Source organism: Acinetobacter sp. 802_lipA (genome assembly GCF_058242885.1).
The window spans coordinates 2,707,923-2,823,265 of record NZ_JBZAYP010000001.1; the positions used below are offsets into that span (position 1 = coordinate 2,707,923).

107 protein-coding genes, 9 tRNA genes, 1 other RNA gene, 4 pseudogenes and 1 riboswitch (2 of these 122 cut by a window edge) are annotated in these 115,343 nt (G+C 41.4%); of the genes and pseudogenes, 61 read left to right on the forward strand and 60 right to left on the reverse strand.

What is annotated here, in order from left to right; genetic code table 11:
• From AC4CU3_RS13385 to trhO, 4 genes are all read right to left on the reverse strand, one after another.
• Nucleotides 1-270, reverse strand: the 5' portion of a protein-coding gene (locus tag AC4CU3_RS13385) for an ABZJ_00895 family protein (RefSeq protein WP_201952164.1). It extends 144 nt beyond the left edge of the window; 270 of the gene's 414 nt are visible here — the first part of the coding sequence; it begins with the start codon at nt 268-270; the stop codon falls past the left edge of the window.
• A gap of 22 nt (nt 271-292) precedes the next feature.
• Nucleotides 293-907, reverse strand: coding sequence for a DedA family protein (locus AC4CU3_RS13390; RefSeq protein ID WP_201953694.1), 615 nt, complete (start codon nt 905-907; stop codon nt 293-295).
• A 77-nt stretch (nt 908-984) separates the two neighbouring features.
• Entirely contained in the window at nt 985-1,284 is a 300-nt protein-coding gene (locus AC4CU3_RS13395; RefSeq protein WP_087012710.1) for a hypothetical protein, read from the reverse strand.
• A gap of 214 nt (nt 1,285-1,498) precedes the next feature.
• Nucleotides 1,499-2,431 (reverse strand): oxygen-dependent tRNA uridine(34) hydroxylase TrhO, encoded by a 933-nt coding sequence (gene trhO / locus AC4CU3_RS13400; RefSeq protein WP_151835873.1) that lies wholly within the window; start codon nt 2,429-2,431, stop codon nt 1,499-1,501.
• Between the two features lie 180 nt (nt 2,432-2,611).
• Here trhO and AC4CU3_RS13405 point away from each other — a divergent pair, with 180 nt between their 5' ends.
• Together AC4CU3_RS13405 and AC4CU3_RS13410 are read left to right on the forward strand one after the other, a co-directional pair.
• On the forward strand, nt 2,612-3,097 hold the full coding sequence (locus AC4CU3_RS13405) for a DUF1289 domain-containing protein (protein WP_004695495.1): 486 nt from the start codon (nt 2,612-2,614) through the stop codon (nt 3,095-3,097).
• A 79-nt stretch (nt 3,098-3,176) separates the two neighbouring features.
• Nucleotides 3,177-3,427 (forward strand): annotated as a pseudogene (locus tag AC4CU3_RS13410) (LysE family transporter); the annotation flags it as partial.
• Between the two features lie 44 nt (nt 3,428-3,471).
• Here AC4CU3_RS13410 and AC4CU3_RS13415 read toward each other — a convergent pair.
• A protein-coding gene (locus tag AC4CU3_RS13415; protein ID WP_490738301.1) for an IS3 family transposase occupies nt 3,472-4,709 on the reverse strand; the annotation gives its coding sequence in 2 pieces (ribosomal slippage) (nt 3,472-4,373 and nt 4,373-4,709; 1,239 coding nt in all).
• 100 nt (nt 4,710-4,809) lie between these two features.
• Nucleotides 4,810-5,469, reverse strand: a complete 660-nt coding sequence (gene ribB / locus AC4CU3_RS13420; protein ID WP_279045453.1) for a 3,4-dihydroxy-2-butanone-4-phosphate synthase — start codon at nt 5,467-5,469, stop codon at nt 4,810-4,812.
• A 105-nt stretch (nt 5,470-5,574) separates the two neighbouring features.
• Nucleotides 5,575-5,737: riboswitch (FMN riboswitch) on the reverse strand.
• A 247-nt stretch (nt 5,738-5,984) separates the two neighbouring features.
• On the opposite strand from ribB, the gene AC4CU3_RS13425 reads away from it, so the two are divergent.
• Complete coding sequence (locus AC4CU3_RS13425; protein WP_279045456.1) at nt 5,985-7,769, forward strand: DUF2157 domain-containing protein; 1,785 nt, start codon at nt 5,985-5,987, stop codon at nt 7,767-7,769.
• Nucleotides 7,766-8,368, forward strand: a complete 603-nt coding sequence (locus tag AC4CU3_RS13430; RefSeq protein WP_201952161.1) for a GDYXXLXY domain-containing protein — start codon at nt 7,766-7,768, stop codon at nt 8,366-8,368. The genes AC4CU3_RS13425 and AC4CU3_RS13430 overlap by 4 nt, the downstream gene beginning before the upstream one ends.
• Nucleotides 8,369-8,432: 64 nt before the next feature.
• Here the strand turns inward: AC4CU3_RS13430 and panD are convergent, their stop codons facing one another.
• The 11 genes from panD to AC4CU3_RS13485 all read right to left on the reverse strand — a co-directional run bounded on the left by panD (nt 8,433) and on the right by AC4CU3_RS13485 (nt 14,521).
• A complete protein-coding gene (gene panD / locus AC4CU3_RS13435) occupies nt 8,433-8,813 on the reverse strand; it encodes an aspartate 1-decarboxylase (protein WP_004695506.1) in 381 nt (126 codons plus the stop codon).
• Nucleotides 8,814-8,956: 143 nt separating this feature from the next.
• Nucleotides 8,957-9,538: an aminoacyl-tRNA hydrolase gene (pth, locus tag AC4CU3_RS13440; protein ID WP_279045459.1), complete on the reverse strand. Its 582-nt coding sequence runs from the start codon at nt 9,536-9,538 to the stop codon at nt 8,957-8,959.
• A gap of 18 nt (nt 9,539-9,556) precedes the next feature.
• Complete coding sequence (rplY, locus tag AC4CU3_RS13445; protein ID WP_004695511.1) at nt 9,557-9,853, reverse strand: 50S ribosomal protein L25; 297 nt, start codon at nt 9,851-9,853, stop codon at nt 9,557-9,559.
• A 101-nt stretch (nt 9,854-9,954) separates the two neighbouring features.
• Nucleotides 9,955-10,908, reverse strand: coding sequence for a ribose-phosphate pyrophosphokinase (locus AC4CU3_RS13450; RefSeq protein ID WP_004695513.1), 954 nt, complete (start codon nt 10,906-10,908; stop codon nt 9,955-9,957).
• Between the two features lie 36 nt (nt 10,909-10,944).
• Nucleotides 10,945-11,019 (reverse strand) — tRNA-Gln (locus AC4CU3_RS13455).
• Between the two features lie 90 nt (nt 11,020-11,109).
• Nucleotides 11,110-11,184, reverse strand: a tRNA-Gln gene (locus AC4CU3_RS13460).
• A 19-nt stretch (nt 11,185-11,203) separates the two neighbouring features.
• Nucleotides 11,204-11,278 (reverse strand) — tRNA-Gln (locus tag AC4CU3_RS13465).
• Nucleotides 11,279-11,306: 28 nt separating this feature from the next.
• Nucleotides 11,307-11,381: transfer RNA gene (locus tag AC4CU3_RS13470), tRNA-Gln, on the reverse strand.
• A gap of 1 nt (nt 11,382) precedes the next feature.
• On the reverse strand, nt 11,383-12,213 hold the full coding sequence (ispE, locus tag AC4CU3_RS13475; RefSeq protein WP_178904491.1) for a 4-(cytidine 5'-diphospho)-2-C-methyl-D-erythritol kinase: 831 nt from the start codon (nt 12,211-12,213) through the stop codon (nt 11,383-11,385).
• A gap of 11 nt (nt 12,214-12,224) precedes the next feature.
• The gene (gene lolB / locus AC4CU3_RS13480) at nt 12,225-12,806 is read right to left on the reverse strand and encodes a lipoprotein insertase outer membrane protein LolB (protein ID WP_279045085.1); all 582 of its coding nucleotides are present in this window, start codon (nt 12,804-12,806) and stop codon (nt 12,225-12,227) included.
• Nucleotides 12,807-12,811: 5 nt separating this feature from the next.
• Nucleotides 12,812-14,521 carry a tetratricopeptide repeat protein gene (locus AC4CU3_RS13485; protein ID WP_279045086.1) on the reverse strand — a complete coding sequence of 570 codons (1,710 nt, stop codon included), beginning with the start codon at nt 14,519-14,521 and terminating at the stop codon, nt 12,812-12,814.
• Nucleotides 14,522-14,599: 78 nt separating this feature from the next.
• On the opposite strand from AC4CU3_RS13485, the gene hemA reads away from it, so the two are divergent.
• Nucleotides 14,600-15,883, forward strand: coding sequence for a glutamyl-tRNA reductase (gene hemA / locus AC4CU3_RS13490; RefSeq protein ID WP_279045088.1), 1,284 nt, complete (start codon nt 14,600-14,602; stop codon nt 15,881-15,883).
• Between the two features lie 25 nt (nt 15,884-15,908).
• On the opposite strand, the gene AC4CU3_RS13495 is transcribed toward hemA, so the two are convergent.
• Nucleotides 15,909-17,804: a DNA primase gene (locus AC4CU3_RS13495; RefSeq protein WP_279045089.1), complete on the reverse strand. Its 1,896-nt coding sequence runs from the start codon at nt 17,802-17,804 to the stop codon at nt 15,909-15,911.
• 193 nt (nt 17,805-17,997) lie between these two features.
• Nucleotides 17,998-18,981, reverse strand: a complete 984-nt coding sequence (locus AC4CU3_RS13500; RefSeq protein ID WP_279045090.1) for an outer membrane protein assembly factor BamD — start codon at nt 18,979-18,981, stop codon at nt 17,998-18,000.
• Between the two features lie 71 nt (nt 18,982-19,052).
• Between AC4CU3_RS13500 and rluD the strand changes: the two genes are divergently transcribed.
• The 3 genes from rluD to AC4CU3_RS13515 all read left to right on the forward strand — a co-directional run bounded on the left by rluD (nt 19,053) and on the right by AC4CU3_RS13515 (nt 21,550).
• The gene (rluD, locus tag AC4CU3_RS13505; protein ID WP_279045092.1) at nt 19,053-20,105 is read left to right on the forward strand and encodes a 23S rRNA pseudouridine(1911/1915/1917) synthase RluD; all 1,053 of its coding nucleotides are present in this window, start codon (nt 19,053-19,055) and stop codon (nt 20,103-20,105) included.
• A 30-nt stretch (nt 20,106-20,135) separates the two neighbouring features.
• Nucleotides 20,136-20,876: a peptidoglycan editing factor PgeF gene (pgeF, locus tag AC4CU3_RS13510; RefSeq protein ID WP_279045093.1), complete on the forward strand. Its 741-nt coding sequence runs from the start codon at nt 20,136-20,138 to the stop codon at nt 20,874-20,876.
• Between the two features lie 107 nt (nt 20,877-20,983).
• Nucleotides 20,984-21,550: a flavodoxin family protein gene (locus tag AC4CU3_RS13515; RefSeq protein ID WP_005400401.1), complete on the forward strand. Its 567-nt coding sequence runs from the start codon at nt 20,984-20,986 to the stop codon at nt 21,548-21,550.
• Between the two features lie 43 nt (nt 21,551-21,593).
• On the opposite strand, the pseudogene AC4CU3_RS13520 reads toward AC4CU3_RS13515, so the two are convergent.
• Both AC4CU3_RS13520 and smpB read right to left on the reverse strand, forming a co-directional pair.
• Nucleotides 21,594-21,746 (reverse strand): annotated as a pseudogene (locus tag AC4CU3_RS13520) (SsrA-binding protein); the annotation flags it as partial.
• Nucleotides 21,747-21,920: 174 nt separating this feature from the next.
• Entirely contained in the window at nt 21,921-22,397 is a 477-nt protein-coding gene (gene smpB, locus AC4CU3_RS13525) for an SsrA-binding protein SmpB (protein WP_004695532.1), read from the reverse strand.
• 141 nt (nt 22,398-22,538) lie between these two features.
• Here smpB and coaD point away from each other — a divergent pair, with 141 nt between their 5' ends.
• The 4 genes from coaD (at nt 22,539) to AC4CU3_RS13545 (ending at nt 23,849) form a co-directional block, all read left to right on the forward strand.
• The gene (gene coaD / locus AC4CU3_RS13530; RefSeq protein ID WP_004695534.1) at nt 22,539-23,030 is read left to right on the forward strand and encodes a pantetheine-phosphate adenylyltransferase; all 492 of its coding nucleotides are present in this window, start codon (nt 22,539-22,541) and stop codon (nt 23,028-23,030) included.
• A gap of 1 nt (nt 23,031) precedes the next feature.
• Complete coding sequence (locus tag AC4CU3_RS13535; RefSeq protein WP_279045096.1) at nt 23,032-23,295, forward strand: YfhL family 4Fe-4S dicluster ferredoxin; 264 nt, start codon at nt 23,032-23,034, stop codon at nt 23,293-23,295.
• Nucleotides 23,296-23,321: 26 nt separating this feature from the next.
• Nucleotides 23,322-23,699: RNase P RNA component class A (gene rnpB, locus AC4CU3_RS13540), an RNA gene on the forward strand.
• 73 nt (nt 23,700-23,772) lie between these two features.
• Nucleotides 23,773-23,849: transfer RNA gene (locus AC4CU3_RS13545), tRNA-Met, on the forward strand.
• Between the two features lie 52 nt (nt 23,850-23,901).
• On the opposite strand, the gene AC4CU3_RS13550 is transcribed toward AC4CU3_RS13545, so the two are convergent.
• The 4 genes and pseudogenes from AC4CU3_RS13550 to AC4CU3_RS13565 form a co-directional block, all read right to left on the reverse strand.
• The gene (locus AC4CU3_RS13550; protein ID WP_279045097.1) at nt 23,902-24,288 is read right to left on the reverse strand and encodes a hypothetical protein; all 387 of its coding nucleotides are present in this window, start codon (nt 24,286-24,288) and stop codon (nt 23,902-23,904) included.
• Between the two features lie 14 nt (nt 24,289-24,302).
• Nucleotides 24,303-24,695, reverse strand: a pseudogene (locus tag AC4CU3_RS13555) (transposase family protein); the annotation flags it as partial.
• Between the two features lie 37 nt (nt 24,696-24,732).
• Nucleotides 24,733-25,056, reverse strand: coding sequence for an IS5 family transposase (locus tag AC4CU3_RS13560; RefSeq protein WP_032031561.1), 324 nt, complete (start codon nt 25,054-25,056; stop codon nt 24,733-24,735).
• Between the two features lie 428 nt (nt 25,057-25,484).
• Nucleotides 25,485-25,649, reverse strand: a complete 165-nt coding sequence (locus tag AC4CU3_RS13565; protein WP_490738311.1) for a hypothetical protein — start codon at nt 25,647-25,649, stop codon at nt 25,485-25,487.
• A 274-nt stretch (nt 25,650-25,923) separates the two neighbouring features.
• Here AC4CU3_RS13565 and AC4CU3_RS13570 point away from each other — a divergent pair.
• A tRNA-Met gene (locus AC4CU3_RS13570) sits at nt 25,924-26,000 on the forward strand.
• A 117-nt stretch (nt 26,001-26,117) separates the two neighbouring features.
• Here the strand turns inward: AC4CU3_RS13570 and AC4CU3_RS13575 are convergent.
• Entirely contained in the window at nt 26,118-27,743 is a 1,626-nt protein-coding gene (locus AC4CU3_RS13575; RefSeq protein WP_279045317.1) for an NAD+ synthase, read from the reverse strand.
• A gap of 219 nt (nt 27,744-27,962) precedes the next feature.
• Between AC4CU3_RS13575 and AC4CU3_RS13580 the strand changes: the two genes are divergently transcribed.
• From AC4CU3_RS13580 to AC4CU3_RS13600, 5 genes and pseudogenes are all read left to right on the forward strand, one after another.
• On the forward strand, nt 27,963-28,454 hold the full coding sequence (locus tag AC4CU3_RS13580) for a type IV secretion protein Rhs (protein ID WP_125280003.1): 492 nt from the start codon (nt 27,963-27,965) through the stop codon (nt 28,452-28,454).
• 183 nt (nt 28,455-28,637) lie between these two features.
• A pseudogene (locus tag AC4CU3_RS13585) lies at nt 28,638-29,593 on the forward strand (metal-dependent hydrolase).
• A 99-nt stretch (nt 29,594-29,692) separates the two neighbouring features.
• Nucleotides 29,693-30,394 (forward strand): IS1 family transposase, encoded by a 702-nt coding sequence (locus AC4CU3_RS13590; protein WP_004282341.1) that lies wholly within the window; start codon nt 29,693-29,695, stop codon nt 30,392-30,394.
• Nucleotides 30,381-31,250 (forward strand): SDR family NAD(P)-dependent oxidoreductase, encoded by an 870-nt coding sequence (locus tag AC4CU3_RS13595; RefSeq protein ID WP_490738314.1) that lies wholly within the window; start codon nt 30,381-30,383, stop codon nt 31,248-31,250. Before AC4CU3_RS13590 ends, AC4CU3_RS13595 begins: the two co-directional genes overlap by 14 nt.
• Nucleotides 31,251-31,268: 18 nt before the next feature.
• Nucleotides 31,269-32,861: a flavin-containing monooxygenase gene (locus AC4CU3_RS13600; RefSeq protein ID WP_279045313.1), complete on the forward strand. Its 1,593-nt coding sequence runs from the start codon at nt 31,269-31,271 to the stop codon at nt 32,859-32,861.
• 147 nt (nt 32,862-33,008) lie between these two features.
• On the opposite strand, the gene gltA is transcribed toward AC4CU3_RS13600, so the two are convergent.
• Together gltA and AC4CU3_RS13610 are read right to left on the reverse strand one after the other, a co-directional pair.
• The gene (gltA, locus tag AC4CU3_RS13605; RefSeq protein WP_004695551.1) at nt 33,009-34,283 is read right to left on the reverse strand and encodes a citrate synthase; all 1,275 of its coding nucleotides are present in this window, start codon (nt 34,281-34,283) and stop codon (nt 33,009-33,011) included.
• Nucleotides 34,284-34,810: 527 nt separating this feature from the next.
• Nucleotides 34,811-35,692, reverse strand: a complete 882-nt coding sequence (locus AC4CU3_RS13610) for an IS982 family transposase (protein WP_019767920.1) — start codon at nt 35,690-35,692, stop codon at nt 34,811-34,813.
• 598 nt (nt 35,693-36,290) lie between these two features.
• Between AC4CU3_RS13610 and sdhC the strand changes: the two genes are divergently transcribed.
• The 9 genes from sdhC (at nt 36,291) to sucD (ending at nt 48,282) form a co-directional block, all read left to right on the forward strand.
• Nucleotides 36,291-36,689, forward strand: coding sequence for a succinate dehydrogenase, cytochrome b556 subunit (gene sdhC / locus AC4CU3_RS13615; RefSeq protein WP_005400408.1), 399 nt, complete (start codon nt 36,291-36,293; stop codon nt 36,687-36,689).
• Entirely contained in the window at nt 36,689-37,054 is a 366-nt protein-coding gene (gene sdhD, locus AC4CU3_RS13620; protein ID WP_279045114.1) for a succinate dehydrogenase, hydrophobic membrane anchor protein, read from the forward strand. The genes sdhC and sdhD overlap by 1 nt, the downstream gene beginning before the upstream one ends.
• A gap of 12 nt (nt 37,055-37,066) precedes the next feature.
• Nucleotides 37,067-38,965 (forward strand): FAD-binding protein, encoded by a 1,899-nt coding sequence (locus tag AC4CU3_RS13625; protein ID WP_279045113.1) that lies wholly within the window; start codon nt 37,067-37,069, stop codon nt 38,963-38,965.
• 14 nt (nt 38,966-38,979) lie between these two features.
• Nucleotides 38,980-39,690 carry a succinate dehydrogenase iron-sulfur subunit gene (locus AC4CU3_RS13630; protein WP_004982744.1) on the forward strand — a complete coding sequence of 237 codons (711 nt, stop codon included), beginning with the start codon at nt 38,980-38,982 and terminating at the stop codon, nt 39,688-39,690.
• Nucleotides 39,691-40,494: 804 nt separating this feature from the next.
• A complete protein-coding gene (locus AC4CU3_RS13635) occupies nt 40,495-43,317 on the forward strand; it encodes a 2-oxoglutarate dehydrogenase E1 component (protein WP_279045115.1) in 2,823 nt (940 codons plus the stop codon).
• A gap of 16 nt (nt 43,318-43,333) precedes the next feature.
• On the forward strand, nt 43,334-44,548 hold the full coding sequence (gene odhB, locus AC4CU3_RS13640; protein ID WP_062033969.1) for a 2-oxoglutarate dehydrogenase complex dihydrolipoyllysine-residue succinyltransferase: 1,215 nt from the start codon (nt 43,334-43,336) through the stop codon (nt 44,546-44,548).
• A gap of 59 nt (nt 44,549-44,607) precedes the next feature.
• On the forward strand, nt 44,608-46,041 hold the full coding sequence (gene lpdA / locus AC4CU3_RS13645) for a dihydrolipoyl dehydrogenase (protein WP_279045112.1): 1,434 nt from the start codon (nt 44,608-44,610) through the stop codon (nt 46,039-46,041).
• 172 nt (nt 46,042-46,213) lie between these two features.
• A complete protein-coding gene (gene sucC / locus AC4CU3_RS13650; protein WP_058870082.1) occupies nt 46,214-47,380 on the forward strand; it encodes an ADP-forming succinate--CoA ligase subunit beta in 1,167 nt (388 codons plus the stop codon).
• 11 nt (nt 47,381-47,391) lie between these two features.
• Complete coding sequence (sucD, locus tag AC4CU3_RS13655) at nt 47,392-48,282, forward strand: succinate--CoA ligase subunit alpha (protein WP_279045111.1); 891 nt, start codon at nt 47,392-47,394, stop codon at nt 48,280-48,282.
• Between the two features lie 102 nt (nt 48,283-48,384).
• Here the strand turns inward: sucD and AC4CU3_RS13660 are convergent, their stop codons facing one another.
• Nucleotides 48,385-48,879, reverse strand: coding sequence for an IS630 family transposase (locus tag AC4CU3_RS13660; RefSeq protein ID WP_004781677.1), 495 nt, complete (start codon nt 48,877-48,879; stop codon nt 48,385-48,387).
• Nucleotides 48,880-48,926: 47 nt separating this feature from the next.
• Nucleotides 48,927-49,232 carry an IS630 transposase-related protein gene (locus AC4CU3_RS13665; RefSeq protein WP_000122230.1) on the reverse strand — a complete coding sequence of 102 codons (306 nt, stop codon included), beginning with the start codon at nt 49,230-49,232 and terminating at the stop codon, nt 48,927-48,929.
• 315 nt (nt 49,233-49,547) lie between these two features.
• On the opposite strand from AC4CU3_RS13665, the gene AC4CU3_RS13670 reads away from it, so the two are divergent.
• Nucleotides 49,548-49,922 carry a hypothetical protein gene (locus AC4CU3_RS13670; protein ID WP_279043675.1) on the forward strand — a complete coding sequence of 125 codons (375 nt, stop codon included), beginning with the start codon at nt 49,548-49,550 and terminating at the stop codon, nt 49,920-49,922.
• Nucleotides 49,923-50,223: 301 nt separating this feature from the next.
• On the opposite strand, the gene AC4CU3_RS13675 is transcribed toward AC4CU3_RS13670, so the two are convergent.
• The 3 genes from AC4CU3_RS13675 to trpS form a co-directional block, all read right to left on the reverse strand.
• On the reverse strand, nt 50,224-51,936 hold the full coding sequence (locus AC4CU3_RS13675; protein ID WP_490738321.1) for a flotillin family protein: 1,713 nt from the start codon (nt 51,934-51,936) through the stop codon (nt 50,224-50,226).
• Nucleotides 51,937-51,981: 45 nt separating this feature from the next.
• Entirely contained in the window at nt 51,982-52,626 is a 645-nt protein-coding gene (locus AC4CU3_RS13680; RefSeq protein ID WP_114836766.1) for a YqiJ family protein, read from the reverse strand.
• Between the two features lie 459 nt (nt 52,627-53,085).
• The gene (gene trpS, locus AC4CU3_RS13685; protein WP_126037504.1) at nt 53,086-54,099 is read right to left on the reverse strand and encodes a tryptophan--tRNA ligase; all 1,014 of its coding nucleotides are present in this window, start codon (nt 54,097-54,099) and stop codon (nt 53,086-53,088) included.
• Between the two features lie 197 nt (nt 54,100-54,296).
• Here trpS and AC4CU3_RS13690 point away from each other — a divergent pair, with 197 nt between their 5' ends.
• Together AC4CU3_RS13690 and ypfJ are read left to right on the forward strand one after the other, a co-directional pair.
• Complete coding sequence (locus AC4CU3_RS13690; RefSeq protein ID WP_004695578.1) at nt 54,297-55,223, forward strand: DUF808 domain-containing protein; 927 nt, start codon at nt 54,297-54,299, stop codon at nt 55,221-55,223.
• A gap of 41 nt (nt 55,224-55,264) precedes the next feature.
• A complete protein-coding gene (ypfJ, locus tag AC4CU3_RS13695; RefSeq protein WP_279043674.1) occupies nt 55,265-56,170 on the forward strand; it encodes a KPN_02809 family neutral zinc metallopeptidase in 906 nt (301 codons plus the stop codon).
• A 53-nt stretch (nt 56,171-56,223) separates the two neighbouring features.
• On the opposite strand, the gene AC4CU3_RS13700 is transcribed toward ypfJ, so the two are convergent.
• Nucleotides 56,224-56,781 (reverse strand): hypothetical protein, encoded by a 558-nt coding sequence (locus tag AC4CU3_RS13700; RefSeq protein WP_279043673.1) that lies wholly within the window; start codon nt 56,779-56,781, stop codon nt 56,224-56,226.
• A 223-nt stretch (nt 56,782-57,004) separates the two neighbouring features.
• On the opposite strand from AC4CU3_RS13700, the gene AC4CU3_RS13705 reads away from it, so the two are divergent.
• Nucleotides 57,005-58,504, forward strand: coding sequence for a cation:proton antiporter (locus tag AC4CU3_RS13705; protein WP_078388592.1), 1,500 nt, complete (start codon nt 57,005-57,007; stop codon nt 58,502-58,504).
• 114 nt (nt 58,505-58,618) lie between these two features.
• Nucleotides 58,619-58,942 carry an MGMT family protein gene (locus AC4CU3_RS13710; protein ID WP_279043672.1) on the forward strand — a complete coding sequence of 108 codons (324 nt, stop codon included), beginning with the start codon at nt 58,619-58,621 and terminating at the stop codon, nt 58,940-58,942.
• Between the two features lie 43 nt (nt 58,943-58,985).
• On the opposite strand, the gene AC4CU3_RS13715 is transcribed toward AC4CU3_RS13710, so the two are convergent.
• Nucleotides 58,986-59,426 carry a universal stress protein gene (locus tag AC4CU3_RS13715; RefSeq protein WP_078425322.1) on the reverse strand — a complete coding sequence of 147 codons (441 nt, stop codon included), beginning with the start codon at nt 59,424-59,426 and terminating at the stop codon, nt 58,986-58,988.
• A 297-nt stretch (nt 59,427-59,723) separates the two neighbouring features.
• Here AC4CU3_RS13715 and AC4CU3_RS13720 point away from each other — a divergent pair, with 297 nt between their 5' ends.
• Nucleotides 59,724-61,151, forward strand: a complete 1,428-nt coding sequence (locus AC4CU3_RS13720; protein WP_279043671.1) for a P-loop NTPase fold protein — start codon at nt 59,724-59,726, stop codon at nt 61,149-61,151.
• Between the two features lie 4 nt (nt 61,152-61,155).
• Here the strand turns inward: AC4CU3_RS13720 and AC4CU3_RS13725 are convergent, their stop codons facing one another.
• The 4 genes from AC4CU3_RS13725 to carA all read right to left on the reverse strand — a co-directional run bounded on the left by AC4CU3_RS13725 (nt 61,156) and on the right by carA (nt 66,951).
• Nucleotides 61,156-61,776, reverse strand: coding sequence for a CatB-related O-acetyltransferase (locus tag AC4CU3_RS13725; RefSeq protein ID WP_279043670.1), 621 nt, complete (start codon nt 61,774-61,776; stop codon nt 61,156-61,158).
• Between the two features lie 214 nt (nt 61,777-61,990).
• Nucleotides 61,991-62,467: a transcription elongation factor GreA gene (greA, locus tag AC4CU3_RS13730; RefSeq protein ID WP_004695598.1), complete on the reverse strand. Its 477-nt coding sequence runs from the start codon at nt 62,465-62,467 to the stop codon at nt 61,991-61,993.
• Between the two features lie 93 nt (nt 62,468-62,560).
• Nucleotides 62,561-65,794 (reverse strand): carbamoyl-phosphate synthase large subunit, encoded by a 3,234-nt coding sequence (gene carB / locus AC4CU3_RS13735; RefSeq protein ID WP_279043669.1) that lies wholly within the window; start codon nt 65,792-65,794, stop codon nt 62,561-62,563.
• 14 nt (nt 65,795-65,808) lie between these two features.
• Nucleotides 65,809-66,951, reverse strand: coding sequence for a glutamine-hydrolyzing carbamoyl-phosphate synthase small subunit (gene carA, locus AC4CU3_RS13740; protein WP_279043668.1), 1,143 nt, complete (start codon nt 66,949-66,951; stop codon nt 65,809-65,811).
• 308 nt (nt 66,952-67,259) lie between these two features.
• Between carA and AC4CU3_RS13745 the strand changes: the two genes are divergently transcribed.
• Complete coding sequence (locus tag AC4CU3_RS13745; protein ID WP_490738324.1) at nt 67,260-67,706, forward strand: hypothetical protein; 447 nt, start codon at nt 67,260-67,262, stop codon at nt 67,704-67,706.
• Nucleotides 67,707-67,792: 86 nt separating this feature from the next.
• On the opposite strand, the gene AC4CU3_RS13750 is transcribed toward AC4CU3_RS13745, so the two are convergent.
• Entirely contained in the window at nt 67,793-68,332 is a 540-nt protein-coding gene (locus tag AC4CU3_RS13750; RefSeq protein WP_279043666.1) for a DOMON-like domain-containing protein, read from the reverse strand.
• 12 nt (nt 68,333-68,344) lie between these two features.
• The gene (yhbY, locus tag AC4CU3_RS13755) at nt 68,345-68,668 is read right to left on the reverse strand and encodes a ribosome assembly RNA-binding protein YhbY (protein ID WP_004982701.1); all 324 of its coding nucleotides are present in this window, start codon (nt 68,666-68,668) and stop codon (nt 68,345-68,347) included.
• A 194-nt stretch (nt 68,669-68,862) separates the two neighbouring features.
• On the opposite strand from yhbY, the gene rlmE reads away from it, so the two are divergent.
• From rlmE to AC4CU3_RS13775, 4 genes are all read left to right on the forward strand, one after another.
• The gene (gene rlmE, locus AC4CU3_RS13760; RefSeq protein ID WP_004695608.1) at nt 68,863-69,513 is read left to right on the forward strand and encodes a 23S rRNA (uridine(2552)-2'-O)-methyltransferase RlmE; all 651 of its coding nucleotides are present in this window, start codon (nt 68,863-68,865) and stop codon (nt 69,511-69,513) included.
• Between the two features lie 132 nt (nt 69,514-69,645).
• Nucleotides 69,646-71,538: an ATP-dependent zinc metalloprotease FtsH gene (gene ftsH, locus AC4CU3_RS13765; RefSeq protein WP_087526318.1), complete on the forward strand. Its 1,893-nt coding sequence runs from the start codon at nt 69,646-69,648 to the stop codon at nt 71,536-71,538.
• Between the two features lie 135 nt (nt 71,539-71,673).
• A complete protein-coding gene (gene folP / locus AC4CU3_RS13770; RefSeq protein WP_279043665.1) occupies nt 71,674-72,525 on the forward strand; it encodes a dihydropteroate synthase in 852 nt (283 codons plus the stop codon).
• A 160-nt stretch (nt 72,526-72,685) separates the two neighbouring features.
• Nucleotides 72,686-72,997, forward strand: a complete 312-nt coding sequence (locus tag AC4CU3_RS13775; RefSeq protein WP_004982696.1) for a DUF5713 family protein — start codon at nt 72,686-72,688, stop codon at nt 72,995-72,997.
• A 55-nt stretch (nt 72,998-73,052) separates the two neighbouring features.
• Here AC4CU3_RS13775 and AC4CU3_RS13780 read toward each other — a convergent pair whose 3' ends face one another.
• Nucleotides 73,053-73,421, reverse strand: a complete 369-nt coding sequence (locus AC4CU3_RS13780) for a hypothetical protein (RefSeq protein WP_279043664.1) — start codon at nt 73,419-73,421, stop codon at nt 73,053-73,055.
• 97 nt (nt 73,422-73,518) lie between these two features.
• A tRNA-Leu gene (locus AC4CU3_RS13785) sits at nt 73,519-73,604 on the reverse strand.
• A 213-nt stretch (nt 73,605-73,817) separates the two neighbouring features.
• On the opposite strand from AC4CU3_RS13785, the gene AC4CU3_RS13790 reads away from it, so the two are divergent.
• Complete coding sequence (locus tag AC4CU3_RS13790) at nt 73,818-75,584, forward strand: alkaline phosphatase D family protein (RefSeq protein ID WP_279043663.1); 1,767 nt, start codon at nt 73,818-73,820, stop codon at nt 75,582-75,584.
• 39 nt (nt 75,585-75,623) lie between these two features.
• Here the strand turns inward: AC4CU3_RS13790 and AC4CU3_RS13795 are convergent, their stop codons facing one another.
• On the reverse strand, nt 75,624-76,352 hold the full coding sequence (locus AC4CU3_RS13795; protein WP_279043662.1) for a hypothetical protein: 729 nt from the start codon (nt 76,350-76,352) through the stop codon (nt 75,624-75,626).
• A 173-nt stretch (nt 76,353-76,525) separates the two neighbouring features.
• On the opposite strand from AC4CU3_RS13795, the gene AC4CU3_RS13800 reads away from it, so the two are divergent.
• Nucleotides 76,526-77,038, forward strand: coding sequence for a hypothetical protein (locus AC4CU3_RS13800; protein ID WP_004695616.1), 513 nt, complete (start codon nt 76,526-76,528; stop codon nt 77,036-77,038).
• A gap of 47 nt (nt 77,039-77,085) precedes the next feature.
• Here the strand turns inward: AC4CU3_RS13800 and AC4CU3_RS13805 are convergent, their stop codons facing one another.
• The 4 genes from AC4CU3_RS13805 to AC4CU3_RS13820 form a co-directional block, all read right to left on the reverse strand.
• Nucleotides 77,086-77,370: a hypothetical protein gene (locus AC4CU3_RS13805; RefSeq protein ID WP_058870057.1), complete on the reverse strand. Its 285-nt coding sequence runs from the start codon at nt 77,368-77,370 to the stop codon at nt 77,086-77,088.
• 120 nt (nt 77,371-77,490) lie between these two features.
• Nucleotides 77,491-78,831: a CitMHS family transporter gene (locus AC4CU3_RS13810; protein WP_125279981.1), complete on the reverse strand. Its 1,341-nt coding sequence runs from the start codon at nt 78,829-78,831 to the stop codon at nt 77,491-77,493.
• A gap of 236 nt (nt 78,832-79,067) precedes the next feature.
• On the reverse strand, nt 79,068-80,396 hold the full coding sequence (paeA, locus tag AC4CU3_RS13815) for a polyamine export protein PaeA (protein ID WP_004695622.1): 1,329 nt from the start codon (nt 80,394-80,396) through the stop codon (nt 79,068-79,070).
• Nucleotides 80,397-80,525: 129 nt separating this feature from the next.
• Nucleotides 80,526-81,515: a LysR family transcriptional regulator gene (locus AC4CU3_RS13820; protein ID WP_004695623.1), complete on the reverse strand. Its 990-nt coding sequence runs from the start codon at nt 81,513-81,515 to the stop codon at nt 80,526-80,528.
• Between the two features lie 646 nt (nt 81,516-82,161).
• On the opposite strand from AC4CU3_RS13820, the gene AC4CU3_RS13825 reads away from it, so the two are divergent.
• On the forward strand, nt 82,162-83,766 hold the full coding sequence (locus AC4CU3_RS13825; protein WP_279043661.1) for an isocitrate lyase: 1,605 nt from the start codon (nt 82,162-82,164) through the stop codon (nt 83,764-83,766).
• A gap of 103 nt (nt 83,767-83,869) precedes the next feature.
• Here AC4CU3_RS13825 and AC4CU3_RS13830 read toward each other — a convergent pair whose 3' ends face one another.
• Nucleotides 83,870-84,244: a diacylglycerol kinase gene (locus tag AC4CU3_RS13830; RefSeq protein ID WP_279043659.1), complete on the reverse strand. Its 375-nt coding sequence runs from the start codon at nt 84,242-84,244 to the stop codon at nt 83,870-83,872.
• Nucleotides 84,245-84,454: 210 nt separating this feature from the next.
• Nucleotides 84,455-85,594 (reverse strand): glycerophosphodiester phosphodiesterase, encoded by a 1,140-nt coding sequence (locus tag AC4CU3_RS13835; RefSeq protein ID WP_279043657.1) that lies wholly within the window; start codon nt 85,592-85,594, stop codon nt 84,455-84,457.
• Between the two features lie 257 nt (nt 85,595-85,851).
• On the opposite strand from AC4CU3_RS13835, the gene AC4CU3_RS13840 reads away from it, so the two are divergent.
• The 4 genes from AC4CU3_RS13840 to AC4CU3_RS13855 all read left to right on the forward strand — a co-directional run bounded on the left by AC4CU3_RS13840 (nt 85,852) and on the right by AC4CU3_RS13855 (nt 91,517).
• Nucleotides 85,852-88,956, forward strand: coding sequence for a multidrug efflux RND transporter permease subunit (locus AC4CU3_RS13840; protein WP_279043655.1), 3,105 nt, complete (start codon nt 85,852-85,854; stop codon nt 88,954-88,956).
• 133 nt (nt 88,957-89,089) lie between these two features.
• A complete protein-coding gene (mgtE, locus tag AC4CU3_RS13845; protein WP_279043653.1) occupies nt 89,090-90,436 on the forward strand; it encodes a magnesium transporter in 1,347 nt (448 codons plus the stop codon).
• A gap of 115 nt (nt 90,437-90,551) precedes the next feature.
• Nucleotides 90,552-91,145 (forward strand): DUF4112 domain-containing protein, encoded by a 594-nt coding sequence (locus AC4CU3_RS13850; protein ID WP_005400444.1) that lies wholly within the window; start codon nt 90,552-90,554, stop codon nt 91,143-91,145.
• A 6-nt stretch (nt 91,146-91,151) separates the two neighbouring features.
• Nucleotides 91,152-91,517, forward strand: a complete 366-nt coding sequence (locus AC4CU3_RS13855) for a bleomycin resistance protein (RefSeq protein ID WP_279043651.1) — start codon at nt 91,152-91,154, stop codon at nt 91,515-91,517.
• Between the two features lie 72 nt (nt 91,518-91,589).
• On the opposite strand, the gene htpX is transcribed toward AC4CU3_RS13855, so the two are convergent.
• The gene (gene htpX, locus AC4CU3_RS13860) at nt 91,590-92,495 is read right to left on the reverse strand and encodes a protease HtpX (RefSeq protein WP_279043649.1); all 906 of its coding nucleotides are present in this window, start codon (nt 92,493-92,495) and stop codon (nt 91,590-91,592) included.
• A gap of 117 nt (nt 92,496-92,612) precedes the next feature.
• Nucleotides 92,613-93,485: a lytic transglycosylase domain-containing protein gene (locus tag AC4CU3_RS13865; protein WP_279043647.1), complete on the reverse strand. Its 873-nt coding sequence runs from the start codon at nt 93,483-93,485 to the stop codon at nt 92,613-92,615.
• 502 nt (nt 93,486-93,987) lie between these two features.
• On the opposite strand from AC4CU3_RS13865, the gene ttcA reads away from it, so the two are divergent.
• On the forward strand, nt 93,988-94,911 hold the full coding sequence (gene ttcA / locus AC4CU3_RS13870; RefSeq protein WP_004695645.1) for a tRNA 2-thiocytidine(32) synthetase TtcA: 924 nt from the start codon (nt 93,988-93,990) through the stop codon (nt 94,909-94,911).
• A gap of 227 nt (nt 94,912-95,138) precedes the next feature.
• Entirely contained in the window at nt 95,139-95,522 is a 384-nt protein-coding gene (locus tag AC4CU3_RS13875) for an SCP2 sterol-binding domain-containing protein (protein ID WP_004695646.1), read from the forward strand.
• Nucleotides 95,523-95,590: 68 nt separating this feature from the next.
• Here AC4CU3_RS13875 and AC4CU3_RS13880 read toward each other — a convergent pair whose 3' ends face one another.
• Entirely contained in the window at nt 95,591-96,703 is a 1,113-nt protein-coding gene (locus tag AC4CU3_RS13880; protein WP_201702760.1) for an MltF family protein, read from the reverse strand.
• Nucleotides 96,704-97,068: 365 nt separating this feature from the next.
• Here AC4CU3_RS13880 and greB point away from each other — a divergent pair, with 365 nt between their 5' ends.
• The 6 genes from greB (at nt 97,069) to AC4CU3_RS13910 (ending at nt 101,000) form a co-directional block, all read left to right on the forward strand.
• The gene (gene greB, locus AC4CU3_RS13885) at nt 97,069-97,563 is read left to right on the forward strand and encodes a transcription elongation factor GreB (RefSeq protein ID WP_004695648.1); all 495 of its coding nucleotides are present in this window, start codon (nt 97,069-97,071) and stop codon (nt 97,561-97,563) included.
• 89 nt (nt 97,564-97,652) lie between these two features.
• Nucleotides 97,653-97,742: transfer RNA gene (locus tag AC4CU3_RS13890), tRNA-Ser, on the forward strand.
• Nucleotides 97,743-97,962: 220 nt separating this feature from the next.
• Nucleotides 97,963-98,052: transfer RNA gene (locus AC4CU3_RS13895), tRNA-Ser, on the forward strand.
• A gap of 569 nt (nt 98,053-98,621) precedes the next feature.
• Nucleotides 98,622-99,200, forward strand: a complete 579-nt coding sequence (locus AC4CU3_RS13900) for a TetR/AcrR family transcriptional regulator (RefSeq protein ID WP_125279971.1) — start codon at nt 98,622-98,624, stop codon at nt 99,198-99,200.
• Nucleotides 99,197-100,102: a DMT family transporter gene (locus tag AC4CU3_RS13905; protein ID WP_201702762.1), complete on the forward strand. Its 906-nt coding sequence runs from the start codon at nt 99,197-99,199 to the stop codon at nt 100,100-100,102. The genes AC4CU3_RS13900 and AC4CU3_RS13905 overlap by 4 nt, the downstream gene beginning before the upstream one ends.
• A gap of 25 nt (nt 100,103-100,127) precedes the next feature.
• Nucleotides 100,128-101,000 carry an EamA family transporter gene (locus AC4CU3_RS13910; protein ID WP_279043642.1) on the forward strand — a complete coding sequence of 291 codons (873 nt, stop codon included), beginning with the start codon at nt 100,128-100,130 and terminating at the stop codon, nt 100,998-101,000.
• A 139-nt stretch (nt 101,001-101,139) separates the two neighbouring features.
• Here the strand turns inward: AC4CU3_RS13910 and AC4CU3_RS13915 are convergent, their stop codons facing one another.
• Nucleotides 101,140-102,288: a heparan-alpha-glucosaminide N-acetyltransferase domain-containing protein gene (locus AC4CU3_RS13915; RefSeq protein ID WP_279043640.1), complete on the reverse strand. Its 1,149-nt coding sequence runs from the start codon at nt 102,286-102,288 to the stop codon at nt 101,140-101,142.
• Between the two features lie 170 nt (nt 102,289-102,458).
• On the opposite strand from AC4CU3_RS13915, the gene AC4CU3_RS13920 reads away from it, so the two are divergent.
• The 3 genes from AC4CU3_RS13920 to AC4CU3_RS13930 all read left to right on the forward strand — a co-directional run bounded on the left by AC4CU3_RS13920 (nt 102,459) and on the right by AC4CU3_RS13930 (nt 104,493).
• Nucleotides 102,459-103,091 (forward strand): TetR/AcrR family transcriptional regulator, encoded by a 633-nt coding sequence (locus tag AC4CU3_RS13920; RefSeq protein ID WP_004982650.1) that lies wholly within the window; start codon nt 102,459-102,461, stop codon nt 103,089-103,091.
• Nucleotides 103,092-103,094: 3 nt separating this feature from the next.
• Nucleotides 103,095-104,072, forward strand: coding sequence for a zinc-binding dehydrogenase (locus AC4CU3_RS13925; protein WP_004982648.1), 978 nt, complete (start codon nt 103,095-103,097; stop codon nt 104,070-104,072).
• 67 nt (nt 104,073-104,139) lie between these two features.
• On the forward strand, nt 104,140-104,493 hold the full coding sequence (locus tag AC4CU3_RS13930; RefSeq protein WP_279043638.1) for a DUF1304 domain-containing protein: 354 nt from the start codon (nt 104,140-104,142) through the stop codon (nt 104,491-104,493).
• 78 nt (nt 104,494-104,571) lie between these two features.
• Here AC4CU3_RS13930 and AC4CU3_RS13935 read toward each other — a convergent pair whose 3' ends face one another.
• The 3 genes from AC4CU3_RS13935 to AC4CU3_RS13945 all read right to left on the reverse strand — a co-directional run bounded on the left by AC4CU3_RS13935 (nt 104,572) and on the right by AC4CU3_RS13945 (nt 107,775).
• Nucleotides 104,572-105,267 (reverse strand): pirin family protein, encoded by a 696-nt coding sequence (locus tag AC4CU3_RS13935; protein ID WP_279043636.1) that lies wholly within the window; start codon nt 105,265-105,267, stop codon nt 104,572-104,574.
• 190 nt (nt 105,268-105,457) lie between these two features.
• The gene (locus tag AC4CU3_RS13940; protein WP_490738326.1) at nt 105,458-106,366 is read right to left on the reverse strand and encodes a hypothetical protein; all 909 of its coding nucleotides are present in this window, start codon (nt 106,364-106,366) and stop codon (nt 105,458-105,460) included.
• A gap of 167 nt (nt 106,367-106,533) precedes the next feature.
• Nucleotides 106,534-107,775, reverse strand: coding sequence for a L,D-transpeptidase family protein (locus AC4CU3_RS13945; RefSeq protein ID WP_176538085.1), 1,242 nt, complete (start codon nt 107,773-107,775; stop codon nt 106,534-106,536).
• A gap of 202 nt (nt 107,776-107,977) precedes the next feature.
• Here AC4CU3_RS13945 and hemE point away from each other — a divergent pair, with 202 nt between their 5' ends.
• The 5 genes from hemE to AC4CU3_RS13970 all read left to right on the forward strand — a co-directional run bounded on the left by hemE (nt 107,978) and on the right by AC4CU3_RS13970 (nt 114,030).
• Nucleotides 107,978-109,048: a uroporphyrinogen decarboxylase gene (hemE, locus tag AC4CU3_RS13950; protein ID WP_058870041.1), complete on the forward strand. Its 1,071-nt coding sequence runs from the start codon at nt 107,978-107,980 to the stop codon at nt 109,046-109,048.
• 36 nt (nt 109,049-109,084) lie between these two features.
• Nucleotides 109,085-109,882, forward strand: a complete 798-nt coding sequence (locus AC4CU3_RS13955; RefSeq protein ID WP_279043676.1) for a DUF817 family protein — start codon at nt 109,085-109,087, stop codon at nt 109,880-109,882.
• Between the two features lie 146 nt (nt 109,883-110,028).
• The gene (locus tag AC4CU3_RS13960) at nt 110,029-110,499 is read left to right on the forward strand and encodes a DUF3015 family protein (protein WP_279043631.1); all 471 of its coding nucleotides are present in this window, start codon (nt 110,029-110,031) and stop codon (nt 110,497-110,499) included.
• 68 nt (nt 110,500-110,567) lie between these two features.
• On the forward strand, nt 110,568-112,451 hold the full coding sequence (locus AC4CU3_RS13965) for an Lnb N-terminal periplasmic domain-containing protein (protein ID WP_279043629.1): 1,884 nt from the start codon (nt 110,568-110,570) through the stop codon (nt 112,449-112,451).
• A gap of 196 nt (nt 112,452-112,647) precedes the next feature.
• The gene (locus AC4CU3_RS13970; RefSeq protein WP_279043627.1) at nt 112,648-114,030 is read left to right on the forward strand and encodes a diguanylate cyclase; all 1,383 of its coding nucleotides are present in this window, start codon (nt 112,648-112,650) and stop codon (nt 114,028-114,030) included.
• A 56-nt stretch (nt 114,031-114,086) separates the two neighbouring features.
• On the opposite strand, the gene AC4CU3_RS13975 is transcribed toward AC4CU3_RS13970, so the two are convergent.
• The 3 genes from AC4CU3_RS13975 to AC4CU3_RS13985 form a co-directional block, all read right to left on the reverse strand.
• Complete coding sequence (locus AC4CU3_RS13975; protein WP_279043626.1) at nt 114,087-114,446, reverse strand: cupin domain-containing protein; 360 nt, start codon at nt 114,444-114,446, stop codon at nt 114,087-114,089.
• 86 nt (nt 114,447-114,532) lie between these two features.
• Nucleotides 114,533-115,081, reverse strand: a complete 549-nt coding sequence (gene folE, locus AC4CU3_RS13980; protein ID WP_171054237.1) for a GTP cyclohydrolase I FolE — start codon at nt 115,079-115,081, stop codon at nt 114,533-114,535.
• Nucleotides 115,082-115,174: 93 nt separating this feature from the next.
• Nucleotides 115,175-115,343: the 3' portion of a Smr/MutS family protein gene (locus AC4CU3_RS13985; RefSeq protein WP_279043624.1), read on the reverse strand. It continues 518 nt past the right edge of the window; only the last 169 of its 687 coding nucleotides appear in the window; the start codon falls outside the window, past its right edge; the stop codon is at nt 115,175-115,177.

Genomic DNA, 115,343 nt, shown 5'->3' on the forward strand with positions numbered 1-115,343 from the left:
ATTGGGATTCATCAGTACTAAAAAAAGTACAAAGAAACTACCAACGATAATTGCGACAGCACTGGAGCCCCAAACCAGTTGAATTTTTTCATGATTGTTTGGAACACGGTGTTCTTTTTTCACAAAGTGTCCGACACTAATCAGTGCACAAGCCACTAAGGTCGGAATTAAGGTTAAACCTCCAAGGTTTAGACCAAAGACCAGTACAGTGATTAACAGCACCAAAGCAATGCTATATACCGCCGCAAAATGCAGTAAATAGTGTTTCATGTATTTCCCCAAAATAAATAAATTAGCTGCGTGTTTTACGCAAATGCCTGCGATATAAAAACCAAAGGATAATCACAGCGACAATGGCAATAATGACATAACCGACTTTGCTAAAAATTTGATGCATCAGTGCTTGGTTTTCACCAAAGTAATAACCGACTGTTGCTAAAAATGTCGTCCAGATAATCGTACCGAGCCCACTATAGAACATGAACTTCCAAAAGGGCATACGGCTCATTCCCGCAGGGATGCTAATCAGTGAACGTACCGCAGGAATCATGCGACCAAAAAATACAATACGGTGACCATACTGCTCAAACCAATCTAAGGATTTTTTCACATCGGTGGATTTGATAAATAGATATTTACCATAGTGGTCGACCCATCTGAAAATGTACTCTTGTTTAAATTGATAGCCAATCCAATACAGCACTGCTGCGGCAAAGAGTGAACCAATACATCCTGCAATAATGACCCCAACTAACACCAACTCACCTTGTGATGCGGCATAACCTGCCGAAGGCATGATAATTTCAGAAGGAATGGGCGGAAAAACATTATCAAGAAACATCAGTAAGGCTATTCCCCAATAACCCAGTTGTTCCATGACGGAGATGATCCATGCAGTGAGGTTCATATAAACCATAAAATAAATGCGATAAGTTATCTTAAGGACTTATCGCATGTGGGTAAAGAATTGAAATGTATTGTTTTCTATTCATCGAAACGGGTATGGGTCAGGGTGTGAATATAGACTTTACGTAAGCTATAAGCCAGCGCAACTGGGATTAAACTGAGCAACGTATAATTTAAAAGATTTGAGCTTAAATGGTAACCAATCCCTAGCGCGATACTTGAACCAATCAACATGCCCAAAACTACGATAAATAAATGCGTGCGTTGTTCAAGCTTGGCTTTGATTTGGTTGAAGCTAGTATTGTGATATTGCTCGATACGGCTTGCTGCGGCATTGCGAATCAGTGTGCGATGGCGTGGCATGATTATTTTATGCATGGCAATCATCCTATTTTCGTCGTTTAGGCATGTCATTTTTATTGTTATGTGGAGACCTTCAGGGCACCACTTTAGCTTATTATTTATATAGTATGACTCAGATTGAGTTCAATGTTGTGACAAAATTGTTAAATATTTTTAAAAAACGCGAACTGCATAAAAGAATAAGCCCTCAAATGAGGGCTTATTCTTGACTTAAATCATCTGAATGATTTTAAAGGCGTTTACGTTTAGCCGCAGCAATCTGCGACTGGCGCATACGGAAGCCTTCTTTTTGTTTTTCTGTGGTTTTGTCGATACAGTATTTGCATGACACACCATGTTCATAGCTAGCTTCTTCTGCTTCAGCAGGAAGAAGTGGCCAACCACAAGCATGACACTTAATGTTAAGGCCTTCTTCAACACCATGAGTGACCGCAGTACGACCATCAAAAACGAAACATTCGCCTTCCCACATGCTTTGTTCAGCAGGGGTTTCTTCTAAGTATTTTAAGATGCCGCCTTTTAAGTGATAAACCTCGTTGAAACCTTCTTGAAGAAGAAGGGAGGTCGATTTTTCACAGCGGATACCGCCTGTACAGAACATCGCAATTTTTTTATCTTTGTGCTGTTCAAGGTTTTGTTTAACGTATTCTGGAAATTCGCGGAAGCTTTCTGTTTTCGGGTCAATAGCACCCTTAAATGTTCCAGCTTTGTATTCATAGTCATTGCGGGTATCGATCAAAATGACGTCATCACGAGCAATCAGGTCATTCCATTCTTTCGGATCAAGGTAGTGACCGACTAAATCACGTGGCTTTACTTCGACGCCCAAAGTCACGATCTCTTTTTTAAGTTTGATCTTCATTTTACGAAATGGTTTGTCCGCACTATCAGACTCTTTGTATTCCATTTCGTTAAAACCTTCATTCAGAAGGAATTGATGAATCATATCGATCGCGGCACGGTCGCCTGCAACCGTACCATTAATGCCTTCGCCCGCTACAATCAGAGTACCACATAGGTTGATGGTTTTTACCAAGTCTAAAAGACGTTGTTGAAGATCAGCAGGATCTTGAACTTCTTTGAATTGATAAAGTGCGGCAACAACCCAACCAGTCGTCGCTTGCTGTTCTACAGGTGCAAGCTGTTCTACAGTAGCGTTCATGGAGTACTCCAATGTATTTTGATAGATAATTTTAAGGCGCAGATTTTACATGGAATTGAATCAAGATGCGAGATAAGTAAACATTTTAAATGGCTTCTCAAGTGGTAGGGGAGCGTGTATATTCAGTTGCCAAAGACAAAATCCGTTTTGTTTTGGTGCGTTTATTAACAGGAGTATGTTTTGAGTACAGATCGTCGAATTGCCTCTTTGACCCCTTGTGCTGGGCGTTGTTCAACGGTATTTGGTGATTCTGTGTGTCGTGGTTGTCGTCGTTTTAATCATGAAGTGATTCAGTGGAACACCTACACTTCGGAGCAGCATCGTTCAGTTTGGCAACGCTTAGATGCGCAATTAGATCAAATTTTAGTGCCAATGCTGCCTTTGGCTGATGTGCAGCAGGTAGAAGCTTTTGTTTTATCTAAACGCGTTCGTTTGCGTCCCGATGCATCAAAAGGGCGGAAGCTTTATCATGCGTTAAAAATCTGTGAAAAAAATAAGAACTTTACCGAAGAAAGTGGTTTAGGTATTCAAGCGCAGCAAGTGAAACCGATTTGGCAAGAGTTTGAACGCCGTGTTCTTGCACTTGCTACAGCCAGTTATGATTTGGCATTTTTGCGTGCTGACGCAATTCGACAACATCTCATCCATATGGAAGAGGACGAATAAGTCCTCTTGGTTTGAATAAAAAGAATACTCCGCATACCTAAGCTATTTGCGAGAGTGACTGGTGAAAAGGGTTTTTTCGATGGTGAATGTATTTGAACTGGCGTTGTACTGTACGGCTGTGGTGGTCATGATTGCAACACCTGGTCCAGTGATGTTGTTGGTTGCCAGTGCAGGTCTAAAAGGTGGATATAAACAAGCCTTAAAACCATTTTTGGGACGAATTTAACCTCTTTGGTTCTTATTGTACTATCTGTGCTCATCTTAAAAGGCTTTTTAAACATTGCAGAGCATTGGTTAAATGCGATTAAGATTTTAGGCTGCGTATATATTGTCTTGTCCTGAAATAGATTGACAGTATTCCACTTCAAACCGAGTTAAGCAATTAGCTCGGTTTTAGTTTGCTCATACATCTGATTCGGGGTGTTCATATTTAAACTTAAATGTGGTCTATAGTAATTATAAATCATGATAGATTCCGTAATTAAGTGATCTAACTCCTTCATGGTTTGACATCGTGTAGTTAAAAACTCCTGCTTTAATATTCCATTAATCCGCTCTGCTAATGCATTCTGGTATGAGAAACACTGTTTCGCAAGTGCGCCATCTGTCATGGAAGGACATATCCCATAATGGCGCAATGCCGATTGATATAGCTCAGAGCAATACTGAGAGCCTCTGTCTGAATGATGAATCATCCTAGTCGCTCGATCCGTCACATGCTGCATCGCCATATGTAGAGCCTGCATAACATTCTCCGCACGCATATCATTCGATAACTTATAACCTTTAATCTGACGGGTATAAGCATCTGTCACCAATGATAAATAATGTACGCCTTCAGCACTCTCAACATAAGTAATATCACTAACAAAGACTTCGTTGGCTTGCACTGCTGAATAATCCTTTAATAAATTTGGATGCTTCTTCATCCAATGCTTGCTATCCGTAGTTTTTGTATAGCGACGCTTGGGGCGAATCAATAAATTATGCTCTTTCAATATTTTAAATAACTGATCCCGTCCACACTTTAAACCACGCTGCAACAATTTGCCTTTAATAAGCCAATACAACTTACGTGTTCCGATACTTGGCATGAGACAACGATATTCCATAACCAACTCAAGTATTTGTTCAGTTACTTGTGCAGTCATTTGAGCACGTTTTTCTGCTTGATAATAAGCTTGTCGAGTGATTCCTAACCACTGACAATAACGTGAAACGCTTAGTCTTCTTTGGCTTTGCCAATCTTTGAAACGTGCTCGGTATACTTTTTTCCAAGATCAGTCCCACACTCTTTATCAATGTGATAAATCACATCCTGTATAAATTCAGTTTTGAGCTTTTCTGCGGCTAACTGCTTTTCTAATTGGCGGATTCGTTGTTGGGGTGTTAATTGGCGTTTAGAAGAAGGCGGCATATTCGAAGTCCAGTCCTGTTGTCCGTGCTTGCGTAACCATACCAGCACAGTTGATCTTCCTTGAATACCATATTTTGCCTGAGCTTGTTTATAAGTAATTTGCCCTTTTTCTACTTCATGTACCACCATCATTTTAAAGGCGAAGCTATAATCACGTTGTGTGCGCTTAACTCGTTGTTCTCGTGCATGTTCCATAAAATAAGTCTCTTAAGGTGTAAACTTATTTCAGGACGGGACAGGTATTGCATAAAAAAAGCCTCCAATATGGAGGCTTTTTGATGGGGGAGCGTAAAAATTAAACTCCGTGTTTAATGCGATATTGCACCAATTCTTCAATGGTGATCACAGCCAACTGATGCGTTTGCGCATATGCCAACACTTGAATGTCAGAGGCCATAGTTCCATCGGCATTGGTCAGTTCACACAAGACACCTGCTGGCTTCAAGCCTGCTAAACGAGCTAAATCGATAGTACCTTCAGTATGACCACGACGGGTGAGCACACCGCCTTGGCGTGCACGAAGAGGGAATACATGACCAGGGCGGTTTAAGTCGCTGGCAATTGCCCCATCTTTAATTGCTGCTCTGACTGTGGTGGTACGATCTTGCGCAGACACACCTGTGGTCACGCCAGCTGCAGCTTCAATGGTCACCGTGAATGCTGTTTTAAACTGACTTGAGTTATCTGACACCATAGGCATAAGGTCTAAGTGATCGGCCAATTCATCGGTCAGACATAAACAGACAATGCCAGAACCATCACGAATCATGCGTGCCATTGTTTCGACGGTGAGAGTTTCAGCAGCCACAATGAGGTCGGCTTCGTTTTCACGGTCAAAGTCATCCATCACCAAAACAGGTTTGCCTTGGCGGATATCTTCTAAAGCTTGTTGGATACGTTGTTCAGCTGGAGAAAGGGCTGAAAAGAAAATTTCGGGTTGAATCAAACTAGACATTGAAACGCTCGCGTAAAATTGAAGTACGGTTGAACATTTCAGGACTTTGAAAAATTGGCGTAGCAATAAATCCTCACAGGTTTGTACCTGAGATTCTATTGGTCACGTCGTCTTCTTTCATCCGGACTATACCGTCGGCTTTGGAATTGAACCAAATCTGCGAGCCAAATAGATGATTTCTGCTTGGCTGGCTCGTGGGCTGATTCAGTCTGAGTCATTCAACTGAACTTACCACCGGTGGGGAATTACACCCCGCCCTGAAGCGATGTAAATCCATTATAGTGCTAAATATTTAGAAAAACAGGGGGAGTTTTAGAATGATCAGTTTTATACATAGAATAATTTTTGCTATAGCTTTGCTAAAGACCAACACTCTCTGCGCATGATTTCATTTAGTATGAGTTTAATGTTCAAAAATGAATATCTGAGAAAAACCATAAACATGAATAAGAAGTTTTTCTATAGTTTGAATGGTTTGAAATGATCAAGATAAAAATAAGAGTGAGGAGTTAGAATTGATCAAAATTCAACAATATGATTACCCTTGGAGTGCTGAATCCTTTATAAAGCATCTGCAAGTTTTTGGTTTTACACTCATTGCGGTCAGTATGTTGTATTTGGTTGCCGCCAATTGGTTTATGTTGCCACTGAATATTCAGCTGGCTATTCCCCAGTTGTTATTATTCCTCAGTGCGGTTTGCAGTTTGTGGCTGACAAAACATGATTTTCTAGTGCAGTGTTTACATAGTATCTGTGGTTTGATGATTGGTTTAAGTCTGGCTGTGATTGGTCAAATTTATCAAACGGGTGCTGACAGCTATTTATTATTTCTACTTTGGTCTGTGCTGCTTTTACCGTGGTTATATCGTCCGAATATCGGTGTATTTTTCCTTTTATGTATTACCAGCCAGTTGGCACTGTTTCTGTTTTTTATACAAACCTTTTGGGGGGATCAATATCCAGATCTCTTTTTAATCAGTATTCATGTATTGGCACTGATTCAATTCTATTTCTGCAATAAATATTATTCGAAACTTCGTTATTTATTCTTACTATGGTTTGCCATTCTCTCGATTTGGCATATGGCGATGTATCTCTATGCGGATAAAAGCATTCTTTATTTCACAGTGTCTTTTCTCTTGTTAGGCATTTCACTGGCTTACTATTATCAAAATAAAGATCAGCTATGTAGCGCACTTTCAGCCGTTGGCTTGGGCATTAGCTTTACCTTGATTATTGTGAAGGCGGTGACGGAGTGGTTTGGTCAGAATGAAATTTTTGAATTATTTTTTATCGCACTGATTATTTTTGCGTGGTTTGCTTTCATCACTTACATGTTGATTAAATTTATTCCACATAGTCGGTTCAATGCTATTCCACTTGCTGTGGGAGCTTGGATTGCGGGCATCGTCTTTGCTACGTTGATGCTGACCTTTTGGGGAAATTTCTCTTTGCTTATGGGCGTTGTCTTTGTGGCTTTGGCGGCTTACTTATTGAAAGCTAAACAAAGTTTGTTTTTAAGACAATTTGCTTATTGTCTTTGGGTTGCAGGACAAATTGCGGTGATCTTTCACACCGTTGATTTAATCAATCAAATTCTTCCTATTCTATTTTTACAATTGGCGATGCTAATACTCGCTTATTTCATGCGAACACATTGGTTCTTTGTCTTTGTTCAAATTTTGGGTTTATATGCAGCAGGTGTGGCGTGTATTTGGGATATTAATGCACATCTCAGTTGGCGTAATATTGTTGAAAATTTTGTTTATTTAGCACTTTGGAATTATGTTTTTTATCTGGGAATTCTGGCCATAAAATTCATACAGCCAACTGAATATCAACGCAGTTTATTGCTTTCGGCACTTGGAATTATTCTATTTTCCATGGGCTTTTATACTTTATTTGGAAAATATGAATTAGCGAAAATTGAGCACATTCCGATATTGGCTTTTGGTCTGCCGATTTTATGGTTTGTACTGTTTGTCTTTTTACATATTCAAAACCAGTTTCATTTATTTGCGCATTTTATTTTGACTGCTTTTGCAACTGGGCTAATTTATTATGGTTATTTCGATATTTTTATTTGTTTGGCCATCATTTCATGGGCATTAAAAACACAAGATAAAGTGATCTATGGATTTGCGCTGGCAACTTTCGCTGTAATTTTAGGGTTTTTATATTATTCCCTCGATGTAACTTTTTTGATTAAAAGTTTAAGCATGTTACTGTCAGGTCTGATGTTGCTCTTGCTGACCTTGAGCTTGATGCTATTTAAGCAAAAAGAGGAGTTCGGCATATGAAGAAAATGACTCCTCTTGCTTTGGCATTACTCAGCATCGCGGTATTTCTAGGCTTAATTTTTAAAAATGAATGGCACTTAAATAATAGTCAAACCATGTATGTGCGTTTGCAACCTGTAGACCCGCGTTCGATTATTCAGGGGGATTATATGGCGCTGAATTATCAACTTTATTTTGCGCCTCAACATTTGAGTCCAGAAAGCACCAGCCAAGCAAACATCAATCAAGAAGATCAGATTTTTTCAGGTCATTATTTTGATGAAGTGATTAAGAACAAATCTTCGGTACTCACTTATGTTGAACTCGATTCACAGAGGCGCGTGATACATAGCTATTTTGAGTTGCCGAAAAATGTTCGTACAGCTCGACTGATTTTACAAAACCCGAATAATCGCTATAGCGAGCTTTATCCTGCGTCGAGAAGTTTTTTGTTTGCAGAAGGTTTAGCGGATTGTTATCAGCAGGCAGAATATGCTGAGTTTAAAGTCGATAAGCAGGGCAATGCGATACTCACGGCATTGAAAGGTGATCAGCTACAAGATTTAGGCTGCGAGAGCAAACGAGATTGGTTGAGCGGGTTTCTTACTGCTCAGAATTGATCCAATTGCATTATTCTGCTCATAAAAAAATCCGCATGCAGCGAATTTTTTTAATCTATTGGGCTTAAGCCACTTGTACTGGAATACAGTTTGCCATGTGACTTACAGTATTGTCTGGATTTGCATAAACTAAACGTGGTTTATGTGCATTTGCTTCAGCTTCTGTAAAATCACCAAAGGTAGCAATAATCATTAAATCACCTACATCGGCCTGATGTGCTGCACCACCATTGACTGAAATGATGCCAGAACCTTCTTCACCGCGAATTGCATAGGTACTGAAACGCTTACCATTAGTCACGTTCCACATGTGAATTTCTTCATATTCGCGGATACCGGCTAAATCCAATAAAAGACCATCGATTGCACATGAACCTTCATAATGAAGTTCAGCTTGAGTAACAACACAACGGTGGATTTTTGCTTTTAATAAACGAGATAGCATGGCTAGCGTCTCCTGAGTGGACCTAAGATCGTTATCTTATGGTTGAATCAATCTGAACTTGCTGGATAAGCAATCAGGCAAGCGCATTTTGCCTTTAAAATGACAGTATGGCAAGCAGCATGGTTCAACATTTTTTTGACTTATCAGTTTGGTTTGTAAGCATTGATTTGATTCATGGCAGGTTGAATCTCACCATTCACCAGCATTTTAGTGCGAGCCAATGCGTGATGGATTGCGTCATCCATTAAATTTTGTTCATTGCTTGGTGCTTTGGTTAAGACATGTCCTGAAACACGTTCTTTTGAACCGGGGTGACCAATACCAATGCGTAAGCGATGGAAATTTGGACCGATATGAGGGACTATGTCACGTAAACCATTATGACCACCATGACCACCACCTGTTTTTAGGCGAATGACACCAGGGTTCATATCCAGTTCATCGTGAGCAATCAGTATTGCTTCTGGAGCAATATTGTAGAATTTTGCGAAGGGAACAACACTTTTACCAACAAGGTTCATAAAGGTTGTGGGTAATAGCAGACGGACGTCTTGACCTTCGATATTACCACGCCCACTCATTCCATTGAATTTTGGGTCTTTTTTAAGCGTAATGCCATATTGTTCTGCAAGGCGTTCAACAAACCAAAAGCCTGCATTATGGCGGGTTTGGGCATACTCAGAACCTGGGTTGCCCAAACCAACAATCAGTGAAATATTTGACACTAATTACACCAATAACACTTATGCGCGAACGAAGTCAGCGTGCATAGGCGTGTTTTTAGCTGGGTGACGTTGTAACGCTTTGATTTTAACGCTTTCAACTTTGTCGCCAACTTTGATTTCAACAACTTCTTCGAAGAAAGCGTTGTTTTCTAAAGCTTTAACAAGCTCACGAAGTTCTAAAGTAACAGCTACAGGTTCAGCAGCACCACCGTAGATGATAGCTGGAACTTGAGCAGCGTGACGAAGGCGGCGGCTCGCACCTTTCCCTTGGTTAGCTGCTTCACGCGCTTGAGCGTTTAATACGAAGTTTGCCATGATAGACATCCTTAATTTAAGTTTTAAATAAACTAGATCTGCGACCGACCTAGTGAGACAAAGCCCTGCACTGGGCAGGGCTTTTAAAATTCAGCACTATATTATAGATAAGAATCAAACATTGCGCTAATAGATTCTTCGTTGTTAATACGACGAATTGTTTCAGCAACCATACTCGCAACTGAAACTTGGCGAATCTTACCAAGAGCTTGAGCTTCTTCAGAAAGAGGAATGGTGTCTGTAACAACCAATTCATCAATCACAGAGTTTTTCAAGTTTTCGATAGCTTTACCTGATAAAACAGGGTGAGTTGCATAAGCAACCACTTTGCGCGCACCAAATGTTTTCAATGCATCAGCAGCTTTACATAACGTACCTGCAGTATCCACCATGTCATCTACGATCACGCAGTCACGGCCTTTAACATCACCAATCAAGTGCATGACTTGTGATTCGTTTGCCTTTTGACGACGTTTGTCGATGATAGCAAGGTCAATATCGCCCATTTGTTTAGCAACAGCACGTGCACGAACGACACCGCCAACGTCAGGAGAAACCACCATGAGGTTGTCATGTGATTGTTGACGAAGGTCAGCTAAAAGCGCTGGTGTACCGTAGATGTTGTCTACAGGGATATCGAAGAAACCTTGGATTTGGTCAGCGTGAAGGTCGATCATTACCACACGGTCAATTCCTACAGTTGTCAGCATATCTGCGACGACTTTTGCAGTAATTGGAACACGTGATGAACGAGGACGACGGTCCTGACGCGCATAACCGAAATAAGGAATCACTGCGGTAATACGACCAGCACTTGCACGACGCAAAGCATCAGCCATAACGAGGATTTCCATTAGGTTATCATTCGTTGGGGCACAAGTAGGTTGTACGATAAATACGTCTTTACCACGAACATTTTCAGTAATTTCGACAGCAATTTCACCGTCAGAAAATTGACCAATAGATGCAGCACCTAAAGGGATGTGCAAGTGGCTTACGACTTTTTGGGCGAATTGTGGATGTGCAGATCCACTAAAAACGACAAGATTGGGCATGAAGCACCCTTGGCGGTTGGCAATTTAGGAATTAGATGGCAGGGGTAGCTGGATTCGAACCAACGGATGCCGATATCAAAAACCGGTGCCTTACCACTTGGCGATACCCCTAATGCGGCAGAACTTTAATATTTTTGCGTCATTCTGTCAAGGTAAATTAACAGTAGAACAGCAAAGTGTTGTTCTGTCTTTTTTGGAAAATGGCAGGGGTAGCTGGATTCGAACCAACGGATGCCGATATCAAAAACCGGTGCCTTACCACTTGGCGATACCCCTAAATTTGATTACTGTAAAATGGCAGGGGTAGCTGGATTCGAACCAACGGATGCCGATATCAAAAACCGGTGCCTTACCACTTGGCGATACCCCTAGTACAGTCATCTACAGGTGAAATAAAATGGCAGGGGTAGCTGGATTCGAACCAACGGATGCCGATATCAAAAACCGGTGCCTTACCACTTGGCGATACCCCTATCAGGTAACGTGGAAATGTCTTATTGGTGATTCATTCAAGCTGTTGACCAAGTAAGCTTTACATGGTGCATTTGCAAGAACATCATCAATGTTCATATCACTCGTTACTTCAGTAAAAACACAAGCACCTGTACCTGTAAGTTTTGCAACACCGAACTGGTCGAGATATTGCATCGCTTCATCTACTTCTGGATATAAACTTCTTGCCAAAGGTTCAAAATTATTTCCAAAATCAGATGGCTTTAACTGATAGGCGCAAAATTTAGAGCTCTTCGTGTTTCTTGTCAATGTTTTTTGTGAAAAAAGCAATTGAGTGCTGATAAAACAATCAGGTTTTAACACAATGTATTGTTTTTGATCTAAGTCTATGAATGTTAAGCGCTCACCTATGCCTTCAGCCCATGCATTGCGACCATGGACAAAGATGGGAACGTCTGCGCCTAACTGAACCCCCAAGTCTGCTAATTGCTCAGTATTTAGCCCGCACTGCCACAGTTGATTGACTACGATTAATGTGGTCGCGGCATCTGATGAACCGCCACCTAAGCCTGCACCCATCGGAATATTTTTTTCAAGACGAATGGATAAACCAGTGGCTGTTTGTGCATACGGTTTAAGTATCTGTGTCGCTTTATAAATCAAATTTTGACTCAAATCGACACTGTTTAAGCCCTCAATATGAATTTCTTGATCCGTACGAGGCTCAAATTCCAACCAATCACACAGATCGATCAACTGGAAAATACTTTGCAGTTCGTGGTAGCCGTTTTCACGACGCCCCGTAATGTGTAAAAACAAATTCAGCTTTGATGGGGCAGGGACACGGATCATAACGAGACAAACTAGCGGTTTTGAATGACCATTGTAATACGGTTTTCTGCACCATTTTCAAGTGCTTGTTTTAAAATTAACCGATTTGGCATATGGGCTTGCTCATTATAGCTCAGCTCAACGCTCCAACCATCTTCAATGATCTGTACTGCGCGTTTGGCATTGTCACGTTGGATTTGTGCTTGAACTGTTGCGGGTTTGGCTTGAACCCAATTGACTAAATGGGTGATGGGTGCTTGCCACCCTGTTGCTGTTTTTAAAAGTTCTTCAGGGGTTTTAGCTTGGATGAGGCCAGTTTTAGCACTATTCAGGCTAACTTCACCTGGACGACCAGTAATTTGCGTCTTACCAACGCCTAAAATTCCACTGAGCTCAATATCAAACTCTTGTTGCTGTTGTACCCATGTGAAAAAAGCACTGCCTGTCTGTTCAGGCGTACGCACCCCAATTTTACCCTGTAAGCTAAAGTGTTGATCAGATTCGGTTTGTATGGTGTTTGGATCAAGCTGTGGTTTGGTAAATTGTTGACAGCCTGTTAGTGCCAAGCTACTTGCAGCAAGTAAGCTTAAGCTCAGATTTGAGAAAATACGCATAAAAACTATGAGCTCTTTTTCAGTTGTTGGGGTAACAATAAAGTATTGAGTTGATCCAATTGAGGATCATTTGGATGTTTTTGTTTGAGTTGTTGTAACACAGTGGAGAATTTTTGCAGATCACCGAGCATATAGACTGATCGTGCATAACGTACCCCAATATTGACACTACCACTGATGAGATAGGCTTTTTCTAAGACTTTGGCTGAAGTGCTAAAGTCATTTTGTAAGTAACAAATAAAGCCTAAGGTATCTAAGATGGAGGCCTGTTCAGGGGCATATTCTAAAGCATGTTCAACAAATCGACGTGCATCATCTAAACGTCTGTTTTGCAAGGCTAAAGTGTATGCATAAGCATTGAGATAGGTTGGGCTATTGGGCTCAATACTTAACAGTTGATTGAGCAACTTTTCAAGTTTGTCCTTATCCGTATGTGGATCCAACATTAGCACTTCAGAATAGATCAGTTCAGGATCATCCGGTAAGTTTTTAATTGCCTCATCTAACAGTCGCATGGCTGCGGCTTTATTATTCATGCGCTTTAAAATATCGGCTTGTGCCTGATACAAAAAGCTTGCATGTTGTGGATAGTTCACCCGTTCTTGGGTTAAGAAGCGTAAAGCATCATTGGGTTTGTTTTGCAGGGTATAGATACTGATGAGGCTGCGACGCGATACGGTATACAGGCTACCATCGACCAGACGATAGTAGGCTTTTGCTGTTTCAAAATGCTGTTTTCGTTCAGCATTCACTGCTAGATAGTAATAGGCTTCATTTTGATATTCGGCCGAATTACGTAGTTCAACCAGATATTTTTCCGCTTTTTCGTACTTCTTTAAGTCAATACTGGTTAACCCCGCAATAAACAAGGCTTCTTCTTGGTCAGGCCATTTTTTAATCAGGCTCTCAAGCTTGGTTAAGGCTTCATTTGACGCATTAATTTTAATCAGATATTTGGCTTCGGCTAAACGGACATCGACATTGTCGCGGTGTTTACGACTTGATTTTGCATACCAATTACGGGTTTCTTCCTCTTGACCGAGTGCGCTGAGTAAGTTGGCTTTCATCAGGATGTAGCCTGTGACTTTTCCACGCTTTTTTAGGGCTTTATTGATGGTGGTTAGGGCTTGCTCAAGCTGGCCATTTTGCGCCTCTAAACCTGCAATCAATGCCAAAATAGAGGGGTTATTCCGCTCCTTACTCGAACGTAACGCTTGAATGAGAATTTCTTGATCTTCAGGTTCTTCAGGGGCAATCCCCGCAAGAATTTGCTCTAAATCGGCATTGGCATCAATATTGAGAATTTTATCGAGTGTTTCAGCCGCAAGCTCATATTCATGTGCTTTGAGTGCAATATGAGATAAATAAAATAAGGCTGGAACATCGGTAGGCTCTTGCACCACCCAATGCGTTGCAATGTCGAGTGCGGCATGCAAATCATTTTGCTCAAGGGCAATATTTAAAGCGCGTTGTTTAATGGTGGTGGAATTACTTTTAATCGCCAGCACAGTATAGTTGTGCAGGGCAGTCGCGCTGTCTTGGTAAGCCAGTGCAAATTCGGCAATCATACTTTGTTGAATTGCATCATAATTAGATAGCGAAAAATCTCCAGCTGCTCTAAGATGAGCACTAGATGCCATGCTACCGACGAGTAAGAATGTGGTAGAATATTGCTTAATTCTCGCGCCGCTCAGTCGGCAATGTGTTTGACGCAATTTTTCTTGATCCAAGTAATGCTTTTTATGACACCGTTATTGCACAATAGCATAAATTTAGCGAAATGATGATCTGATATGTCTTTCTTTGCATTGGGTGTCAACCATCAAACCGCCTCCGTAGAATTGCGTGAGCAAATTGCATTTAACCCTGAAAAGTTAACGCAACTGCTTGAGCAACAAGGCCAAAACCAAGACTTAAATGAAATGGTAGTGGTGTCTACGTGTAACAGAACAGAAGTGTATGCCATGTCTGAAAACTCAGATATGGTATTGAACTGGCTCGCCCAAGCAAATGGCATAGATGTTAAACAATTGTTGAATCATGTATACCGTTATGAAAATGCGCAGGCTGTCACTCACTTGATGCGTGTTGCAAGCGGTTTAGATTCACTCATGCTTGGTGAACCGCAAATTTTGGGGCAGGTTAAATCTGCACTATCTTTGGCGAAGACTGCACATACTGTTTCTCCTCATTTAAACCGAATTTTTGAATATGCCTTCTATGCGGCGAAACGCGTCCGCTCTGAAACGGCTGTGGGTAGTCATGCCGTATCGATGGGCTACGCGGTGGCTCAGTTGGCATTACAAGTGTTTAGTAAGCCTGAAAAGCTGACGGTCATGGTGGTCGCTGCGGGCGAAATGAATAGCTTAGTGGCGAAGCATTTGGCTGAAATGGGAGTCGCAAAAATCCTCATTTGTAACCGTACCCGTGAACGGGCTGAAACTTTGGCTCAAGAAATAGCCCATCGTGTCGATGTTGAAATCATTGAATTTGATCAGTTGGCCAATAACTTAGCGCGTGCAGATGTCATTTCCAGTTGTACGGGAAGTTTACATCAAGTGATTCATTATCCAGATGTTAAAGCGGCCTTAAAAAAGCGTCGTTATCAACAAATGTTGATGGTGGATTTGGCTGTTCCGCGTGATATAGACCCGAAAGTGGAAAGTTTGGATGGCGTCTATTTATATGGCGTAGATGATTTGCAGTCGGTGATTGATGAAAACCTTGCTCAACGTCGTCAGGCGGCGGTTGAAGCTGAGATGATGGTCAACCAACTAGCAACGGAATTGGTGACCCAGCAGAAGGTTAATCTCGCAGGTGAAACCATTCATGCTTACCGTCAGCAAGGTGAACAGCTAAGACAAGAAGAATTAGATCTAGCGCTGGCACGGATTGCGAAAGGAGAAAAGCCTGAATGGGTGATGCAAGAGTTTGCACATCGTTTGACGCAGAAGTTGCTACATCCGACCTCGATTATGCTGCGTGAAGCAGCCAAATCTGAAGACCCGAGTCATTTTGAGCAAATGCAAACGTGTTTAAATGAGACTTTTGCTAAACGTCGTAAAACTAAAAAGTAAATCTAAATACGAAAATGTAATAGGTTTAAGTAATCAGTCTTAAGCCTATTTTTTTGGTCAGTTCAAAGAGTTTATGTTTTAAATTTCGTGTCTCAATTAATGAATTTGGGGCTTTAAGTTTAAGCTTTAAATATTTTTCTTCAAGCGAAAGGGCATATTCACTGGCCAGTTTATCCGCCAGTTCTGGTGTTTTAGTTAGTTCTTCAATATTGGTGCGCTGCATAATATCGGCAATCGCATTGGCATAACGGCTACACGCGCCCAAAACATAATAGGTTGCCAGTTCTTGGTCATCAGGTAAATCATCAAAAATACCATCTAAGACTTGTAGCACATGCGCTAAAAGTTCATCTTCAGGTAAATAGGCGCGTAGAGTTTCAAAGTGAATATACAAAAACGGATGATGGATCAGAACGGCGAGGGCGAAGTCTTCATCTTTGGTGCGAATATTAAAAGACAACGAGGCATCGTTGCTGACTTGAGGTGTCCAGCGACGACCAAAACCAAGTTTTTCTTTGAAGGATTGATTCAGCAAATAACGGAAAGAGCCTGTTTTGGGCAATAAGTCCGTCAGTTGACGTAACTCACTCATGACCTGACTTTTACCTTCAGGGCTACTAATGTCATGGTTCTGCGTCAGATGTGCAAAAACAAAGTCAGACAGTAATGGGGCTTGTTGGAGCAGTTTATTAAAGTTTTCAATACCTTCGCGACGAATCAGTGAGTCAGGATCATGATCATTCGGTAAAACAAAAAACTTCAGCTCGCGACCATCATTGAGCAAAGGTAATGCAATTTCTAAAGTACGGCGAGCCGCTTTTTGTCCAGCCACGTCACCATCAAAGGCAATGGTAATACGGTTGTTTTGTTTAAACAGAATATTTAAGTGTTCGGTATTACTGGCAGTCCCTAAGGTCGCCACAGCACCTGCAATGCCATACTGCTGTAGCGCAATCACATCCATATAGCCTTCGACCATTAGCCAGTCTTGGGCTTTTTGTTTACGACCTTCATATAAACCATAAAGCAATTGGTTTTTATGGAATACTTCAGAGTCTGGTGAGTTGATGTATTTGGGCTTAATTTCGTCATTTAGAGCACGACCACCGAAGCCCACCACGCGACCTTTGGCATCACGAATCGGAAATATGACGCGATCCCGCAGTAAGTCGAAGTCACGACCATTGTCACTGGTGCGAATCAGTCCGAGCAGCTTTAAGCCTTCGATATCTTGCGGGAAGGCTTTTTCTAAGTGTTGCCAGTCCTCAGGTGCATAGCCTAAACGCCAATATGCAATAGTATCTCGGCTGAGTCCACGCTGTTTAAAGTACTGCTGAGCAGCGCGACTATGCGGTAGTTGTTGCTCATAATATTGCGCAATATTTTCTAACAGGTCGTATAAGTTACCTTCCTGAACGGGGGCGGTGTTGAAGCCTTCGAAGGTATCAAAATCAGCGTAACCTTCTTGGTAGTCCATGGACTGAAATTCAGCAAAAGGATCATGCTCAATCTGAAACTCAGGTTGTGCTAGAGCTGGCTCAGTTTTCTTGGCTTCAGTGGCATCGACCTGTGGTTTTTGGACAGGTTTAGCTTCACGCTTATACACCAGTTTTTTTGAGTCAAGGTTGTCTTTGGGTAGTTCGATGCCTGTTTGACTCGACAAATCCTTCATCACATCAACAAAGCTACGACTGTCGATGTCCATTAAAAAACGAATGGCATTACCATTGGCTTGACAACCAAAACAGTGGAAATACTGTTTGTCACGATACACGTGAAAAGATGGTGATTTTTCTTGATGGAACGGACAACAGCCTGAATAGGTGCGACCTGACTTTTTAAGTTTCACACGTTGACCAATCAGGTCGACAATGTCGGTCCGATCTAAAATTTGGTCAATGGTGTGTTGAGGAATAGCCATGTCGAATCGTCAGTCGCTGATGTTTTGAAAACCGTGAAAATAAGCAGAGATGGAGGTTGTAAAATGCAAAAAACCATCGAATCTAGATTGTTTTGTATACCTTTTAGGCGTTTTGATCAAGCGGAAATCGCACAAAACAAAAGGGCAAGTATGATAACTTGCCCTTTCTAAAATAGCGAATATTTCAGAGGAGTTATTCGGTTTCAGTATTGATGTTTTGCTGTGTTTCAGGACGATCGAGTAAACCGAAGCTGACACGATTGGTAAAGCTGCGTTCTGTTGTTTGTTTCGGCTGTTCGATTTTTTCTTCAGAACTGTTTTGTTCTTCACGACCAAACACACCTAAAGTCGCACGGTTGACCCAACTTGCTTCTTTACGTGCAGCGCGTAAGTTCACTTCACCATTCGATTTCACTAAATTTGGATAATTTAGTTTCAAGACATCGGTATATTGTTGCGCAGTTTGCTTATCACCCAATTGGTCATACGAATAAGCAACAGTTGCTAAAGCTTCAGGCACTTGAGGGCTTTGTGGATAATGTTCAATCACCCATTGCGCACGCTCTAATGCTGCGACCCATGCTTTACGTTTGATATTAAAACGTGCCGCATTCATTTCACTTTCAGCCAACTCATTGCTGATAAACTTCATACGTTGTGCGGCATCTACAGCATAAGTGCTCGAAGGGTAACGACGAATAAAGTCTACGAAGTTTTGATACGCCACTTTAAGATAGCTCACATCGCGATGTGCTTGCTTTAAAGAAGTATAACGAATCAAACCATCATAGTTTTGTTCCATATTGGCTACGCCACGGACATAGTAGGCATAGTCCACGTTTGGATGCTGAGGGTTCAAACGAATGAAACGATCAGCCAGTGCAATCGCACCTTCATAATCTTTCTGCTGAAACTTCACATAGAGCAGCTCTAGTTGAGCTTGTTGCGCATATTCACCTGTAGGGTAATAGGTATCTAATGCTTCTAAGTGTTTTGCAGCGTCGGTATATTGACCACTTTGCAGTGCTTTTTCTGCTTTTTGAATATAAACCTGTTCACTCGATTGTGGACCGGTATCTACCACTTCTTTCTTGGGATTGCTGCTACAGCCTACCATTGCAGATGCAATGCCAATCGTTAGAGCAAGCATTGTCATTTTATAATGTGGTAGCGACATAAAAATTCCTCTGTTAATACGGGCAATGAGCTACAATTGCGCTATTAAATCACTTTTATTTGAATGATCAAATGGCTCAAGCACAATCTTCCGATCCAAATTTCCCTGAAACCGATTTCAATTTACTTGAAGATTCTGAGGATGCAGATAACCATACTTCAAGCTCTACTGCAACACGTTTATCGTTGCAATTTCAATTGGATGAAACTTATCTCGGACAGCGTATAGACCAAGTTGCAGCAACGATTTGGAGCGACTTTTCGCGTGAAAAACTCAAACAGTGGCTAAAAGAAGGCCATTTGTTGGTAAATGGTAACAGGGTCAAACCGAAATATAAATGTGAAGGATTTGAACTGTTAACCCTTGAAGTTGAGTTAGAAGCCCAAACTCGTAGTCTGCCTGAAGATATTCCGCTGGATATCGTCTATGAAGATGACGACATTATTGTTGTTAATAAACCTGTTGGGATGGTGGTTCACCCAGGTGCGGGCAACTCATCGGGTACGTTGGTAAATGCATTATTGCATCACTATCCAAAATCGGCAGAACTGACCCGCGCGGGTTTGGTGCATCGTATTGATAAAGATACTTCTGGTTTGTTGGTCGTTGCGAAAAACTTAGAAGCACAATTTTCACTCAGCAAGCAATTGGCGAAAAAAACGGTTTACCGTGTTTATGATCTGATTGTGTATGGCAATGTGATTGCTGGAGGCACGGTGGATGAACCGATTAAACGTCACCCTGTAGATCGTGTCAAAATGGCGGTATTACCAGGTGGTAAAGACGCTGTAACACACTACAACGTGAAAGAACGCTTCCAACATTTCACCCGTATTCAAGCTCGTCTTGAAACTGGCCGTACGCATCAGATTCGTGTGCATTTTAGTTATATTGGTTTTGGTTTAGTTGGCGATCCTGTGTATATGCCACGTGTACGCGTGCCCGCAGGTGCAACAGAACTTTTAGATGAGACTTTACGTGGTTTCAGACGCCAAGCCTTGCATGCAGCAGAGCTAGGTTTGAAACACCCTCGTACAGGTGAAGAAATGTTGTTTAAAGCGCCGTGGCCAGCAGACTTGGCGACCTTGGTCGATGTACTACGCACGGAAAACAAAGCCTACTAAGTTATAGTTGAATCATCATAAGGACAGTATATGCAATTTGTTCAAGGACTTCCGGCAGGTGTTTTTGTAGGGCAAACCCGTGTACATCATGATTGTGCTTTAGAAACTACTCAATCTGAACTACAAGGCTTTAATTTGGCTTTGCATGTACAGGATGATGCTGCACGTGTGCAACAGCATCGCATGATCTTGCTCGAAGAGTTTGCAGGCTATGGGGTCGATAAAATTACGTGGATGACGCAAACCCATAGCACCATTTGCTGTGTAGTGAATGAGCAAATTGACTTTGATGCTCAAGAAGGGGATGGTTTGGTGACACAGCGCCCGAAGCATGCCCTGATGATGATGACAGCCGATTGTTTGCCCGTGGTTTTAGGCAATGCAGATGGAACTGAAGTGGCCAATTTGCATGCAGGTTGGCGTGGGTTGGCGCATGGCATTATTGAAAGTACCATTTCCAGCATGAATACTCAGCCGACATGGGCTTGGTTGGGCGCAGCTATTAGCCAACCTTGTTTTGAAATTGGGGCGGAAGTAAAAGAAGCCTTTTGTTCAAAGTATGCTGAGCTTGAGTCTGCATTTCAAACAGCTGAGCTAGCTGGAAAGTATTATGCTGACTTGTATGCAATCGCAAAATTCATTTTAAAACAGCACGGGGTTGAAGTGGTTTCTGGCGGTGATCAGTGTTCCTTTAGCCAGTCGAATGAGTACTTTTCTTATCGACGTCATGCCAAAACTGGGCGTATGGCGACCTTTGTGTTTATGCAATAGTTTTGGCTTTTGATGAAGTGCTTGGCTGTTTTAATCCTTGTACTTACTCCCCACTCAGCGAGTGGAAGTGTTAAACTTAACCCAATTCTTTGGTCTTAAAAGTTTCCATGTCTGTACCTGATCTTGTTTCTGCTGCACCTGTTCATGTGTGTGTGGTTTATCATAGCGCCTATGGTCATACGGCGAAAGTCGCTCAGTATATTGCACAAGGTGCAGAGCAGGCGGGTGCTGATGTGCATTTAATTTCTGTTGCTGCAGTACAGTGGGACTTGTTAGATCAGGCCGATATTATTGTGATGGGTTGCCCAACGTATATGGGCAGTCTTACAGCAGCGCTTAAGCAGTTTATGGAAGATTCCTCTAAGCGTTGGTTAGCACGGGCTTGGCAAGGAAAACTGGCTGCAGGCTTTACCAATGGTGGTGGCTTAAGTGGCGATAAACTGGCGGTATTACAACAGATTAATTTATTTGCTATGCAGCACGGTATGTTGTGGGCTGGCTTGCCGTTTATGCCGACGGGGCGTAGCCAACACGATATTAATCGGATGTCGAGCTTTTTAGGCTTGATGACTCAGTCAGACAACGCCAGTATTGAAATAACCCCACCCGAAGGTGACTTGGAAACTGCTCGAAAGTTTGGAAAATATTTGGTTGAGCTAAAAGCTGACTATTAACAGTTCTAATAATAAAAAAACCTCCATATAGGAGGTTTTTTTATTATTTATGCATAATGCGGGCTTTATCACGTTGCCAGTCACGGTCTTTTTCCGTGGCACGTTTGTCATGTAGCTGTTTGCCTTTCACTAAAGCGATTTCTAATTTCGCACGTGGTCCTTTCCAATAAGCAACAAGCGGAACACACGAATAACCTCAGTATTAAAATTGTTTATGGAATAGTTCTCTAAATGTTGGTTAGTACGATTGGTCAATCCTGATAAAACTTTGATACATCCATCTGCGAAAATAGGTACGCTGCGTGATCGCTGGATTACAGAAGAAACATAGATTTTAATAGTGAAAAGCTCGGAAAATCCGAGCTTTTTCTTATTTATGCATAATGCGGGCTTTATCACGTTGCCAGTCACGGTCTTTTTCCGTGGCACGTTTGTCATGTAGCTGTTTGCCTTTCACTAAAGCGATTTCTAATTTCGCACGTGGTCCTTTCCAATAAGCAACAAGCGGAACGCATGAATAACCTTTTTGATTCACTGCGCCGAGTAACTTATCCAGTTCACGACGGTTCAACAATAATTTACGGGTACGGGTCGCTTCAGGAACAATGTGCGTAGATGCACTGAGTAAAGGCTGAATTTGAGCACCGAATAGGAAAGCTTCACCATTTTTAAAGGTGATATAACTCTCAGACAGCGTCATACGACCTGCACGTAACGATTTTACTTCCCAGCCTTGCAGTGACAGGCCAGCTTCAAATTTTTCTTCAATAAAATAGTCGTGACGTGCACGTTTATTCTGTGCAATCGTCCCGCTGGTATTTTTTTTAACTACAGTTGCTTTCGCCATAATCAATTACTTCCAACAATGTACCTATTGTGCCTTAAAGCAGGGTTAAGGTGAAGTTTTTTCAAATTTATGGAGTTTCTTCACCTATAAAACAAGTTTTTGCTAAAATGTGGCTCTACAAAATCAACAGAGTAAAAATGGATGTCTAAAACTCGCGTCATTTACCCGGGGACTTTTGATCCAATTACCAATGGTCATATTGATTTGGTTACACGTGCATCACGTATGTTTGATGAAGTGGTGGTAGCCATTGCCATTGGTCATCATAAAAACCCTCTCTTTAGTTTAGAAGAGCGTGTGAGCTTGGCCAAAGCATCATTAAGCCATCTTGATAATGTTGAGTTTGTAGGTTTTGATGGTTTGTTGGTAAATTTCTTCCGTGAACAGAAGGCAACGGCTGTACTGCGAGGATTGCGTGCAGTGTCTGACTTTGAATACGAGTTCCAGTTAGCCAATATGAACCGTCAACTTGATTCACACTTTGAGGCAGTATTTTTAACGCCGTCAGAGCAGTATTCATTTATTTCATCGACGTTGATTCGTGAAATAGCACGTTTAAAAGGTGATGTGACAAAGTTTGTACCGCAAGCGGTGGTTGCTGCTTTTGAACGTAAACATCAACAAGGTTGGTAGCGTGTCTTTATATATAACCGATGAATGCATCAATTGTGATGTTTGTGAACCTGTGTGCCCCAATGAAGCCATTTTCATGGGGGAATTGATTTATGAAATCAATCCAGACTTATGCACAGAGTGTATCGGACATTATGATAAACCCCAGTGTCAATTGTTCTGTCCAGTGGACTGTATTCCGCTGGATCCCAATCATGCGGAAACTGAGGATGAGCTCATGGATAAATATAAAAACCTAATTGCTCAAAAAAGCGCAAGCAATTAAGTCTAAGATTTGATACTATGCGCCTCGAAGTGAGCCAGACGATCGCTGCTGTGGAGATCTCCGTGATTGAAGCAGGGGAGGAAAGTCCGGGCTTCATAGGGCAAGGTGCCAGGTAACACCTGGGCGGCGTGAGCCGACGGAAAGTGCAGCAGAGAGTAGACCGCCTTCATTATGGTTTCGAGCAATCGAAATCGAAGGTAAGGGTGAAAGGGTGCGGTAAGAGCGCACCGCATGACTGGTAACAGTTCATGGCATGGTAAACCCCACCGGAAGCAAGACCAAATAGGGATCCTTTAGGCATGGCCCATGCTGGATCCGGGTAGGTCGCTTGAGCGTATGAGTGATTGTACGCCTAGAGGAATGATCGTTCTCGACAGAACCCGGCTTATCGGCTCACTTCAACAAATTTTGATCAATTAAGCGCGCAAGGTACTTGACGTACTGGTGAGAAAACCACATAATGCGCGCACAGTTTACGGCTATGTAGCTCAGTTGGTTAGAGCACCGCACTCATAATGCGGGGGTCACAAGTTCAAGTCTCGTCATAGCCACCATTTTTATAGACCACGTTCCAAAACGTGGTCTTTTTTTGTCCTTATTTTGGGCTTAATACCCACCTCCAATTTGCGTTTGTTGTTGTGAAGAAACTTCCTGAGCAGTAATTTTCTGCTGATCATCTGTTTCAATTAAATAGGTGGAAGAACGTTTTTTTGAAATTAACCCAAATTGATAGCGAGCGGTGAGTTGAACATAATTTTCTAGATATTTTGCACGGTGACGTGGTTCTAATTTGAAAATATATTGTGCAAATTCTTCAGCATAACTTGGATTATTGAGTAAATTAGGATCGGTAATCGTGGCTAAATAATAATGTTGAGTTGGATTTATACCTTCCTCATTTTTAGGAAGGATGAGATAACCATAATCAAATTGGCTTAATTCCTTAAATTTTAGATTTTGTAAAGAAATAGGAATATAGTAGACTTCCTTCATAAATCATTTTTCAATCAATTTAATTGTTTATCTTTCACCCAATCTAAATTGTATATGCCAGCAAGTAAATTAAACCGCAGGTTTAATCTTTTACGACGATTTCTATATACACAAGATAAAATCTTAAAACATTTCATCCTTCCAAATACATGCTCTACTTGAATTCGTCTACGACCAATCTCTCTATTTAACTTTTTTAATTCAGAATCTAGTTTTTCAGTTTTCTTTGCTTTAGATGGCATGAGACATCCAAAACCCAATTTCTTTATCCCTAAATAACCCTTATCAACAATAAAAAAGGGCTTAAATTTTAATTTCCTCATGCTTTTTTTAAATATTTTAAAATCATGCATGCTTCCATGACTTCCACATACACTCAGTATTTCACCTGTTGTATAGTGCATAGATAGCTGAAATTTAAAGGTATGTCGCTTTTTTTTACCGCTATACCATTTCTTCTGTTTTTTTTGGACGTTGAACTAATATTTCAGTTGCATCAATCACAACAACTTCCCAATCCACTTCATCTCGATTAGGAAGTTGTTTTGGCAAGTTAAATTTTCCAGAACGGATTAAGGTATCTTCAATAACACGTGTGATACGAATTGCACTCGTTTCAGATACACCGTAACTCATACCAAGATGGAAAAATGTTCGATATTCTCTCCAATATTCTATACATAAGAGCAAACGATCTTCCAACGGTAATTTATGCGGTCGTCCTTTACCAATATGACGAGGTAAATGCTTATTTAGCTCGGCCAACATGAGGTTAAATGTAGCCCAACTAACACCGGTAAGCCTACGAAACTTAACGTCTGATAATTTTTGAATATCTTTGAATTTCATCCAAGGATTATCCCTTGAATTAAATAATTTTGCTGACTAATTTAAGATCAAATAAATTGTACGTTTTTTGATTTATGACGGAAGTCTAATGACTCATGCTGTTATAAAATTATTGGTTTTGATGTTAAAAGTAATCAGTGATTAAAAAGTTTTAATCACTTTATTAAATAGTGAGCTGTTTTACAGAATTGTAGAGATGAAATCAATAATTCGAAGAGATTCTTTTTATTTACATTGAGTTGATACTTCTGCAATTTTAATCCTTAGCCGCTGTTTTTTTGGTCTGCATATAGGCAGTACATTGTTCTGCAAAAAATTATTTTTTAGCCTGTAATTTTATTCTCTGTTCAGTTTAGCTGTGCGTAATGCATAGCTTTAGCATTTCGCATTGTAATTTCAAGGTGTTCAGATGGCGATCTTTTTGAACCTGATATAAGCGTTGTCAGGTCTTGCTGAGCTGTGCCATGCATCGTTTTTGTTGCATGTTCTGTAAGTGTTGATTGATGATTCATTTGGCAATATCCATGTGAGCGTGATTATAATTGACCAAGGCTGGACTCATGAGCTGGCATGCATTTAGTGCTGTTATGAGTGTAGCAATAAGCAAGGATTTGATCTGAGTAAGGATAATTTTCTTTATATATTTAGCTATTGTGCCCTATGTTTTTTTACTAAATATGTATTAATTTTAAACATTTAATTATCAATTGTTTAAATGCTGATCATTGGGGTGGGGTGGGGCTTGACGGGTGTTTAATATGTATAGATAATGCCCCCACAGTTTACGGCTATGTAGCTCAGTTGGTTAGAGCACCGCACTCATAATGCGGGGGTCACAAGTTCAAGTCTCGTCATAGCCACCATTTTAAAAGACCAAGCTCTCAGCTTGGTCTCTTTTTTTGTGCGTAAAAAATAGATTTGAATATGTCGATATAAAAAAGCCCAAACATCTGTTTGGGCTTTTTTATTGGAGAAAGTGCTTATACGCCAGCTTTCCAGCCATTCATGATTGGGTAGCGACGTTCACGGCTAAATGCACGTGAGCTGATACGCGGACCAATTGCACCTTGGCGACGTTTGTATTCATTGAAATCGACCAAACGAATCACTTTTGCAACCACTTCAGCATCAAAGCCTTTGGCAATGATATCATCTTGGCTCATATCTTCTTCGATATAAGCATACAATATGGCATCCAGTACATCATATGGTGGTAAAGAGTCTTGGTCTTTTTGATCTGGACGTAGCTCTGCTGAAGGTGGGCGAGTAATCACACGCTCAGGAATCACAGGCTTGTCTGAAATGCTGTTACGGTATTTCGCAAGTTCAAACACAATGGTTTTATACACATCTTTCAGTACGGCAAAACCACCGACCATGTCACCATAGAGCGTGCAATAGCCCACCGCCAATTCTGATTTGTTGCCTGTAGACAGGACCAAATTACCAAATTTGTTGGATAAACCCATCAGCAGTGTACCGCGGGCACGCGCTTGTAAGTTTTCTTCAGTTGCATCCGCAGGGCTGTTGCCAAAGAACGGATAAAGCGTTTGCATAAAGCTGTTCACAATCGGGTTGATTTCAGCAATCCCAAAAGTTACCCCCATACTTTTCGCTTGTTCAGCAGCATCTTCTACACTGATTTGAGCGGTATAGGTATATGGCATCATTACGGCTTGGACTTTGTCGGCGCCAATAGCATCGGCTGCAATTGCAAGAGTTAGAGCTGAGTCGATCCCGCCTGATAAACCCAAAATCACTCCAGGGAAACCTGAGCGCTGTACATAGTCACGAGTCGCCATCACTAAGCTTTGATAAATCTCTGCCATAGTGTCTAAAGCAGGCGGCAGCGCATTGGCCTTAAAGGCTTGTTTTTCTGCTTCGTATTCAGCGAAATACAGGGATTCTTTAAAGCTTTCAGCTTGAAGTACAACCGAACCATTTTTGGCAATCACGAAGCTTGTACCATCAAAAATCAGGTCGTCTTGACCGCCGACTTGGTTTGCATAAACCAAGTTGAGGTTCATTTGTTTCGCCAGTGCAGACATGGTTTCAACACGGTGCTGCGGCTTACCGACTTCATATGGTGAAGCATTTAAGACTAAAGCCGTCTCTACATTGAGTTGTGCCAGTTGTTGTACGGTTGAAAGTGACCAAACATCTTCACAAATCAACACACCAAACTTATGCCCTAGATATTCAAAAACAAGGTGTTGATGCCCTTCGGTGAAGTAGCGCTTTTCATCAAATACGCTATAGTTTGGCAAGTTTTGTTTGTTATACACACCCAAAACTTGTCCATCTTTCATGACCGCAGCGGCGTTGTAGCGTTGACCATCTTCGGTTTGGTTGACAAAACCAAAGACCATCACAATGTCTTTTACTGTTTTAAGTTGTTCAAAAACTTGTTGCGTGCGTTTGGTTAGGCTAGGACGTAGAAGTAAATCTTCTGCTGGGTAACCAATGCTCGAAAGTTCTGGAAAAATAATTAAATCAGCATTTTGTTTTTTTGCTTCATTGGCCTGCTCCAACATTTTTTGGGCATTTGCTTCAAGGTTGCCAATGTGCGGAGAGAACTGTGCAAGTGCAATTTTAAAACTTTTCATTTCCAACTAAATCCTATACCTATAGGGATATACACGACGATTGAGTTTGTTATAGCTATAAGTTCTACGTGGTGTAAGTGACGATAAACAAATAGAAGTATTAATCAATAATAAGTGCGAATACTATATACGAAATGCGATTTTTTTTAAGGGATATTCTAAAAAAAATCCGTAAATGTCCTTAAAAAGAACAAATTATTCTAATGTCTTTAATGGAGTGTGATTGTGTGGTTTCAACCGCTTTTACAAAAAATACAGCAAAAGTTTGAACTTAAAAATCGGCCCTTGACTGAAGGGGAGAAAAAGTTTGCCAGCAGTATTTTTGGGAACAGTCTGAACATGGATTCGGTTCGAATTATCGCGCATAGGGCAGTGCTGCCTCATTATGCGATTAGCCCCAATGGACATGTCTATTTTAATATCAAAGACTGGTGCGAAAACTTTGCCGACCAACCGATTCATCAACAAGCTTGGTTGATTCATGAGCTGACGCATGTTTGGCAAATTCAGCAGGGACTCGCTGTAGTCCGTAAGGCACTTTTTAACCGTCAATACCGTTATGCGTTAAAACAAGGCAAGCAGTTTTTAAGCTATGGCATTGAACAGCAGGCGCAAATGGTGCAAGACTATTTTCTCAAAAAACACTATGGCGAAGAGTGCTCAGCCTATGAGCAGTGTATTCCCTTTGTGGCACACAAAGCCTCGTTCTGACCCCGATAGATAAATCTGTAGAGTGATTGTTAGACAACAGATTTTAAAGTCATAAATTGCAAATCATTTGAAGAAAAATGCCAGTGGCATAGGGGAGTCGGACTCTTATTTTGAATGCAAAGAGATGGTGAAAATCGTGAGATTGAGCCTGAAAAATGAGCTAAAAATAAGAAGGAATGTCCTATGCGTATCGCTCTTCCATTGAAAGGCAAAGCCAGCCAAATTTTTGCAGGACCCGTATTCGATGCTGAAAAACAGTCTGCGATTATTCCAATTCGGCATATGAAATTTGACTTTGAAGCGGAGAAAATTGATCCGAAATTCTACCTAAATGCGGAGCTAGCGAGTGCTTACTTTGCATCACTCTCGATCTTTCTGACCTATGGTGAAGACTTGGTGATTGATACCGCCCGTTATCACCGCGATTTCCTCTCAGACCCTGTATTAAAACAACGTGTGACTTCTTTAATTGGACAGGAGGCACTGCATTCAAAGCTACATGAAGAATTGAACGATACTTTTAAACAGGTTGATTTACCCGTTGGCATTTTTCGTTATTTAGCCGAAATCGTTTTTGACTACGGTTTAACCGTTTACCACAGCCGATGAAATTATCTTTGATGGCAGGCATTGAACATTTTACCGCAGTGCTGTCTGAATACATGATGAACCATGAAGAGATTTTTTTCGATTCTCAAGACGAAAAGCAACGGGCGATTTGGATGTGGCACATGCTAGAGGAATCTGAGCATAAAGACATTGCATATGATATGTTTCAATCACTTTCCAATAACTATGTCTTACGTATTGCGGGTTTTTTCCCAGCTCTTATCACCATTTTGCTGCTGATTTCCGTGGCGTCAGTTTTTGTCCCGTTTTATCGCAAACCGTCTAATTTGGTGAGTTTCAGCTATTGGAAGGATGTACCGCGCAGTTTCAGCCTCTTGTTTGGGCTGAAACGAGGTGTTTATGGCAGTAGTTGGAAGCATATTTTTGATTATTTACGCCCGACTTTTCACCCGAATGATTATGACACTTCTGCATTTTTAGATTATTACAAAGAGCGCTTACTACATCCTGAAACAGGAGTGTTAACCCCCTATTTCACCAAAGAATTTACTCCAGTACTGAAATCATAAAAAGGAGGTTATGACATGGCACTGTTGAGTAAAAAAAATAGGTGGTGTTTCAAAAAGTATGCTGAAAAAAAGCAGGTTGGATTTTGATAAAATAGAGAAATGCGAATAACTCTAGAAATCAAGTGTCCAGCCTGCCTAAGTGACAGTATAAAGAAAAATGGCACAAAAGTAGATGGTAAGCAAAATTACCAATGTAAAATATGCAGACGTCAATTTATTGGTGATCATGCTCTCAGTTATCAAGGCTGTCACTCAGGTATCAAAACCAAAATATTACACCTCATGGTGCGAGGCAGTGGTGTCAGGGATATAGCAGAAATTGAAAGAGTAAGTATCGGTAAAGTTCTACGGACACTTAGCCAATCAAAATATCAACTTCGAGCACAGCAAAGTCATTATGAAACCCTTGAAGTAGATGAGTTTTGGACTTTTGTTGGTCATAAGCAAAATAAACAATGGCTAATTTATGCCTATCATCGAGAAACAGGTGAAATTGTTGCTTATGTATGGGGTAACCGAGATTTAGCCACTGCAAAACGACTTAAATTAAAATTGAAGCAGTTAGGTGTAAGCTATACATGTATATCAAGTGACCATTGGGATAGCTTTGTTACGACCTTTAAAGAATGCAAACAGTTGATTGGTAAATTTTTCACTGTGGGTATAGAAGGCAATAATTGTCGATTACGGCATCGAATCAGGCGAGGCTTTAGGAGAAGCTGCAACTTCTCCAAAAAGCTTGAAAATCATTTCAAAGCCTTTGATTTAGTGTTCTTTTATATCAATAATGGATTCGTTTAATGCCAGCATACTTTTTGAAACACCACCAAAAAATAAACCAAGTCAAAAAGCCTACGCAGTTGTAACGGGTGCAGGTAGTGGAATTGGTCGTAGCTTTGCACTGGAACTGGCAAAACGCGGTGGTGATGTCATCTGTGCAGATATTGAATTAAGCTCAGCACAGGAGACTGTAGATTTGATTCAGTCGATGACATCTTCGTCAGCCTATGCGGTGCATTGTGATGTTGGATTAAAAGAATCTGTACACGCTTTGGCGGAGCAATCGGAACAGCTTTTGGGACATCCTGTCACCTTGCTCATCAATAATGCGGGAGTTGGGCTAGGTGGTAAGTTTGATGAGGTGTCGCTGGAGGATTGGCAGTGGTGTATGCATGTCAACCTGTGGGGGGTAATTCATGGTTGTCACTACTTTGTACCCAAATTTAAACAGCAAGGTTCTGGTGCCATTATCAATGTGGCATCGGCAGCGGGCTATACCGCAGCCCCTGAGATGACAGCATACAACGTGACCAAGTCTAGTGTTTTGGCACTATCAGAAACCTTAGCTTCAGAGCTTCAGGCTTATAACATTGCAGTCAATGTGCTGTGTCCGACCTTGGTGCCGACCAATATTATGAAGAATGGGCGTTTGCCAAGTCGCTATTCTGGACTGGCTGACAAACTGCTGATGAACCATGCGTTTACCACCAGTGATGCTGTAGTCAAAAAAACATTAAATCGCTTAGATGCAGTCAAGCTTTATACCATTCCACAACCCGATGCCAAATTGTTTTGGTGGATGAAACGCGCATCGCCAAGCTTATACGTCAAGCTTTTAGGTCTGGGTTACCCACTGTTTAATCAAATCATAAAATAAGAATAGAGAAAAATGAATATGGAAACGCAATTAGAGATAGAACAAGCAGATTTGCAAGAGCCGTCTGATCAAATGCGAGATCAAACTACGACGCCAAAAAGTACGGAAGCTCAACCTAAGCAGCCTCTTAAAAAGGCTGTGCTTCGCCCTAAAGCTGTACATACTTACGATACCATTGTTGTAGGGGCTGGGATTTCGGGCATTGCTGCGGCTTATAAAATGAAACAAGTCGGCTATCAGGACTATCTAGTTTTAGAAAAGGCAGAGAGAGTTGGTGGTACGTGGCGTGATAATAATTACCCCGGCTGTGGCTGTGATGTACCTTCGGCATTGTATTCATTTTCCTTTGCACCTAGTCATCAATGGAGCCATTTATTTGCGAAACAACCTGAAATTTTAAGTTACTTAGAACGGGTGGTTGAGCAGTTTGAATTGCAAGACAAAATCCGCTTTCAGCATGAGTTGCTCAGTGCCAAGTGGAATGAAGAGGCGAATATTTGGCAACTCGAAACTTCTCAAGGGACATATCAAGCACGAACCGTGATCTTTAGCACAGGGCCGATTACAGAACCGTCCTTACCTAAGATTAAAGGGATAGAGGGGTTTAAAGGAGAAATGTTCTATTCAGCCCGTTGGAAACATGATTATGACTTAACGGGAAAGCGGGTTGCAGTCATTGGAACAGGTGCATCTGCCATTCAGTTTATTCCACAAATTCAGCCGTTGGCGAAAGAGTTGATCGTATTTCAGCGGACTGCGCCGTGGGTTTTGCCCAAAGCGGATATGCAGCTCAATGCTACAGTAAAGTCGCTGGTGGCTAAATTCCCGATGATTCAGCAAGGCTGGAGGAAGAGTGTTTCCAATATTTTAAATGCGATCAACTTTGGGCTGCGTCATCCGTCACTGCTTGAGCCAGTCAATGTTTTAAGCCGTCAATTATTAAAATTGCAAATACAGGATGACTCCTTACGTAAAGCCGTAACGCCTAACTTTTCGATCGGCTGTAAGCGACTTTTATTTGCCAACAATTATTATCCTGCACTGCAACAAGACAATGTCACGCTGTTACCCCAAGGTTTGGTCGAGATTGATGGGCAGAGTGTCATTGCGGCAAATGGGGAGCGATTTGAGGTCGATGTCATTATCTGGGAAACTGGTTTTGAAGTGGCACATCCTCCAATTGGACAACGCGTATGGAATGCCCAAGGTGAGCGATTGGCCGACCTTTGGAAGGATAGTTCGCCAGAAGCGTACTTGGGTACAAGTTTGGAAAATGTGCCGAATGCGTTTTTGGTATTGGGCCTAAATATCTTGGTCTATGACTCTTTTATTGGCATTGCTGAAGCTCAGATTCAGTACATTGTAGATGGTCTACTAAAAATGAAGCAGCAAGGCTTTAAACGTATGATGGTAAAACGTGATATTCTGCGTTATCACAATGCTAAGGTGCAAACCCATTTGAAAACCACAGTATTTAACCGAGGTGGTTGCTCAAGCTATTATTTGGATCAAAATGGGCGTAACTTCGCGGCTTGGCCGTGGTCCTTGGCCGAGTTAAAGCAACGTTTATCTACGCTTGAGCTAAAACACTACGATGTTGTTGAGGCTTAAAGTAGCTTCATTAATAATAAAAAAAGCCTGAGTTAACTCAAGCCTTTTAATACTTAAACTGTGTCACTTGTGCATTGTTAATTTAGAGTTCAACATATAAAAAAACCACCCATGCGGGTGGTTTTTTGTCTATCAACGCAGACCGAATTAACGGTTGATGTCGCGTTGAACTTCGCCAGTGTAAAGCTGACGAGGACGACCGATCTTGTATGGACCGCTGTGCATTTCTAACCAGTGGCTGATCCAACCAACAGTACGTGCAAGCGCGAAGATCACTGTAAACATTTCTGTCGGAATACCAATCGCTTTAAGGATGATACCTGAGTAGAAGTCTACGTTCGGGTATAAGTTACGTTTGATGAAGTATTCATCAGAAAGCGCGATACGTTCAAGTTCCATAGCAAGAGCAAGCTGTGGATCGTTGATGCCAAGCGCACCAAGAACTTCGTCGCAAGTTTCTTTCATTACTTTCGCACGTGGATCGAAGTTTTTGTACACACGGTGACCGAAGCCCATGAGTTTAACTTCTTTAGTTTTCACTTTTTCCATGAAGTCAGCAACGTTCTCTACAGTGCCGATTTCATCAAGCATCTTAAGAACAGCTTCGTTCGCGCCGCCGTGAGCAGGGCCCCAAAGTGCAGAGATACCCGCAGCGATACATGCATATGGGTTCGCACCAGTAGAACCAGCTAAACGTACTGTAGACGTAGAAGCATTTTGTTCATGGTCAGCGTGAAGCGTGAAGATACGGTCCATTGCTTTAGCAAGGATCGGATCTACTTTGTAATCACGGTCTGCTGGAGTAGCAAACATCATGTATAAGAAGTTTTCAGCGTAGCTTAAGTCGTTACGTGGGTAAACAAATGGTTGACCTACAGTGTACTTGTAGCTCCACGCAGCCAAAGTAGGTACTTTAGCAATTAAGCGAATCGCTGTAATTTCACGGTGATCAACATTTTCGATGTCTAAGTTGTTGTGATAGAACGCAGAAAGCGCACCAACTACACCAACCATGATCGCCATAGGGTGAGCATCGCGACGGAAACCATTGAAGAAGCGGCTAACTTGATCGTGAACCATAGTGTGGTTGCGAACTTTAGCATCAAATACTTCTTTTTGTTCAGCTGTTGGAAGCTCGCCATTGAGAAGTAAGTAGCAAGTTTCTAAGTAGTCAGCTTTAGTTGCTAACTGGTCGATTGGGTAGCCACGGTGTAAAAGCACACCTTTGTTACCGTCGATGAAAGTGATTTTAGACTCGCATGCAGCAGTAGCCATAAAACCAGGATCAAAAGTGAAGTGACCTGCGGCCAATACATCCTTAACGTCGATTACATCTGGGCCCAATGTGCCGCTGTAAATTGGTAATTCAATTTCTTTGCCATCAAGCTGTAAAACGGCTTTTTTGCCAGTTGCTTCAGACATTCAATAGATCTCCTGTCCTGGTGAATGATTTATCTGACTCGAAATACTCATCTTTTAATGCACGAATCAGACGGATTAAAAATTTGCTCTAAGAGTAGAGAGTGCTGAAATTTTGTCAATTATACTTATGGATAAAATGATGACTTCCGAAGTTATAGTTAAGATTTAATCCATTAAAATTTGCATAAAATCACAGCACCGACACACTATAATAAGTTAATTCAACGAGCAAGTGCATAAATAAAAAATGTTGCTGGCGCAATTGTAAGCAGTTTTATATTGAAAAAAGCGCTTGAAAAGAAACAGAATTCAAGTCGTCATATATTTACATTTATTATGATTCTCGTAACTTACGCATCATTTTAAAAAGAAAATGCTGCTTTCGTAGTCATTGTTAAAAACAATAATTGACTCAAAAAAAATGATTTAATTGTATAAAAAATAGCTTATTTGGTATTTCGAAAAAGGTATATCAGTCACTTTTTTTATTTGTACGGATGTGAAAAATTGTTTTAATTACGCCAATCTCAACTTTGAATAAGGCTTTCCAGCTGTAAAGGTGGATTTCCTAATCGTGTATTTAAAATTACTGCAATGGTATGTGAAAGAATCTTACGCGTAATTCTATGCGTTAAATGCCATAAATCTTTAGCTCTTACTTTTTGAATGTGAAATCGTTCAGTTAATTGACCTATAACAGTCTCAATTTTTCTACGAGCATTCATGAGCCTCGCCATAGCTTCCTTAGACCTGCTATCAGTCATGTTCTTTCTATAAGGTGTTTGTAAATCAATATCTTGGTACTTAAAATAGTGTTTTAATTCAGGTCTTAAGTATCCTTTATCACCACCAAGTAATCCCTGAATATCTTGAGTAATTTCTGGTGCAACATCACGTTCATCACAATGAGCTGGAGCAAAAGTATAGCCTGTAATCATTCCTGAAAAGTTAATAACGATATGTCCTTTGAAACCATAATATTTTTCTTGTTTAGCCGCACAATAACTAAAACCTGCAGATTCTTTGAAGTTTTTATGTTTTTTTGCTCTAGCATAACGACAAACAGGTATAGGAAAGCCATCGATAAAATGAATATTATCTAAACCGAAAACAGATTTTAGTTGTGACATAATCTGTTGATTTACATGCCATAATTTTGCACAATGTTTGCAAAAATTAGGATAGGAACCTAATTTTGGAAACCATTCAAACCAATTGTGTTTAAAGTAGAACCAGATATTTTTATCAGAATCTAAGCCAAGAAACTCTCCCACAATTTGTATAGTAAGAATTTCAATATCACTTAAAGCGGGTGGAAATCCTCTACTTCTTAAAGGTTGAATGACAATCGCTGAGTAAAATTGCTCTATGATTAAAAATACAGAAATGATAAATTCGTAAATGGACATAACTTGCTTTGCTTTTCTTAGTCGAAAATTAAATTGGGTTATGTCCTTTTTATTTCAAAGACTTAAAAAGTTGAGATTCGCGTTTTAATTAAAATTTATTACGAGATATTTCAATCTTGTAGGGGATTAATCTGTTGCACCAACATCATGCATATTTATGCCACTATATTAAAATAAAATAATGAACATTTTATATATAAATAAAAAATGATTAAAATAAAGCAGTGAAATTCCCCAGTTTTTAAAACAAGACTTTTTTGTGCATCATTAGTCTAAAGTCGAATTTTCCCGTTTTTGTATAAATTTTAGCGCTTGAATTAGGTGTTTATTTTATAAAAACCAACCATATAGCTGAGATTTGAAGCTAAAGTATTGTAGCGCAAGGTATTTATCTATGTGTTAATGATTCTTATTTAAAGAATTTTTATGCAAAAAGGCCAAGGGCATTGTTTGTATTTTGATAGTTCACGTCTTATAATTCAGTGTCGTTTTAAGTTCAAACGCTATTTAATTTAGAGTTTTAATGTAGCTGCTGAACAATGCCAGCTTTCCTTCGAATTAATTCCAACAAACTCCGGATGGAGTTTTTACTTACAGGATGCCCGCTGTGAAAAGCAACAGACCTGTCAATTTGTCCATGGGTCAAGTTTTAGAAGTAAACTTAAAATCCCCTGTGGCTATTGCATCAATCTTACACCGTCTATCAGGTGTCATCGTATTTTTACTCGTACCGGTACTTCTATGGATCTTAGACAAGTCATTGTCTTCGCCTGAAGGATTTGCTCAAGTTCAGGCTATTTTTAATAGCTTCATTGTGCGTTTTGTCGTATGGGTATTTGTAGCCGGCTTAATTTTCCACTTTATTGCGGGTGTCAAGCACTTACTTGCAGATATCGGTATTGCTGAAGAACTGCAAAGTGGTCGTATCGCAGCTACTATTTCATTGATCTTGTCTGCAATCGGTATCGTTGCGGCATTTGTATGGATTGTTATCTAATGAAAAGTGCTACTGGTTTAACGGGTTCAGGTTCTCGCGATTGGTTTATCCAACGTGTAAGTGCTGTCGTATTAGCGGTTTATACAGTTGTTGTTTTAGGTTGGATCCTATGCAATGGCGGTTTTAGCTATGAACAGTGGTACGGCTTTATGATGACAGCTCCAATGAAGATTTTATCTTTATTGGCCGTCTTATCTCTTGTTGCACATGCTTGGATTGGTATGTGGCAGGTATTCACGGATTATGTGACTACTCGTCAAATGGGTCCTTTAGCTTCAGGTTTACGCCTTGTACTGACTTCAGCAGTAATTATTGCTGTATTTGCATATGCGATCTGGGCAATCCAGATTTTTTGGGCGAATTGATAGGAATAGATCATGGGCGCTATAACCCCTAAAGAAGATTACACAAATATTCCACACGAAACTTTCGATGCTGTCATCGTTGGTGGTGGTGGTTCAGGTATGCGCGCGTCTTACCAACTTGCTCAAGCTGGTTTGAAAGTTGCTGTTTTAACTAAAGTATTCCCAACTCGTTCGCACACAGTTGCAGCGCAGGGTGGTATTGGTGCATCTCTTGGTAACATGCAAGAAGATAATTGGCACTACCACTTCTACGACACTGTTAAAGGTTCTGACTGGTTAGGCGACCAAGACGCGATTGAATTTATGACGCGTGAAGCGCCACAAGTCGTTTATGAGTTAGAACACTTGGGTATGCCATTTGACCGTAACGCAGACGGTACGATTTACCAACGTCCATTTGGTGGTCACTCTGCAAACTACGGTGAAAAAGCGGTTCCACGTGCATGTGCTGCTGCTGACCGTACAGGTCACGCACTTCTTCACACGCTTTATCAAAGCAACGTGAAAATGGGTACGCAATTCTTTGTTGAGTGGATCGCGCTTGACCTGATTCGTAACGAAGCAGGTGATGTTCTTGGTGTAACAGCAATTGACCAAGAAACAGGTAAAATTGCAGTATTCCAAGCCAAAGCGACATTGTTTGCTACAGGCGGTGCGGGTCGTGTTTACCGTGCATCAACCAATGCTTACATCAATACTGGTGACGGTCTTGGTATGGCGGCTCGTGCAGGTATTCCATTGCAAGATATGGAATTCTGGCAGTTCCACCCAACGGGTGTTGCTGGTGCAGGCGTATTGTTAACTGAAGGTTGTCGTGGTGAAGGTGCAATCCTTCGTAACGATGCAGGCGAGCCGTTCATGGAACGCTATGCACCTACTTTAAAAGACTTGGCGCCACGTGACTTCGTATCACGTTCTATGGACCAAGAAATTAAAGAAGGTCGTGGTTGTGGTCCGAAGAAAGACTACATCTTGCTTGATATGACGCACTTAGGTGCTGAAACGATCATGAAGCGTCTTCCATCTGTATTTGAGATTGGTAAGAAATTCGCGAACGTTGACATCACCAAAGAGCCAATTCCAGTTGTACCAACAATTCACTACCAAATGGGTGGTATTCCAACGAATATCCACGGTCAAGTGGTTGTGCCTGAAGGTTCTGAAACTGAAGCATTTGCAGCACATTATGACAAAGATAGCGATATCTATTCGACTAATGCGGGCGATCGTAACTTTACGAAACCTGTTAAAGGCTTCTATGCAATTGGTGAATGTTCTTGCGTGTCTGTACATGGTGCAAACCGTTTAGGCACCAACTCATTACTTGACTTGGTTGTATTTGGTAAAGCTGCGGGTGAGCACATCATTGACTACGTGACTAAACATCACGGTGATGAATACCAACCGCTTCCTACGACTGTACTTGAGCAAACTGTTGCACGTATCCGTAAGTTAGATGACTCAACAACTGGTGAAAATGCCCAAGAAGTTGCAGATGCAATCCGTGACATCGTTCAAGATCATGCTGGTGTATTCCGTACAACTGCGCTTCTTGAAGAAGGTGTGAAGCAAATTCTTGCGCTTGAACCACGTGTTCGCAACATTCATTTGAAAGACAAATCTAAAGTATTTAACACTGCACGTGTAGAAGCTTTAGAAGTTGAAAACTTATATGAAGTTGCTAAAGCGACATTGATTTCAGCAGCAGCTCGTAAAGAGTGCCGTGGTGCGCATACGGTTGTAGACTTTGAAGAGTCGCCAGATCACCCAGCTTACCCATATGGTCGTCGTGATGATGAGTGGATGAAGCACACATTATGGTTCTCTGGCGATAACCGTCTTGAGTACAAGCCAGTGCGTTACAAGCCATTGTCAGTTGCTGCAATTCCACCTAAACCACGTACATTCTAATTGGGAGAAGTAAGATGAGTAGAGGTACTCGTACATTTAATATCTACCGCTACGATCCTGATAAGGATGCAGCGCCGTATATGCAAACTTTCAAGTTAGAATTGACTGATAAGCACCGTATGTTGCTTGATGCGCTTCTTGCATTGAAAGTACAGGATGAATCATTAACATTCCGCCGTTCATGCCGTGAAGGTATTTGTGGTTCGGATGGTGTAAACATCAATGGTAAAAATGGTTTAGCGTGTCTTTGGAACCTAAACGACTTACCAGAAGTGATCACAGTTCGTCCTTTACCTGGTTTGCCGGTGGTTAAAGATTTAGTTGTGGATATGAATCAGTTCTACGATCAGTACAACAAAATTCACCCATTCTTGATCAACAACCAACCTGCGCCGCCAAAAGAGCGTTTACAGTCTCCTGAAGAGCGTGAACACTTAGATGGTTTATACGAATGTATTCTTTGTGCATGTTGTTCAACTTCATGCCCATCATTCTGGTGGAACCCAGACAAGTTCTTGGGTCCTTCAGCATTGTTGAATGCATACCGTTTCATCATTGACTCTCGTGATACAGCAACTCAAGAGCGTTTGGCTCGTCTAGACGACCCATTCTCGCTATTCCGTTGTAAAGGTATTATGAACTGTGTATCAGTGTGTCCTAAAGGTTTGAACCCAACTAAAGCAATCGGTCACATCCGTAACATGCTTTTAGATGCTGCGGGTTAATCTGTAGGCTGATTTATCAGTTAGAAAAAGCACACCTATAGGGTGTGCTTTTTTATTTTATAGCGAGATTTTTGCTGTAAAAAATAAAGTTGAGTGAAAGCGTGAGCTTGGCACTATTTTTGTTTGTGATAGGTGGCTTTTGTATAAATTGCACCAGATTGGTGAAAAGCGCGGCGATTTAAAACAAATGTCATAAATAAGTGCAAGTATGAGTCTGCAAAAAAAGTTATGAAGATGTTAATATGGATGTTGTTGATGGGGAGGGCATATTGAAAGATGATGCTCTCTTTTCGTATGTGTTTTTTGGAGTAGACTTTGGTCTACGTTGAAACTCGGTTTTATTTAAAGCACCATATATTAGATGAAATTTTGATATGTGTATTTCGCCAATTTATGAAAGGTATGTGTCAAAAAAATCAATTGAAATATGGGGAGTATGTTAAAATTTTTGCACGTTTATATTTAAAAAATGCGCGCTAAATATGTACATTAATTCAACATTTAAGCCGCATTAGAGCGAGTATAAATGAAGGGTTAGTCGCTTTAGAAAAAATAATGCATCGCCTTATTTTTTCTAAGTCGATTTGCAAAAAATTGCTCGGTTTTGGCCGGGTATGAATGAGTGATGATGCCGCTGAGGGCGTTATGATTCATTGTCACATTGGGTAATTCTAATGTAGTGATAACGCCTCATGGCATCCGCCTTATGGGGACTAATGTCATGTTACCAATTTGACATTACTAATCATGGGTTCGCTTAAAAAGCATCCTGAAATGTTTTTGCAATAGGAAATGGGTCCACAAATGCAAGAAGTTGCTGACGCATTGCGTCTTGACACTGAACTTTCCGCTGATAGTGCAGCGTATATTGAAGAACTTTATGAGCAGTACTTGGCTGCACCAGACTCAGTAGAAGCTGACTGGCGTGCATACTTCGATAAATACCCGAAAGGTGATCAACCACACAGCAATGTACGTGAGCAATTCTTATTACTAGGTCGTAATTCAAGTCGTGTTCAAGCAGTGGTACAAAGTTCTGTTAGTACAGAACATGAACGTCGTCAAATTGGCGTACTACAACTGATCGCAGCGTACCGTAACCGCGGTCACCAAAAAGCGAAGCTTGATCCTTTAGGTTTGGCAAAACGTGAAATCGTGCCAGATCTTGACCTTGCTGCACATGGCTTAACCCAATCTGATTTTGACACTGTATTCAATACAGGTAATCTTTTGATTGGTAAAGACGAAGCAACTCTAGGTGAAATGGTTCAAGCCATGGAAGCAACGTACTGTGCTTCAATTGGTGCAGAATACATGCACATTGTTGATACTAAAGAAAAACGTTGGATTCAACAACGCCTTGAAGGTGCACGTGGTCAATTCAACTTCACTGCAGAACAGAAAAAACACGTATTAGAGCGTTTAACTGCGGCTGAAGGCCTAGAAAAATTCCTAGGTAATAAATATGTTGGTGCAAAACGTTTCGGCGTGGAAGGTGGTGAATCTTTCATTCCAATGGTTGATGCTTTAATTCAGCGTGCAGGTTCTGTAGGTTGTAAAGAAGTGGTCATTGGTATGCCACACCGTGGTCGTTTGAACCTTCTTGTAAACATCATGGGTAAAAACCCAGCAGACCTATTTGGTGAGTTCGAAGGTAAGAGCTTACATAAAAAAGGTTCTGGTGACGTTAAGTACCACCAAGGTTTCTCTTCAAACGTAATGACTCAAGGTGGCGAAGTTCACTTGGCATTGGCGTTTAACCCATCACACTTAGAAATCGTCGGCCCTGTGGTTGAAGGTTCAGTACGTGCACGTCAAGTGCGTCGTAAAGACATTGGTGGCGATGATGTATTGCCAGTAATTGTTCACGGTGATGCTGCATTTGCAGGTCAAGGTGTTAACCAAGAAACCTTCCAAATGTCACAAACACGTGGCTATACAGTGGGTGGTACGGTTCACATTGTGGTGAATAACCAAGTTGGTTTCACAACTTCTGATCCACGTGATGCGCGTTCTACAGAATACTGTACGGACATCGCGAAAATGATCCAAGCACCGATCTTCCATGTGAACGGTGATGATCCTGAATCAGTATTGTTTGTTGCGCAATTGGCACATGACTTCCGTCATACTTTCCGTAAAGACGTTGTCATTGACATGTTCTGTTACCGCCGTCGTGGTCACAACGAAGCGGACGAGCCAGCTGCAACTCAGCCAATGATGTATCAAGTCATCAACAAGAAAACGACAACGCGTGCGCTGTATGCAGACCAATTGGTTCAAGAAAGCGTATTAGACCGTGCTAAAGCAGATCAAATGGTTGAAGACTACCGTTCGGATTTAGAAGCAGGTAAGCACGTTGCAAATGCATTGGTACTTGAACCAAATACAAAAATGTTTGTAGATTGGGCACCGTACTTAGGGCATGACTATACAGACGTATGGGATACCACATGTTCTGAAGATCGCCTAAAAGAACTAGGTCGCAAAATGCGCGAGCTTCCTGAAGGCTTCGTGATGCAGCGTCAAGTTGCAAAAGTGATTGATGATCGCTTAAAAATGCAAACTGGCGAAATGCCATTGAACTGGGGTGCTGCGGAAACTTTAGCTTATGCATCTATTTTAGATGATGGCTATTTGGTTCGTTTGACTGGTGAAGACGTAGGTCGTGGTACTTTCTCACACCGTCATGCAAAACTGCATAACCAAGTGGATGGTTCAACGTATATTCCGCTTTGCCATATCAAAGAAAATCAACCACGTACTGCTATTTATGACTCATTATTGTCTGAAATGGCGGTGTTAGGTTTTGAGTATGGTTATGCAACGACTCTGCCTAAGAGCTTGATCATTTGGGAAGCACAATTTGGTGACTTCGCAAACTGTGCACAGGTTGTGATTGATCAGTTCATCGCATCAGGTGAAACCAAGTGGGAGCGTGTGTGTGGTTTAACCTTACTTCTTCCTCATGGTTTTGAAGGTCAAGGTCCAGAGCACTCATCTGCACGTTTAGAGCGTTTCTTACAGCTATGTGCTGAAGACAACATGCAAGTGATGACACCGACTACACCTGCACAGATTTTCCATGCTTTACGTCGTCAAGCGATTCGCCCAATTCGTAAGCCAATGATCATCATGTCACCGAAGTCTTTACTTCGTCACAAGCTTGCAACGTCTACGTTAAGTGAACTTGCAAATGGTACATTCCAAACTGTGATTGATGAAATCGACAACATCAACAAAGCAGACGTAACACGTTTAGTGCTTTGTGGTGGTAAGGTTTACTATGACTTGCTTGAGAAACGTCGTGAGCAAGAGTTGAATAACACTGCAATCGTTCGTATTGAACAATTGTATCCATACCCTGAACAACGTATTGCTGAAGTTCTTGCTCAATATCCAAATGTGAAAGACATTGTTTGGACGCAAGAAGAGCCGAAGAACCAAGGTGCTTGGTTATTTATTGCTCCTCGTCTATATGATGATGTAATGAAGTCGTCTAAACCAGTACGTATCAGTTATGCAGGTCGTGAAGCTTCTGCTGCACCGGCTTGTGGTTCACCATATTTGCATGCAAAACAACAAGCTCAGCTCGTAAATGACGCTTTAGCGATCGTAGCTGAATAACAGGAGATTCTTAGTAATGGCAACCGAAATTAAAGCACCGGTATTCCCTGAGTCAGTTGCGGATGGAACAATCGCAACTTGGCACAAACAACCAGGTGAAGCAGTATCACGTGATGAAGTGATCTGTGATATTGAAACAGATAAAGTTGTTTTAGAAGTTGTTGCTCCTGCTGACGGTACAATTGCATCGATCATTAAAGGTGAAGGTGACACTGTTCTTTCAAATGAAGTGATTGCACAGTTTGAAGAAGGTGCTGTATCTGGCGCTGCGCAAACTGAAGCAGTTCAGTCTGAAGCGAAAGTAGAACAAGCAGTTACTCAAACTGAAGCGGGTGCTGCACCAGTCGTTGAACGTGCTCAAGTTGCTGATCAAGCGCCTGCTGTGCGTAAAGCATTGACTGAGTCTGGCATTCCAGCTGCTGATGTTGCAGGTACAGGTCGTGGTGGTCGCATCACAAAAGAAGATGTAGCAAATCACCAAACTAAACCAGCAGCTCCAGCTGCAGCACCATTAAGTGTTGCTGTGGGTGAGCGTGTTGAGAAGCGTGTTCCAATGACACGTCTTCGTAAGCGTGTTGCTGAGCGTCTGCTTGCTGCAACTCAAGAAACTGCAATGTTGACAACGTTTAACGAAGTGAACATGAAGCCAATCATGGAAATGCGTGCACAATACAAAGACGCATTTGAGAAGCGTCACGGTGCGCGTCTTGGCTTTATGTCTTTCTTTGTTAAAGCTGCAACTGAAGCGCTTAAACGCTACCCAGCAGTTAACGCTTCAATTGACGGTGATGACATTGTTTACCACGGTTATTATGACATCGGTGTAGCGGTATCTTCTGAGCGTGGTCTAGTTGTACCTGTGCTTCGTGATACAGACCGCATGAACTATGCTGAAGTTGAAAATGGTATCCGTGACTTTGCTTACAAAGCACGTGATGGCAAATTGGGCATCGAAGACATGACTGGCGGTACGTTCACAATCACCAACGGTGGTACTTTCGGTTCATTGTTGTCGACTCCGATCTTGAATACACCACAAACTGCGATTTTGGGTATGCATAAAATCCAAGAGCGTCCAATGGCTGTAAACGGTCAAGTAGAAATCTTACCGATGATGTATTTAGCGCTTTCTTATGACCACCGTCTAATCGATGGTAAAGAAGCAGTTGGTTTCTTGGTAACAATCAAAGAATTGTTAGAAGAACCAGCTAAATTGATCCTTGACCTTTAATTCTAAAGAATAAAACATGGGCTTAGAGCGATCCTCTAAGCCCATTTTTGGAGATAAAAATGTCTCAACAATTTGATCTTGTTGTAATTGGCGGTGGCCCAGGTGGTTACGAAGCAGCAATTCGTGCAGCGCAACTTGGTTTTAAAGTTGCTTGTATTGAAAAACGTATTCACAAAGGCAAACCATCATTAGGTGGGACGTGCTTAAACGTGGGTTGTATTCCGTCTAAAGCATTGCTGGACTCTTCTCACCGCTATGAAGATACAGTGCATCACTTAGCTGATCACGGTATTACAACAGGTGAAGTGAACTTTGATTTGTCTAAACTCCTTGCACGTAAAGACAAAATTGTTGACCAACTTACTATGGGTATTGATGGCCTTTTAAAAGGTAACGGTATCGAGTGGTTAAAAGGTACAGGTAAATTACTTGCAGGTAAAAAAGTAGAATTTGTATCTCACGAAGGTGAAACTCAAGTTTTAGAGCCTAAATATGTGATTCTTGCAACGGGTTCTGTGCCAATTAACATTCCATCAGCACCAGTTGATCAGAACATCATTGTTGACTCAACTGGCGCACTAGAATTCCAAGAAGTACCTAAGCGTTTAGGTGTCATTGGTGCGGGCGTAATCGGTCTAGAGCTTGGTTCCGTATGGCGTCGTCTAGGTGCTGAAGTTGTTGTATTTGAAGCGATGGACGCATTCTTACCAATGGCTGATAAAGCCTTGGCGAAAGACTACCAAAAACTTTTGACGAAACAAGGTCTTGATATCCGTGTTGGTGCTAAAGTTGCTGGCACAGAAGTTAATGGTTCTGAAGTAACTGTTAAATATACTCAAGGCGGCGAAGAAAAAACTCAGGCGTTTGATAAGTTGATCGTTTGTGTAGGCCGTCGTGCGTATGCTGAAGGCTTATTGGCAGATGACTGTGGTATCAAACTCACTGAACGTGGTTTAGTTGAAGTGAATGATTGGTGTGCGACTTCTGTTGACGGTGTATATGCAATTGGTGACTTAGTACGTGGTCCAATGCTTGCACATAAAGCAATGGAAGAAGGCGTAATGGCTGTTGAACGTATTCACGGTCATGCAGCTCAAGTCAACTATGACACGATCATTTCTGTGATTTACACACATCCAGAAGCAGCATGGGTTGGTCTAACAGAACAGCAAGCTGTCGAGAAAGGTCACGAAGTGAAAACGGGTCAATTCGGTTTTGCTGCAAACGGCCGTGCAATGGCTGCGGGTGAAAATGCTGGTTTCGTGAAGTTTGTTGCTGATGCAAAAACAGATCGTTTACTGGGTATGCACGTGATTGGACCTGCTGCGTCTGATATCGTACACCAAGGTATGATTGCGCTTGAGTTTGTATCTTCTGTTGAAGATCTACAGTTGATGACTTTCGGTCACCCAACATTCTCAGAAGTGGTTCATGAGGCTGCACTTGCAGTGGATGGTCGAGCGATTCACGCAATTCAGCGTAAACGCAAATAAGACAACGAAAAGAGCGACTACGGTCGCTCTTTTTTGTTTCAGGTGTTGTCTTCTCATGAAGAATCATCTAAAAATAAAGATAAGAAGTTTTAAAAATCCAAAATGTTCACTGTGATAGTAAACAGTTTCGGTGCAACAAAAAGTAAATAAGCAGTAATAAAAAGGTTAGTCGATGAATTTACATGAATATCAAGCTAAAGCGCTATTAAAAAAATATGGTATGCCTGTCCAAGAGGGCGTACTTGCCACCACCCCAGACGAAGCAGTAAAAGCCTTTGAACAAATAGGCGGAAAATTTGCTGTCATGAAAGCCCAAGTGCATGCGGGTGGTCGTGGTAAGGCGGGTGGCGTAAAAGTTGTAAAGTCAGCAACGGAAGCTGCTGAATATGCAAAAAGCATCATTGGGACCAACCTCGTTACCTATCAAACCGATAGTCATGGCCAACCTGTAAATAGCGTACTTGTCGCGGAAGATGTTTACCCTGTAGAGCGTGAACTGTATTTAGGTGCAGTGGTTGACCGCTCAAGCCGTCGAGTGACCTTTATGGCTTCGACCGAAGGTGGCGTTGAAATTGAAAAGGTTGCTGAAGAAACCCCTGAAAAAATTATCAAAGTTGAAGTCGATCCTTTGGTTGGCTTATTGCCATTCCAAGCGCGTGAAGTTGCATTTAAGTTGAACCTTAAAGATGGTCAAGTGAATCAATTTGTGAAAGTGATGTCTGCTGCGTATCAAGCATTCATCGAGAATGACTTTGCTTTATTTGAGATTAACCCGCTATCTGTGCGTGAAAATGGTGACATCCTATGTGTCGATGCCAAAGTAGGGATCGACTCAAACGCCCTGTATCGTTTACCTGAAATTGCTGCGCTGCGCGATAAGTCACAGGAAAATGAACGTGAGTTAAAAGCGTCTGAATTTGACCTCAACTACGTCGCGCTTGAAGGCAATATTGGCTGTATGGTCAATGGTGCAGGCCTTGCGATGGCAACCATGGATATTATTAAACTCTATGGCGGCCAACCTGCGAACTTCCTTGATGTAGGTGGTGGTGCAACCAAAGACCGTGTGATTGAAGCGTTTAAAATTATTCTGGCAGATACCTCTGTACAAGGGGTATTGATTAATATCTTCGGTGGAATTGTACGTTGTGACATGATTGCTGAAGCAATTATTGCAGCGGTTCAAGAAGTAAATGTGACTGTACCTGTGGTTGTTCGTTTAGAAGGGAACAATGCTGAATTGGGTGCCAAATTACTTGATGAATCAGGTTTAAAACTTATTTCTGCAAATGGCTTGTCGGATGCCGCAGAAAAAATTGTTGCTGCAGTAAAAGCGTAAGGAGTATCAATATGAGCGTATTAATTAATAAAGACACCAAAGTATTGGTACAAGGTTTTACAGGCAAAAACGGCACGTTCCACTCAGCACAAGCATTGAATTATGGAACTAAAGTCGTTGGCGGGGTAACTCCTGGTAAAGGTGGCACAACCCACTTAGATTTACCTGTATTTAACACGATGAAAGATGCAGTCGCAGGTACAGGCGCAGATGCGACTGTGGTTTATGTGCCGGCTCCGTTTGTATTAGATTCAATTATTGAAGCAGTGGACTCAGGTGTTGGACTGATTGTGGTCATCACAGAAGGTGTGCCAACTTTAGACATGCTCAAAGCTAAGCGTTATCTTGAAACTAATGGTAATGGTACGCGTCTGATTGGTCCAAACTGTCCGGGTATTATTACTCCGGGTGAATGTAAGATCGGGATTATGCCGGGTCATATTCACCAACCGGGTAAAATTGGTATTATCTCGCGTTCAGGTACGTTGACTTATGAGGCGGTTGCTCAAACGACGAAACTGGGCTTAGGACAATCAACCTGTATTGGTATTGGTGGTGATCCAATTCCGGGCATGAACCAAATTGATTGTTTGAAACTGTTCCAAGAAGATCCGCAAACTGAAGCGATTATCATGATTGGTGAGATTGGTGGGACGGCTGAAGAAGAAGCAGCGGAATATATTCAATCGCATGTGACTAAACCGGTTGTGGGTTATATTGCGGGTGTAACCGCACCGAAAGGCAAGCGTATGGGGCATGCGGGAGCAATTATTTCTGGTGGTAAAGGGACAGCGGAAGAAAAGTTTGCAGCATTTGAAAAGGCGGGGATGGCGTACACGCGTAGCCCAGCAGAACTCGGTTCAACGATGTTCCAACTTTTAAAGGATAAAGGTTTAGTTTAAGCCTTTTATATTTTAAAGGAAAAAGCCGTATGTCTTAATTGCACATACGGCTTTTTTGTGGAGAGCATATTGGTTTGCACTAATACATTTCTCTGTATATAGTCAAACTACTTTATTATTCATACAAGATTCGAAAAAAACTCGAAATAACTCATCGACTGAGTCGATCAACCATTCTTTACGCTTACGTTTAACCCATGCCCACATGTGTTCTATAGGATTTAAATCAGGGCTGTATGCAGGAAGCCAAAGAATTTTATGCCCTTGTTGTTCCAATAACTCCTGAATATCTGCTCTTTTATGAAATGCTGCATTATCCATAACCACTACACTATTTTCTGGTAATGCCGGTATGAGGAATTGCTCAATCCAAAAATGAAAAACATCTGAATTGATTTTGCAGTCAAATAAACCGACTGAAAATAACTTACCCTCATGGATTGCTCCAATGGCATTGGTCTGATTCTTTAATTGCCAATTATATTGTCCTAAACAGGGTACTCCTTTTCGTGAGTAGCCATGAGGTCTGTAATCATGTGACTTAAAACCACTTTCATCCAGATAAATAATCGGATGGTTTTTTTCTAATTCATTCACTTGCAGAATAAATTTATCCCTAAGCTTTGTATCTGCTTTAGGATGGCTTAACGTCTTTTTTTAACTGTAATATTTAAGCGCTTTAATGCAGCACCAATAGATGAAACACCACAATTAAAACGTGCAGCACGTTCATATTGATAAGCATCAGGATACTTTTCAACATCTTCACGTAAAGCATCATCGTTAATTTTAGAAGGTTTACGTACACGAGTTTTTTTAATCTCTATACGTTTCTTCCATTCAACAATGGTATTTTTATTAATTTCAAATTGTGCAGCTACCGCTCGAATAGAATAACCTTCCTCAAGCTTAGCTAAAATTTTACGTCTAAAATGTTCTGAATAACTCATTGCACCATTGTATTGGTTTTATAATGATTTGACTATAAAAATAATATGGGTATTAGAGTGTTTAATCTCAGCTGAAAACTATATTTAGCCACATTGAAAAATCCATATTGGACAAAAGACAAAATGGTTAAATTAGAGCAAGATTTACTATGTACTTAACAATCTGAGAATTGATAAATATTTGGTGTTCACTGTTTCTATAGGAGACTATGCTATATTCATAATTAAAATAATTCTTTTGAAGACATAATATTACAGATGTTAAAGCCGATTCATTTATTGTTTTGTCGTTGCTTATTCTTGTTCGGGCTAGCGATGAATAGCACTTATGCTGAAAATGAAGACGTCTACTTGGCTGAGTCTTTGAGTGATGATATTTTCCACTATTATCAGCAGTTAGCCGTACAACATGATGAAGAGGAAAACGATTATACATTGATCAATAACGATTTTTATGAGAATGAATATATTCGTGTATTTAACTACTCGGCCTACAACTCGGATAGTTTGAGCCATAAATTAGGTACAGGGGAGTTTCATAGTTCAGACTTGGATGCACTCAGCATTTCATTTGGGTATGGTATTGAAATTAAAGTCAACAAACGAAATAAAGTTGGATATGAGTACCTTTCAAATTTTCCTTATGATCGTGGGCAATTGATCCGTTTCTTTTGGGTGCGTTTGCACTAAATGGATTAACTCAATTTATTTATAAAAACGTTGCAGTTATACATCGTTTAGAATATTTTCACTCAATTGTAGCGTTTAGGATGTTTACATTACTTCTTTGCATTTTCTGATGGTCGACGAATCGTTTACCAAGCTAAACTAACTTAAATTTTTATAATAGATGATAGGCTTACTATGCTGAGTGAATTAGAGGGTCTATCGTTTTAACAGCTTAAATGTGTATTTTATTGAAAGTTGAATATTAAAGTAGATGATAAAAAACGCGACAGATCGTCGCGTTTTTTGCTTGTAAGTCTAACTACTATTGAGCTTTGCTTTGCGGTTTTAAGCTTTGGGTTAAACCATTGATGTCGCCGCCTTGAATTCCCAGTTCATTCATCAAGCTATCAATTAATGGTGCTTGGGTACGATAGCGTAGCGCACTATTCACCACTTGATCAGACAAAGCAACTTGTGAAGATTCCGCACCATCACCTCCAGTTGTGGCTGAGCCGACATTACCTAAACCGTTAACCTGTAGAATTTTGATGTCATCAATATTTTCCATCGGCTTAACACTTTCACGAATGATTTCAGGTAAGTATTTTAACAATGCTAGGCGAATTTGCATTTCAACTTGCTCAGGAGATAAGACGTTGTTGGCTTCATTCACAGCACGTGTACCATCTGCGTCGACTTGGTATTGTTTTTCCATTGCTTGAGCCAACAGTATTTTGGCATCCGCTTCACCTTTGGCTTTTAAGCGAGCTTGTTCAGCTTGAGCTTCCGCAGCAATACGAACAGCTTCGGCATCATCGGCAGCGGCTTGTTTGCCTGCTTCAGCGGCAACCGTAATCGCAATCGCATCTTTTTCAGCAGCTTGCTTCGCCGCAACCAACTCAACTGCTTTTTGACGCTCAGCACGCTGGGTTTCACGTACGGTAATCACTTCTTCTTCAGCTTTAACCGCTTCAGCACGGGCACGGTCAGCAGAAGCTTTGGCTTCAGACTCTTCACGTGACTTTTCTGCAATCGCAATGGCACGTGACTGTTCAGCCAGCTCGATGGTTTTCTTTTGTTCAACCTGCGCTTGTTCAATAATTTGTGATTTTTGAATATTTTGGCTTTCCACATCACGTGCTGCACCAATACGCTTTAATTCGACTTCACGCTCAGCTGCAATACGCGCTTCTTCTGCTTCACGCTTTTTCTCAGCTTCTTGTGAGGCAATTTCAGCCAGTTGCTCTGCACGGCGAATTGCAATTTCACGTTCTTGTTGTAGTTTGGCGTATTCCTCTTCGCGGATGATTTGTAGGCGAGCTTGTTCTGCTTCTAAGTTTTTGGTCTTAATGGCAAGGTCAGCGTCTTGCTCGATATGATTACGTTTACGACGACGGTCTTCAATCGTTTCAGTCAGCTTGGTTAAACCTTCGGCATCGAATGCATTTTGAGGGTTAAAGTATTTAAAACCTGTTTGGTCTAAACCTGTTAATGACACAGTTTCAAGCTCTAGACCATTTTTATGTAAGTCTTCGGACACCACTTGTTGTACTTTTTGTACGAAGTCCACGCGTTTTTCATGCAATTCTTCCATCGCCATTTCAGCAGCGACTGCACGCAAGGAATCGACAAACTTACCTTCCACAAGGTTCTTCAACTCATTTGGAGACATGGTTTTTTGTCCCAAAGTCTGCGCGGCCACTGCAATTGATTCTGCTAGTGGCTTCACACGGACATAGAACTCGGCCATGACATCGACGCGCATACGGTCACGGGTAATGAGCGCTTGATCATCAGCACGGCGAACCTCTAAACGTAGCGTGTTCATGTTGACAGGGATAATTTTATGTAATACAGGCAGTACAATTGCACCGCCGCCTAAAATGACTTTTTCGCCGCCAAAACCGGTACGTACGAAAGAGATTTCTTTGCTTGAACGACGGTAAAGACGAGCAATAATAATGCCGATAATGACCAGAGCAGCAAAGATAATCCCTGCAAGAATAAGAATGTTATAGAAATTGTTGCTGAGCATAAGGGTCCCGATTTTATTTAAAGTTATCAGTAGAAAATAAAAGAATTAAAGTGAAATGGCTTTAAAGCCAATCTTGGTTTTTTGAGTCAAAATGACTTCTTGACCTTGAGAAAAATGAAGGTCTGTTTCAGGTTCAACCAGTACATAATGCGTTTGTCCGAACTGATCTTGAACACGTGCTTGAGCAGGTGAGTTGACTTTAGCCTCACCTAAAATAATCAGTGCTGTTCGTCCAATTAGTTCTTCACTGTAAATTGCTGTGGTTTCATCTTGTGGCAAAATTTTAGCAATCAGCATGGCGCTGTAACGAATCATAGGCATCGAAAATACGAGGCAAAGAGGTGCCATGATCCATGCACTCCAATAGCTCCCGGTCCAAGTTTGAAGAATGGACTGTAGAATAAAGCCACTTAAGCTATACAGGGTGAGGAAGATAATCAGCCAAACCAAGAGAGGAACACGGCCAATAAACAACCAATCCAGCAGGGCATTGAGCCAACCTTGATCGGCATCTAGTGCAATGTCGACGTCTTTAGTACTGCCTAAGTCATCAGGTAGGAATTGGTCAAGTAGGCCTTGTGAGCCGCCGCCTAACACCAATAAAATCAATTCGAGCAGTCCCAATAAAAACATCAGACTGAGGCAAATACTAAAAATTAAATTGGATGGGTGAGTAAATAATTCCCACATTCTAAAGGTTCTCTATTTTTATGCTGTTATCAGTTAAGTGTAAATTTTTAAAAAGAATTGTATTGAAATTGGGCTTTAGCATAGCATTCAAAAAACAGAATGTCTAAATTTGATGGCACATAAAGAGAGAGCAGTTTAATTGTGATTTGATAAATTTTAGGAAAAAAAATACGCAATGATTGGGGTATTCACTGCGTAGAACACGAATCTGTTGTTACACAGTTTCGGTAAAAAGGAGAAATGTTATATCTCAGGGTTAATCTAAGCTATGAATTCATCATAAGGTCTGCGCGTTGTTATTTCATGAGTATTCACGTTAATTACTGTAAATTTAGGTTAACAAACGACACTAAATGTCAGTTTTTGAGATGTATGTGGCTTATTTGTGTTTGTTTCACGATTAAAAAAGCCTTTCTCACTGAGAAAGGCTTTAAAGAAGCGCGTTAGTTTAGGATCGGATTAGAAATGAAACACTCCTAAACCCGATTTAACTTCATCTAGAGTCTGTTGAGTGATGTCACGACATTTGTCTGTACCAGTCTTCAAAATATCCATGATGTAATCAGGATCTTTCGCAAGTTCCATACGACGTTCACGAATTGGCGTGATCAGCTCTTTCAATACGCCTTCAAGACGCTTTTTCACCGTACCATCGCCCAAACCGCCACGGCGGTAATGTGCTTTCAGTTCTTCAACTTCTTCTTTGTTTGGATCAAACGCATCTAAATACGTAAATACGATATTACCTTCAACCTGACCTGGGTCTTCAACACGCAAGTGGTTCGGGTCGGTGTACATCGCATTAACAGCTTTTTTAATGTCTTTATCTGTTGCATCCAACACAATGGTATTGCCCAAAGATTTCGACATTTTGGCTTTACCATCAAAGCCGGGTAAACGGCTCATATTGGAAAGCAGAGCTTTACATTCAGGCAGTAATTCCTGACCAATCTGACGGTTTATGCGGCGTACAATTTCATTGGTCTGTTCGATCATTGGAATCTGGTCTTCACCCACAGGTACAACTGTTGCTTTAAATGCGGTGATATCTGCGGCTTGCGCAACTGGGTAGCATAAGAAACCAGCTGGAATATCACGTTCAAAACCACGCATCTGAATTTCAGATTTGATGGTTGGGTTACGTTCTAAACGAGATACGGTCACAAAGTTGAGATACAACATGGTGAGTTCATTCAGTGCGGGTAAGCTCGACTGCACGCAAATGGTGGTTTTGGTTGGGTCGATCCCGACTGCTAAGTAATCTGTGGCAACTTCAAGAATATTGCGGCGAACTTTTTCAAAGTTATCTGCATTATCAGTAAAGGCTTGTGCATCGGCCAATAATAAATGCTGATGGTGTGAATCCTGCAAACCCACACGTGAACGTAAAGATCCGACAAAGTGCCCTAAATGAAGTTGTCCCGTTGGACGGTCGCCTGTCAAAATAACAGGACGGTTGTCTTGATTACTCATTATCTATTTCCAAAGTCGTCGTAGCGACATGCTATTTTCAAAGAATGCAGACATTGTACGGCATAATCTTTTTCAATGTCAGTCTTAAAAAAACTGCAGTGAAAAAATTATAAAATCAGTTAAATTTCAAAAAACAAATATTCAAAAGCTTAGATCACAGATTAAAATGTCAAAATTCTCAAGATGGATAAAAATAAATGGCGAGTAGCTTATTAATATTACTAGATGATATTGCCACGATATTAGATGACGTTGCGGTCATGAGTAAAATGGCGGCAAAAAAAACGGCGGGCGTTTTGGGCGATGACTTAGCACTGAATGCACAACAGGTCAGTGGGGTTCGTACTGACCGTGAGCTGCCTGTGGTTTGGGCAGTGGCAAAAGGCTCTTTTGTTAATAAATTGATTTTAGTCCCTGCCGCGTTGTTGATTAGTGTGGTTGCACCGTGGCTGATCACGCCACTGTTAATGATTGGTGGTTTATTTCTATGCTATGAAGGGGTAGAAAAAGTCCTGCACAGTTTGCATCACAAAAAAGCCAAAACCGAAGAAGAAGCCAGCCAAGAATTAACTGCGATTGAAACCGATATGGCGACTTTTGAAAAAGATAAAGTCAAAGGGGCGATTCGTACCGACTTTATTTTGTCGGCAGAAATTGTAGTGATTTCACTGGGGACTGTGGCTGCCGCAACTTTTTCAACCAAAGTTATGGTGTTGTCTGTGATTGCCATTTTAATGACCGTCGGTGTGTATGGTTTTGTGGCGATGATTGTCAAAATTGATGATTTAGGGCTGTATCTAACTCAGCAAGCCTCTTCATTTAAGCAAACGATTGGCCGTGGTTTATTGGCTTTTGCACCAAAACTAATGAAGACCTTAACCATCGTGGGCACTATCGCGATGTTTTTAGTGGGTGGTGGCATTATTTCCCACGGCGTGCCTTTATTGCATCATTTCACTGAAGGTTCAGTGGATTATGCTGAACATATTCCAACTGTAGGCAGCATTGTGGGAGCATTAACCCCAACACTGATTAACTTAGTGATTGGTTTTGTGGCTGGTTTGATTGTATTGGCTATTGTGAGCTTGATTAAAAAAGTTTGGCCGAGTTCAAAAAAGGCATAAACTGGATCGGGTCAGCATGAATTAGAAGAAGGAAGAGTGCTATGCGTTGGAAGGGTCGTCGTGTGAGTAGCAATGTCGAGGATCGTCGCGGTGGTGGCGGTGTCAAGGCGGGTGGCATCAGTATTTTAGGGGTGATCGTGGCTTTTGTAGCATGGAAATTTTTAGGAGTCGATCCGCAGCAAGCCTACCAAGCCACTAAACAAGTGACCGCACAAACTGGAGCGGCAGAAACTCAAGGTTTGGATAACCCAACGCCTGAACAGCAGGAAGCGATGGACTTTGTCGGCACTGTACTGGCCGATACTGAAGACACATGGAGTCAAATTTTCCAACAGCAATTGGGACAACAATATGTTCCGCCGAAGTTGGTGATGTTTTCAGGGGTGATCAATTCGGGTTGTGGTACTGCTCAGTCTGCAATGGGGCCGTTTTACTGTCCAGCAGATCAGAAGGTGTATATCGACACCGCTTTCTTTAAAGACATGCGGACTCAAATGGGTATTGGCGGTGAGCAAAACCAAACGGAGTTGACTCGCCAAGATCAAGCGGGTGACTTTGCTCAGGCTTATGTAGTGGCACATGAGGTTGGACACCATATTCAAAGTATTTTAGGAATTTCTGAACAAGTGCAAAAAGCTCGTGCACAGGGCTCAAAAGCGCAAGGTAATGCTTTATCGGTACGCCAAGAGTTACAAGCTGACTGTTTAGCAGGAGTATGGGCGCACCATAACAATCAACGAACTCAGTTCTTAGAGCAAGGCGATGTTGAAGAAGCGATGGATGCGGCACATAAGATTGGTGATGATTACTTACAAAAGCGGGCAACAGGGCAAGTGGTCCCTGATAGCTTCACCCATGGAACCAGTCAACAGCGTATGACTTGGTTTGGTACGGGCTTTAAGTCGGGGAAAGTTGAAAGTTGCGATACCTTTAATCAAGCCATTTAAGCCATAAAAAAGAGGTGATTAATCACCTCTTTTTTTATTTCAAGCAATTCATTCTAGCGGTTTAAGAACTGCTTAAAGTTTCTAGCAATACGGGCACTCACATATAACGCAATACAGGCAAATAACAATACCCCAAACACCACATACTTTAAGTTGCTCATATCTGCACGATAAAACTGCTGAATTTGCTCAGGCGTATAACGCAATGTTTTAACATCTTGTGTGCGTGTATCGAGATAACTGACTTGCTGAATATAGTTAAATTGACCTGCTTTGAGTAGTTCAATCGACTGAATTTGGCGGGTATGTTGTTCGTTGTAGTCATCTACACAAATGTCAGTTAAATAATGATTACAGCTGAGTTTGGCGATATAACCCTGATTGGCCACATGCAAATAAATATGATCATCGGGTGCTTTATTGTTTGAAAGTAGAACCAGTGTTTGATCGGGACGAGAGTTCATTTTAAAACTTTGGGCTGAGGCAAAAGTTTGCTCGGCCTGTAAAATTTCTTTGGTTTTCGCAAAGCAGGTTAGAAACAATGCAAAGGTAGTCAGGAAAATAATCAGTGCGAAGAACATCCGAAAGATGGTTTTAAAAGTGAATTGCATAGGAGATCAAACTTGGCCAAAGGGAACGTTCACGCATAAAAAACATGCATATGCGCTATGTTAATTCATCATCAGGAGAAATGTTAAAAAAATTATTTTTTTCGGGCGTTGAACTGAAAAATGATTAAAATATTTCGAGCATCAATGTGTATGAAATGAACTTTTATTCCATCTATCAGCACTGAAAGCCGCCGTCTCCCCAACCGCCCAATTTGGAAGTTCAATGGGAAATTATTTTTTTCTACAAGTTTTTACCGTTATTTTTGCATTATCCATTGCAACGACTATTTTCAATAAACGTATTTTAGGTTTTCCCCAAGCCATTGGCGTCCCCATCGTTTCCGCCATTTTTGTCTTTATTTTACAGTGGGGCGCGAGCCTGTTGAGTGGTAATCAGTTTATCACCATCAATATTCATAACATTGAAGAAGCGGTTCGTCATATCGATTTTTATGATTTTTTAATCAATGGCGTGATTTGCTTCATTTTGACCTCGTCGGCACTGAAGTTCAAAGTCTCAGATTTACGTAGTTATTGGAAGCCGATCAGCATTTTAGCCAGTATTGCGTTGGTACTGTGCGCCGTGTTCTTTGGGGTGGTACTTTATGGTTATCAGTTCATCATTGGGCAGCATGTCGATTTATTGGTGCTTTTGCTGTTGGGGGCTGCATTGGGTGCAACGGACCCGATTGGGATCAAGGGCGTACTCAGTTCGGTACGTGCGCCACATCATTTAATGGTCAAGCTCGAAGGCGAATCACTGTTTAATGATGCCATGTGTATTGCCTTGTTTATGACGCTCTTAAACGTCTTACAAGGTGAAAACTTTACCGTCATGGGCGTGTTGCAGACCTTGCTCTATGAAATTTTTGTCGCCGTCATTATTGGTTGGGCCTTTGGTTTAGGGATCTTGCGACTACTGCGTGGTAAGCACGAAATGGAGTCTCTCATTTTAACCACAGCACTCTTGGCCTGCGGTTCGTACTTGGTTGCACTGTTTGCCCATGCTTCAGCACCGATTGCTTGCGTCATCGGTGGTTTGATTGTGGGGAACAAGTGGAAAGAAATTTTACAAGAGCGCGAGATACGGGAAGTAAACCATTTTTGGCATACGGTTGAAGGGATTATTAACTCGTTCTTATTCACCTTAATTGGTTTGGAACTGTTTATTTTAGATCTCAGCTTTAGTCTAATTTTTGGTGGCATCATCGCATTTATTATTCTGCATGCTTCACGTTTTGCAGCGAACTATTTATCTTTTGCCTTTTTTCCCTCTTTCCGTAAGAAAAGTTATAACGGAAGTTTGGCGATTTTGTCATGGGGGGGAGTGCGTGGAGGGATCTCCTTAGCATTGATCTTAGCGGTAGCTAACGTGCCTGAGTTAAGTGAATACAGCAGTATTTTGATTGGTTATACTTTTATCGCCGTGTTGCTTTCAGGCATGGTCTGCGGTCTAGGATTACCTGCTGTAATGAATGCGTTTTACTACAACCCGAATGAAGAAAAGACGGGTTTTAAAGGCTGGTATCAACGTCTGTGTAATAAAATGAACCGTAAAGGCTTCAAGTATATTATTGGTGAAGATGCGCAGGGCTATGAAACCATTATCGTCTATCAGCCTGAAGCATTGATTGATGTTAAAGCAGATGACGGCATTGCTGCGGTGCATAACCCTGAACGAGTTCAGGAAGTTAAACGTTTGGAAAGTCCTGATAATTTTTAGTGATTTGCTCAATCAATAAGCCCCTGTATTGGGGATTTTTAAAATGAATGAGCTGGTTTATTTGAGTCATATAACGATGTCATTATGGAATAATTAAAACAGGACACATTTGAAATGGCAGAATCGATAGTAAAAGAACTTGCACCGATGATTTTTCAGGTGATCGCTCAGATTCCTTATGGGCGAGTAGCCAGTTATGGACAAATTGCACGTTTAGCAGGCATTCCTAAACATTCGCGTTTAGTGGGCTATGTGCTGAAACATATGGATGCAGACAGTAGTTTGCCTTGGTATCGAGTAATCAACTCACAAGGAAAAATTAGCCTAAGTAAGCTGAATGATCAGGGACAGAACATTCAAGCACAGTTACTTCTGGCGGAAGGTATTTTAGTGGTTGCGGGAAAAGTGAAAATGAAAGAATTCCAGTGGAATATTTAAAATAGAAATGCTCTACCTCCGTGGAAGTAGAGCACTCGATGTATTACTGACGAACAACTAAAACAGGAATGTGCGCTTCACCTAAAACATTTTGTGCAACACTGCCTAGGAATAAACGTTTTAAACCTGTACGACCATGAGAGCCTATGACAATCAGGTCTGCTTTAGATGTTTCAGCTTCTCTGATAATTTCACGATGCACCACTTGACCTTCCAGTAATTTTGCTTCAACAGGAATGCCCAGATCGCTAAATTTAGCCGCTGCTTCCTCAAGTGTTTTCAAAACTGAAGTACGCGCACGTTCAATTAAGTCATTGGTTTGAGTTGCAGAAATATATTCAGCCGCGATATAAGGGTCAAGTGCAAGCACCTGAACGACTGTAATTTTACCGCCAAATGCTTTAGCAAGTTCAGCCGCTTGCGCAACTGCAGCATATGATGTTTCTGAACCGTCTACAGGGACTAAAATGTTTTGGTATGCCATGGTTGTTTCTCCTTATTATCAACTGATTATACGTACAGATTTCTGTTTTAATGTATCACGGGTTAAATACAGCTTATACCTTGATATTAGCTGTATTTTTTTAAGAATAAAACCTAGTGAATTCATATGGATATTTGCATATGAAATGCTAATTTCTCACTTCTAAATTAGCACGAAAGCGTGTGAATAATAATCAATTTAACACTAAAGTTGAATGTATATGTAGCGTTTCAGAAACATAGGCTTTGTTTAAAAAATAGCTTATATTTATGAATGGCTTACTACTTTATAAATACGATGACAGATACGAATCAACTGAATTGGCAACGAACAAATTTAGAGAATATAGAAACAGCTTGGGAAGGTGACCTTTGGGATCGTAAGCGTTTGGGTATTCAACTGACGAGTTATGTTGATCGTTTGCAGTGTGGAGCTGTACTCGCTTTAGATGCTCGTTGGGGTGAAGGAAAAACGTGGTTTGTAAGACATTGGCAAAAACATTTAGAAGATGATAATCATAATGTGATTTATCTCGATGCATTTGCAAATGATTATTTGGATGATCCTTTCTTAACAATTGCTTCAGAAATAAGTCAAGCATTTAAGGATTCAGATGAAATTAGCTCGGAAGATGTTAAAGAATTTAATTCAACAACGGCATCGGTATTAATTTCATTAGCCTCAATTTTGCCATTAATCGCAGCTAAAGCGGGACTACATTGGATTGGTCTTGGTGGTGCAGGAGAAGCGATTCAGGAGGTTTATAAAGAAGGTAAAGATTTTTATGATTCTGCCAGTGAGGAAATTACAGCTAAAGTAAAAGAGCAAATTGAAAAGAAGATTGAAAATCACCAAGTTGAAAAAGAAACAGTTCGTGATTTTAAAGATGAACTTGCAAAACTTGCAGAAAAACTAGAGAAGCCTTTGGTTTTTATTATAGATGAGTTAGATCGTTGTCGCCCTGATTTTGCAATTCGCTTGATTGAAAGGATTAAACATTTTTTTGATATTCCGAAGATTGTCTTTGTTTTAGTAATGAATAAACCGCAGTTATTACAATCGATAAAGACTTATTATGGATATGATCCTGTACTAAGTGGTGATTATTTAGAGAAGTTTGTAGATTTTACAGTTCATTTATCAACAAATAGAGATGAGTATGATTTTGAAAGGGTGATAAGAAATCAATTGTTTAGAGTTGGAGAGTTAGAGTCATTAGAACATACTAATGAATTTTTTGTTTGGGCATTAGGATTACAATTGGACAAAAAATTAAATAGTAGAGAGCTAACAAAAAAAATTAACAAATACGCATTGCTTAGAACTAGCGATGCCAGTAAAAATTTAGTTTTACTAAGTTTAATAATGGGGCAGGAGCCTTATGCTAACTATCATATTTATATCAATTCAGTTATCAAAAAAATAAATACTTATTTATGTCCTGATAAAGAAGATTTTATGAGGAAGCACAATTTGAGAGCATTTGGAAATAGAGGTATTGAAGGTATAAGCGAATCTGAATGGTTTCAATTAATTTTGAACTATAATCTGAATATTAAGGATACATTTATAAATCAGTTGCTTACAGGCTACGAGAAAGCTAAAAGTAGTACGGAGCCTGAATTTCATTTAAGTTCAATTTTAAGAAAAGTTTCTATTTACGAATTCGATCATTCCAATAATTTCATCAGTAATTGGCAATCTTATATAAGCAGGGGACTTTAGTTCATTAAGAATTAAAATAATCTAAAAGTTGATCAACATCATCCGTCTGTAACTGCTCACGCATCTTTAAAAACTGCTTTTCATCTAAGTCATAAAGTTTAAGGGCAAGCAGTTTTTGAATATCATCTTCTGGAAATCGGTATTTAATAATTTTTGCAGGTATACCACCTACAACCGCATAAGGTGGTACATTTTTAGTGACTACAGCGCCCGTTGCCACTACTGCACCTTCACCGAGTGTTACACCTTGCATAATCATGGCACGTGAACCAATCCAACAGCCATCGCCAATGATGGTATCACCTGCTGGAACAAAACTACGCGTATCAAAGGGAAAGGCCGAAATCCAGTCAGTACGATGTAGTTGGTTACCACCCATCATAATGACGCATTCTGCGCCAAAACAAACGAAGTTACCGATATAGAGCTGATCAATCGGTTTATCTACGGTCGAGGGCTTATCATGTAAATAACGCACAACACAACGTTCAAAACCTTGATCCCAATACGCTGAATAGTAAGAGTAATTCCCTTTAATGTGAATATTCGGATTCTTCACCGTTTTAGAGATGAACTCAAACTCACACCAGTGTTTGACAGGGGAATTGATCAAAGGTTTAGACATAGAATGATAATATTGCAGGGTGTAAAGAATTATAACAAATAAAAGTCTTGCTTAGAAAAAGAGAGAGGGAAATGGATTCCTTAAATTTATCTCATTCTTGTAATAAAATTTCCCACGTCCATAAAGAGAGGGCAAAGGAGAGGTATTTGGGAAAATATAAAAACAAAAAACCCCTCAATCGAGGGGTTTCTACAGCTGTAAATATCAAAGAAACTTAGATATATGCAACTTTCACAATTTCGTATTCAACTTCACCCTGAGGAGTTTGAATTTTTACTTCATCGCCTTCGCTTTTGCCCAAAAGGCCACGCGCGATAGGAGAGTTCACTGAAATTTTATTGATTTTAAAATCAGCTTCGTCATCACCCACGATCATATAGGTCTTTTGTTCTTCGGTATCTAAGTTTTCGATAGTGACTGTCACCCCAAAAACCACGCGACCGTTCTGTTCAAGTTCTTTTACATCGATAACTTGAGCCGCACCCAATTTACCTTCGATGTCTTGAACACGACCTTCACAGAAACCTTGTTGCTCACGTGCAGCATGGTATTCCGCATTTTCTTTTAAATCCCCGTGCTCACGTGCTTCAGCAATTGCCGCAATAATACGTGGACGTTCAATACTTTTTAATTGATGTAATTCTTTCTCTAAGGCTAATTTGCCTTGGGGAGTCATAGGATAACGTTGCATTGTTGTCCCTCAAGTCTGTGAGTGTAAAAAATATAGGTTTATAAATGAAAAAAGCCCGCCACCGAGAGGTGACGGGACTTCTCGGTAAACGAATTAACCTACAGTTTGTAAATCTTGCAAACGGTATACATCCATTGGCAATTGAATCGCAAAAGCTTGGCATACAGCATCAGCACCGTTCAAGGTCGTAGTGTTATACACTTTCGCTTGAAGCGCTGAACGACGAATCGAGAACGAATCTTGTTGAGCTTGTTTGCCTTCAGTTGTATTGATAATGAGGTGAACTTCGCCATTTTTCAAGCGGTCCACGATATTAGGACGGCCTTCAGTGACTTTATTTACACGTTCACACTCAATACCTGCAGCTTTAATGAACTCATAAGTACCGCCAGTCGCAAGTACTTTGAAGCCAAAGCCTACCAGTTGCTTCGCAATACCAACAGCACGAGGCTTGTCTGAATCACGCACAGAGATAAATGCATGCTTCACTTCGCCCTCTGTAGGAAGACCCGGTACGCGTTCATTTGAGCCTAACACAGCTTTGTAGAATGCTTCACCAAATGTTTTACCAACACCCATTACTTCGCCTGTAGATTTCATCTCAGGGCCAAGAATAGGGTCAACACCCGGGAACTTGTTGAACGGGAACACCGCTTCTTTTACAGAGAAGTGAGTCGGGATGATTTCTTTAGTAAATCCTTGAGATTCTAAAGACTGGCCCGCCATACAACGCGCAGCAACTTTCGCTAAAGACTCACCAATACATTTAGAAACGAATGGCACAGTACGAGATGCACGTGGGTTCACTTCTAGGATGTAAACGTCTTCGCCTTTCACAGCAAACTGTACGTTCATCAAACCAACAACGCCAAGTTCTTTCGCCATTGCAACAGTTTGACGGCGCATTTCATCTTGGATTTCAACTGATAGCGAGTATGGAGGAATCGAACATGCTGAGTCACCTGAGTGAATCCCTGCTTGTTCAATGTGCTGCATAATACCGCCAATCACAACGTCTTTACCGTCAGATACACAGTCTACGTCAACTTCGATCGCATCATCTAAGAAACGGTCAAGAAGAACTGGCGCTTCATTTGATGCTTGTACCGCATCACGTAAATAGCGCTTAAGTTCGTCGTCGTTGTATACGATTTCCATCGCACGACCACCGAGTACATAAGAAGGACGTACCACAAGTGGGTAGCCTACTTTAGATGCTTCAGCCATACCTTCTTCAGCAGATTTTACAATGCTGTTGTTTGGCTGGCGAAGTTGAAGACGTTGAATCATTTGTTGGAAACGTTCACGGTCTTCTGCACGGTCAATCGCATCTGGTGATGTACCGATAATTGGTGCACCTGCTTCTTCTAAAGCACGAGCCAATTTAAGCGGAGTCTGACCACCATACTGAACGATAATGCCTTTTGGCTTTTCAGTACGAACGATTTCAAGTACATCTTCCAAAGTGATTGGTTCGAAGTACAAGCGATCTGAAGTGTCGTAATCTGTTGAAACTGTTTCAGGGTTACAGTTCACCATGATGGTCTCAAAACCATCTTCACGCATTGCAAGCGCAGCGTGTACACAGCAGTAATCGAATTCGATACCTTGACCAATACGGTTAGGACCACCACCGATCACCATGATCTTATCTTTATCAGACGGGTTTGATTCACACTCATCATCGTAAGTTGAATACATGTATGCAGTGTCAGATTCGAATTCTGCTGCACACGTATCCACACGTTTGTAAACTGGAGTCACGCCCAAGTTCCAACGGTGCTTACGGAATTGCTTTTGTGAAATACCCATCAAGTTCGCGATGCGAAGGTCAGATAAACCTTTACGTTTGAACGAACGGATGTTGTCTGCGTTTAGATCACCAAAACCTAAAGTTTTGATTTCATTTTCAGTTTTGATGATGTCTTCGATTTGGATCAAGAACCATTTATCGATTTTTGTCGCTTGGAACACGTCTTCTAAAGTGAAACCATGACGGAATGCATCAGCTATATACCAAATACGCTCTGGACCCGGAACTTTAAGTTCAACCAAGATCTTTTCTTTGGCGCCTTCAGTACCTACAGCGATTTTTTCATCAAAACCACACGCACCCACTTCAAGACCACGAAGCGCTTTGTTTACAGACTCTTGGAAGTTACGACCAATCGCCATCACTTCACCCACAGACTTCATCTGTGTGGTCAGTGTTGCGTCTGCTTGTGGGAATTTTTCAAAGTTGAAACGTGGAATTTTTGTTACCACGTAGTCAATCGCAGGTTCGAACGAAGCAGGAGTCGTTCCGCCCGTGATGTCATTTTTTAATTCATCAAGGGTGTAACCAACTGCTAGTTTCGCTGCGATTTTTGCAATCGGGAAACCAGTTGCTTTTGATGCAAGGGCAGATGAACGCGATACACGCGGGTTCATCTCGATGATTACCATACGGCCAGTATCTGGACAGATACCGAACTGAACGTTAGAACCACCTGTCTCAACACCAATTTCACGAAGAACTGCTAAAGATGCATTACGCATCAATTGGTATTCTTTGTCTGTCAATGTTTGCGCAGGCGCAACAGTGATTGAGTCACCTGTGTGCACACCCATTGGGTCAAAGTTTTCGATCGCACAAACGATAATACAGTTGTCGTTTTTGTCACGAACAACTTCCATCTCGTATTCTTTCCAACCAATTAAAGATTCATCAATTAATAATTGTTTGGTTGGAGAAAGATCGAAACCGCGTTCACAGATTTCAAGGAATTCTTCTTTGTTATAAGCGATACCGCCACCTGAACCACCCATCGTGAATGACGGACGGATAATCACAGGGAAGCCGAAGCGTGCTTGAATCTCTAAAGCTTCTTCCATGTTTTCAGCAATCGCAGCTTTTGGACATTCAAGTCCAATTTTACGCATTGCTTCATCAAACAGTTTACGGTCTTCAGCTTTTTCAATCGCTTCTTTAGTCGCACCGATCAATTCAACATTGTATTTTTCTAAAATACCGTTGGCATCCAGTGCAAGCGCACAGTTCAATGCTGTTTGACCACCCATTGTTGGAAGGACAGCATCTGGACGCTCTTTTTCAATGATTTGTGCAACAGTCTGCCAAGTGATTGGCTCGATATATGTTGCGTCTGCCATCGCAGGGTCGGTCATAATGGTTGCTGGGTTAGAGTTCACCAAAATAACACGGTAGCCTTCTTCACGAAGAGCTTTACACGCTTGCGCACCTGAGTAGTCAAACTCACATGCCTGTCCGATGACAATCGGACCTGCACCAATAATTAAGATACTTTTAATGTCTGTACGTTTAGCCATGATCGCTTCCTTAATTACTTCTTAGATGCTTCGATAAGTTCGATGAAATGATCGAACAATGGTGCGCAGTCATGCGGACCAGGGCTTGCTTCAGGGTGACCTTGGAAGCTGAACGCTGGTTTGTCTGTACGATGAATCCCTTGAAGAGTTTGATCGAACAAAGACTTGTGCGTAGCTTTCAAGTTTGCAGGAAGTGTTTCTGCATCCACTGCGAAGCCGTGGTTTTGAGAAGTAATCATCACTGTGCCTGTTTCCATGTTTTTAACAGGGTGGTTAGCACCGTGGTGACCATGCGGCATTTTCACTGTTTTTGCACCTGAGGCAAGTGCAAGAATTTGGTGACCCAAGCAAATACCAAAGACGGGTAGGTTGCGAGCGTCTTCTACAATTGTTTTTACAGCTTCAATTGCGTAGTCACATGCAGCTGGATCGCCAGGGCCGTTCGATAAGAACACGCCATCCGGATTCAATGCAAGCACGTCAGCAGCAGGAGTTTGTGCAGGCACGACAGTGAGTTTACAACCGCGGTCTGCAAGCATACGTAAGATGTTGGTTTTGACACCGTAGTCGTATGCAACAACATGGAATTTAAGTTCAGGTTGTGTGAAGCCTTTGCCTAATACCCAAGAACCTTCTGTCCATTCGAAACCAGTTGGGTCACAGCATTCTTTAGCTAGGTCTAAACCATTTAAACCACCAAATGCGCGTGCTTTTTCTAAAGCCTGCTCTTCAGTAATATTTTCACCAGCAAGGATGCAACCATTTTGCGCACCTTTGTCACGCAAAATACGGGTTAATTTACGCGTATCAATATCTGCAATTGCGACAACATTATGTTCTTTTAAGTATTCGCCTAAAGATTGCGTTGATCGGAAGTTGCTATGCAATAAAGGTAGGTCACGAATAATTAATCCGTTGGCCCATACTTTGTGAATTCGACCTGACTCAGCGTCTTCATCATTACAACCTGTGTTACCGATATGAGGGTAAGTTAAAGTCACAAGTTGCTGTGCATAACTCGGGTCAGTCAAAATTTCTTGATAGCCAGTCATGGCAGTGTTGAAAACGACTTCACCAGTCGTACTACCCGATGCACCAATAGACGTTCCTTTAAAGATCGTACCATCGGCAAGGGCTAAAATTGCTGGGGTGCTCAAACCAAAGCTCCTGAAATTTAGGCTGTAAAAAAGCGAGTAGACGAAAAAAAAGGAAGGCTATCTAAAAACCTACCCTCCCTATGTCTGCTCGCTTGAACTTAACATGGCACTATACGCAACTTCACTAACAAAGTCCATGCCAATAAGATGGAATTAGCAAGATAAAGTGCTTTTATTTTGTAGCAGGAGCTGTTTCTAAGTTTTGCAAAGAAAAATATAACAACAAATAATTGTCTAACAAATCAAAATCTAAATTTTATCGAATCACGCTAAGCTGTCGCTGTGTATATAACAACAGGAATAACATCATGACTGAACAAGACAAAGTGACCAAACCAAAGCCAGCGTTGAAAGAAGTCGTTGCAGGAAGCACTGAAAAGCTTGAGCAAGTGGCGAAAGAAGCAACAGAGCAGGTCACTGAAGCGGTAGTTGAAAGCAAAGAAAAGCTTGAAGCTGAAGCGAAGCAGTTAAATGCCAGTGTGCAAGAGCAACTCCGCCAGTTTAAACAAGATCTTTTACTGCGCTTAGAAACCAGTAAAGGGCAGTTATCGAACTCTCAAAAAGACTTAACTGAACTAAAAGAGTTTGTTAAAACTGAGTTTACTGCTGTTTTAGATGACTTGACCAAACTAGGTAAAGAGTTAAAAGGTGATGTCAGCGAAATTTCAGTAAAACATAAAGATCAGTTGACTGAAACGTTTAAACGTTCAAAAGAACACACCTTAGATGTGTGGAATAAAGTTTCAAACAAATAATCTCGCTGTACGAGGCTCAAGATTAAGTGCATAAAAAAGTGAGGTCATAGCCTCACTTTTTTACTGATCTGGTTTATTTGTCTGGATTAAAACTGATGCAACCAATCACGTTTATTGTGAAAGTCAGCTTGTTGGCCACTATGCTGCATGGCATAGAGCTGTTGACCTTGTGAGGTATTCAACACAGCGGATAGACCTAGATATAGGTCAGCCCATTTCAGTTTGTGTTGCAGCATAAATTCAGTCAGATCAATGCTGACATTTAAACCATAGTGGGTACGCTTCAATTGATTGAGTTCAATATCGTAAGCGATCTGTGGCGGCATATCTTCAGGATAACGATATTCCTCAAACTGATAGGCCTGCCAAGCTTGCGAAGGGGAGAGATTGATCTCGCGATAATAATCTTCGCCTTTTACCCCGATAAAGACTTCAAAACAGGTGTTTTCCCATAAAAAGTCTTGACGAGGATTTGCATTCACGACTTCGGGCCAGTGCATGTACAAATTGGGATCGCGTAACCAAAAACCGATATTGAGAGCATATGGGCTTTGTTGTTCAATCGCACCAACAAGCGAAATTGCTTGAAAGCGACGATCAAATGCACTGAGTTCGTAACTTGCCATAAAAAACTACAATTATTTTGCTGCGTGAGCGAAACGAACTAAATTAGACAATTTGGCATTTTGTTTCGCCGCTTTTTTGTAAAGCAACGCAATTTTACCAATGGTCTGTACAATTTCTGCACCTGTAGTTGAGGCAATTTCTGCAATGATTGCAGCGCGCTCTTCACGGTCTTCACCCGCGATTTTGACTTTAATCAATTCGTGGTCATTTAAAGCACGTAAAATTTCTTCAACGACATTTTCAGTCAGACCTGAACCGCCAAGCATTACCACAGGGTTTAAAGCATGACCGATTTGACGCAAACGCTTGCGTTCCTGAATGGATAAAGTCGCCATAAAGATAACCTAATTTTAAAAACGGCTTAGTATAACAAACTGCGAAATTAAACGCTTTATATTCTGTGGAAATAATCGATTTAGATAATAGAAAAAAACAACTAAAACCCAAGATTTGGATACAGATGTATACTGCAAGCCTAGAGAATTTAACGTACAATTAAGTTTAAGAAATTTTAATGTTTTAGAGAGATATGGCAACACGCATTACCAACCAAAAGTTATCCAAAAGTAGCCGTGCGTGGATGAGAGAGCACCTTGATGATCATTTTGTGAAAAAAGCGCAAAAAGAAGGTTATCGAGCACGTGCAGCTTATAAGTTACTTGAAATTCAAGAAAAATATAACATCATTCGTCCTGGCATGACCGTGGTTGACTTGGGTGCTGCACCTGGAAGTTGGTCACAAATTGCAGGAAAGCTGGTCGGTGATCGAGGATTGGTGGTTGCATCTGACATTTTGGAAATGGATGCACTTCCAGATGTAACCTTCTTGCAAGGTGACTTCCGTGAGCAAGAAGTATTCGATAAATTGTTAAATATTTTAGATGGACGTAAAGTAGACGTTGTAATTTCAGATATGGCCCCCAATACTTCAGGTAACAAGGCTGTAGATCAACCTCGCCAGATTTACCTCTGTGAATTGGCCATCGATTTTGCTACGAAAGTGCTCGGTCCAAATGGTCAATTTGTTGTAAAGGTATTCCAAGGTACAGGCTTTGACGAGTTTCGTAAGCAAGTAGTCGACAACTTTGATGTGTTAAAGACAGTAAAACCTGCTGCATCACGTGCCCGATCTAAGGAAGTATTCTTAGTTGGGCAAGGCCGTAAGAAGGCTTTCAAATAAAGTTTACTTGCCAAGTCGTTAAAAATTGTGCATTTTGTACCTTTTTATTATTTTGCGAAGCTGATCTTCAGCAGAAACTTTAAGGTCACCCGATAGGGCATGATCAAATTAGATTGATATGGGAATAAAGCTTTGAGCGATCTCTTCAAGAATGCCATATTGTGGCTAGTGATACTGGGCGTACTGATCCTTATTTTCAGTAATGTCAGTAGCAATGAAAAGCCGACAGCGATGAATTATTCAGAGTTTGTTGCTGCGGTGAATGCTGGTCAAATTAAGCAAGTGACAATTGATGGCGAACGAATTCATGGCCAAAAATCAAACGGTTCAGAGTTTGAAAGTATTCGTCCTGCGGTTCAAGACCCAGAGCTTATGCCTAATCTGATTAAAAATAACGTTGTCGTTGAAGGTACTGCACCTGCACGTCAAGGTTTATTGATGCAACTTTTGATCGCAAGCTTCCCTGTACTTTTAATCATTTTGTTATTCATGTTCTTTATGCGCAACATGGGTGGCGGAGCAGGTGGTAAAAACGGTCCAATGAGTTTTGGTAAGTCAAAAGCAAAAATGTTGGCAGAAGACCAAATTAAAGTGACTTTTACCGACGTTGCTGGCTGTGATGAAGCAAAGCAAGAAGTTGTGGAAATTGTTGATTTCTTAAAAGATCCTTCAAAATTTAAACGCTTAGGTGCAACGATTCCTAAAGGCGTGTTAATGGTGGGTCCACCGGGTACAGGTAAAACTTTACTTGCAAAAGCAATTGCAGGCGAAGCGAAAGTACCATTCTTTAGTATTTCTGGTTCTGACTTTGTTGAAATGTTCGTGGGTGTGGGTGCGTCTCGTGTCCGTGACATGTTTGAACAAGCGAAACGTCATGCGCCGTGTATCATCTTTATTGATGAGATTGATGCTGTGGGTCGTCATCGTGGTTCAGGTACGGGTGGTGGTCACGATGAGCGTGAGCAAACCTTGAACCAAATGTTGGTCGAAATGGATGGCTTTGAAGGCAATGAAGGTATTATCGTCATTGCTGCGACAAACCGTGCCGATGTACTGGATAAAGCTTTACTCCGTCCAGGTCGTTTTGACCGCCAAGTAATGGTTGGCCTGCCAGACATTAAAGGTCGTGAGCAAATCTTAAATGTTCACATGAAGAAATTGCCTTCAGTGACTGGTGTCGATGTACAGGTGCTTGCACGTGGTACGCCGGGCTTCTCAGGTGCACAATTGGCGAACCTTGTGAACGAAGCTGCATTATTTGCTGCACGTCGTAACAAGAACACTGTCGATATGCATGATTTTGAAGATGCAAAAGACAAGTTGTACATGGGCCCTGAACGTAAGTCGATGGTGATTCGTGAAGAAGAACGTCGTGCAACCGCGTACCATGAAGCTGGTCATGCGATTGTGGCTGAAATTCTACCGGGTACAGACCCTGTACATAAAGTGACTATTATGCCGCGTGGTTGGGCGCTGGGTGTAACTTGGCAGTTGCCTGAACATGACCAAACCAGCCACTATAAAGACAAAATGTTGAATGAACTTTCAATTTTGTTTGGTGGTCGTATTGCTGAAGAAATCTTTATCAACCAAATGTCGACAGGTGCTTCAAACGACTTTGAACGTGCGACTAAAATGGCACGTGCGATGGTGACCAAGTACGGTATGTCTGACAAACTTGGTGTAATGGTGTATGAAGATGATTCTCAGCAATCATTCATGGGCAGCATTGGTAGTCGTACGATTTCTGAAGCAACACAGCAACAAGTAGATGCTGAAGTTCGTCGTATCATTGATGAGCAATACCGTGTTGCACGTGATATCTTGGAAAATAACAAAGATATCGCGCATGCGATGGTAAAAGCTTTGATGGAATGGGAAACGATTGATCGCGAGCAAATTCGTGACATTATGGAAGGTCGTGAGCCACAACCACCAAAAGTATATGTTGCAGAAAATCCTGTGATTGATGTAACTCCAACGGATGGTCCAAGCACACCACCACCATTACCATCTGCAACTTAATTTTTAAAAGTTAAAATAAAAAACCACCTTCGGGTGGTTTTTTATTGCGCAGATTTTCCACTGCCGATGAAGAAAAATAGGCACTTAAAAGTGGGAACGCGTTAAGATAATGTAAGTTGAACTGGAGAATATCACATGCAATTGATGGCTTTACCGAAGAAAATCCTACGTTGTGGTGAGCTATCACTCGATCTATCGGTACCGCATGTGATGGGTATTTTAAATGTGACGCCAGACTCGTTCAGTGATGGCGGTAAACATAATGGCAAAGCACAAGCGCTTGCGCATGCTCAGCAAATGATTGCGGATGGGGCGACAGTCATCGATGTTGGGGGTGAATCTACACGTCCAGGTGCATCTGTAGTTGCGGTTGAGGAAGAGATTCGTCGTGTCGTCCCAGTGGTGGAAGCTTTGGCTGAACTTGATGTGGTTATTTCGATTGATACCTCTCAACCTGAAGTAATTCAAGCTGCAGTCGCTGCAGGCGCACATATCTGGAATGATGTGAGAGCATTAACACGCCCGAATGCTTTAGGGATGGCAGCTGAACTGAATATTCCAGTGATCATCATGCATATGCGTGGTGAACCAACCACTATGAATAGTTTAGATCAATACGATAATGTCACTTTAGATGTGATGGCTGAGCTTTCCCAGCGTGTGGCGGATGCACTCAAGGCAGGTGTCAAAGCTGAAAATATCATGATTGATCCGGGTTTTGGCTTTGCTAAAAATGCAAAGCAGAACCTTAAGCTTTTAAACGAATTCCATCAGCTGAATCAGCTCGGGTATCCCATCTTGTCCGCATTGTCACGGAAGCGCTTTATCGGCGAAGCCTTAGGTGGGGCGGATGCAGGGCAGAGGGCTGTGGGTTCTGTAGCGGGACATTTGCTGAGTATTCAACAAGGCGCGTGTATGGTGCGCGCTCATGATGTCAAAGCCATGAGTGATGCGATCAAGGTTTGGCAAGCGATGAATATGGCTTAATGCGGCGGCGGAATGCTGGGCTAATGATTTAATTTGAAAATTTGATCTTTATCTGATTTTTAGACTAGCAGCATTTTGAGATGCTGCTTTTTTATTTGGTGATTTGTTCGGTTTATGTTATACAGACTCGTTTTTTAAGTTTCTCGTTTTGAGTGCCTGTATGTTTGCAGATTTACTTCTCCCTATGTTTGATGATGAATATTATCCCGATATTCTTGTTGCTGAAGTGAAGCAGCATGTCGAGACTTTTGCTAAAAAAATTGTAAAAGCAAAATCTGAGGGTGATATTTATCAATATGCCAATGCCACAGTGGCTGAAATTAATGAAATGAAGCCACATTTTGAAGATCTGGATTCGTCGTTAGATGATTCTGCTGCCGATTTTATTGCTGAAGCGATGATGATGGTGGTACAAGATGCTGGGTTTATGGATATTGAAATGGAAGAATTGGTGGTGAATAGAGAGTGGTGAGTCACTCTCTCATTTCGAGTTTAGTTGGTTTTTGTTTTAGACGCTGAGATTGCTGTTACAGTTCATCTAAAAGATCGGTGAGATGACAACTTTGGTTTAAATGTTCATCTCCAATCGCATCGACCGTCATCACATATTCACCTTCGAGCATTTCAGCATTTGCGCTGAGATTCAGCCAAAATTTTGGATGCTTTTTCATGAGCTCACGAATATGTTGCTCATCTTTAGTGTGATTAAAGCTTAATTTAAAATGAGCATCTACTGATTTACATGCATGTAAATAGAGTTGGCGGTCTTTTTCAATAATCGTGCCTGCAAACAAGTCATAAAACGTATCGTTATCTGTTTGCTGCGAGGTGGGGTTTGCATGGCTGACGTTTGAAAAAATTAGGCATAAGATGATAATGAGAGTGTTCTTTTTCATATTGTGATTGTTATGTGCTTCGATGCATAAATTATAGACATAAAAAAACCAGCATATCGCTGGATTTTTTATTGCACCATCTTAATTAGCTTAAGAATGGTGCCCGAGGCCAGACTCGAACTGGCACGCTTTGTGGGCGGGGGATTTTAAATCCCCTGTGTCTACCGATTTCACCACTCGGGCATGAGCGCAATAATAGAGGACGAAATAAAAGTTGGCAAGTCTATTTGTGATTATTTGCTTTCTTTTCAATCAATTCAGCGGTTTATGTTTAAAAAATAGCAAAATTATCTGTGCTGCACTTGTTCAGGCTTCATAAAAATGTCATCGACTTGAGATATGGATGTCATCTTTTTCGCATAAATTTCAAGTCCATATCGTCTTTAGGCAATCCACATGACAAAAAAAATGAACCGCCGAGAACTTATTCAAAAAACTTTGGCAGGATTTGGTGCTTTATCTTTACCTATTTCACTGACCGCTTGTGGTGATGACGCCGATTCAAACACAAAGCCCACTACGCAAGTGCAGTTTTTGCATGGGGTTGCCAGTGGTGATCCTTTACAAACTCAAGTTATCATTTGGACACGTGTAACACCGACGGATAGCTCTGCACGTTTAGAAGTGCAGTGGGAAGTGGCAAAAGATGTAGACTTTAAACACATTACAGCAACAGGAAAGGTGCTGACTACGGCTGCACAAGATTTTACTGTGAAAGTGGATGTGACGGGACTTGCTGCGGGACAAGTTTATTTCTACCGTTTTAAATCGGCGTCGACATATTCAACCACAGGGCAAACCAAAACCTTGGCAACGCAAGTACAGTCAGTACAGTTTGCTGTATGCTCATGTTCAAATTATCCAGCAGGATATTTCCATGTTTATAAAGAAATAGCAAAGCAGGATGTGGATGTTGTGATTCATTTGGGGGATTACATTTACGAATATGGCATGGGCGGATATGCAACGGAAGAGGCGGTGGCGATGGGGCGCACACTGTCAGATGATAACAATGCAGAAATTATTCGCTTAGATGATTATCGTAAACGTTATGCCTTATATCGACTAGATCCAGATTTACAGGCTGCGCATCAACGTCATCCTTTTATTGTGATTTGGGATGATCATGAACTCGCAAATGATACATGGGAAAAGGGTGCTGAAAATCATCAGTCAGATACTGAAGGTGATTTCCTTGAACGTAAACTTGCGGCACTGGCGGCCTATTTTGAATGGATGCCAATTCGTCCAATTGATGATCAGCATATCAAGATTTATCGTCAATTTGATTTTGGTACGCTTGTTCAATTGACGATGCTGGATACACGGATTATTGCGCGTAATGTGCAATTGGATTATGCAAACTATATGACTGCTACAGGTTTAGATATTGCAAAATTCCAAGCCGATTTAATCAATCCCGCGCGTACCTTGATGGGTGTGGAGCAGCGAAATTGGTTATTGCAGAAACTTCAGCAATCTACGGCAACATGGAATGTACTCGGCCAGCAGATTCTGATGAGCAAAATGTTTGTTCCAGCAGAATTGTTAATGTCACTGGCAGAAATTACAGCAGGCAATCCTAGTCCTGAGACCTTAAGTAAAATCACCACACAAATCACGGAACTATTAAAAATTAAAGCGCGAATGGATGCAGGTGATCCAACCGTAACTCCAGAGGAGAAAGCGCGTCTTGCGGTTACTGCACCTTATAACTTAGATGCGTGGGACGGTTATTTTGCTGAGCGTGAAATTTTGTATGGCACTTTGGCACAACTTAAGAAAAAAGTTGTGGTCCTTGCTGGAGATACCCATAATGCTTGGGCTTCGGATTTATCGAGTAAAGATGGGGTATTGGTTGGCGTGGAGTTGGCAACCAGTTCAGTCTCTTCCCCTGGGTTGGAGAAATATTTGTCCATTCCGATGCAGCAACTACAAGCATTTGAATTTGCATTTACCAGCTTGATTGAGGAGTTGAATTATTGCAATTTGAATCAACGCGGTTATTTAAAAGTCCGTTTTACCGCAGAGCAGGTGCAAGCGGATTGGATTTTTGTGGATAGCATTAAGCACAAAGAATACATCGTTGATGAAACTCGCTCGCATCAAGTGATATTAGACCCGACATTATTGCCAGTCAGTGCGTTAAAGCAAACGGCATAAAATGACCTTAGAAAAACCGAGCATCATTGCTCGGTTTTTTTATAATTTCTCATCGATATAGCTGTCGAGATCGATGTGCTTAATCTGCTTACAGTAAGCATGCTCATACTTCAGCAGTTGTACATACAAATCTGCTTCATGCCCCAGCTGGGTTTTCCGTGCCTGATAATCTTCAGATTTATGGGAGCTAAAGCGTAATTGGAGTCGAGATTTGACCGTTTGCTTATAGGCCCAAAAACAGACACGTCTGAGTTGTTGTAACTGGTGATGTTCAACCGACTGGCTGTGGTCTCGAAATAAATTTTCTTTATAGAAGCGCACAAAACCAAAGTTCGCACCAAAATAAAACAAGATCCACATCAGCAAACTGCTTTCAATGAACATCAGATTTAGTCCACTTAAAAGAATCACCGCAGCGAGTTTGATGGGCGCATGACGTTGCAGTTGATACAAGGAGTTTGATGAATGTTTAATTTGCTTAATGACAAAAGGTAAGATCCACATCAGCGCTAATAAAATACTGATAATGGCGTAACTATGACTTTGGAGCGGATCGAGATTCTCCAAATGCGTTAAGTAAAAATCTTTCAGAATTAAGCTGATTGGAATAAAAATCATCACCGCCAAAACCCACGGAATAACTTCACGCTGGTCATCTAAAATACCGCGTGTTTTGATTTGACTATAAAGCAAGTAATTACGTTTAAATGCGGCAGGGTAGCGGGTCTCTAATTGTTGCAGTAACAGTTGAACTTGTTTGGATTGCATCGTCAAAAAAGAGCGTATGAGAAAAATAGCCTTTACTATAGTAGATTTGGAAGGGGATGGCTCAAAAAAATACGTGAAACAGAATATTCACAGAGAAAAGCACAACAATTTCGCTTTTTCGCTCTGAATTATGCGAAAATGTCGGATTCAATTTTTTTGTCTAAGGGCAGTTCATGACTGATCATTCTCCTGAATCTTTAAGTGATATCGAAATTTTAGACATTTTGCAGTCTATGAAAGACGATGAGCTTGATACAGAGGCAAAAGAAGAGATTCGTAAAGGCGGTAAAGCGGGTCGTCAAGAAGCACATAAACTTGCGATTGTGGCTTTAAACCAATCTTTTGAAAGCAAATTTGTTGAAGCTGTAGCTTTGGCATTGGGCTTGAATGAAGGTCAAGCCAAAAAAATTCGTTATAAGAAAGACCGCATCCGTATTTTAAAAGTACGTGGGATTGACTACATGGCGATTGATGGTGCTGAAACAGCACAAGTTTTGTCACAAGTTGCACAAGCCATTGTACGGGAAGATGCGACCGTGACACATGATTTGCACAACATCTTCCCATTTTGGAAAGAAGGCTGGCCAATGGTTCAGTTTGACAGCGCATATAAAATTTTATCTGAAGATATTACCATTCACTATCAAGCGACTTTAGATAAATTGCTTGAATTATATGGTCGTTAAGATCGCAGTCTCAAAAGCACCTTTGGGTGCTTTTTTATGGCTTCTATTTAACTATGGAAAATCCAAGACAGTAATAAGCTGATGGGCCAAATAAACAGTCGCCACCATGTAATCAGTGGATTCCAGAAATACTGTCCAAAAGACAGAGTCTCGTTAAAGCTTCGTTGCCCACGTTCATAAGCACAAGGTGTAATCCGCCATGCTAAAATCAGCAAAACAATCGCACTTACGATCAGCAGCGTGTGGCTGTATTGGGCAAAATAATAATAAATCAGATAGAGCGCAGAATAAAAGAAAGTACATGCCAACACAGCGGGCAATGAAAAAGACATAGGCTTGACTCTATTGTATTGTTATATCAAGGTATTATAAATGAAAATACCCGATGTGATACATCGGGTATTTATCGGTTGTTGAACTTAAGGTTCGTTATACTTAGAGTAGGTTTTAAATTAACCCAGTGTTGAATAAAGTGGGAAAATACCAAAGATCATCGCTGTAACCAGCATCACTAAACAAGTAATCACCGCCCACTTGATGGTAAATTCTTGGTGTTCACCAAAGTTAATTCCTGCCAATCCACAGAGTAAGTAAGTCGATGGAACCAATGGGGACAGTAAGTGTACAGGTTGACCAACAATCGATGCACGAGCCATTTCCACAGGAGTGATACCATAGTGTCCAGCGGCTTCAGAGAGTACAGGCAGTACACCAAAGTAGAAGGCATCATTCGACATGAAGAAGGTCAGTGGCATACTAATCACAGCCGTGATAGGTGCTAAATACGGCCCCATACTTTCTGGAATAATGGCAACCAGTTCTTGAGACATGGCTTCAACCATACCTGTACCCGATAAAATACCGGTAAAAATACCTGCCGCAAAGATAATCCCGACTACAGCTAAGGCACTGGCAGAGTGGTTACCAACCAAACGCTTTTGCATGTCTAGATCTGGATAGTTCACCACCAAGGCAATACACAGGGCAACCATGAACAGAATCGCCGCAGGTAAAATGCCCATTACTAAGCAGACCATCAAGACCAAAGTTAGTAGAGCGTTAAACCATCTTAAGTGGGCACGGTTGGCTTCAGGTTCTTGCGAAATCTGAATACTGTCACCATGGCTAATATCTAATTCCACAATACCAATGCGCTTACGCTCCATACGGCCATACATAAAGCCGAGGAAGTATAACCACCCAATTGCAACGAGCATTGGTAAAATCATCGGAACAAAGACATCGTTTGGATCGACATGCAATGCCGTTGCAGCACGTGCTGTTGGTCCACCCCATGGCGTTAGGTTCATGATGCCGCTCGCAAGCATCATTAGACAAGCCATAATTAAAGGGCTCATACCAATACGCTTATACAGCGGTAGCATTGCGGCAACACAGATCATGTAAGTGGTTGAACCGTCACCATCCAAGGAAACAATTAAAGTCAGTGTAATGGTGCCGAGGGTCACTTTTAAAGGATCACCTTTAACCTGCTTTAAAATCCACTTCACTGAAGGGTCGAATAGACCCGTGTCGATCATAATTGCAAAATAAAGGATTGCGAAAAGGAGCATTACGCCCGTAGGAGCGAGCTTTTTAATGCCTTCCATCATCATATTGCCAAGTTCAGCAATATCAAATCCAGCAAGGTTGTCAACAAAGAGACTTAAAACATAAGTAAGTAATGCAAAAATGATAGGGATTAAAGTTAAAGCAACAAGAGCGCTCAGTCGTTTGGACATGATTAAGTACATGAAGCACATAATCATGCCTAAACCTAAAATGGTCAGCATGGATCAATCCTTTGAACGTGTTAAGTCTGTTTATTCATCAAGTGACAGCGATAGTATGCAATTCAGCATGATTTTTAAATGCTCTTAAACATATGTGATTTTTCATTCTATTTTTCTAATAAATAATATATATCTGTAAAGTATGGTTAAGATACTTATTTTGTATAACTTCATATGGTTAAATCTGAAGCAAAAAAAACCTTGCAGTTGCAAGGTTTTAATTCAAGGCGATGTTCCTATTCCTCGACTGTTTGGGTTGCAGGCTGTAGTGTTTCTTCAAGTAAGCGCGTCACTAAAAGTTGGTCAATCTTAAAATGATCGACATCAACCACTTCAAATTTAAAGCCTGCGTATTCTACGGTATCGGCAGGGCGTGGAATTTTGCGCAGACGGTACATCATAAAACCAGCCAAAGTTTCATAATTTTCTTCATCTGGCATTTCATCAATGGCCAGTGCATGCTTCATGTCTTCAATCGGCGTGCTACCATCAATCAGCCATGAATTATTATCACGTTTAATAATCTGTTGTTCAGCTTCAATAGGGGTGACCCAATCGCCCATGACCGTAATCATAATGTCTGACAGGGTGATGACGCCCACGACCAAAGCATATTCGTTAATCACCACTGCAAATTTTTCTTTGGTGGAGCGGAAACGGTCTAATAACTCAGACAAGGTTAATGTGTCTGGAATAGTTAAAACATTACGAATAGTGCTTTCATTGAGTTGCAGTAAAGATTGATTATTCAGAATACGGACCAGAATGTCTTTGGCATCGACATAGCCAATTACATCGTCAATATTTTCACTACAGACTAAAAACTTAGAATAAGGATATTCCGCCAATTTTTGACGAATACTGGCTTCGGATTCATTTAAAGTAAAATACACCACATTTTCACGCGTGGTCATACTTGAAGGAACGTTCCGCTCTTCAAGTTCAAATACGTTTTCAATGAAATGGTGCTCTTGCTTTTGCAGAACCCCAGCTTGCGCACCCGCATCCATCACTGCAGAAATATCATCAAAGGTAATGTTGTCATCACGGGTGGTATTCACTTTAAATAGGCGGAATAACAAGTTGGCAAGAGCATTAATAATCCAAGCCAAAGGTTTGCAGACCTTAATAAACACCTGAATGGGGTTAATCACCGCAATAGAGATTTTCTCTGGGGCAATCATGGCCAAACGTTTTGGCATGAGGTCAGCAAACAAAATAAATAGAGAGGTGACTAAAGTGAAAGATAGAGCAAAGCTAATGGTTTCAGACCAAGGGCCAGTATAAAAACGAGCAACAAAGCTCATGAAGTAAGGACGAAAAGCCCCTTCACCTAAAATACCGCCCAAGATCGCCACTGCGTTTAAGCCAATTTGTGAAGCGGCAAAGAAGTCAGCAGAATTTTCTTGTAAATTCAAAACTTTCTGTGCGCGATCATCGCCTGACTCAGCCAAGATTTTCAGCTTGACCTTACGTGCTCCTGCCAGTGCAATTTCTGTCAGAGACAAGAAACCCGCCCCAGCAATCAGGACTAGAATGATAACTATGTTTTGAAAAAGGCTCACGGAATCCACCTGTGATTCATCGTTATTATGAATATTTTTAACACAAAAAAATAAAGACAGTAATCACTTACTGTCTTCTATCATACCTGAGTTATTGGTATGAAAATGAATTATTTAGAGCTTGAATGCTTAATAATGTGAGAATTGCGAGTTATTGCCTAAAAACTCTCGATTTTCTTCCTCAATCATTTGACGTGCCACATATAAAATCAGCTGTCTGAGCCAGCGATGTGCAGGATGGTGATGTAACAGTGGACACCATGCCATTTTCAACTCAAGTTCTGGAATATAAAAAGGTGGGTCTTTAATCAGGAGGTTTTGACTTTTGGCTTGTAAGCGTGCAATACGGGTCGGTAAAGTCGCGATCAAATCTACATTTGAAGCCAATAGTGCAGGCATTTGATAATGTCGGGTGAAGACCGAAATTTTACGTTTTTGGCCAATCCGTTCTAAAGCTTGATCAATCCAACCTAGACCTGCTTGTTTTTCAGGGTTAACGCCGAAACCAACGCCCATACCTGTTTTAGAGACCCAAATATGCTGTGCATCGAGGTAACTTTTTAGGTTTAAGTTGCTGGCAGCAGGGTGTTTACCATTGAGCAAACATGAAAAACTGTCACGCCAGACTAAAACTTGGTGGAAGCTTTGTGGAATTTCATTGAAACGGTTAATCGCAAGATCAACTTTACCTTGTTCCATATCACGATATGACACATCACTTGGGGTTAAGAAGTCTAAGACCACATTGGGAGCTTCTGAACGCAGTGCTTTAACGAGGCGGGGAACTAAGGTGGCTTCGGCATAGTCCGAAGTCATAATCCGGAAAACACGATTTGAGGTATAAGGACGGAACTCGGTACGAGGTTCCAAAATCATGGAGAGATCAGAAAGAGCGTCACGTATGCGGGGTTGTAATTCTAAAGCTCGTTCGGTCGGTGTCATACCTTCAGAAGAACGAATTAGCAGGGGATCATTAAATAAGTTACGAAGACGACGTAGAATATTACTCATTGCTGGTTGGGTGACACCCAATTGTTCAGCTGCTCGGGTTACATTTTTTTCGCGTAAAAGTACGTCCAAGTAAATTAAGAGGTTTAGATCAACCCGCTCCAGATTCATAAAATAAATACCGAGAATAAAATCATGAAATTATTTGCATTATGCCATAAGCCATCGGGCTTGTGTAATAAACTGACGAAAAAAAAAGCATCGGGTTGTATAAAGAATACCCCCTTCATTTTCTCAGAAAATGGGTTTTTATGCTTAAAAACGGAGAGCATATTAGTCCTAAGCAATGTTTTAATATGTGTGAATTGAGGCTTAGAGTATCGCCTAGAAAATGGATTGAGATGACTTGTTATTGGTGGAATAAAAGCGTGATAAATATTCTTTTTGCTGAAAATTGAGTTTTGTCATTTGGGTCAAATTAAGTATTGATTTTCGCTTTGAACTCTTTTTCTCAATGGCCGAGACTTAAGTCTAATGAAGAAATATTCGACAAAGTATGTATTTTTCAGGTTTTTCTTATTTTATTTAAGTTTAATAATAACAATTACTTAATTTTGTTTTATCGAAATATAATTAGACTTTTATCTATATATTTTTTAAATAAATACTGAAAATTAATGCAGAATATTGGATTAATTTTTTCTGTCAATCTAATCTGTATTCATCGCAACGAAGCGCTCTAAATCTAAGCAAAAGCTTGAGGGTCTGATTTTAGCTTTTCGTTGAAGAAAATCCTAATATTATTACAGGAAATATCATGACTACATATCAAACAGCGATTGATGCAATCCGCGAATTAAAAGCAAAATTCGGTAGCACTTGGCGCGATATTAGCCCAGAAGATGCTGCACGTATGCAAATGCAAAACCAATTCAAAACTGGTTTAGATATCGCTAAATACACAGCTGCAATTATGCGTCGTGATATGGCTGCTTATGATGCTGACTCTAGCCAATACACACAGTCTTTAGGCTGCTGGCACGGTTTCATCGCACAACAAAAAATGATTGCGAACAAAAAATATTTCGGTACAACTGACCGTCGTTATATCTACCTTTCTGGTTGGATGGTAGCTGCACTTCGTTCAGAATTTGGTCCACTTCCTGACCAATCTATGCATGAAAAAACTTCAGTACCTGCGTTGATCGAAGAAATTTACACGTTCTTACGTCAAGCTGATGCGAAAGAATTAAACGACCTTTTCCGTGCGCTTAAAAAAGCAAACGAAGCAGGCGATACTGCTAAAGCTGCTGAAATCACTGCTCAAATCGACGGTTTCCAAACTCACATCGTACCAATTATTGCGGACATCGATGCTGGTTTCGGTAACGAAGAAGCGACTTACTTACTTGCTCGTAAAATGATTGAAGCTGGTGCTTGTGCACTACAAATCGAAAACCAAGTATCTGACGCGAAACAATGTGGTCACCAAGCTGGTAAAGTAACTGTTCCACATGAAGACTTCATCTCTAAAATCCATGCATTACGTTATGCATTCTTAGAAATGGGTCTTGATGACGGTATCATCGTTGCGCGTACTGACTCTGAAGGCGCTGACTTGACTCAAAAAATCCCAGTGGTTAAAGAGCCAGGTGACATCGCTTCTCAATACATCGGTTTCCTAGACACTGTTGAAATTGACATTGCTGATGCTCAAGAAGACGAAATCCTAATCAAGCGTGATGGTAAACTTCACCGTCCAAAACGTTTGGCTTCTGGTCTATACCAATTCCGTCCGGACACTCAAATTGACCGTGTTGTTCTTGACTGTGTATCTAGCCTTCAAAATGGTGCTGACCTTCTTTGGATCGAAACTGCGACTCCAAACGTTGACGAAATCGCTCACATGGTTAACCGTGTACGTGAAACTGTTCCAAATGCGAAGCTTGTTTATAACAACAGCCCATCGTTCAACTGGACTTTAAACTTCCGTCAACAAGCTTACGACCGTTGGGTTGCTGAAGGTAAAGACGTTTCTGCTTACGACCGTGCTAAATTAATGAGCGCTGAGTACGATGCTACTGAATTAGCTGCTGATGCAGACGCGAAGATCCGTACATTCCAAGCAGATGCTGCTCGTGAAGCGGGTGTGTTCCATCACTTGATCACACTTCCGACTTACCACACTGCTGCTCTTTCTACTCATGAGCTTGCACAAGGTTACTTCGGTTCTGAAGGTATGTTGGCTTATGTTGCTGGCGTACAACGTAAAGAAATCCGTGGTGGTATCGCTTGTGTTAAACACCAAGCAATGGCGGGTTCTGACATCGGTGATGATCACAAAGAAATCTTCTCTGGTGACAACGCTCTTAAAGCGCACGATGATGCTAAAAACACAATGAACCAATTCGCTGCTCACTAAGCACTGAATTAACTCATAAAAAAACCCTGCGAAAGCAGGGTTTTTTTATGAGTTAATTTTAAGCTTGTTTAACAGCTTGAGCTTGAAATATTGAACAAAAACGTTAAGGCATCAGAATCAGCAGCCAAACTATAAAGATAATACTTAAAGAAACAAACTGTGCAGCACTGCCCATGTCTTTGGCATTTTTTGAAAGCTCATGCCGCTCCAGAGAAATACGGTCTACAATCGCCTCAATCGCTGAATTGAACAATTCAACGATAATTGCAAGTAAACAAACGGCTACCATGAGGGCTTGTTCTAAGCGACTGACATCACAGAAAAAGCTTATTGGAATCAGAATCAGGTTAATCAATAGGACTTGGCGAAAAGCTGCTTCATGTTCAAAAGCGGCTTTAAAGCCTGAAATAGAATAATGAGTTGCATTAAAAATACGTTTAAAACCTGACTTTCCTTTGAGTGGGGAATATTGGCTCATACCATCAACCATTTTAAAATTTCAGCCACAATACATGATCTATATTAAAAGTCACTTAATTATAGTATTCAAAAAGTGCTTAATCTATGTACACCTAAATAAGGAGAAAGAGATTAAAAAGCTTGCTTTTTAATCTCTATAGTTAAGGATGGATATTGGTTGAAACTAAACGAGATGCTTAAATGTTTTGTTTAATTTGTGTGACTTATTCTATTTTTTCAAAAAAGCATCGGCGGCTTGACGACCTAAAGCGGGATCATCGGTAAAGACACCATCCACTCCCGCTTTAAAGAAAATCTCAAACTCTGCCAGTGCGCCTTTTTCGCACTTTTCAGCGGTTATCGCACTACAGTCCAAATAGTCTGGTAAGAAATTATTTTCTGGGCGTAGGGTATAAGGATGTACTTTTAAGCCCACTGCGTGTGCATCGTTCACAAAACTGGACGGGGTCGCTGGCTGAGTATTCGGCACGATATAGGTTTTGCTTGGTCCGACACCATGCGCATAGCTTGTGACGTCTTTCAGTCCTTGAGGTGTTGCCATATCACTATAGCGGAGTGTTGATTTGGCAAGCACAGCATCGGCAGGTTGTTCGGACTTGCCACCATAGAGTTGAATAATTTTGGCATGTCGAATCGATTTTAATTGATCCAACTGTTGACGCATCTGTTTTAAGTTGCTGACTTCAAACGACTGGATATAGACTGGCGCAATGTCACGACTATAGGTGTGTTTGGCCAGCGTGGTTAATAAGCGTTGCTCCATGGCCAAATTGAGACCTTGGAAATAGCTGGGATGTTTGGTTTCGATATACAGGCCCACAATTTTTCCTGTCTTTTTATAGTGCGCATCTACGAGTTCAATAATTTCATCTAAAGTAGGCAGATCAAATTGATCATTATATCGGACATTTACTGGACGAATCTCTGGAATACGTTCTCGTGCCTTCAGTTGCTTCAGCTCGTTTAAAGTAAAGTCTTCAGTAAACCAACCTGTGTAAGTCACGCCATCAACGACTTTACTGGTCTTCCGTTCTGCAAACTGCGGTAAGCTGCTGACATTGGTGGTTCCTCCGATTTCATTTTCATGGCGAGCGACTAAATAACCGTCTAGAGTTGGCACCAAATCAGGCTCAATAAAATCTGCACCATCATCAATCGCTTTTTGATAAGCGGCTAAGGTGTGTTCAGGGCGTAGCGCGCTGGCGCCGCGATGTCCAATAATAAGCAATTTAGGCTCAATGTATTCGGCATTGTTTGATGGTGGCTGGGATGTTGCATTGTCTTTCTCATCATGATGACAGCCCAATAAGCCTAAAAAAATAAAACTCAATAATGTTCTTTTTAACATGTGTTCCTCAACATTTTATTGTGGTGTTGCGGACTCAGTGTTCAATTTTAATATCTCAGATCAATGACAAATTGCGAAAAATTACAGGATGTCATCAATTGGTCAAAAAGCTTTCTTCATAGTTTCTTCATATTTAGTTCTAATGTTCTATTTCATGTTGTTAAGTCTTGTTTTTTAATGATTCGTCATAGAAGATCAAGCATGAAGTGATGCCCAGTTTCTAGATCTAGCCTCAGACCCAAGAGTACCGCAGACCCATGCTGTCTAAATTTTTTATTCATCGTCCAATTTTTGCTGGTGTGCTGGCGATTATCGTGATGGCATTTGGTTTATTTGCCACCTTTCAGTTGCCTGTAGAGCGCTACCCCGATATTGCACCTCCGCGAATTACGGTGAGTGCAACATATACAGGCGCGTCGGCAGAGACGGTGGAGGAGAGCGTTACTCAGGTTTTAGAACAGCAAATTAAAGGGATTGATCATTTACTGTATTTTAGTTCGAGCAGTGACTCGAATGGCCGTAGTCGAATCAGCATTAGTTTTGAAAATGGAACCGACCCAGATACCGCTCAGGTTCAAGTTCAAAATGCCATCAATGGGGTGATTAACCGCTTACCAGAAGATGTGCAGCGTCAAGGGGTCAATGTCTATAAGTCGCTTGGCGATACGCATATGGTGATTGGCCTATATGACCAAACAGGCAAAAGCAGCAATATTGCACTGTCAGATTATATGATGACGCATTTGGAGCAAGATTTAGCCCGTATTGATGGGGTTGGCGAGGTTGATGTTTTTGGTGCGCAGTATGCCATGCGCTTATGGCTGAATCCGCATAAACTGCGTCAATATGGACTGATGCCGAGTGATATTCGTGCGGCGGTTGAAGCGCAAAACACTCAAGTGGCCGCAGGAGCAATTGGCGAGTTACCCAGCCTGTCAGATCAATATTTAAATGCCAAAGTCACCTCCGGTACACGTTTAAAAACCGTTGAAGAATTTGAGAACATCATTGTCAAATCGACCCGCGATGGCAGTTTTATTTATTTAAAAGACGTCGCACGGGTGGAATTGGGTGCGGAAAATTACCAGTCATTTAATACCATTAATGGTTTTCCTTCAGCGGGGATGGGCATTTCACTGTCTTCAGGGGCTAATGCACTGGCAACTTCGGCATTGATCAAACAAGAAGTCAGCCGATTGTCCTCAAAACTGCCTGAAGGCTATCAAATTGTTTATCCACGTGATAACACGCCTTTTGTGCAAGAGTCGATTAAGGAAGTGGTCAAAACACTGTTTGAAGCAGTGCTTTTGGTGATTGTGGTCATGTTTGTCTTTTTGCAAAATTGGCGTGCAACGCTGATTCCGACCATCACTGTGCCTGTCGTAATTTTAGGCACGCTCGCCATTCTGTATGTGCTCGGGATGAGTATCAACACCTTAACCTTATTTGCATTGGTCTTAGCCATCGGGCTTCTGGTGGATGATGCGATTGTGGTGGTGGAAAACGTTGAGCGGCTGATGCATGAACAGCAGATGAGTGCTCAACAAGCTTCGATTGCATCGATGCAGGAAATCAGTGGGGCATTGATTGGGATTACTTTGGTGTTAACCGCAGTGTTTATTCCCATGGCATTTTTCGGTGGTTCGACAGGAGTGATCTACCGGCAGTTTTCAATGACCTTAGTTGCTGCCATGGCGCTATCGCTGCTGGTTGCACTGATTCTGACACCTGCACTATGTGCCTTAATTTTAAAACCCAATGATAAATCGGCACGATGGGCAACTTGGTTTAATCTGAAGTTAGATCAGCTAAAACAGCGTTATTTAAAACTGAGTACGCAGACCATTCAGCACAGTAAAATCATGCTGGTGGTTTTTGTAGCGTTAATTGCCGTCTTTGCATTGTTTTATCGGGCATTACCGACCAGTTTTATTCCCAGTGAAGATCAGGGCATTTTAAGTGTTCAGTTTAAATTGGCCGATGGTGCACCGCTGAGTCAAAGCCGTGTGGTGGGAGAAGAAATTCGTCAATACTTTTTAGATAAAGAACAGGCCAATATCAATTTGGTGATGATCCGCTATGGTCGTAATTTCTCGGGGACGGGACAAAATTTAGGTCAAGGTTTTATTGCGCTGAAACATTGGGATGAACGTAAGGGGAAAGAGAGCTCCGCACAAGCGATTCGAGAACGGGCAATTGCTCATTTTAGATCGCATCGAAATGCGCAAATTAATGTGAATATGCCATCCTCAGTCAGTGGTTTAGGGCAAACCGATGGCATGGAGTTTTGGATACGTGATATCAATGGCGAAGGTCGTGCTTATTTAGAAGCACAGTTTAAAACTTTGCACGAAGCATCCAAGCAGTACTCTAGTTTTAGCAATTTAGATAAACGTTCTAACCCAGATAAAGCCGAGCTCAAAGTGGATGTAAACCAAAAACAAGCTTTGGCCAATGGACTCAGCCAGACCGCCATTAATAGCACTTTATCCAGTGCTTGGGGAGGAAGTTATATCAATGACTTTATTGACCGTGGTCGGATTAAACGGGTAATTATGCAAGGGGATGCCGAGTTTCGTTCAAAACCTGATGATCTTCAAGCATGGACGGTACGTAATGATCTGAACCAAATGATTCCTTTTACAAATTTTGCCCAAGTGTCTTGGAGTGGAGGCCCTGAGGTGGTGAATCGCTTTATGGGCTATACCGCACTAGAAATGGAAGCGGATACAGCACAAAATGTCAGTTCGGGACAAGCCATGCAAGACGTACAAAGCATGGTACGAGGGCATGATGGTATAGATTTGGCTTGGAGTGGATTATCGTTCGAGGAAAACAAGTCCAATAACCAAGCATTGCTGCTGTATTTGGTCTCCATAGGCTTTATCTTTTTATGCCTTGCGGCACTTTATGAAAGTTGGAGTATTCCAACAGCCGTCATGAGTGCGATTCCACTCGGAATTGGTGGCAATATTTTGTTCAGTTATCTGACGGGTTTTCCGAATGATATTTACTTCCAAATTGCCTTGCTGACCACAATTGGTCTGTCCTGTAAAAATGCGATTTTAATTGTGGAATTTGCTTCATTGGCACAGCAAAAAGGTCAGACAGCAATTGAAGCAGCCTTGGAAGGCGCAAGCTTACGTTTACGCCCGATTTTAATGACGTCTTTGGCTTTTGGCGCGGGTGTCACACCTCTGGTCTTTGCCTTTGGTGCAGGGGCAGCAAGTCGTCAGGAAATTGGGGTGAGTGTACTCGGTGGCGTGATTTTTGGCACGGTGTTGGTATTGCTGTTTATTCCTTTAATGTATGTCTTGGTTCGCCGTGTGTTTCATGGACGAACACCTCAGGACGAAGTTTAAGCTTGAGTCCGAAACATTTGTATGCAGCGAATAGGCAAAGCGAACCTTTAACCCAATCAGGCCGAAAGGCCTGACATTTAAAGATCCTTTGCTATACTCGGACAGATAAAGAAAAACAATATTTGAGTGGTGTATGCCAAATCCGTCATTTTCACAGCAAGATTTCCAAGAACAATTAAATCAGCCCGATAACCATGCTTTTATCCAAAGTTTGAAACAGTACAGCACTGCGGATTTGGCTGATATTTTAATGGGCCTGCCTATAAATGATCAAATTCGGCTATTGGAACAATTACCCCAAGCCAGTTATGTCTTTGAGTTTTTAGCATTAATCGAGCAGCAGCAGCTAGCAGCGCAATTGCCTCAGGCTTTGCTGGTGAAGCTACTGGCTCATATGCATTCGGATGACCGTACTGATTTATTTCAAAGCTTGGCACAAGAGGTTCAAGGTCAGATTTTTCCGCAGCTAGATGCGCATGTTCAAGCCCAGCTGAATGATTTAATGCACTATCCAGCTGAGTCTGCGGGTGCAATTATGAGCACTGAAGTCATTACGGTACATGCCGAAATGACCATGCAACAGGCGATTCAACATATACGACAGCATGCAGCGGAAAGTGAAACTTTATATCTCATCTATGTGACCGATGCCTCGCGTTATTTACACGGGGTGATTTCGCTGCGGCAAATTATTCAGTCTCCGCCTGAGCAATTGATTGGACAGGTTATGACCAGTCATGTCATTACGGGTTTAGTCAGTGAGGATCAGGAAAGTATTGCACAGAAACTGGCTCATTATGATTTTATGGCTTTGCCCATTGTCGATGAGCAGCAGCGTCTATTGGGGATTGTGACTTATGACGATGCAATGGATGTGGTACAACAAGAAACCACAGAAGATATTCTAAAAAGTAGTGCGGTTGCGGCTAGTCCGCAGATGAGTATTAAAACGGCTCCAATCCTCTTACTGTATAAGAAGCGGGTGTTTTGGTTGGTGTTTCTGGTTTTTGGTAGTTTACTCTCGGGGCTAGGGATTGCGCACTTTGAAGACTTGATTGCGGCGCATATCGTTTTGGTATTTTTCCTACCTTTACTGGTGGGAAGTGGGGGAAATGCGGGGTCTCAATCCGCAACTTTAATGGTACGTGCACTGGCAACCGGTGATGTACATTTTAAAGACTGGTTTTATTTGCTAGGACGTGAAAGTTTGGTTGCGCTGTGCTTGGGTGGAACCATGGCAACTGCAGTCTCCATCTTGGGCTATTTCCGTGGGGACATTCTGGTCGCCGTAGTATTGGCACTGAGTATGATGGGCATTGTGTTGATGGGTTGTCTGATTGGTATGAGTCTGCCGTTTATCTTAAACCGCATGAAACTCGACCCAGCCAGTGCATCCGCACCTTTGGTCACCTCAATTTGTGATGCGTCAGGTGTGGTGGTATATCTGCTGATTGCATCGCAAATTCTGATCTTGTCTTAAGCTTATAAGCTATTGTTTCAGCACAAAGTTAGCACAGAAAAAAGTCATGAAAAGCAGCATAATTCAGTGGTTTTATGATGTTAATGTGGTTGAAATGATGGAGGTCAGTAACAACATGCCTGAACCCTTAGAACAAAAAAAAATGAGCCAGCAAGATGTCATTCGTTTAGAGCGTGATTTGGCCAAATATGCCAATATGATGGATTCTGTGGTGCGTATTCCGTTCACCAAGCAGGGAGTCGGTGCCGATGCCGCATTGAGTACTGTTCCGATTGCTGGGGATATCGCAGGTTTTGCCCTAACTTGTTATGCCATTTATAAAGCCAAGCAAATTGGCGTGCCGCAAGAGAAATTGAGCCCTGTATTGAAGCTGGCTATGATTGACGCTGTGGTCGGTTTTATCCCAGTGTTAGGAACATTGTTTGATATTTTTATACGTCCGAGTCGTAAAGCACTGGATGTGGTTCATGACCATATTCGGGAAGAATACCAAATCCATTCAGAGCATCATGTGACGCATCCTTTTCTTCATGAAAAATTGGAAAAGAAACAGCAACAGTCCGCATTTTGGCGAAACCCAGTAGTGGCATGGCTTTGGCTACACATCCCAGATTTGTTTGGCCTGATCTTTTTGGTGTGTTTTATGGGCTTATTGTGGTGGGGTGGTAGTGTGATGTGGCATTGGTTACAGGGACTAAACTTAGGATAGCCACTCATGAAATTTGAAGGTCAGATTACGGCAAATTTGCCAGCGATTGATTTGGCGTGCACTTCTTCATTTTATCAAAGCTTGGGCTTTAATCTGGTTTATCAGTCCGCAGAGTGGATGATTCTGCGTTTGGGCGAAATGACACTGGAATTTTTCCATCATCCGCATTTAGACCCAAACAGTTCATGGCATAGTGCGTGTATTCGCGTAGCGGAGATTCAACCCTATTATGAATACTGGTCTAAAGTGAATTGGTCGTTGTGGGAAAGCGCTCGTATGACCGATATTCAGGATCTTGACGAGATCCGCCAGTTTTGCATCATTGACCCAAATGGCAGTTTATTACGCTGTATCGAAGTGACGATTGAATAAAAATGTTCTGTTATGCAGAGTCACAAAAAAGCCTCCAAGTGGAGGCTTTTTAAAATCTTGTGAACGAATTGTTTATGGACAATCGAGCTGTTGTAAAGCAGCAACACGTTGTTCAATCGTCGGGTGGGTTTGGAACAAAGCGGCTAAACTAAAGCCTTGCTCTTGACCTGCGGCGATTGCAAATGCTTTCATTTCTTTAGGCATCACATCTGGAAGTTGTGACTCGGCTTGTAAGCGTAACAAGGCTGAAATCATTGCTTGTTTGCCTGCAAGACGCGCGCCTGCTTCATCTGCACGATATTCGCGGTAGCGGGAGAACCACATCACAATTGCCGAAGCTAAAATACCAAAAACAATATCAAGCACGATGGTAATGGCAAAATAAGCTAAACCTGGTGCTTCACCGTCTTCACGACCAAAAACATTACGGTCAATGAAATCACCTGCGACACGTGCAAAGAACATCACAAAGGCGTTCACTACACCTTGAACGAGCGCCAAAGTCACCATGTCACCATTGGCCACGTGACCAATTTCGTGAGCCAAAACTGCACGAAGCTCGTCTTTATTCATACGCTCAAGTAAGCCGGTAGAAACTGCAACTAATGCATCGTTCTTGTTCCAACCTGTAGCAAAAGCATTAGATTGGTAAGACGGGAAAATACCGACTTCTGGCATTTTAATACCAGAACGTTGCGCCAATTGAGCGACTTCTTGTAACAACCATGCTTCAGCTTGGTTGCGCGGGGCATTTGGGTCAATTAACTCTGTACCAGTTGTTTTTTTCGCCATCCATTTTGACATGAATAGAGAAATCATTGAGCCAACCATACCAAAGACAAAACAGATAACCAGTAGGTTACCTAGATTTAAGCCACCCGCGCCATGGTAACTACCGACACCGAAGAGTGACAAGATAATGCCAGCTACAACCAGTACCGCGAGGTTGGTTAGCAAGAACAAACCAATCCGCATCATTGAGAAAATCCTCTTATAATAAAAAAATAATCTGATTTATAAATCGAAAATCATTGATCTCAATATGAGGTGAAACTCTTCAAAATTCAAGAAAAAATAATAAAACTGCTATAAAAATTATTCTGAAATTTGAATGCGGGCAGAGGCGGTTGCATTGGCCGTGGCATAGGAGCCCGGCGCATCAGTAAAACTGCCATCGGCTGCGAGGATAATTTGACGTGAAGGTACGCTACGACTCACACTGAGTTGTGTGCTTGGAGAAGAGTCGGCATCGTAATGTGCAGATTGGGCAATGACTTGAGCATTGGCTGGTGTGTTATTCGAGCCTGAAGAGATGTTGATCCCGCCTGCATATAAATTGCTATAACGGCTACTCACGCGGCGAACATAGTCTTGAGTTTCACGGAAGGGTGGAATACCACCGTACTTTTGTACATTGCCTTCGCCGGCATTGTAGCCTGCGAGCGCAAGACTGGTGTTGCCGTTAAAGCGTTTCATCAGCCATGCCAAATACTTGGCACCTGCATTTATGTTCTGCTGTGGATCATACGCATTAGAGACATTAAAGCGCCGTGCTGTCGCAGGCATGAGTTGCATAAGCCCCTGAGCCCCAACAGGTGAGCGTGCATTGACATTAAAGCCTGATTCGGTATGCATGACCGCTTTAATTAAACCTTCAGAAACGCCGTGGGTTTGAGCCGCTTGGCGAATAATGTGGTCAAAAGCATTTTTGTTGCGACTATAACTGGGCAACACGGAAGATTCAGAAGCCCCCCAGTTACTATAACTGTGGATATTACTGTCTGGATAATAGGTTTTCTTTTCGACTTTTAGGTTGCTATAACGACTTTGTTTATTGGTTAACAAGGTCGTACCGTTGGAATCTCTCAATTGGTAGATGGTTTGACCCGCGTGACAATCCAGTGCCATGAACGAAATCGTCATACACCCCAAAACGTAAAAACGACTCAAAAGCAGCTTATTTTTCATTATCTATTATTAATCGTAAAAAAATCGATTTCAGTGACTAGAAATGAGTTTAGCAAAAAAAGAACCGTCTGAAACTATTTTAAGTTCAAAAAATCCATGACTTTGTAAAAATCAAGTCAAATTGTTGAGCAAGTAATCAAAAAAAATAATTAATTTATTTTTAATGAGGATTGCTTGACTGGGTTAAATTGTTGAAATTTAATAGTAAATAAATAGATCAAAAAATGATCAATTTAAATAGAAGCCTTAAAGAGTGGGGGGAACACCCTGTCAAGTCGATTAGAATCCACAAAGTTATCCCCAGCTTTTGTGGAAAAATGTGGAAAAGTCCAAAACATAAGCAGTTCAGCTAAAATATGAACGCAATCGTTCAAAGTTAAACCGATTTCAATACATGAATATGACAGCAATGACAATTCATGAGAATTTACATTCTTTAGGTGCGAGATGGCTGTGAATCGGATAAAATTGCGCGGTATTTTTTTTAAGGTTTAACTCGTCTATGTTCTCGCCAGTTGAGTCCAATCAGGGATTTAATTTTAAACCAGAACTACCCACTAGCTCTGCGTATTATCGTCTCTTGAAAAAGTTACGCCGTCAGGTGGGTCATGCCATTCGCGATTTTAAAATGATCGAAGAAGGCGATAAAGTGATGGTCTGCATTTCCGGTGGTAAGGACAGTTATACCTTGCTCGATATTATGTTGCAGTTTAAACGCATTGCACCGATCAATTTTGATGTGGTGGCTGTGAATTTGGACCAGAAGCAACCCGGTTTCCCTGAGGACGTGTTACCACGTTATTTAGAAGAGAATAATATTCCCTACTATATCTTAGAAAAAGACACCTACAGCATCACCAAACGCTTAACGCCTGAAGGCAAAACTTACTGTGCAGTTTGTTCACGCTTACGCCGTGGCTCTTTATACGGCTTTGCGCAAGAAATTGGCGCGACCAAAGTGGCGTTGGGCCATCACCGTGATGATATCTTGGCGACTTTCTTCTTGAACTTATTCCATGGCGGCAGCTTAAAGGCGATGCCTCCTAAATTGTTATCGTCAGATAAAAAGAACATCTTGATTCGCCCACTGGCTTATGTGGAAGAAAAAGACATCATTAAATATGCTGAAATGCGTCAGTTCCCGATTATTCCGTGTAACTTGTGCGGTTCACAGGAAAATCTGCAACGTGCCATGTTAAATGACATGTTGCGGGAGTGGGATAAAGCGCATCCGAAACGTTTACACAGTATTTTTGGTGCTTTACAAAATGTTTCGCCATCGCAGTTGGCGGATCGTGAGTTATTCGACTTTGAAGCGTTAGATAGTGAACGTGAATTCGACTTTAAAGGTGAAAGTTGTTCAACGGAAGATGAACCAGAGAACAAACGCATTAACATGGTTAATCTTGGCTTTGCAGCAGACTAATTTTGTCAGTTAGGCCAATGCAAAACACCAATCAATGATTGGTGTTTTTTTTATGTGGATGATTTTGATAAACTTTGTATAAGAAATATAAAATATGAACGGTACGTACAAAAAACTTTAGGCACATGTAGGATATACATGCTATAACAATCTCCGAGCATATTTAGCTTCACAATGATGCCGTCTGGATAGGCAGCACACAACGAACAAAGAATTGAGGAAACATCATGCCTGCTTTTTTAACTGATGATTGGTTTTCAACTGTAGAAACATTAACTGCTCAAGCGGGGAATTTGAACCTGCCGCCAGCACTTGCGAATCTTGCAATTAACTTAGTTGTTGCTGACAATGCGGGTAATACCGAATTATCTTTAGATGGCGGCGCAATTAAAAAAGGCTTGTCTTCAAACGCGAAAACAACCTTGAACATGGATGCTGAAACACTGCGTAAAGTGTTCCTTGAGTTTGATATGGCTGCAGCAATGCAAGCGTTCATGACAGGTAAAATAAAAGTTCAAGGTGATATGTCACAGTTGATGGCATTGCAAACAGCGAAGCCAAGCCAAGAGCAAAAAGATTTATTTAAGAAAGTGCTTGAGCAAACGGCTTAAGCGTTCTGAAATAAAAAAAAAGCTTACCTATAAAGGTAAGCTTTTTTTATGCCACTAGAGATGATCTTTTAGATATTGACCAGCTGCGGCGTGGTTTTAATGTGCTCAAGATAAGCACGGATACGCGTCACATACTGAAGCGCTTGGCGGTAACGGCCATTCTTTGTTTGGTTCTGTTGTAAGTAAGCATACAAATTGAGCCAGTTATTTGGGTCTTTACCTTGTGCTTGAATCCGTTTTTGAATCTGATTCACCGCACCCGGTCCCATATTGTACGCAACCAATGCATACCAGTTACGGTCAGGGAAGGGAATATCATCATAGCGACTCAGCATTTGGTCGTAGTACTTAGCACCACCTTGAATGCTTTGCGCAGGATCGGTACGGTTACTCACACCCATGGCTTTGGCTGTGCTATTGGTCAACATCATCAAACCACGTACACCCGTGGGAGAAACGGAGTTTGGTTTAAGATAAGACTCTTGATAACCAATCGCTGCCAATAAGTGCCAATCTAAATCGTACTTTTGCGCTGTGCTTTTAAAACTGGCCTTATAGATCGGCATACGTTGACGCAAATCACGTTGAATCGTATTCCAGTTTTCAGGCTTCACGACATTACGGTTGTAAAAAGAGGCCAATTGACCAATTGAACCAGATTGTTTACCACGGCAGACAAATCCGCTCGCCGTTTGCGTTAATGGATCATTCGCATGTTTAAATACCCAGTTCAGCTCAGTATTGAGGCCATTTTTACGTAAAACGTTTAAATCACCACAAGTAGCAGAAAAGGTTGCGAGACTTTTTTGCTCAATCGTTTGAACACTTGCCGTCGTCATTGCAAAATTTGCTTTGCCCTGTGCTACCCATTTCAGTGCTGTAGCGTTATCGGGGACGGTTTTGAAGTCTAGCTTTACATTTAAGCTGTCTGCATAGTTACGTGCAAGGTCATAACCAAAACCATGCAAATGCTGACCATCTTTAAAAACGGTCGTTGAGTTTTCCACTGAAACGACAGTCAATTTATTATGATTGACGACGTTATCATATTGGTAGGTCTTACTTGCATTAATACTATGAAATGGAATTAACAAAGTACTTAAAGCAAGGGCTTTCAACGGGAGAGAGAAAGTTAATGAATTAAGGCAAAGCCTCGATCCAGAAGTTGAACTACTGTGCATGTTGTCTCCGCTACAAGTAATTTATGCCCTAGAACGCAAAGGCAAAAACATGCCTTAAAACGAGTTCAAGTTGTCTAAATTCAATAAGAGGTTGGGCATTCATGACGTCATTCAAAATGACATGGGATTAAGAAGATTATGTAGAAAAACTACATAGATTAAAAAATAGGCAACTAATTTAAGATGTGCGCATAATATATAGCAATTTTAAAAGTGTCAAATTTTGTGCAATATTTTTTTAAAAAATGTAACATAACGATTTAATTTAATTCAGGAATTTATTTTATAAACTTCTGTTGTGGAGAAATAAGGGATAAAATAATCCTTTGTTGTAAATCAAGAAGCAGATTTAGACGGCATTCATCATGAAATCAAACTTAATTACACGTGCTGGTCACGATAAATTGGTGGCGGAATTAAAGCAGCTTTGGCATGAAGAACGCCCTGAAATTACCAAGAAAGTAAACTGGGCGGCGAGCCTTGGCGACCGTAGTGAAAACGCGGATTATCAGTACAACAAACAGATCTTACGTAAGATTGATCGACGAGTTCGCTACTTGGGAAAACGCCTCGAAGAACTTCGTATTATCGACTTTTCTGAAGAGCAGGCTGGCAAGATTTATTTTGGCGCTTGGGTCGAAATTGAAAATGACGCAGGGGAACAAAAAACCTTACGCATCGTCGGGGTGGATGAAATTTATGATCATCACCCGCAGCACATCTCCATCGACTCGCCGATGGCACGTGCTTTACTCTCCAAACAAGTCGATGATGAAATTGAAGTGTTGACGCCAACTGGAAAAAAGCACTGGTATGTCAATTCAATTCGTTATGACAGACCTGAAAGTTCAGAGAACTAAAAGATTTTGTTTTAATTTTAGCCACTTGGTGTGGTTTTTGAAGAAAAGTATTTGCCAAGTAGATTGAATGTTTATATGATGTCGCCCATGGAAGCGTGGCAGAGCGGTTTAATGCACCGGTCTTGAAAACCGACGAGGGTGTGAGTCCTCCGTGAGTTCGAATCTCACCGCTTCCGCCAAATTCAAAAAAAACCTGACTGAGTCAGGGTTTTTTTATGCCTTTTTTAAATTAATTTCTAAAAGATGTCAGTGCTATCGCTCAATTTTCCTGCATATGAAGGCTGTAAAGTTAATATCTTATTGAGATTGAACATTTTTTAGCTGAATAGTGGTCTTTTGAAGGCTGAGAGATGAAAAATATTTGCCAAAAAATATTTTTATTTATATGATAGCGCCCATGGAAGCGTGGCAGAGCGGTTTAATGCACCGGTCTTGAAAACCGACGAGGGTGTGAGTCCTCCGTGAGTTCGAATCTCACCGCTTCCGCCAAATTATTTTTAAATACAAATTAAAACTAATCATTAATCGATAACCCAAGTTTAAGTTGAGCCATTACGGCAAGTAGTGTGGGGAACACCACATAGATCGGCAGTGATCAAATTCTAAAAAAAGCAGTCAGACCTTCTCTTACTGCTTTTTTTATTTAAGGTATTTAACCTTCTTTTATAACTATTGAGCTGTCCAACTTGATCCTTTTTTGGATTCACTATTCGTTTCAGACAAGCAATTATAGAGACTATGCAGTTGTACTGTGTAGCAGTCATTTCTGTAGATCAGTTTTTTGAAAGTTTCTCAATTTCTCAGATGGGTTTTTAGCATCCTTCGTTCGGCCTATCTAGCAACTCATTACCTATAAGTTGGAACTACATATGCTTTGTAAAAGTATAGAGCGATTGTTCCGTTTCGCTTTTTATCCACCGCCATTGTAATGGGGTGATTGAAGGGTATTCTCCAGTTTTTGATTCATCTGATATTTCCTTCATTAAATAAGCAAAGGTGACTTGCATATTTTTACAGATTCTATAAATTAGGTAGATCGGTCTACTTAGTTGAGTGTGATGAATACAAAAACTGCGAAACAGAAAATTTTAGATGCAGCTGCGATTTTGTTTTATAACGACGGCATCACCAGTACAGGGATTAATAGCATTACAGATAAGGCCAAAGTTGCCAAAATGTCCTTATATAATAATTTCCCGACTAAGGCTGACTTGATCACTTCTTATATAGAAGCACGGCATCAAGAGTGGTTAGATTTGTATGCGCTTCGAAACCAACAAGCACATACTCCTATTGATAAAATTGTCGCGGTTTTTGAAGCCTATCAAGACCATGCCGAGTTTGCCTATGAAAAAGGCTTTCGGGGCTGTGGTTTGTTGAATGCTGCTGCTGAGTTCCCAGCACACAGCGCCGAGCGCTTGGCTGTGAAAGCGCATAAGGATGAAATTGAAAACATTATCTCTACACAGCTTGCCTATATTATTTCGGACGCAGACAAGGTCAAACAAATGGCTTTGTTGTTGTCTTTTATTCTAGAGGGATCGATTGCGCGAGCAGGCTTGGAAAGCTCGAGTGAAAAAGTGCAAGCTGCAACAGCGATGGTGAAAACACTTTTAGCACAGGAAATCAGTACGTGAATCAGTCTGTTTCTGCGGTATCGAATTATGGTTTTATCGCGGTGCTGTTCGCTGCTTTTCTATGGGGAACGACGGGCACAGTCGCATCTTTTGCACCCAACTTGAGTCCTTTGGCTGTTGGCGCTGCGGCAATGGGCGGTGGTGGACTGTTGCAGGCACTTTTGGCGCGAAAAAGTATTATCTACCATCTGGCACATATCAAAGCCAATGCTGTGATGCTTGGTGTAGGTGTAATTGCGGTTTTTATTTATCCTTTGGCCTTTTATTCATCTATGCACTATGCAGGCATCACCATTGGTACGGTCGTTTCGATTGGTACGGCGCCTTTATTTACCGCACTTTTAGAAAGGATATTTGATCGAAAAGCACTTTCGATGACATGGCTGATGAGTTTCGTCTTGGGAGTGACGGGCGTTGCGCTACTTTCACTCGGGGAATCACATGCTGTGGCAACCACGGAGAATCTGTCCCAAAATCGACCAATGTTGGGTATTGCTTTAGGGGCGGTTGCGGGATTGACCTATGCTTTATATTCTTGGGCGGCAAAACGAATGATTGACCAAGGAATGGATGCAAAAGCATCTATGGGGCTCATCTTCGGACTTGGTTCTTTATTATTACTTCCGACTTTATGGATAACAGGTTCAAACTTGTTTGAAGAAAACATCAACCTTTATGTCGTGGGGTATATGATGTTGATCCCCATGTTTTTGGGCTATGTTTTATTTGGATATGGCTTAAAAACTGTGCCTGCGAGTAAAGCCATTACCTTGACCTTATTTGAACCTTTGGTTGCTGCTGTATTTGCAATCCTGTTGGTGGGAGAACAACTTGCACCAATCGGCTGGATTGGGATGGTTTTAATTTCAATCTGCTTAGCATTACTTACCAAAGCAAAGTAAATTTCCTCATTGGGTCATTTCATACATGATGATACATAAACAAGAAATAGCGCTTTTCGCAGCCGTATTGTCTTTAATTTCAGTACAAGTGGGTGCTGCGTTTGCAAAAATGCTTTTTCCCATCCTCGGAGCTGAAACGGTTGCTTTAGTGCGTTTAGGTTTATCCGCAGTCTTTTTATGGATTGTATTTCAGCCATGGAAAACTTTTCGTCAAAACAGCATGGAATGGAAAGATCTCTTTTGTTATGGCGTGATTTTAAGCTTGATGAATTTACTCATTTATAAAGCCTTATCCTATATGTCGGTCGGGATCGCGATTTCAATTGAGGTCTTAGGGCCTTTGACTGTGGCTATTTTTATGTCACGAAATAAATCGGACTTTGTCTGGGGTGGCTTATCGCTGATTGGTTTGATCTTATTTCCCTTAGGGAAGGTGGATAATAACTTTAGCTATATTGGCATGTTATATGCGCTTGGTGCTGCCATCTGCTGGGGACTGTATATTATCTATGGAACCAAAGTGGCCAAAGGCGGCAGTAACACGGTAGCAATTGGCATGATGATTGCGACGCTATGTATTGTTCCTTTTGGAATATCTAATGTTGGACAGGCTTTTAGTACATATGAGGTATTCGGTCTATGCATTGTGGTGTCATTGCTGTCGAGTTGTATTCCATTTTTACTGGATATTTTTGCAATGAAGCGTTTGTCACCCAAAATATTTGGGGTGTTGTTAAGTGCTTCACCAATCATCAGTGCATTGGCGGGATGGTTTATTTTAGGTGAAAATTTAAACCTTTATCAAATGATAGGGGTGTCAATTATCATGGCATCGTGTGCAGGGTTCTTCTATTGTTCTTATCAAAAGACAGTCGTTGCTCAAACATGTGTAGACTAAGTTTGGTTGTTGAAGCTGAAGTAGGGTAGCACTGCATCTAAGCGCCATTATTCATAACCCGATATAAGGTCAAGATTGGTGCCTCGTTGAACTAAGCATCAATCTTGTTTCAGTGAAATTGGCTATACACCTTAAACCCTTAGAGGTATTTAAGAATGCGAATGTGTTTGTTTTTATGTTTAAAGGCTGAGAATTTCAACATCAACGGATAGAGAGCTACAGTTAAAATAATCGAAATGAGCCAGAGGGTGGAGACATGATCGACGCCAAAGTATTCCCCATGGGTCGTGCCAAACAGTGCGACCGCAATGAGATAGAGAGCTTTTAGCACATATAAGTGTACGATATAGAAAAACATCGGCACGGAACCAAAGACAATCAAGGGTTTGACCCAAGGTTTACTTTCAACCTTTTGAAGTAACACTAACAGGATTAAGCCTAGTCCGACATTCCACAAAATAAACAGCAGCGATGGCGGATACTTGGTCAGATTTAAAAAACTCATAACGGTTTCAGTGCTGGTCGGCATGACTGACCATGCTTGGTCGCCATAGAGATTGATCATTCTTAAAACGATAAATAAGCTGATACTGGCAAGCCCGAAGCCTAACAAGATTTGATTTCTTTTCGCGACATCATGTGTGCTGTTAAATACAGTATAACCGATGCAATAGCCAAGGGTAATCACCCCAATCCAAGGCAGTACAGGGTAAGACGTTCTAAAACGAATCAGATCGCCAAATTCGATCCAACCACGTTCATGTAAAATAAACCACAGATTTTGCAGGATAGGTATTTGTGAAAATGACACTTGATCCAGCGCATTATGTCCAAAAATAATGCTGAGACTGATCACCCAGAGCCATTTTTGTGATAGCCCAATCAAGCCTGCTAAAACCACCATACTGAGACCAATGGCCCAAATTACTTGTAAATAGATGACATCGGGCGGGAACTGTCCAGTCCAAGCGAAGTTGATAATGATCAGTTCGAGAAAAATCAGAAATAGACCGCGCTTGAGTAAAAATTCACGGGTCATTTGAATACTGTTGTTTTTTGCTTGGTAAAGATAAGCCGATAAGCCTGTTAAAATCACAAAAACAGGAGCACATAAGTGAGCCAAGATCCGGCTAAAGAAAAGGGATTCTTCGGTTCCTGAAATCAGCATCGGGTCGGGGACTTGCTGGTGCAGATAAAAAGTTTCTCTGACATGATCGACCATCATAATCAGAATAACTAATCCTCTGAGGGCATCAATCGCTTGTAAACGTTGTGAAGGTGTAGACATAAGATGAATTGAAAATTAGTGTTATAGTATAATGTAACATTTATTTCAATCATTTATATATAAAATTTAATCAGCAAAATTTATATGTAATCCAATGGTTCGAGATGAAGTATCGATAAAGATGAATTATTTTATAGACGACTGGTCTATTATTAATTTATAGTATGGATATGAAACGATCAGATAAAAGTGAAGCAACACGACTACACATTTTAAATAGCAGTTTTCAACTGGTGTTACATAAAGGTTTTGTCGGAGTGGGCTTACAGGAAATTCTAAAGAATTGTGATGTGCCGAAAGGTTCATTCTATTACTACTTTGCTTCGAAAGAGGCTTTCGGCTGTGCGCTACTTCAGCAGTATCTGGCCGACTATAAAGTCAAAATCAATCAGCTGATACAGCAAGAACAGCGAAGCGCCTATGCAAGTCTCGTGGCACTTTGGCAAGCATGGATTGATAACCCATCGCATATTGAAAGTGATGTTGAACATCATAGCGATGGGGGATGGGCGGAGAACTGTCTGATCGTCAAGTTGGCAGCAGAAGTCTCAGATTTATCTGAAGATATGCGTCAGATTTTGAACTTCGGGGTGCGTAAGTTAACAGAACGTATTTCGGGTCTAATCCAAGCCGGGCAGCAAGATGGTTCAATTCCAGCGCATATTGACGCTGAAAAAATGGCACAAACCATGTATCAATTGTGGTTGGGAGCAGCTTTATTGGCAAGACTGGCCCGAGATAAGCAGCCCCTTTACCTCGCTTTGGAAACTACCCAACAACTATTACAGCCGATAAAGGAATAGCAAATGCAAAGTATTATTCATCACCATTTTGGTGAACCTGTTGACGTCTTGGAAGCTGCAGATATGCCGCAACCTGAACCGAAAGCGGGTGAAGTACGTATTAAAATGATTCTATCGCCAATGCATAACCACGATGTGTGGACAGTGCGTGGTAGTTATGGTTATAAACCAACACTGCCTGCAATTGGTGGTAGCGAAGCTGTGGGCGTGATTGATGCGCTTGGTGAGGGTGTACAAGGCGTATCGGTAGGGCAGCGTGTAGCAGTTGCTGCAGTTCATGGCAGTTGGGCTGAGTATTTTATTGCGCCAGCACATGGCATCGTGCCTTTAACTGACGCTATTGATGATGAAACGGCAGCGCAGTTGATTGGGATGCCGATCAGTGCACTGATGCTTTTAGATTTTATCGATTTACCAGTAGATTCGTGGTTGATTCAGAACACTGCCAATGGTGCGGTGGGTAAAACCGTGGCAATGATTGCAAAAGCGCGTGGTCAAAAGGTAATTCATTTGGTTCGCCGTACTAAGGCTGTAGCTGAAATGCAGACCTTAGGCATTCAAAATGTGGTAGCAACAGACCAAGCTGATTGGAAAGAACAAGTCAAAGCGATTCATGCAGATCAGCCACTGATCGCAGGTGTAGACTCCATTGGTGGTCAGGCCAGTGGTGAAATGTTGGCTTTGCTGAGTGAAAATAGTCTATTGGTTTCATTTGGTAGTATGACGGGTGAGACCATGCAGATTTCTTCGGGAGATCTGATTTTTAAACAAGCCACAGTCAAAGGTTTTTGGGCAAGTGTGGTGAATAAGCAATTGTCTGCTGAACGTAAAAAGGAGTTAATTGTGGAGTTATTGACGCTTGCTGCACAGAAAAAATTACTGCTGCCTGTTGAAGGCATCTTTAGCTTTGCTCAAATTAAAGATGCTGCACTGAAAGCGACGCAAGGCGCACGTCAGGGTAAAGTACTTTTGAAACCTTAAGCGTTTTCGACCTAGATCAGCTGTGAAGCTGATCTAGCATCATTCATCAAAAATAAGGATAAAGCGTATGATGGGACAAATTTTAATTACTTTAATTGCACTGTTGCGTGTGTATATTTTAGTTTTAGAGATGTTTTTATGGGATAAGCCCTATGGTTTAAAAGCCTTTGGCAATACGCCTGAAAAAGCACAGCTGACCAAAGTCATGGCGCAAAATCAGGGTTTATACAATGGTTTCTTGGCTGCAGGTCTATTTTGGGCGCTATGTGCACCTGAAACTTATGCACTGCCACTGGCCAATTTCTTTTTAGGCTGTGTTTTGGTTGCTGGGATTTATGGTGGTCTGACCGCCAGTAAGAAAATTATCTACATCCAAGCCTTACCTGCGGCTGTGGCGTTACTTGTGGTGAATTTTCTCTAAGCCAAAAGTAAAAACTGCTTGAGTTCTGCATTAAAAAAGCCAACGTCTCGACGTTGGCTTTTTATGGTGAGTGATGACTTATTTGACTTCAGGCAAATCAAACCAAATCACTTGTGCATCTTCCAAAGCTTCAACATCGCTTGCTTCTAAAAAAGCAATCGCGTCGCCTGCATGAAGGGTGTGTTCTGCAACTTGGATTGAACCTGAAATCACATGCACGTAGTTAATATGCTGTGTAGCTTTAACTTCTAGCATTTGATCTTTTTCGATCACAGCCGTTTTGACTTCGGCATCTTGACGAATATGCATTGCAGCATTGTCATTTGGACCACAAATCACATGCCATTGATTTGGTTGCTCATGCGGATCAAGACGAATCTGCTGATAGGTTGGCGCTGCATCTCTTTGATTTGGGTTAATCCAAATTTGTAGCAAATGTACTGGCTCATCACCCTGATTCATTTCACTGTGCTGCACACCCGTACCTGCACTCATCAGTTGCCATTCACCTGCAGAAATACCACCATGGTTGCCCATGCTGTCTTTATGGGTGATGGTGCCTTTGAGTACACAGGTCAAGATTTCCATATTGTCATGGGGGTGTTGCCCAAAACCTTGATGACCCGCGATCACGTCGTCATTGATAACACGTAAAGCACTTACGCCCATATATTTAGGGTTATACCAACTGCCAAAAGAAAAGCTGTGTTTAGACTCTAGCCAGCCGATATTGACATGACCACGCTCTTGACTGTGATGAATGAAAGCATCCATTTTGAACTCCAATTTTATTTTTAATCTATGGAGTAATTTTAGCGTTTTATATTTATCGCCAAAATAGTGAATTTGCAATGTTGCGTTTCAATATTGAAATGATTAAACGCGACATTGCAGACTTAGTCTAAATCACAATACCGTACACGGAAATCTTTCCAGATGTAGTTTTTGCCTTGAGCATATTCAGCTAAAATTGTTGATGCAACTTTGGCTGCTGTTGCATCCAGTCATTGCCCCATTTCACAACGAGCGGAGCCGCTTTGTCTTTAAAAACAAAATAGTCATCGAGGCAAGTGCTGCTTTCAACGGAGAGTGGTGCATCTTGATCATCGGGATAATTTTCATAATTAATCGAGTTGGGGGGATTCTTCAAAAATACTTTGTCACTGGCGGTAAGTAGAATTTTCTGTTCAAAGTGCTTCAATTGACCTTGTCTGTATTCATAGCGGGTTTCAATATTATAAGGATGCACGGTTTGGTAGTCACCCGGGGACTTGGTGCTGTATTCCAGTATTGCATTATTATAATCTGATAAGTCTTCATCCCATTTGGGGCCAAAACTCATCCCATCTTCAATGGTTGGAGCCACAAATTGCACGCGGTGGAGCTGTTTGCCATTCGTGTCGATTTCAATAATTTCATAGCTGTATCGGTAACGATTGTTGGCATAGATGGAGTTAATGGCCGCATTGGCTTTTAATTCCGTAGGGGTATAGGCATAGCGAGTACGAAAGATCAGTGCGAGATGCTGAGCCACAGGCATAATCGAAAACAGCTCATGATCTTTGACTATATTATTGAGTTGAGGTTGTAGGGTGATTTTTTCTCGATTTTCAGCATAAGCCTCGCCTAATGAAAAAACTGCCGAGTGGGGTGGGTTTAAATAAAGCAGTTTAGGCTTTGGTCCTGTTCGAATCGCGTAATAGTAAATCGGAGACTTGCCTGCGATGACATAATAGCGCGTATTGAAAAGTGGTTCTTTCAGACTGTCTTGCTCTGGAATGTATTGGGGATGGCGGGTTTTTTCATGATCATCCAGACTGTCAAATGGATTGTCAGATTCCACCGCATAAGCAGAAGCATCCACGCTGGTCACGATTTCTTCATCTAATTCGGCGAAGGTATAAGTTGAGAAAGATAGTAAGCAGGCCACGGGCAGTATTATTTTTAAAGCGTACATCGTCATTTTTATAATTGTTGTAATTAAAAAAAAGGTGCTCTCAAGAGAACACCTTTTATAGCGTAAATACCTTAGAAAGCTAATTATTCTAAGAATTTAACTGTTACACCTGACTTCACTTTTTTGCCAAGATCATTGGCATCCCAGTTGGTCAAACGGATACAACCGTGTGATGCTGTTTTAGAAATTGCAGAAGGGTTTGGTGTACCGTGGATACCAAATGATTTTTTGCTTAAACCAATCCAGATATTCCCTACAGGACCATTTGGACCAGGTGGTAGAGAAAGTGGTTTTAAGTTTTTACCCTGTACAAAGTTACTTGGAGAGTAGCTATACCATGGATTTGGCGCAACACCCGTGACTTTATAAGTACCCGTTGGAGACGGAGTATCTGAGCTACCAATGGTTGCAGGGAAAGAACCGATCATTTGGTTGCGGCTGTTAAATAAATACAGCTGTTTTGCACCTTTGTGTGCAACAATCAAATGAATGTCTTCTGGCACTTCATTGCGGATATTGGCCACAATAATTTTTTCGCCCGCTTTTTTGAAGGTTGCTTTTGGATTTAACTTCTGCAAGAAGTCTTCATCCATATGGAACTTTTCACCCAACATTTCAGTCACGCGAGTGTAATACAAACCTTTCATTTTGGCTTGTAGTGCATAATCGCGTGGAATTGATGCGGCATAAGGACCTTTTAGGTCTGCTTCGGTAATGGTGTATTCAATAAATGCAGGCTTAGAACCTTGGCTTGCCAGTAGGGCATCCCAAGTTTCTTTGGTTAAAGTGCCTGTTGCTTTTAAACCGCTCATTTGCTGGAACGAAGCAATGGCTTTGAGGGTATTTTTACCGCTCATGCCATCAATTGCACCCGGAGACGCATGTGCATTATTCAGCATCACGTGAGCACGTGCATAGACAGGGAATTGGCCTTTACCAATATTGTCAAACCATTCTGCACTGTTTAGACCATTTAATGTCCACGATGCTTTTGCTGCAGCAGGATTGGTCGTCGTGGTGGTCGGTGCAGGGGTGGTTTTGCTTGGTGCAGCACCAACGTCAGCGGTTTTATCTTCAGATTGTTCAAGTTGATCTAAAGTTTGCGAAGCTTGGTTTAAGTCTGCTTGTTCTTTTGCTGTAATTTGGCTATTTGCAACCGCAGTAGAAGCTGAAGCGACATCTGTTGCTAAAGGATCAATAGGATCTTGAACTGAAGTATCAATGATCTTTTTTGGCGTCAAGGGTTGTTCAGTAGTAGATGCAGCAAACGCTGTACCAGCAAGAATGCAACTTAAACTCATCGCGAGTATTGTGCGAACGAACATGTAATTCAACCTTAAGAATTATTCATTTACAAAGTAAAAACTAGTGAAGTATTACAGAAAAAAGATGGAGATGCAGTATTTGTTTTGTGTAAATATTCGTTTGCATCTTTGTCCTGATCGAATTTTAGTGTTATGAGAAGTTATTAAAAATTCGACCTTTTTGTTATGATGGTGAGCAAATTTAATTGAGATGGGAAAGTAAATGACGACGCTTAAAAATGATCGTTTTCTACGTGCTTTATTACGTGAACCTGTAGATACCACACCCGTCTGGATGATGCGTCAAGCGGGGCGTTATTTACCTGAATATCGTGCAACCCGTGCACAAGCGGGTGATTTCCTTTCGCTGTGTAAAAATAACGAATTTGCGTGTGAAGTAACTTTACAGCCTTTACGTCGTTATGAGCTCGACGCTGCCATTTTATTTTCAGATATTTTAACTGTACCCGATGCTTTGGGTTTAGGGCTTTATTTTGAAGCTGGGGAAGGGCCTAAATTTCATAAAACGGTCCGTACTGAACAAGATGTGGCGAATTTACCTCAGTTTAATGCCGCGTCTGATCTCGACTATGTGATGAATGCAGTCAAGACGATTCGTTCAGCCTTAGGTGGACAAGTGCCTTTAATTGGCTTTTCAGGCAGTCCTTGGACGCTGGCAACTTATATGGTTGAAGGTGGTTCGAGCAAAGACTTCCGTTTCACCAAACAAATGATGTATGCGCAACCTGAAGTTTTACATGCGCTGCTCGATCGTTTGGCTGATGCGGTAATTGACTATCTAAATGCGCAAATTGATGCAGGTGCTCAAGCCGTACAGATTTTTGACAGTTGGGGCGGGGCGCTAGCACACCGTGAATATTTAGAATTTTCTTTAAAATACATGCAAAAAATTGTTGCAGGTTTAAAACGTGAAAATGAAGGACGTAAAGTTCCCGTGATTTTATTCACCAAAGGTGGCGGTCAGTGGTTAGAGCCAATGGTGGCAACAGGGGCAGATGCTTTTGGTCTAGATTGGACTACGCCATTAAATGTGGCTCGCCAAACGGTGGCTGGCCGTGCGGCACTGCAAGGCAACTTAGACCCTGCAACATTATATGGTTCGCATGAGACCATTGTGAAAGCCACCAAAGCCATGTTAGATGACGCTTATGCAGGCGGTGAGAAAACGGGTTATGTTGCAAACTTAGGTCACGGCATTACTCAGTGGGTTGACCCTGAAAACCCGAAAGCCTTTATTGATACTGTGCATGAATACAGTGCCAAATATCTCTAAGTTTCACAGCTTCAATTCAATTAGGGTTCATGCGTGATCACGATTTTAAAATCATGTTTTGAGTTCTCATCTAAGGCAGCTTCGGCTGCCTTATTTGGGATATTACTGCTATTGGCTTTTGCGTTCACAGCCAGTATGGGAAGTCAGGAATATTTCGGTTTTTTCCGTTATGACTATTTACTGTTTTATGCTGTGCTGATTCAAGTTTGTCTGCTCTATTTAAAACTTGAGTCTTGGGCAGAAGCCAAAGTGATTGCGCTATTTCACGTGATGGCAATGGTGATGGAAATCTTTTTGACCCATCCGCAAATTGCATCTTGGCAGTATCCGCATCCCGCCGTGTTTAAAATTCTTACTGTACCGTTGTTTGCAGGTTTTATGTATTCGGCTGTGGGCAGTTTTTTTGCGCGCTCATTGCGTCTCTATCACGTTTCTTTTGAGCACTTGCCTCGTTTCTCCTCCATGCTGACATTGGCGGTGTTGTCTTATATCAACTTTATGTCCAAATTTTTTGTTCCCGATGTTCGTTATCTTTTGTTTGCGTGGAGCATAGTGCTGTTTTGGAAAACCAAGATTGGCTTTGAATTGCAGCAGCATCGTTTTCAACTGCCGATGTTACCCGTACTTTTACTGTTGGCCTTTATTATTTGGATTGCGGAAAATATCAGTACGTTTTACCAAATCTGGCTGTACCCAAGTCAAGTCGATGCATGGCATATGGTCGGTTGGGGTAAGTTGGGTTCTTGGTATTTATTGCTACTGCTCAGTCTGGTGTTGGTGTTAAAGATTTTAGGGAAACGAGACCTACGTGGCAGTTGGTCGTTATACCGCTAAAGCACATTTTTTAAGACCTGCTTCACTTTAATATAAAATGTTTTGCGTTATGGGCTTGTTACCGCTATCTTACAAGGGTGTAGCTCAAAATACACACAATAGGAACAATAAAAATACTCGGAGATAATCGAGTCTGGAGAAACCTTATGTTGAAAAAAATGGCATTGGCTGCAGTTTTGGCTGTTGGTTCTACTGCTGCATTTGCAGATAAAGATGTAGGTTGTGGTATTGGTTCACAAATTTGGGCTGGCCAGTCTGGTAAAGTCGCTAAAATTTTAGCGGGTACAACCAATGGTCTTTTTGCTAACCAACTTTTCGGTATTACCTTTGGTACTTTAGGTTGTAGCGGTACAGGTACAGTGACTGCTCAGGCAGTAACATTTACCAACGAAAATGCGGAAGCATTGGCGCGTGATATGGCAGTTGGTGAGGGCGAAAGTCTAAATGTACTGGCTGAATTACTGAACATCCAGTCTGAAGATAAAGCACGTTTCTTTGAAGTCTCTAAACAGAACTTCGCAAAAATCTATTCAGCTGAAAACCAAGATGCACTTCAAGTGTTAGCATCTTTACAAGCAGTCATGGCAACGGATAGCGTATTAAAAGCATACGTTTAATTGCACCATAAAACCCTGCCATTCAGGCAGGGTTTTTCATATCTAAAAAGAAGAATAGCTAACACTGCATGAAATCTGTTGTCCTCCTCTTTAGTGTGCTATTCAGCACCAGCATCTTTGCTCAAGCACCTAGCTCAGCCGAGTTTTATATTGAAAAAGCACAGCAGCTGAAGCTAGCTTCAAATGTGACTTGGCAACGTTTGATGTATGCCAATGTTTCGGGACAAAGTGAAGTCACTTATCGCCCATTTTTTTATAGTGAACACGGACAAACTCAGCTCAAACAAGAGCTTGATGCCAATATTGCAGCACTTTTTACCCCAGCCGAAGCCAATCAATCGATTCAGTGTCGCTTTCCGGCACGGTCAAAATGGCTCATAGGACAACTGGATATTGCATTGAACCAACTGCCTAAAGCCTCATGTCCTGAGCTGGATGAGTGGCTTGGGCAAATTAAGCCGTATAAGGCGACTTTAATTTACGCTACGGACTTTATGGGCAATCCCAGTTCGATGTTTGGGCATACCCTGTTAAGGCTCGATCCTAAAGACCAAAAACAGCTGAACTTAGTCTCCTATGCCGTGAATTACGCAGCGACAGTGGCCAATAGCGACAGCTTTTCTTTTGCATGGAAGGGCTTAACTGGGCAGTACCCAGGTGAGTACTCACTCATGCCGTACTATCGAAAAGTGAAAGAATATGGTGATTTGGAAAGCCGCGATTTGTGGGAATACGAGTTAGCCCTGACGCCAGAAGAAACCAAAACCATGGTTGAGCATATTTGGGAACTCAAGCATGTGCAATTTCCTTACTATTTTATCAGTGATAACTGTGCCTATCGTTTACTGGGTTTAATTGATTTGGTACGGCCAGAGGTCAACTTACAAAAACAATTTAAAACCGCTGCGATTCCTGTTGAGACTATTAAGGCTGTCGATGAAAACCATCTAATTGCAGGAAGTGTTTACCGTCCAGCTTTAGAAACTCAGTTGTTGGCACAAGCCAAACAACACGGACAAGCCTTGGCGGCTGCGGCGCATCAGGTTGCGCAACTTGAACCTGCTCAAATGCAAGACTATTTGAATCGCTATGCGTTGGTGGATCAGGCACGTATTTTAGAAATGGCCTATGACCATGTGTATTTACAGTTAATTGCACAAAAGATTGCGGCAGAAGACGCCCAACCGCGCATTCGACAACTGCTGGGTTTGCGAAGTCAGATTAACTTGGAAAAGCAACGTCAAGTGGTCGAAGCGCCAAAAGTAGATCCGGTAAAAGGTCATCAGGCGCGAACCGTTCAGTTTGAAGCGGGTGAAATACAAGGAGACTCTTATTTCCGACTGAGCCATCGTCAGGCCTATCATGACTTGATTGACCCGCAAGGCGGTTTCCGTTTGGGTACACAGCTTAAGTTTCTAAATGGTAGCCTCGAATATCGCGATGATCGATTAAAACTGCAAGAGCTGAATGTCCTAGAGGTCAATGCCTACAGTCCATTGACTGCCTTTAAAACACCATTAAGCTGGGGTTTTAACATGGGTTGGCAACAAGAGGCGCTAGATCGAGATGGTGCATTTAGTGAACAGGATCAACACGGCGTATTCAATCTATCCAGTCAGTTTGGCTATAGTGTGGCAGATCAAGAGCGTCAACATTTATGCTATGCACAATTGCAAAATCATGTTCAAGCAGGCAAAGCTTTAGACCGAGGTTGGCGCGTGGGACTTGGGCCAACGGTAGGCTGCCAGAACATCTGGAGCGAACATATCAATAGTTTGGTACAGGTCGAGCTGCCATATTGGGAAGATAGCCATCAATGGCAAGTCAGACTGAATACTCAGTTGCAATATTTATTCAATCAGCAAAATGCGTTGAGGCTTCATTGGCAGTATCAACAGCAAAAAGGCAAAGATTGGGATCAGACGGGTTTGAGTTATATCCATTTCTTTTAGTTCGATCCTCTTTTCAACGCCCCATTAATGGGGCTTTTTTTATGAAAGTAATTGCTGTTAAAACAACCAAACGTGAGCCTTACTTTTTATAAAGTGCTGAAAATGAAAGCTGATGGTGAAAATAAGTATTGAAATTTGTTATATTAATCACATAAATGTCTAGTAAGTCTCAAAAATATATAAATAGGTAAGTTTTATGAATGATGAATGCATGGCTAAATTGGCCGAGCAATGGGGGAAAATTTGCCAACATTATTCAGTGAATGATCACGTTAAAGCGCAAAATTTTATTCAGCAGCATTCGTCTGTATTGGTTAATGAATTTTATAGCAATATTGTCTTGGAGCCTGAGGCTGCAGATTTTTTTAAAGATGACATCATTCAACAACGTTTAAAAAACAGTTTAAACCAATGGCTCATTGAAAGTTTCGACGTGGCTGTGAATGAAGCCTATTATGCAGCAGTTGAAAAACAACAAAAAGTTGGGCAGGTACATGCGCGGGTGGGCATTCCTTCTTGGTTGATCATGCGCGGTATTCGTGAGATTGAGAACAAGATCTTGGAACTCTTGGCTGGACTTCCGCTAGAAAATAACCACCACATGCTAAGTTATATGCTGCAAATTATGGGTTTTGCGACAGAAATTATGTGCAGATCCTATGAAGCCAATACTGAGCGAAGCCATGAAGTTAAGCATAGCTATCGCTTATTTTCTGCAATGCAAGATGTCGCGGTACAAAAAGATAAGCAGCGCAGTATTTTGCTTGACTGGGAAAATGAGCTGATGTTCAAAGTCTTCTCCGAGCATCCGCAGTTACAACACATTGCTTTGTCTAAGTCAGAATTTGGTCTATGGTTTGTGCATAAAGCAGCGTATGCCTTTACGGGTGCAGAGCAGGTGGAGACCATTATCAGGCTGATTCAACAGGTCGATACCCTCAATTTTGACGTGCTCGACTGTCAGGATCAGGATCAGGCTCAGAAGGTAGAACGCATTCAAGAAATTCGTGACGTGAACCGACAGATTCAGCATTTGGTCGATCAACTGTTTCAAGTGACCGAATATATAGACTCAGGCAATGACTCACTGACTCAGCTGTTAAACCGTCGTTATTTAAGTACGATTGTGTCGCGTGAAATTAATTTTGCCCGTAAAAATGATGCAGCACTTAGTTTATTGGCAATCGACGCGGATTATTTCAAACGTATTAATGATAAATATGGGCATACCGCAGGGGACTTGGCACTGCGTTTTATTGCTGAAGTCTTGTTAGATGTAGCGAAGGGCAGTGACTATGCCTTCCGTGTCGGTGGGGAAGAGTTCTTATTGCTGTTGGTCGACAGTGATCTCACGCGTGCTTTACAAATCGCTGAAACGATTCGTATGCGGGTACAGGAAACCCCAATTCGTACCGCTCATGGGCAAAGTTTTAGTTTTACCGTCAGTATTGGCTGTACGGTTTATAATGGTCATCCTGACTATCAACGCTTTTTAGACACTGCCGATTCGGCACTCTATGCCGCCAAAAATAAAGGGCGTAACTGTATTCATATGACTGAAAAAGTCCTGAGTGTTTAAATCTCAGATTTAAACACGAGCTGTTCTAAGACGTTTCAAATCGGTTGTTGAGGTGCTTATACCTCAACAATCACATAGTATTTTTTTACAGCTTCAACCACTTCAAATGTGCCGATAAAACTCGGAGGAATAATTCCTGCCTGACCTGCCTTGATTTCAATGAAGTTTTGAGTATGGGCATCATGAATACGGATGCAGCCTTCCATCACTTGAAAGAATTCTTGTTTGTTGTCAGCAAATTGAATATTCCATGAGCCAACTTCACAGTGCCAAATCCCGCAGCCCATGTGTGGGTGTTCATATAGACTATAGGTCTGGCGCTGTGGATTGCCTTGAACCAAACGGTCTGGACGTGGAAAATCAATACTCTGTTCGCCTTGGGTCAAACCATGACCTGCTAACCAAATTGCTGACATTGCGTATTCCTCTAAACAAAAAATGAATCGTTCAATGATATATGCATAAAAAAAGCCCCAACAGAGGTTGAGGCTTTATGTTTCAATTAATAGCTTTCAGGGACTGCACTTAAAAACTCGCGGCGCTCTTCTTTATTGGTTTTAAAGTCACCAATAAAGGAAACGGTACGTGTAGTCGATTCTTGTTTGCCGACGCCGCGCATCATCATACACATATGTGCTGAATCAATCATAACCGCCACGCCACGTGCACCTGTCACTTCTGCAACCGCTTCTGCAATCTGCTGCGTCAGGTTTTCTTGAATCTGTAGACGACGTGCAAACATTTCGGTGATGCGTGCAAATTTAGAGAGTCCAAGGACATTGCCTTCAGGTAAATACGCAATATGTACGCGACCATAAAAAGGCAATAAATGGTGTTCACAGAGTGAATAAAATTCGATATTTTTAACCAGCACCATTTCACGGTTGTCCGATGGGAACACCGCATTATTGGTCACTTCTTCTAAGCTTTTGCTATAACCAGACGTTAAATACGAAAAAGCTTTAGCAGCACGCATAGGCGTATCGAGGAGACCTGGACGGGTTAGGTCTTCACCAACGGCAGTTAAGATGTTAGCGTAGGATTGCTGCATAGACATAAGACGTGTTCACTTACACTGATATTGAACAAGGACGGCATTGTAGCAGAAAACTATTCCAATGCCTTATTTTGGACAAAAATCCGATTACTGTTTAAACTTTGGGTTCTTGTCGCTTCGTTTTAGCAACACTAAAACAGCACCTGTACCACCTTGCTTCTCTGGTGCACTCACAAAAGCCAGCACATCGCGGTGTTGACGCAGCCAACCATTCACATATGTTTTTAAAATGGCTTCCGGACCTTTGCCGTGTACA

What these genes read in the sequence shown, in the direction of transcription:
- gltA (WP_004695551.1), bottom strand. Translation starts at nt 34,283, where the DNA reads ATGTCTGAAGCAACTGGCAAAAAAGCCGTTTTACAGCTTGATGGCAAA.
- AC4CU3_RS13565 (WP_490738311.1), bottom strand. Translation starts at nt 25,649, where the DNA reads ATGAATCATCAATCAACACTTACAGAACATGCAACAAAAACGATGCAT.
- AC4CU3_RS13395 (WP_087012710.1), bottom strand. Translation starts at nt 1,284, where the DNA reads ATGCATAAAATAATCATGCCACGCCATCGCACACTGATTCGCAATGCC.
- coaD (WP_004695534.1), top strand. Translation starts at nt 22,539, where the DNA reads ATGTCTAAAACTCGCGTCATTTACCCGGGGACTTTTGATCCAATTACC.
- ribB (WP_279045453.1), bottom strand. Translation starts at nt 5,469, where the DNA reads ATGTCTAGTTTGATTCAACCCGAAATTTTCTTTTCAGCCCTTTCTCCA.
- AC4CU3_RS13720 (WP_279043671.1), top strand. Translation starts at nt 59,724, where the DNA reads ATGACAGATACGAATCAACTGAATTGGCAACGAACAAATTTAGAGAAT.
- AC4CU3_RS13595 (WP_490738314.1), top strand. Translation starts at nt 30,381, where the DNA reads ATGGATTCGTTTAATGCCAGCATACTTTTTGAAACACCACCAAAAAAT.
- yhbY (WP_004982701.1), bottom strand. Translation starts at nt 68,668, where the DNA reads ATGGCGACTTTATCCATTCAGGAACGCAAGCGTTTGCGTCAAATCGGT.
- AC4CU3_RS13805 (WP_058870057.1), bottom strand. Translation starts at nt 77,370, where the DNA reads ATGTCTTTTTCATTGCCCGCTGTGTTGGCATGTACTTTCTTTTATTCT.
- AC4CU3_RS13625 (WP_279045113.1), top strand. Translation starts at nt 37,067, where the DNA reads ATGGGCGCTATAACCCCTAAAGAAGATTACACAAATATTCCACACGAA.
- AC4CU3_RS13855 (WP_279043651.1), top strand. Translation starts at nt 91,152, where the DNA reads ATGAAATTTGAAGGTCAGATTACGGCAAATTTGCCAGCGATTGATTTG.
- AC4CU3_RS13920 (WP_004982650.1), top strand. Translation starts at nt 102,459, where the DNA reads ATGAAACGATCAGATAAAAGTGAAGCAACACGACTACACATTTTAAAT.
- AC4CU3_RS13670 (WP_279043675.1), top strand. Translation starts at nt 49,548, where the DNA reads ATGAATAGCACTTATGCTGAAAATGAAGACGTCTACTTGGCTGAGTCT.
- AC4CU3_RS13810 (WP_125279981.1), bottom strand. Translation starts at nt 78,831, where the DNA reads ATGCTGACCATTTTAGGTTTAGGCATGATTATGTGCTTCATGTACTTA.
- AC4CU3_RS13915 (WP_279043640.1), bottom strand. Translation starts at nt 102,288, where the DNA reads ATGTCTACACCTTCACAACGTTTACAAGCGATTGATGCCCTCAGAGGA.
- AC4CU3_RS13500 (WP_279045090.1), bottom strand. Translation starts at nt 18,981, where the DNA reads ATGTCGCTACCACATTATAAAATGACAATGCTTGCTCTAACGATTGGC.
- AC4CU3_RS13875 (WP_004695646.1), top strand. Translation starts at nt 95,139, where the DNA reads ATGCCTGCTTTTTTAACTGATGATTGGTTTTCAACTGTAGAAACATTA.
- mgtE (WP_279043653.1), top strand. Translation starts at nt 89,090, where the DNA reads ATGCCAAATCCGTCATTTTCACAGCAAGATTTCCAAGAACAATTAAAT.
- AC4CU3_RS13495 (WP_279045089.1), bottom strand. Translation starts at nt 17,804, where the DNA reads ATGGCTATTCCTCAACACACCATTGACCAAATTTTAGATCGGACCGAC.
- AC4CU3_RS13965 (WP_279043629.1), top strand. Translation starts at nt 110,568, where the DNA reads ATGAAATCTGTTGTCCTCCTCTTTAGTGTGCTATTCAGCACCAGCATC.
- AC4CU3_RS13560 (WP_032031561.1), bottom strand. Translation starts at nt 25,056, where the DNA reads ATGTTGGCCGAGCTAAATAAGCATTTACCTCGTCATATTGGTAAAGGA.
- AC4CU3_RS13550 (WP_279045097.1), bottom strand. Translation starts at nt 24,288, where the DNA reads ATGAAGGAAGTCTACTATATTCCTATTTCTTTACAAAATCTAAAATTT.
- AC4CU3_RS13690 (WP_004695578.1), top strand. Translation starts at nt 54,297, where the DNA reads ATGGCGAGTAGCTTATTAATATTACTAGATGATATTGCCACGATATTA.
- AC4CU3_RS13705 (WP_078388592.1), top strand. Translation starts at nt 57,005, where the DNA reads ATGGGAAATTATTTTTTTCTACAAGTTTTTACCGTTATTTTTGCATTA.
- rplY (WP_004695511.1), bottom strand. Translation starts at nt 9,853, where the DNA reads ATGGCAAACTTCGTATTAAACGCTCAAGCGCGTGAAGCAGCTAACCAA.
- carB (WP_279043669.1), bottom strand. Translation starts at nt 65,794, where the DNA reads ATGGCTAAACGTACAGACATTAAAAGTATCTTAATTATTGGTGCAGGT.
- sucC (WP_058870082.1), top strand. Translation starts at nt 46,214, where the DNA reads ATGAATTTACATGAATATCAAGCTAAAGCGCTATTAAAAAAATATGGT.
- AC4CU3_RS13745 (WP_490738324.1), top strand. Translation starts at nt 67,260, where the DNA reads ATGACTGAACAAGACAAAGTGACCAAACCAAAGCCAGCGTTGAAAGAA.
- AC4CU3_RS13900 (WP_125279971.1), top strand. Translation starts at nt 98,622, where the DNA reads ATGAATACAAAAACTGCGAAACAGAAAATTTTAGATGCAGCTGCGATT.
- AC4CU3_RS13635 (WP_279045115.1), top strand. Translation starts at nt 40,495, where the DNA reads ATGCAAGAAGTTGCTGACGCATTGCGTCTTGACACTGAACTTTCCGCT.
- htpX (WP_279043649.1), bottom strand. Translation starts at nt 92,495, where the DNA reads ATGATGCGGATTGGTTTGTTCTTGCTAACCAACCTCGCGGTACTGGTT.
- AC4CU3_RS13715 (WP_078425322.1), bottom strand. Translation starts at nt 59,426, where the DNA reads ATGGCATACCAAAACATTTTAGTCCCTGTAGACGGTTCAGAAACATCA.
- AC4CU3_RS13970 (WP_279043627.1), top strand. Translation starts at nt 112,648, where the DNA reads ATGAATGATGAATGCATGGCTAAATTGGCCGAGCAATGGGGGAAAATT.
- hemE (WP_058870041.1), top strand. Translation starts at nt 107,978, where the DNA reads ATGACGACGCTTAAAAATGATCGTTTTCTACGTGCTTTATTACGTGAA.
- AC4CU3_RS13825 (WP_279043661.1), top strand. Translation starts at nt 82,162, where the DNA reads ATGACTACATATCAAACAGCGATTGATGCAATCCGCGAATTAAAAGCA.
- AC4CU3_RS13675 (WP_490738321.1), bottom strand. Translation starts at nt 51,936, where the DNA reads ATGCTCAGCAACAATTTCTATAACATTCTTATTCTTGCAGGGATTATC.
- AC4CU3_RS13925 (WP_004982648.1), top strand. Translation starts at nt 103,095, where the DNA reads ATGCAAAGTATTATTCATCACCATTTTGGTGAACCTGTTGACGTCTTG.
- AC4CU3_RS13835 (WP_279043657.1), bottom strand. Translation starts at nt 85,594, where the DNA reads ATGTTAAAAAGAACATTATTGAGTTTTATTTTTTTAGGCTTATTGGGC.
- AC4CU3_RS13600 (WP_279045313.1), top strand. Translation starts at nt 31,269, where the DNA reads ATGGAAACGCAATTAGAGATAGAACAAGCAGATTTGCAAGAGCCGTCT.
- AC4CU3_RS13390 (WP_201953694.1), bottom strand. Translation starts at nt 907, where the DNA reads ATGAACCTCACTGCATGGATCATCTCCGTCATGGAACAACTGGGTTAT.
- AC4CU3_RS13590 (WP_004282341.1), top strand. Translation starts at nt 29,693, where the DNA reads ATGCGAATAACTCTAGAAATCAAGTGTCCAGCCTGCCTAAGTGACAGT.
- AC4CU3_RS13880 (WP_201702760.1), bottom strand. Translation starts at nt 96,703, where the DNA reads ATGCACAGTAGTTCAACTTCTGGATCGAGGCTTTGCCTTAATTCATTA.
- ispE (WP_178904491.1), bottom strand. Translation starts at nt 12,213, where the DNA reads ATGATCCGTGTCCCTGCCCCATCAAAGCTGAATTTGTTTTTACACATT.
- AC4CU3_RS13930 (WP_279043638.1), top strand. Translation starts at nt 104,140, where the DNA reads ATGATGGGACAAATTTTAATTACTTTAATTGCACTGTTGCGTGTGTAT.
- AC4CU3_RS13725 (WP_279043670.1), bottom strand. Translation starts at nt 61,776, where the DNA reads ATGTCTAAACCTTTGATCAATTCCCCTGTCAAACACTGGTGTGAGTTT.
- AC4CU3_RS13430 (WP_201952161.1), top strand. Translation starts at nt 7,766, where the DNA reads ATGAAGAAAATGACTCCTCTTGCTTTGGCATTACTCAGCATCGCGGTA.
- AC4CU3_RS13865 (WP_279043647.1), bottom strand. Translation starts at nt 93,485, where the DNA reads ATGAAAAATAAGCTGCTTTTGAGTCGTTTTTACGTTTTGGGGTGTATG.
- sucD (WP_279045111.1), top strand. Translation starts at nt 47,392, where the DNA reads ATGAGCGTATTAATTAATAAAGACACCAAAGTATTGGTACAAGGTTTT.
- AC4CU3_RS13800 (WP_004695616.1), top strand. Translation starts at nt 76,526, where the DNA reads ATGACTGATCATTCTCCTGAATCTTTAAGTGATATCGAAATTTTAGAC.
- AC4CU3_RS13795 (WP_279043662.1), bottom strand. Translation starts at nt 76,352, where the DNA reads ATGCAATCCAAACAAGTTCAACTGTTACTGCAACAATTAGAGACCCGC.
- AC4CU3_RS13830 (WP_279043659.1), bottom strand. Translation starts at nt 84,244, where the DNA reads ATGAGCCAATATTCCCCACTCAAAGGAAAGTCAGGTTTTAAACGTATT.
- pgeF (WP_279045093.1), top strand. Translation starts at nt 20,136, where the DNA reads ATGCAATTTGTTCAAGGACTTCCGGCAGGTGTTTTTGTAGGGCAAACC.
- lolB (WP_279045085.1), bottom strand. Translation starts at nt 12,806, where the DNA reads ATGCGTATTTTCTCAAATCTGAGCTTAAGCTTACTTGCTGCAAGTAGC.
- AC4CU3_RS13850 (WP_005400444.1), top strand. Translation starts at nt 90,552, where the DNA reads ATGCCTGAACCCTTAGAACAAAAAAAAATGAGCCAGCAAGATGTCATT.
- greB (WP_004695648.1), top strand. Translation starts at nt 97,069, where the DNA reads ATGAAATCAAACTTAATTACACGTGCTGGTCACGATAAATTGGTGGCG.
- AC4CU3_RS13945 (WP_176538085.1), bottom strand. Translation starts at nt 107,775, where the DNA reads ATGTTCGTTCGCACAATACTCGCGATGAGTTTAAGTTGCATTCTTGCT.
- ttcA (WP_004695645.1), top strand. Translation starts at nt 93,988, where the DNA reads ATGTTCTCGCCAGTTGAGTCCAATCAGGGATTTAATTTTAAACCAGAA.
- AC4CU3_RS13710 (WP_279043672.1), top strand. Translation starts at nt 58,619, where the DNA reads ATGGCAGAATCGATAGTAAAAGAACTTGCACCGATGATTTTTCAGGTG.
- sdhD (WP_279045114.1), top strand. Translation starts at nt 36,689, where the DNA reads ATGAAAAGTGCTACTGGTTTAACGGGTTCAGGTTCTCGCGATTGGTTT.
- AC4CU3_RS13665 (WP_000122230.1), bottom strand. Translation starts at nt 49,232, where the DNA reads ATGAGTTATTCAGAACATTTTAGACGTAAAATTTTAGCTAAGCTTGAG.
- AC4CU3_RS13750 (WP_279043666.1), bottom strand. Translation starts at nt 68,332, where the DNA reads ATGGCAAGTTACGAACTCAGTGCATTTGATCGTCGCTTTCAAGCAATT.
- AC4CU3_RS13935 (WP_279043636.1), bottom strand. Translation starts at nt 105,267, where the DNA reads ATGGATGCTTTCATTCATCACAGTCAAGAGCGTGGTCATGTCAATATC.
- AC4CU3_RS13680 (WP_114836766.1), bottom strand. Translation starts at nt 52,626, where the DNA reads ATGTGGGAATTATTTACTCACCCATCCAATTTAATTTTTAGTATTTGC.
- AC4CU3_RS13910 (WP_279043642.1), top strand. Translation starts at nt 100,128, where the DNA reads ATGATGATACATAAACAAGAAATAGCGCTTTTCGCAGCCGTATTGTCT.
- AC4CU3_RS13515 (WP_005400401.1), top strand. Translation starts at nt 20,984, where the DNA reads ATGTCTGTACCTGATCTTGTTTCTGCTGCACCTGTTCATGTGTGTGTG.
- AC4CU3_RS13700 (WP_279043673.1), bottom strand. Translation starts at nt 56,781, where the DNA reads ATGCAATTCACTTTTAAAACCATCTTTCGGATGTTCTTCGCACTGATT.
- AC4CU3_RS13575 (WP_279045317.1), bottom strand. Translation starts at nt 27,743, where the DNA reads ATGAAAAGTTTTAAAATTGCACTTGCACAGTTCTCTCCGCACATTGGC.
- lpdA (WP_279045112.1), top strand. Translation starts at nt 44,608, where the DNA reads ATGTCTCAACAATTTGATCTTGTTGTAATTGGCGGTGGCCCAGGTGGT.
- ypfJ (WP_279043674.1), top strand. Translation starts at nt 55,265, where the DNA reads ATGCGTTGGAAGGGTCGTCGTGTGAGTAGCAATGTCGAGGATCGTCGC.
- folP (WP_279043665.1), top strand. Translation starts at nt 71,674, where the DNA reads ATGCAATTGATGGCTTTACCGAAGAAAATCCTACGTTGTGGTGAGCTA.
- smpB (WP_004695532.1), bottom strand. Translation starts at nt 22,397, where the DNA reads ATGGCGAAAGCAACTGTAGTTAAAAAAAATACCAGCGGGACGATTGCA.
- rlmE (WP_004695608.1), top strand. Translation starts at nt 68,863, where the DNA reads ATGGCAACACGCATTACCAACCAAAAGTTATCCAAAAGTAGCCGTGCG.
- AC4CU3_RS13975 (WP_279043626.1), bottom strand. Translation starts at nt 114,446, where the DNA reads ATGTCAGCAATTTGGTTAGCAGGTCATGGTTTGACCCAAGGCGAACAG.
- greA (WP_004695598.1), bottom strand. Translation starts at nt 62,467, where the DNA reads ATGCAACGTTATCCTATGACTCCCCAAGGCAAATTAGCCTTAGAGAAA.
- folE (WP_171054237.1), bottom strand. Translation starts at nt 115,081, where the DNA reads ATGCAGCAATCCTACGCTAACATCTTAACTGCCGTTGGTGAAGACCTA.
- sdhC (WP_005400408.1), top strand. Translation starts at nt 36,291, where the DNA reads ATGCCCGCTGTGAAAAGCAACAGACCTGTCAATTTGTCCATGGGTCAA.
- panD (WP_004695506.1), bottom strand. Translation starts at nt 8,813, where the DNA reads ATGCTATCTCGTTTATTAAAAGCAAAAATCCACCGTTGTGTTGTTACT.
- AC4CU3_RS13630 (WP_004982744.1), top strand. Translation starts at nt 38,980, where the DNA reads ATGAGTAGAGGTACTCGTACATTTAATATCTACCGCTACGATCCTGAT.
- rluD (WP_279045092.1), top strand. Translation starts at nt 19,053, where the DNA reads ATGGCTCAAGCACAATCTTCCGATCCAAATTTCCCTGAAACCGATTTC.
- trpS (WP_126037504.1), bottom strand. Translation starts at nt 54,099, where the DNA reads ATGAGTAATCAAGACAACCGTCCTGTTATTTTGACAGGCGACCGTCCA.
- AC4CU3_RS13840 (WP_279043655.1), top strand. Translation starts at nt 85,852, where the DNA reads ATGCTGTCTAAATTTTTTATTCATCGTCCAATTTTTGCTGGTGTGCTG.
- hemA (WP_279045088.1), top strand. Translation starts at nt 14,600, where the DNA reads ATGTCTTTCTTTGCATTGGGTGTCAACCATCAAACCGCCTCCGTAGAA.
- odhB (WP_062033969.1), top strand. Translation starts at nt 43,334, where the DNA reads ATGGCAACCGAAATTAAAGCACCGGTATTCCCTGAGTCAGTTGCGGAT.
- AC4CU3_RS13780 (WP_279043664.1), bottom strand. Translation starts at nt 73,421, where the DNA reads ATGAAAAAGAACACTCTCATTATCATCTTATGCCTAATTTTTTCAAAC.
- AC4CU3_RS13790 (WP_279043663.1), top strand. Translation starts at nt 73,818, where the DNA reads ATGACAAAAAAAATGAACCGCCGAGAACTTATTCAAAAAACTTTGGCA.
- trhO (WP_151835873.1), bottom strand. Translation starts at nt 2,431, where the DNA reads ATGAACGCTACTGTAGAACAGCTTGCACCTGTAGAACAGCAAGCGACG.
- AC4CU3_RS13960 (WP_279043631.1), top strand. Translation starts at nt 110,029, where the DNA reads ATGTTGAAAAAAATGGCATTGGCTGCAGTTTTGGCTGTTGGTTCTACT.
- AC4CU3_RS13450 (WP_004695513.1), bottom strand. Translation starts at nt 10,908, where the DNA reads ATGCCCAATCTTGTCGTTTTTAGTGGATCTGCACATCCACAATTCGCC.
- AC4CU3_RS13820 (WP_004695623.1), bottom strand. Translation starts at nt 81,515, where the DNA reads ATGAATCTGGAGCGGGTTGATCTAAACCTCTTAATTTACTTGGACGTA.
- AC4CU3_RS13610 (WP_019767920.1), bottom strand. Translation starts at nt 35,692, where the DNA reads ATGTCCATTTACGAATTTATCATTTCTGTATTTTTAATCATAGAGCAA.
- AC4CU3_RS13775 (WP_004982696.1), top strand. Translation starts at nt 72,686, where the DNA reads ATGTTTGCAGATTTACTTCTCCCTATGTTTGATGATGAATATTATCCC.